Raw genomic sequence first — 113,526 nt, 5'->3', positions numbered from 1 at the left:
CGGCCCGGCAGGCGGCGATGGCTTCCGCCAGCCTGGTGAAGCCGACGGGTTCGTAGCCGAGCGCCGCGAGGATCTCCTCATAGCGCAACAGGCGGCGGCGATCGGTGTCGATCACGAGCACGGTTTCGCCGGCGCCAAGGAGCGCCGGATCGGAGCCGTGTGAAGGCAGCTGTGGCTCTCGGGCTCGCCCGAGGGCAGCCAGACGTCGAAGCGCGTGCCGGCGTCCGGCCGGCTCCGCACCGCGACGGCGCCACCATGTTGCTCGACGATCTCGCGCACCGTCGCAAGCCCGAGGCCGTTGCCGTCCGGGCGGGTGGTGAAGAACGGCTCGAATATCCGCTCCAGCGTCGCCTCGTCCATGCCGGGACCTGGATCGGTGACCGAAATGACGATGAAGCGGCCAGGGCCGACGTCGCAGCGCCCGACCGGCAGCGGCCTTGCGAGATCGCACGTCTTGATGCGGAGCTCGATGCGGCCGGGCTCCTTCATCGCTTGCGCCGCGTTGTTGCAGAGATTCAGGATCACTTGCTGCAACTGGGCCGGCTCCCCGGTCACGACGGACGCTTCGGCCGTTTCGCTCACCTCGAGCCTGACATACGAGGGCAGTGACGCGGCGAGCAGCGACCTGGTTTCGTCGATCAGGGTCTTGACGCACACGCGCTCCCGCCTGCCCTCGCCGCGGCGGCCGAAGCTGAGAATCTGCTCGACCAGCTCGCGCGCCCGCTCGCCGGCCCGACGGATCTCGGCGAGGCTCGCGGCGGACCGGCTTCCCGACGGAATCCGCGCGTCGGCCATTTCGGCGTAGCCGAGAATTGCACCGACGATGTTGTTGAAGTTGTGGGCGATGCCGCTGGCAAAGGTCCCGATGGTCTCCATGCGGCGCGCCTGCTGCAGGCTCGCCTGGAGACGCTCCTTCTCGCCCTCGAGCCGGGCCCGCCTGATCGCGTTGCGAATCGCATCGAAAGCCATGCGAAACAGCGAGACCTCGGACCAGTATCTGAGTGCGCCTCCGTGCAGGGCGTCGAAGCCGAGAATGCCATCGCGACCTTTGTGGGCCGCCATGATGCAGAGCCAGCCGCTCACGCCGGCTTCGGCGAGCAGGTTCATCGCCTCGTGGGGATGCGAAGCGCTCACCTTGGGGATGTAGACGATGCCGTCGTCGCCGCCGTCGGATCGCGACGCGAGCCTCAGCACCCGTTGCGGCCAGCCCTGTTCGAACCCGACGCCGTCGCGGGACCACCGATAGCTGTGCGTCGTCATGCCGACCTCGCAGACATAATAGGCACGGTCCGCGCCGATGCATCCGGCCAGCTGGTGGAGCGCCATCTCGACGTCGGCGGCGATCCGCTCGCTGTTCGAATTGATGAACAGCATCGAGATGTCGGCGATCACGTGCTCGAACGCGGCGCGGCGGCGCAGCACCATGGCCCGTTTGCGGAGCAGCATGCCGAAATAGATGATGCCGGAGAGCAGCAGCAGCGAGGTGATGTACTGGAGCAGCCGCGTCTTGCGCGCCGAGGCGCGCGCGGCGAGCTGACGCTTCATGATGACTGCCAGCATGGCGTCCTGCTCGCGATTACTGGAATCGGCAACGAGCGTCCTCAGGATGGTGTCGATATCAGGCAGCAGGTCATGCAGCATCTGTCCGTGGGTCAGCAGCGCTCGAACCGAATCCTTCTCCGCCGGCGGCGCCTGCAGTTGCGCCAGCTCTTCCAGGCGGTCCTCGACCTGGCGCGCAGCGGCGTCCGAAGTGTCGAGCGTCAGGCGCAGCATGGCGGCCGCCAGCGCGGAGGCGGCCGTCACCAGCGGCCGCGAGTCCGACTCGGCCAGCTTGTCGCTGAACAGGCCGAAATAGGCAAAGGAGTTCTGCAGCAGCGCATTCCGGCTCTTGAACCGCTCGATCAGGCTCTCCTGCCGGCCGGCCCGTGCCGACAGGACATCGATGGCCCTCGTCTGCTCGGCATCGAGGCCCGCCGTGTCGCGCAGCCGCGTCAAGGCATCGTCATAGGCATTCACCATTTGCACCAGCGCATCGTAATTGCGCGACAAGCCGGCGCGCGCGGTGAGGACCTCCCGGGTCATCCCGCGCTCGAACCGGGTGAAATCCCCGAGCGCCTGAAGCTGGCTGTCGTAACGCGCCGAATTGACGTTCAGCCCGTTGAGCAGGAGCCAGGTGAGAAGCGCGAGCACGAACGCGACGCTGACGACGGCGGGAGCTGATTTCATGGCGAGCCACCGACGGGCGCACCGCGATAGGTCCCGGTCAGGCTGTTGAGGAAGGCGACGAGCGCCCTGGCCTGCCGGTCTGTCAGCGTGGCGTTCAACTGTGCCAGCGCCATCTTGCGAACCGCGTCCTCGAGCGTCGGCGCGCTGCCGTCATGAAAATAGGGGGCGGTCGTCGCGACGTTGCGCAGGCTCGGCACGCGCAGGATTTTCGGCTCGGGTGACGCCAGCGGATGGAATATGCCGTGCCGCTCGAACAGATTGCCGCCGACGTTGACGCCTTGGTGGCAGGCCGAGCAACCCAGCGACTTGAACAGGCGGTATCCGTCCAGTTCGTCGGCCGACAGGGCTGCATCGTCGCCCTCCAGCCAGCGATCGAACCTGCTGCCCGGTGTGAGCAGCGTGCGCTGATAGCTTGCGAGCGCGTCGATGACGCCGGCGCTGTCGGGGCGCCGGCCATAGGCCGCGACGAAACGATCGCGCATGTCGGGATCGGCATCGAGCTTTGCGGAGATCTCCGCCGCGCTGCTGCCCATCGTGTGCGGGCTTTCCAGCGATGCCTTGATGTCGGCCTCGACGGTACGGAATTTTCCTTCCCAGCTGAAACGAAAGCTGAGCGTCGAATTGAAGACGGTGAGCGTGTTGAGCGCGAGCTCCACCCCGTCGAGGCTGACATCGTGCCGTCTCTGGCTCGCGCCGTTGGTCGCGGTATCGTGGCAATATTGGCAGGCGCGGGAATTGTCATGCGAGAGCCGGCGATCGCCGAACAGTTTCTCGCCAAGCGCCGCCTTCAGTGGATCGACGGCGGGAGCCGGCGGAATCGGCGTGATCGGCTCACCGCGGTCGAGCACTGGTGCCGGCGGCGACTGCGACGGCGCGGGCGTGACTTCGACGCAGCACAGCAACACCGCGCAGATCGCGATCACCCCACCCCGATAGCCGGCGCCTGGTCCGGCTCCTCGAAATCCAGTCAATAGTCGCACTGCCAGTGATATGGGGATGGAAGCGGAAGCGACGGCGTCCGCTCAACGGCTTTTGATGGAAGCGCTATGATTTCGTGAACGTGGCCATCCCCAGACGAGAGGACGCTGGCCGAACATGCCGGCCTTGAAGCTGCCCGAGATCATCGAACGGCAGGCAGCGTGGCACACGCCCAGCCCGGCGAAGGCGAGGTAGACGACGTCAGCAATCATGACAGTACCTCACGGTCCACTCGATTTCCGAACGGCTGCGGATTCCGAGATCGCGCAATGTCCGGTCGTCGAGTTCCTTCAAGGCCGCAACGGCCCTCCTGATCGCGCGCTCCCGGCGCACATGCGCCAGCAGAACCGTCAGCGTTTCACCGGCCGAGCGCAGCCAGCTCCAGCGCCGCTCCGGTTGCGTGTCGGGCGGCAGGACGCGATCGAATTTGACGACATTGCCGGTGCTGCAGGTTCCGCGGCCATCGCCGTCCTGCACCGGACTCGCCGGCTCGCCGGCCTCCGGGTACGGCTCCCAATCGCGCCGGGCGGCGAGGATTGCGTGAACCGGCATGGCCGCGGACGGATGCAACGCGGCGCCATAGAGAGCAAACCCTTCCATGAAGGAAAAGGCCACCGACCGGAATAGGCTGACCTCTCGATTCGACGCCGCAGCTTGCAGTACAGGGTCCGAACCGGTCTCCGCGTGATCCAACCTCGCGGTGCGGGCGAGACGGGTCACGCCGCGGCCATCGGGCCAAGCGACCTGCCCCCGCCCGTCGGGCTCTGCGTCATCCGGCCGAACGGAACGGATCACACTGCGAGAATGCGTCTTCATCGTAAATCTCCCACACGCTGTTCGTGGGAGGCAATGTGCAAGCCGGGCGTTACAGCGAAATCACCGTCATCGGCAAAGGGGTTACAGTTGCAATCCCGCGGCCGCGTTTCTGCTTGCGCACGACCTTTTCGGAAAAACGCTGCACACCTTGTGCTAGCGCGGCCCTCCGGGTCCGGAGCATGCTCTAGAACGGTTCTACGGGAACCGCGAAGACATAGCCGACGCCGCGCTCGGTCTGGATGACGCGCGGCGCGCTCGGATCGGACTCCAGCTTGCGCCGCAGCCGCAGCACCTGGACGTCGATGCTGCGATCGAAAATGTCCTCATGGATGCGGGTCGCCTGAAGCAGATGCTCGCGGGTCAGCGGGCGTTGCGGCGCCTCGAGGAAGGCCAGCAACAAGGCATACTCCCCCTTGCTGAGCGGAACCGGCGTTTCGCTGGGATCGATGAGCTTGCGGCCGCGGCGTTCCAGCTTCCATCCGCCGAAGCGATAGCCTCCGCGCTCGGGATCGCGGGCGCGCGCGGCCCGGCCCATCTCCTGTCGCCGCAACACCGCCCGAACACGCGCCAGCAGTTCCCGCAGCGAGAACGGCTTGATGATGTAGTCGTCGGCGCCGAGTTCGAGCCCGACGATGCGGTCGATCTCATCCGGGCGATGACCAGTCGTGATGATGACGGGCACGTCGGAATGCGAACGGATTTCCCGCAGCAGGTCCAGACCGTCCTCTTGACCGAGGCGAAGGTCGAGAATGATCAGGCTGGGCTGACTGGCTTCGAGATAGTGGTTCAGCTCAGACCTGCTGGACGCCGCCCGGGTCGGGACATTGTGCTCCTCCAGATATCTGATCACCATCTGTCGCAAGGTGGGATCGTCGTCGACGACGACGATGTGGCCAACATCTGCAAGCATACTTCTCTCTCAAAATCTGCCGTCACCAACCGGGTCACGTTCAAGATCGGCAATCATTCAAATTGGTATCAGCGACAGCCAAAAAGGTCGGCATGCGCCGCCGCTGTCCATGATGTTTCGATGACGCCATAAGCCGGTATTTCTGCGGCCAAGTCCGCTGGATGTCGCAGACGTGAAGCATTGTGATCCTAGCTAATGCTACTTTTGAGCGATTCCAGTGTCCCGGCCGGCGTGATTGTTCGCCGGTGACGAAGGGACTGTTCGACGATGACGACGGGCCGCGTCGCTGACGGCGACTCGACCGCGTGCGTGTTCGCGGGGCGCAGCGTCGCCTGCAGCCGCGCGCCACGCCCGCGCGCGTTCAGCGCGCACGAAAGTCGCGAACGTGCAGCCGGGCGAGACCGGCCGCACGGATCATTCGCCGGGATGCGTCAGGAACGAGGCAGACCCACGAGGTACTGGTAGATCGCAGCGAGCTCGTCGTCGTCCATCCGCCCGATTGGCCGCCACGGCATTTGCTCGGCGAGCCGATGTCCGTTCGGATCGACGCCCGTGCGCATGGTGGCGATGAACTGCGCCTGGCTCCAGTCCTTGACGACACCGAGATCGGGTCCGAGCGGCGGCAATTGTCCGGGCACGCCGCCTGCGAGATCCTTGCCATGACATTCGCGGCAATCCTGATAGGACAGCAGGTACCTGCCGTAACGGGCTGTCGGCCCCTTCGGCGGCGCGATGATCACACCGGTGAACACCGGCTTGGCATCCGGCAACAATCCCGCGCCCAGCATCGCAAGGCCCAGCAGGGTGAAGCGATCCGGAGGATCGGGCGTCTGCCCGCCGGTCGCGGGCAAGCTGCGGATATAGGCGATCACGGCATGGGTGTCCTCGTCACTGAGCCGGCCGGCATTGGTGAAGGACATGATCGCGAGCCATCGGCCGCGCGCGTCGACGCCATTGCGAATGGCGCGAAAGATCTCGCCATCGGACCAATGCTTCAACGCTCCTGCAGGGGTCAGGTTCGCGGGCACGAAGGAGCCGATGGGAAGCGGGAGATCCCTGCCGACGTCGCCGCCACCGGACAGCACGCCGCTGTTCGAGTGACATCCGGCGCAGAAGCTGTCGGCGACCGCCCTGCCACGGGCAATCCGTTCCGTCGTGGCCTCGACCTCGAGATCGGGGACCGGCGCGGAGCGCCAATGCTGCTTGACGATGCCCGCTGCCGTCAGCGCACTCACGCCGGACAGCGCGACGGCCGGCATTGCCGCCAGAACGACGCCGCAGCATTTCACGAGAGGATGCCTGGCCCGCAGGGCGCGCGCGCCGGACCAGACCAGAAGCGCGATGAGAGCAACGATCGCAGCCAGGACGACAAAATTCTGCATGGTCGTTCCTCAAAAAATTCTGCGCTGGTCGAAGCCTGCGCAAATATGCCTGTCGTCAATCATCGCCTTCGGCTGAAATAGCCGCTCAATATCTGCGGCCCGCCGACCGGCGCTCCGGCGGCTTACGAGCGCGCCATTACCGTCCCGTTTCATCGCGGGGCGCTCGCGTTACAATTGTAATTCCTGGCCGCGGACTTCATCGCCGCTCGTACGACCGGCCCCGGCAGCGCCACGATGCGTTGCCGGCGTAACCATTTGGCGATCACCGGAAGCCTTGGTGTAACGACGATCCCCTCAATTGCCTCTGCTCAATCGAGCGGCCGCCCTGTTGGCGACCGAGCATCGATCATCAAGAGGTCATCTCCCATGAAGATTCTTATCGCTTCGACGCCTGCGACGGGTCATCTCAATCCGATGCTGGCGATCACGCAGATCCTGGTCGCCGAGGGCCACGAGGTTGCCTTCATGACGGGCACCGCCTTTCGTGCCCGCGTCGAGGCCAGCGGCGTCAAGTTCTTTCCGCTGCCGGAGGGGGCGGACTTCGATCCGAACGACATCTTCTCGCTGGTCCCGGAACTGAAATCCATCCCACCGGGCCTCGAGTGGTTCCGCGTGGCGTTGGAGCGCATCTTCGTCGATGCCATTCCGGCGCAGCACCAGGGACTCCTGCAAGCGTTGCAGCAGTTTCCGGCCGACATCATCGTCGGCGACGACATGCTGTTCGGCGTGCTGCCGATGCTGCTCGGACCGCGCTCGCAGCGACCGCCCATCGCACTCTGCGGGACCTCATTCCTGCATTGGGCGCGCGAGGACGGCGCGCCCAATTTCCTCGGCTTGCCACCGGCAAAGACCATCGAGCAGCGCGATCAATATGCCGCCAAGGCGCGGGAGTTCGATGCGGCGGTCGATCAACCGGTGGCACTGCGCCTGAACCGGGCGCTGAAAAGCCTCGGCGTCGGGCCGATATCGATGCCGCTATTCCATTCCGTGGTCGCCCTCGCGGATGCCTATCTGCAATTGTCGGTGCCGAGCTTCGAATTTCCCCGCGAGATCCCGTCGTCGGTGCATTTCGTCGGCACGCCTCCGATCATTGCCAACCAGGTTCCGCCGCCGTCATGGGCCGAGGAGCTCGACGGTACACGCAAGATCGTTCTGGTGACGCAGGGAACGGTGGCCAACCACAATTTCAACCTGCTGGTCGCCCCGACGCTGGCAGCGCTGGCCGACGAGCCCGACATCATAGTGGTCGCGACCGCAGGCGGCCGCCCGGTGGACGCCATTCCCGGCAAGGTCCCCTCGAACGCACGCATCGCCAGCTATCTGCCGTTCGAATGGCTGCTGCCGAACGTCGACGTGCTCGTCACCAATGGCGGCTATGGCAGCGTCAACCAGGCCATGAGCTTCGGCATCCCGCTGGTCACCGCGGGATTGACCGAGGACAAGGCCGACGTCAACGCGCGGGTCGCATGGTCCGGCGTCGGCATCGACCTCGAGACCAACGAACCGACGCCGGAAGCCATACGCAATGCGGTGCGGGCGGTGCTCGACCAGCCGCGCTATCAGCTGCGCGCGACGCAGATCGCGGACGAATTCGCCGAGATCGATACGCGGGCGGAGATTGTCCGGATCATCGGCGAACTCGTGACCGACGAGACCGAGGTCTCACGACTGCGCGCGACCGCTGCGAGCCAGGGGCGGCGTGCCGGCCGGCGCGCCTGATCGCTGCCGCCTGACGGAATGATGGAGCGCGGCGCGACCGCGCTCCATTGCCTCGTGAAACCTCGCCACGCGCCTTCGGATCTTCGTCCATGCGGATCGAACCAGACTCCTTTGCATTCACAGTGCTGCTCGGCGCTCTCGCGGCCGTGCCGTATTCCGGCATCGACATCAATCTGCCGGCACTGGCAGCCACCGGCGCCACGCTGGGCGCAAGCGCCTCGGAGGTCGGGTTGACGATGAGCTCCTTCATGCTGAGCCTTGCCACCGCGCCGCTGATCTACGGACCGGTCTCGGACCGCACCGGCCGCAAGCCGGTTCTGGCGTTTGGCCTTGCGCTGTTCATCGCCGCCAGCATCAGTTGCGCGCTTGCCACCTCGTTGCCGCTTCTGCTGGTGTGCCGTTTCTTCCAGGGGATCGGCGCCGCCGCGACGGCTACGACGTTCGCCATCATCCGCGATCTCTTCGACGGCGACGCCGCACGCGGCAAGATCGCCAACGTCATGGTCGCGGTCAACGTCGCGACCGTGATCGCGCCGACGGCCGGCGCGGCCCTGCTGGCGGCGGCCGGCTGGCGATCGATCTATGCGACCCAGGCCGCAATCGGCCTGATGCTGCTGGTGGTGGTGATGTTTCGCTTCGCCGAGACCGCGCGCGAGACCGCGCCCTTGGCTCCTTCCGCGCGCCTCGTTCGGTCCTCCGTGACCGACAGCTATCGTCGGGTGCTGACGCATCCGGTTTCGTTGCCTTTCATCCTGGTCGGCGCCGCCGGCGGCGCGACGGTGTTTGCCTACGTCACCGGCGCCTCGCTGTTCTTCGTCGGCGCTGTCGGGCTCTCGCCCGCGCAATACGGACTGATCTTCAGTGCCTGCTCGGCCTCCGTGATGGCCGGCGCCTTCCTCGACGGCCAGCTTGGGCGGCGCGGGATATCCTCTAGCCACATGCTCGCGACCGGGCTGACGCTGTCATCGGCGGCCAGCCTCGCCCTGCTCGCGATGACGTTGGCCGGCTGGATGCCGACGGCGCTCGTCGTTGCGCTGCTGATGGCGGTGGCGCTCGGCTTCGGACTGAGCGTGCCGAACGTGATGAGCGCGACGATGCAGCACCTCCCCGACATCGCCGGCGCCGTCAGCGCGGCTGCCGGGAGCATTCAACTGATCGCAGGTGCCGTATCGAGCGGACTGGTCGCGGCGCGTTTCGACGGACGGACCGCGCTGTCGATGACGGCGGTCATGGCCGCGTCGTCGCTCCTCGCGCTGGGCCTCTACTTTCTGGTCGCTCGTCCCGCCGACCGTCGTCTCCAATCACGGACGATCGGTGCCGGCGTGGCGATCCGGAGCCCGACGCGCTCCTGAGGCGTTCGATTGGCGGCACATCCCCGGATGCCGGCAAGTCATGTTCTGCTCTCTGCAACCCTTTGAACGTGCTGCGGCAATGCACCCCCAACGGGGGACATCCGCCGCAACGCCCGGCCCGTGCGCTTGACGCATCGCGTCCGCACGGGTCTAATGAACTTTAAGAACAATTGTTCGCATTCCGAACACCTGACCAAAGCGGGCTCACAACACCGCATCCGCGTCACCAGAGGAAACGTCACCGATGCAAGCCATCCTCAACGGCGAGAGCACGCTCATCGTCACGATGATCGTCGCCTACATCGCCTTCACATCCTGGCTCACGCTCAAGCTACGCAGCCGGACCAGCGACCAGTTCATGACCGCCGCCCGCGCCATGCCGGCCGTGGTCGTCGGTGTGCTGATGATGTCCGAGTTCGTCGGCGCCAAGTCGACCGTCGGCACCGCGCAGGAAGCGTTCCAGTCGGGCATGGCGGCCGGGTGGGCCGTGCTCGGCGCCTCGATCGGCTTCCTGCTGTTCGGCCTGTTGATGGTGAAGAAGCTCTACAATTCCGGCGAATACACCATCTCGGCCGCGATCGCGCAGAAATACGGCAAGTCGACCATGCTGACGGTGTCCGTGATCATGATCTACGCGCTGCTGCTGGTGAATGTCGGCAATTACGTCAGCGGCGCGGCCGCGATCGCCACCGCGCTGCATGTCAGCCTGCCGGTTGCGATGTGCATCATCGCGGTGGTCTCGACCTTCTATTACGTGTTCGGCGGACTGAAGGGCGTCGCCTGGGTGACGATCCTGCACAGCGCCTTCAAGGTCGTCGGTATCCTCATCATCTTCACGGTCGCGATGTCGCTGACCGGCGGCATCGCGCCGATCCAGGCCAAGCTGCCGGCCTATTACTTCACCTGGGACGGCAAGATCGGCTTTGCGACCATCTTCGCCTGGACCTTCGGCACCGTCGGCGCGATCTTCTCGACGCAGTTCATCGTGCAGGCGATCTCCTCGACCCCGAGCGCGGACGACGCCCGCAAGGCGACGTTCTATGCGGCGGCGTTCTGCCTGCCGCTGGGCTTCCTGCTCGCGCTGATCGGGGTCGCCGCAAAATATCTCTATCCCGACATGAACAGCCTCTACGCGCTGCCGGTGTTTTTGGAGAAGATGCCGCCGCTCGCTTCCGCCTTCGTGACGACCTCGCTGGTCGCCTCGATCTTCGTCAGCGTCTGCACCGTGGCACTGGCGATCGCCTCGCTGGTGGTGCGCGACTTCTACGTTCCCTACTGGAAGCCGACGCCGGAGCGCGAATTGAAGATGACGCGCGTGTTCTCGGTGGTGATCGGCATCGTGCCGCTGGTCTTCGTCTTCTTCATTCCGGAGATCTTAAAACTATCGTTCTTCACGCGCGCACTGCGGCTGTCGATCACGATCGTGGCGATGATGGGTTTCTACCTGCCGCTGTTTGCCAGCAACCGCGGTGCCACCGCCGGCCTGATCGGCGCCGCGGTCTCGACCACGGTCTGGTACATGCTCGGCAACCCCTTCGGCATCGACAACATGTATGTCGCGGCCGCAACGCCGCTGGTGGTGATGGCAATCGAGCGCCTGGTGCCGGGCCGCGCTCCCAGTCCCGCGGCGCCGCAGGCGGCGCAAGCCAATGCATTCGTGGAAAGGACTTCGACATGATCGTCGCTACCGGGATCGTGAGCACCGAGATCGAGATCGCCGCCGACGGCATCGTCCGCCAGGCCGCCGGCGATCCCGACCGGTTCGACGCCTTCATTCCCTCGCCTTGCGTGCAGAACCACGCCGCCAATCTGATGCCGCTTGCGAACGGCGATCTGGCCTGCGTCTGGTTCGGCGGCACGCAGGAGGGCATGTCGGACATCTCGGTCTATTTTTCGCGCCTGCCCCGCGGCGCGACGCAATGGTCGCCGGCCGAAAAGCTCTCCGACGACAAGGGGCGTTCGGAGCAGAACCCTTTGCTGTTTCCCGCTCCCGACGGCACGCTGTGGCTGATGTGGACGGCGCAGCTGGCGGGCAACCAGGACACCGCCCTGATCCGCCGCCGTCTCTCCCGCGACAATGGCCGGAGCTGGGGCCCGATCGAGACGCTGTTTGCCGAGCATCGCGGCCGCGGCACCTTCATCCGCCAGCCGATCGTGGTGCTCGACAACGGCGACTGGCTGCTGCCCGTGTTCTACTGTCACAGCACGCCGGGCCGGAAATGGAACGGCGACGAGGACACCAGCGCGGTGAAGATCTCCTCCGATGCCGGCGCGACCTGGCGCGATGTCGACGTGCCCGGCAGCCGCGGCTGCGTGCATATGAGCATCGCGCGGCTCGACTACGGCTCGCTGCTGGCGATGTTCCGCAGCCGCTGGGCGGACAACATCTACCAGAGCAGGTCTTCCGATCACGGCCGCACTTGGTCGGCGCCAACGCCGACCGTGCTTCCCAACAACAATTCCTCGATCCAGCTCACGCGGCTCGGCAACGGGCATCTCGCGCTGGTCTTCAACGATTCCAGCGCCAGGGACGCGACCGGGCGTCGCCTTTCGCTGTATGACGAGATCGAGGACGAACTTCCGCCCGTACTCGCCAGCGACGGCAGCAAGGCAGACGGACGCACCGCGTTCTGGGGCGCGCCGCGGGCGCCGATGACGCTGGCCGTCTCGGCCGACGGCGGACGAAGCTGGACCAGGCGCAATGTCGAGACCGGCGACGGCTATTGCATGACCAACAATTCGCGCGACCAGACCAATCGCGAGCTTTCCTACCCGTCCGTCAAACAGACCGCCGACGGCGCGCTCCATATGGCATTCACCTTCCACCGCCGCGCCATCAAATATGTCCGCGTGACCGAACCATGGGTAACGCACGCCGGACGGGGCTGAGGTCATGGACAAGAGGCCTCACGCGCTGGTCACGGGCGCAAGTTCGGGGATTGGTGCGGAGATCGTCGAGCGCCTGCTACGCGACGGCTGGTGCGTCACCGGGATCAGCCGCCGGCCGGTGACGTTCGACCATCCGGCCTACGATCATTTGTCGCTCGACCTGAACGAGGTCGACGGCGTTGCAGACGCCGTTGCCGGCTTCGCGCCGACCGCGCTCGTTCATGCCGCGGGGCTGCTCAAGGTCGGTTCGCTCGGATCGCTCGACCATGACGACGGCGCGGCGATGTGGCGGCTGCATGTCGACGTCGCCGGGCGCCTCGCCGACGCGCTGGCGCCGCGCCTGCCGAACGGAGGACGTATCGTCTTCATCGGCAGCCGCACCGCATCGGGCGCGGCGGGCCGCGGGCAATATGCCGCGACCAAGGCGGCGCTGGTCGCGCTGGCGCGGTCCTTTGCGATCGAGCTCGCACCTCGCGGCATCACGGTCAACGTCGTCGCCCCCGCCGCAACCGAGACGCCGATGCTGAAGGATCCCGCGCGTGCCAATGTCGCGCCGAGACTGCCGCCGATCGGCCGCTTCGTCCGCCCGGACGAAGTCGCTAGCTCCGTGGCCTTCCTGCTCTCGACGGAAGCGGCCGCCATCACCGGACAGCAACTCGTCATCTGCGGCGGCAGCTCGCTCTAAAGCGCTCACATCATGAGCCCAGCAGGACCGGATGGAGCGGGAGCTTGAGCAATCGCGGCTTATAAAACCATAAAACTAGTATTGTGGTTGAATTGCTTCCGAGTTTGCGGTATTTGGAGCAAATGAACCGCAAGATCGCCGCGCGCTGCTTGGCCGAATTGGGCAATCTGACCCGACTGGACATTTATCGGCTGTTGGTTCGAGCCGGACCGACAGGCCTTAACATCAGCGATATCCAGGTCCGCCTCGATATACCGGCCTCCACACTTGCCTTTCATCTGCGCGGACTGGTCGGCGCAGGCCTTGTCGCCCAGGAAAAGAACGGACGCACAGTGATCTGCCGCGCTCGATACGATCGTATGGACGGAGTCATCGAGTTCCTGCGCGAACATTGCTGCGAGGGATTTGAGAATGATTTGACGGCGGCGACAACGCGCCGAGCGAGTTGATCCCATGGTGAGCCCCCGAACATCGGCTCTCCATTATGGCTGGATCGTATTGGGCGCAGGCACGTTCGGCTCGTTCATGACGGTGCCGGGCCAAACGGCAGGTGTTTCGGTTTTCTTCGATCCCATCACCGCTGATCTTGGTATCTCCCGCACATCTGCCTCGATTGCATATGCAGTTGGAACGCTTGCGGGAATTCTGCCAGCCCCCGTGATTGGTCGCTGGATCGACCGGCGCGGACCTCGCCTGACGGCAACCATCATCGCCGGCGGTCTCGCCTTGGCCTGCGCTCTCATGGCGACAGTTCAATCCGCGATAATGCTGCTCATTGGCTTCGCGCTATTGCGCGGTGCTGCGATCGGAGGCCTTAGCCTCGTCAGTCAGCAAGTCGTGAATCTGTGGTTTGTGCGCCGACGCGGGATCGCCGCCGCGGCCGCCAGTCTCGGCCTGGCGGCTGGCTCCATGATCTTTCCGAAACTTATCGATGACCTCATTTCGCTTTACGGCTGGCGAGGCGCCTATCTCGCACTAGCCGGACTTGTCGCCCTTACCATCCTGCCGGTCGCTGCCGCGCTGTTTCGCGATCGGCCGGAAAAATTCGGCCTCAGCACGGATGCCGGGTTGCTGCCGGTTGCAGAAGATCTACGGGAGGAGCCTTCGTTTACGCGCGGGCAGGCGCTCCGTACTGGCGTGTTCTGGCTGCTGTGCGTGGCAGGCTTTTTGACCAATGCCATCGGCACCGCTCTCTTGCTCAATCACTTCTCGATCATGCGGACGGCCGGGATCGCCCACAGCAACGGGTTGCTGCTATTGTCGCTGCTTGCCGCCGTTCAAGCGGTTGCCACACTCTGCACCGGCTTTCTGGTCGATCGCTATGAACCCCGGCACTTGGTGCCGCTTTCCATGTTCATGCTCGCGCTGGCGTCAGCTCTCGCGGCATTCGGCAGCGGAATCGCCGCAAGTGTGCTGTACGCACTGAATGTGGGTGGGGCGTACGGTTCGCAGCAAGCGATCAACGCCGCCGGCTACGCGCAGTATTTCGGCCGGGACCATCTAGGCGCAATTCGGGGCGCTTCCTTTGTCTTCGGCATCGCTGGCGCAGCGTTCGGCCCGCTGCCCTTCGCAGCAAGCATCGACTGGACGGGAAGCTATGGGGCCGTCCTGGTCGGTTATTGCGTGCTTTGCGTTGTATGCGCCGCCGGAGCATTTGCCGTCAAGCGACCGTCCTTGTCGGCCGAGCCGATGACGAATTGTAAGATGGGAGTATCGCCATGACAGGCGGAGAAACGACCATCGTGGCGGGCATCGAAATTCCCTCGACCGATCCCTTCTTTCTGGCGGTGGTCTTCGGGGTGCATATCCCCCTGGGTCTCGCATGCGTTACGATCGGCGCACTCGCAATGTTAAGTCGGAAGCGTCGCGGGCGTCATTCGAAGCTCGGGACGACGTATTTCTGGTGTCTGCTGGCGCTATTCGTGTCCGCGACGTTGCTGTCGCTTATGCGCTGGGCCGAAAACTATCACTTGTTCGCTATTGGCGCGTCTTCGTTCGCCTGCGCCTGGATCGGGCGCTATGCGCTCCGACGCCGCTGGCATTATTGGGTCAGGCTCCATATCGCGGGGATGGGCCTGTCGTATGTTCTGATGCTTGTTGCCTTCTACGTCGACAATGGAAAGCAGCTTCCACTTTGGAAGGATCTGCCTCATTTCATGTACTGGCTGATACCTCTGGTCATTGGTGTTCCGCTCATCGTTCGCGCGCTTCTGTGGCCGCCGTTACCGCCGGCCCGCCCTGATTTCCGCGTGATGCAGTAATCTACGACGTTACTCCAATCGATGTCCTAACCGCGGCGGTTTCTGATCGCCATTTGCTTTGTGGCTGCCACGGCCGATTTGGGTCCGGAGGTAGCCAACTTGTACCCCAAACGGGAGCCTAGAAGGGATCGAACCTCCGATGGCCAGATCAGAATCGGGTTAGCTGTTCGACCTCATAGACTATTTGGACGAGAGAGCTCGAACGCTCCCGGCCGACCGATACCCGCCCGCAACGATACGGCGGAAGAGCCACAGGACGACGGGACACGCCAGGAGCGCTGCGGCGCCGAAGTCGAGCGCGGCGCTCGCGGAGCCGAACGAGGTGGAGAGCTTTCCTCCGATCGCCGGTCCGGCCAGCATACCGGCGTAGAAGACCGTGTAGAATAGTCCCATGCCGATCGGCCGCATCTTCTGGTCGAGCACACGCGCCGGCAGGCTCATGATTGCCCCGGCGGGCAGGCCACAGAGGATTCCGAGAGCCACGATGATGGGAAGCACCGTGCCGCTTCGCGACAGAAGAAGCGTCAGGAGGGCGAAGGCGACGCAGCCTGTCACGAGGATCGCCTCGCCGCGCCTGGTCCGATCGGCAAGGAAGCCGCCGAACGGAACCGAAAGGGCGGCGAGCCAGAGCACGATACTGATGGTCGACCCGGCTGCGGCACTGGACCAGCCCTGCTCGACCAGCATCGACGGGCCGAAACTGAAGATCATCGCAAAGCCGATATTGTAGAGGCCCCAGATCAAGCCGGCGGCAATCACGGCGCAGATCGTGTCGGCGGTCAGGCTCCCGCGCTCGCCGTCACCCGCGACGGCCGTATCAGGCGCGCGATAAACCAAGGCGATGAGGCCAAACCCGATCAGGATCAGTCCTGCGACGGCAAGATTGACGGCATGAAGCCCGAGCGCGGCTCCGATGGCCGGCAAAAGCATGAGAGAGAGTGCGATGCCGGCCGGCCAGGAGTTGATGAAGATGGCCATCGCGGTGGCGATTTCCCGGCCGGCAAACCAGTCCGCGACCATCTTGGTCATCAGAACGTTCAGGAGAACACCGCCGATGCCGGCAGTCAATCGGCCCGCGATCTGCACGCTCCATGACGTCGATGTGGTCATCAGCAGTTCGCCGGCCAGCATCATCAGGAGTCCGGCGAGGACCGTCACCTTGTCGCCATAGCGGCGGCCGATCGCGCCGCCAGGCAGAGCGAGCGCGGCCCCCGGCGCAAAATAGAGTCCGATCAGAACGCCGATATCGGCAAGACTCGCGCTCAAACTCTGGCTGAGCTGTGGCGCGACGGCGGCGACGCTCTGAAACTGAAAGGCGATGGCGGCACGAGCGACGAACAGAGCAGCAAGGATGGTCCAGCGGCTTCGCATTTGGATTCTTTCCGATGCCGTGAACTACACCGTCGGCTTGATATTCTGGTTCAGGCGGAAGAAATTGGTCGGATCGTATTTGGTCTTGAGCGCGGCCAAGCGCGGATAGTTCTCGCCATAGGCGTCGCGAATTCGATCCTCGCCCTCATCGCCGAGATTGTTCGCGTAGACGCCGCCGGTCGAATAGGGCCTGACGGCGCTCCACAGCTCGCGCGCCCAACGCATGTTCGCGTCGTCGTCGGCCGGATCGTCCCAGATCGCGATCGGAAAGCAGTCGAACGCTGCATCGCGGTTTGCGTAAGGCGAGTCGGATGCCGGAACCCGCGCGATTGCGCCGCCGACGTGCTGGAAGACCAATAGCGAGGAGATGTTGGGCGCTTTCGCATAGGCGTCGAGCAGCGCGTCGACCGCGCCCGCATTGATCTCGCGCAGGAACTGCGCCTTCCAATAATAGCGACGTCCCCGCGGAAACAGGGCATCGCCGCCCGACTGAATCTCGAGATAAGGAACGCTTGCGAAGCGCGTCTCGACGGGGGAACCGAACTTGATGATCGGAGAAAGAGCGCGTTCACCGTCGTCACGCGAGCCGACATAGCAGCCGGTGATGCTGAAGTACCGGTCCCCCGACGGCAGCGTTACGAGGGCGGCATCGACGTTCATCTCGTCGGCGGCGCTTCGGGCGAATTCATCGTAGAACCGCATGGCCTCGCGCGCCTGATCGAAAGGATGAAGCGCCGACGCGACGAGCAGTGAAGTGCCAATGGAATGGAGTCGATATTCGAACGCAGTCACGATGCCGAAATTGCCGCCGCCGCCTCGCAAGCCCCAGAACAGGTCCGCGTGTTCGGTCGCGCTGGCCCTCAAGATCTTTCCCTCGGCTGTCACCACTTCGGCGGCAATCAGATTGTCGCAGGTCAGCCCGTATTTTCGCCCGAGCTTGCCAAAACCGCCGCCAAGCGTGAGCCCGGCGATGCCGGTGTCGCTGTTGACGCCCATGGTGGTCGCCAGACCGTGCGCCTGCGTGGCACGATCGAACTCGCCGAGATCGAGGCCTGCCTCTGCGCGCGCGGTGCGACGGACCGGATCGACGTCGATGCGTTTCATCCGCGACAGGTCGATGACCATACCCCCGTCGCAGACCGAGAGGCCGGCGACATTGTGGCCTCCGCTGCGAACGGCCACGGGGAACGCGCGGGATCTCGCGAACGTCACGGCCTCGACCACATCCTGCGCATCCGCGCAGTAGGCAATCACCGCCGGCTTCTTGTCGATGGCGCCATTCCAGACCTTGCGCGCCTCGTCGTAGCCGGCGCTGCCCTCGAGGACCACCCTGCCCTTGAGCCGCAGCTGTGGGGCGGACCAGGGTTGAGAGTGCGATTTGCCGATCAAGTCGCCGTCCGGTTGCCGCTGTTCCATCCGATTTGCTCCTCGCCGCTGATGCACTGCCATTATCTCACGGAGCGCCAGATCGTTTCCCGAATCGAAGCGGAAAAAGTTGCAAATTTCGCCGAAAATGGTGTCTCTAGGCGATGGCGACGATCTACGAGTTTGGTCCATTTCGTCTCGAGACAGACGCCGGCACGCTGTTTCGCGAAACCGAGCCGGTTGCGCTCGGCGGGCGGGCGGTCGCACTGCTTCAGCTGCTGCTGGAGCAGGCCGGGAAGCCGGTTGCCAAGGACGCGCTGATGGAGGCGGCCTGGCCGGGGCTGGCCATCGAGGAAAGCAATCTGACCGTACAGATTGCGGCGCTGCGGCGGACGTTTGCAGACGTCGAAGGCGGCAGCAGCTGGATCGAGACCCTGCCGCGCCGCGGTTACCGCTACGTCGGCCCGCCAGCCGCAGCCCTGTTCGATGGCAGCCGGCAAACGTTGCTCCCCCCGGCGACCTCCGACAAACCATCGATCGCCGTGCTGCCGTTTTCGAATTTGAGCGGCGAGCCGGCTCAGGACTATTTTTCCGACGGCGTCACGGAAGACGTCATCACGGAACTGTCGCGCTTCCGATCGCTCTTCGTCGTGGCCCGCCATTCCAGCTTCGTCTACCGGGCAAGGTCGTCCGACATCAGAGAGGTCGGCCGCCAACTCGGCGTACGATATGTGGTGGAAGGGAGCGCACGCCGGATCGGGAAACGGGTGCGGGTGACCGTCCAGCTTCTGGATGCCGTGAGCGGCTTCACCCTCTGGACGGAGCGCTACGACCGCGAGATCGAAGACATATTCGCCATCCAGGACGAAATCGTCGGCAGGATCGTCTCAGCGCTGCCCGGCCGCGTCGAGGACGCAGGCCGCGAGATCGCAAGAGGCAAGCAGACCTCGAACATCACGGCCTACGATCTCGTCTTGTTGGGAAACGAGCGATGGCGTCAGTTGACCGTGACAAGCACGGATGAGGCGCGCGGTTGCTTCGAAAAGGCCGTGGAGCTCGATCCAGCCTATGCTCGCGCTCACGCCAATATCGCCTGGACCATCGTCTGCGCCGCGTTCCTGGAATCACCCGCCGCGCCTTCGCTGGATGATGCGCGGCGCGAGATCGAGATCGCGCTCGATCTCGATGAAAATGATGCCTGGTCGCACGGCGTCTTCGCCCAGCTGCTTTTCCTGCAGAACCGTGACCAGGAGGCCGAAACCCACTTCAAGCGGGCTCTGGCGCTCAACCCGAACGATGCCGACGTCGCCGCGGCGTTTGCCAACATCCTGGTCTATTGGGGACATTGGCGGGAAGCGCTCACATGGATCAAGTCGGCCAAACAGCTCAACCCGTTTCCACCCAACATCTACCACTGGTATCACGCGCTGGCGCTCTATTCGGCGCGCGAATACGAACAGGCGATCAAGGTGCTCAGGGAGGCGCGATCGAGTGATCGCTGGTCCCACGCGCTCCTTGCGGCGTGCCACGCGCAGACCGATCGACTGAGTGAGGCGGACATCGAGATGCGTGCATTCATTCGAGAGCGAGGCCTGGAATTGAGTGAGCGCGGTGAAGCGCTGCCGGTCAACACGCTCGAACTCGCCCGGATGCGCGCCGCCAGGTACAGGGATCCCATCGACCGCGACCATTTCCTCGACGGGTTACGCAAGGCCGGCCTGAGTGGCGGGCGCGCCGATTTCGCATAGCGGCCGACGCGGCGAAAAACGGTCTGTTGGGCACTCAGCAGAACAGGACCATCAACATCATCACATCGGCAGGCACCTGTTTGCAGGGGCACGTCGATCGAAATCCGGTCCAGCCAAGCTCATCCAGTTCGAATTTCGAACGGATGCGGCATGGATATCGCGACTACCAACTCAATCACTGCAAGCGCTTAAGCCAGAAACCTGATCTGGCACGCAATCTGCGTTCCCCAGCTTCCATCTCTCGCGCCTCGCGGTGGGGAGGACAACAGGTTCTGACATGGGAGGGAATGCATGAGTGAGTACAAGACCAACGGCGCGCGCAAGCATGAAAGCCTGGACGCGGTCGTGATCGGCACCGGGGTGGCCGGCCTTTACCAGCTCTACAAGCTGCGCGACGAACTGGGACTCAAGGTCAAGGCCGTCGATACGGCCACTGGCGTCGGCGGCACATGGTACTGGAATCGCTATCCGGGGGCGCGCTTCGACTCCGAGGCCTATATCTACCAGTACCTGTTCTCGGAGGAGCTCTACAAGGGCTGGAGCTGGAGCGAGCGCTTCCCCGGCCAGCCGGAGATCGAGAAGTGGCTCAACTACGTCGCCGACAAGCTCGACCTGCGCAAGGACATCCGCTTCTCAACGACGGTTGCCAGCGCCGTCTTCAACGAGGCGACCCAGCGCTGGACCATCACGACCGACACGGGCGACACCATCGACACCCAGTTCCTGATCACCTGCACCGGCATGCTGTCGGCGCCGCTGACGTCGGTGTTTCCGGGACAGGAGACGTTCAAGGGCACCCTCGTCCATACCGGCCGCTATCCGAAGGAGAAGCTCGACCTCGCAGGCAAGCGCGTCGCCGTGGTCGGCAATGGCGCCACCGGCATCCAGGTCATCCAGACCATCGCTAGCGAGGTCGGCAGCCTGAAGGTGTTCGTGCGCACGCCGCAATACATCATCCCGATGAAGAACCCGAAATACGGGCCGAAGGAGGTCGAGGCCTACAAGGCGCGGTTCGAGGAATTCCGGAAGGTCCTGCCCCATTCGTTCACCGGCTTCGAATACGACTTCACCAACGGCAACTGGAAGGATCTCAGCCCGGAGCAGCGTCACGCCGTTCTAGAGAAGATCTGGGACGAAGGCTCGCTGCGGTTGTGGCTCGCCTCCTTCGTCGAGATGTTCTTCGAGGAGGAAGTCAGCGAGGAGATCTCCGAGTTCGTGCGCAAGAAGATGCGCACGCGCCTGAGGGACCCCAAGCTCTGCGAGGCGCTGATCCCGACCGACTACGGCTTCGGCACGCATCGCGTCCCGCTCGAGACCAATTACCTGGAGGCGTTCCACCAGGCGAATGTCGAGCTGGTCAGCGTCAAGAACAACCCGATCAAGCGGATCACGCCGCAGGGCATCGAGCTCACCGACGGAACGTCGTATGGGCTGGATTTGATCATCCTGGCCACCGGCTTCGACGCCGGCTCCGGTGCGCTGACCCGCATCGACATCCGCGGCCGCGAAGGCCGCTCGCTGAAGGAGGAGTGGAGCCGCGATATCAGGACCACAATGGGGCTTCAGATCCACGGCTACCCGAACCTCTTCACGACAGGCGCGCCGCTGGCGCCATCGACAGCGCTCTGCAACATGACGACATGCCTGCAGCAGCAGGTCGAGTGGATCAGCGATTGCATCGCGTATCTGAAGAAGAACCATCTGAAGGTGATCGAGCCGACCAAGGATGCGCAGGATGCCTGGGTCGCGCATCACGACGAGGTCGCAAACACGACCCTCGTGACCAAGACGCACTCCTGGTACATGGGCTCCAACGTCGACGGCAAGCCGCGCCGCCTGCTCTCCTATATCGGCGGCGTCGGCACCTATCGCCAGAAGTGCGATGAGGTCGCCTCCTCGGCCTATCCCGGCTTTGCCAAGCAATAACGACACACGGGGCCGCGCAACCATTTTTGGCTACGCGCGGCCCCTGCATTCCGCATCACACAACAAATTTGGAGGAACACATGACCAAGGACTTCAAGGCATCAGCTGACGCCATTCTCCATGAGACCGTCACGACGGGCCAGGGCGTACCCGGCGTGGTGGCGATGGTGACCGATCGCACCGGCAACATCTACGAGGGCGCCGTCGGCAAGCGGCGCACCGACCAGTCGGCGCCGATGACGACCGACAGCAGTTTTGCCATCTTCTCGACGACCAAGGCGATCACCGGCACGGCCGCGCTGCAACTGATCGAGGAAGGCAGGCTCGACCTCGATGCTCCCGCCAGGAAATACGCTCCGGATATCGGCAAGCTGCAGGTGATCGACGGCTTCGATGCCAAAGGCCAGCCCACGCTTCGCGCCCCGAAGCGTGACGTCACCACGCGCATGCTGCTGCTGCACACCGGTGGTTTCGGCTACGACTTCTTCAACGAAAACTATCTGCGCCTGGCGACCGACCACGGACAGCCGAGCGTGATCACTTCGTCCAAGGCCGCCATCATGACGCCGCTGCTGTTCGATCCCGGTTCGAAATGGGAGTATGGAACGAACATCGATTGGGTCGGGCAGGTTGTCGAGGGCATCACCGGCAAGCGGCTCGGCGAGGTCTTCACTGATCGCATCTTCAAGCCGCTCGGCATGGCCAACACGACGTTCGAGATCAACGATGCGGTGCGCAGCAAGCTTGCCGGCGTGCACACGCGCAATGCCGACGGCTCGCTGACCCCGATGGACTTCGAACTGCCTGCAAATCCCGAGGTGCACATGGGCGGCCACGGCCTCTACAGCAAGGTCGGTGACTACATGCGCTTCATCCGCATGTGGCTGAACGACGGAGCCGGCCCGCACGGCCGGGTGCTGAAGGCGGAGACCGTGACGATGGCCGAGAAGAACCAGCTCGGCGATCTCAAGGTGACCGCGCTGCCCGGCGTCATCAAATCGCTGTCGAACGATGCGGAATTCTTCCCCGGCCTTTCGAAATCCTGGGCGTTCACCTTCATGGTCAACGACGAGAAGGCGCCGACGGGACGCCCCGCAGGCGCACTCGGCTGGGCGGGGCTGGCGAACCTGTTCTACTGGATCGACCGTCAGAACGGTTTCGGCGGCTATTGGGCCACCCAGATCCTGCCCTTTGCCGATGTGGCCTCGTTCACCGGCTACATGCGCTTCGAAACCGCGTTCTACGACAGCCTGAGCCAACGCAAGGCGGCGTAAATTTCTTTTGCGGCTTGAGGCCTTTAACTCGCCTCCGATCTCACCCTTTTGCAGTGCGGTCGGAGGCGAGCCTGATAGCACCAAGGTCGGGGTACCCGGTTGCGTGTTTCCATGGATGGCTTCACAATCAGGAGATAAAGCTCGGGGTCCGCCAGACATTTGGACCGCTCAGCGCGTCAAGGGAGGGAACGTGTTGGGGCAGACGCCAGAGGAATCTTTCGCCACTCCAGGTATCGAACGCGACGTTCTGACAAGCTGGGAACGCTTCCTCTCCGGAAGCGGCAGCGCGCGTCAGCAGGTCGTGCGATCAGCCATTACCGATTCCTGGCAACGCTGCCAGCAATCGGCTGTCGATTATCGGCGCAGCCAGGCTCCGATGCCGATCAGGGATGACAGGCTGGAGCGCCTGCTCGACAAGCGCAGCCGTCTGGTCCAGGCCGGCGCTTCGACGATGGCGCTGGCGCGCGACTACATGCTGGAAACCGGCACCGTGATGGTGCTGACCGATGTCGACGGCGTCGTGCTGCGCCTCGAAGGTGACACCAAGCTCGCGCTGCGCGATGCCGTCGAAAAAACGCATTTGCTGCCCGGCAGCGACTGGAGCGAGACGACCTGCGGCACGAACGCGATCGGCACCGCGCTCGAAACGGGGCAGCCGATCCAGGTGCATGCCACGGAGCATTTCTGCTCCGGCATCCACCGCTGGACCTGCTCGGCCAGCGTCATCCGCGATCCCATCGACGGCGCCGTGATCGGCGCGATCGATATCTCCGGATTGTCTTCATCCTATGGGCGGCCGGCACTCGCATTGGCGATTTCGGCGGCGGCGCGCATCGAGGCGCAGTTGCTGCAGATGGAGCTGGACGCCCGCTATCGCCTGCTCGATCAATGCTTCTGGATGCTGCCGCCTTCGGATCGGCATCACGCCGTGCTGTTCGACAGCGCCGGACGTCCGTTCAAGGCCAGTGGAGAGATGTCGCAGATCATGCGGGATCTCGGCGCGCCGGGAGGCCAGTCCGGCTTTCCCCTGCTCGGCAGCCGCGATGATCTGCTATGTGGCACCTCGCGTCCGGCATGGATCAAGGAGGAATGGCTGAAGGCGGTGGTGCACCAGGGCGAGCACCTCGGCACCGTGATGGTGGCGCCGAAGCCGGCGGGCAAACTCTTGTCAGCCGCGCGCGGCGACGCGCAGGCCTTCGCCAACACGGTCTACAGCAGCCCGAAGATGCACAGTGTGGTCGAGAAGTGCCGCCGCGTCGGCAAATCCGCCGCGCCGGTCCTGCTGCTCGGCGAGACCGGCGTCGGCAAGGAGGTGTTCGCGCACGGAATCCATGCGGCGTCACCGCGCCACAACGGCCCGTTCATCGCCGTCAATTGCGGCTGCGCCTCGCGCGAGCTGCTTGCCAGCGAACTGTTCGGCTATGTCGACGGCGCGTTCACCGGCGCGAGGCGCGGAGGCATGGCCGGAAAGATCGAAGCCGCCGCGCGCGGCACGCTGTTCCTGGACGAGATCGGCGAATTGCCGCTCGACCTCCAGCCCATGTTGCTGCGCGCGCTCGAGAACGGCGAGATCTCCAGGATCGGCGAGACCGCGGTGCGCAAGGTCGACTTCCGCCTCGTCGTCGCCACCAACCGCAATCTGCAGGCGGAGGTGGAGGCCCAGCGCTTCCGCAGGGACCTGTTTTATCGGCTCGCCGTCGTCCCCGTCGACATCCCGCCGCTCCGCGAGCGCTGCGAGGACATTCCGCTGCTGGTCGCTCATTTCGTCGCCCAGGCAAGCGCGCGCTATGGTCTTTCCGATCGCCGTTTTGCGCCGGAGACGATTGCGAAGCTGCAGCGTCATGATTGGCCCGGCAACGTCCGCGAGCTGCGCAACCTGGTCGAGAGTGTCATGCTGACCGGCAACGGCGACCCGATCGAACCTTCGGACCTGCCCGAGACCATCCGGGGACCAGAAACGCCAAGCGAGCGCGATCCGGGTCTGTCTCTCGCCGAGTCTTCGGAACGTGACTTGATCTCGCGTACGCTGCGGTCGTGCAACGGCAACGTGACAGCCACCGCCTCCGCGCTCGGTCTTGCCAAGAGCACCGTCTATGCGAAGCTGCATCGTTATGACATTCGCTTCGACCTGGGCTCGGTAAGGTCTTCTCGATGAGATTCGGCTCGCAAGAGGGTTCTTCGGCCGGCCATGTCGACGAAGCCATTACTGCGTGGCCTTCAGGAGCGCCCCGCCGAATTGCGTACTGCCATCTTGCGATCGGCCCAGCTCTTGATATCGCCGACCGTCAGCGCCTTGAGGAACGGATTGGCGTTGACCAGCTTTTCGCGCGTGGTCCGGCCCGTCACGTCAGCTGCGGCCATAAGGGAAGCAGCATCGGCACTTTCTGCGCCGGACAATAGCGCCACGGCGCCGGCCGGTCCCGCGAAATGGGCAAGGTAGAGAGAACCGGGCGTGATCGGCAGACCGCGCTTGTTCAGCACGGCGGCATATTCCTCGACCAACCGTGTGGCGATCTCGCGCGCAAGCTCGGCATCTCGCCGCAAGTCCAACACTTCCTTGTCGCTGCGGCCCTGGATCAGATCGCGTCGGTGCCTTCGAACAGCTTCGAGCCACGTGTCATCGAGAAACTGGGCGGCGCCGGTCGCGCTCGACCGCTTGTTCCTCGCATTCGAGTCGCCATTGGACTCGGCTATGATGATGCGCTCGACCAACGCCTTGGCGGCCGGCTTGTCGATCGATTTCCCGCTCAAATGAGCGTCGCGAAACAGGACGAAACTTGCGACGAAAGCCACGCCGATCGCCACTCCAAGAACGAGCGTGATGGATTCCACAGACAGCCAGTGCCGCGCGGCGACAACGGATCCACGCTCGTCGGGGCGAGGCGGCCGGATTTCGCCGACACAGCCTGTTTTCTCTGACGCATGCGCGAGGAGCCGCGGGTTGCCGTCGGCCATCTCGCCGATGCGGAGGAATCGTTGGGCTAGGTCTGGCATCCCGTTGACAGGTTCAATGCTTTGAATAGGCCATCGAAGACACCTGACCGGCAGGGCTTGACCTCCGCAGCCGATTTGGCGCGATTGGCATTCGCACTTGCCTTTGAAGTTCCCTGCCCGGGCCGAGGTCTGGGCAGCATGACCGCGGATTTTCGTCCGCTTGCGTTGCGCTTGTGTGGCTCGATGATCTTCAAAGGCTCTTGCGCAACAGTCGCTGTTTGATCCGGCGGCGGCATCGGTTCGCTCGAGGAAACCGGCTGCGGAGGCGCTTCAAATTGCATGTGCGGGGTTTCGAGCCGGTCTGGCGTCGTCAGCGTATCGTGTGAGGCGCGTAACCCGACGGTCGCCTGAACGGGCGGCTCGTTCACAGGCTTTGTCATGCGCGACGGCGTCTCAAGCTCCATCACCGCGAGTGTACCGAAACCAACGAGGATGAGAGCCACTCTCATCTGATTTCACGCTTTCCGAACGAGAAGCCTCGTTCAAAGCCTGCCGGAAATAAGCTCCCGAAAATCGGAGAACAATTGCAAATATCCAATGAGGCGGCTTAGCGGCAGAAGTGGACCAGCCGGCGCGGTTACGGGACAAGATCAGAGACAGGGTTAACGCGGGTCATGCGAACTGGCCTGCTTGAGCAAAGACCGTTGCGGGCATCATCAGCCCCGAACCGGCGTGTCCGGAACACCCCAGCACCGGACATGCGGCGAAGACGCCAGAATCGGCCAAAATGCCCCTTGGGCGACCTCGTCTTCAGCTCCAATTTGCGCTTCGCGCCAATAGCTGCCCTTCCCGCGAGGTCGCGTCTTGCCTCTTTTGCGGAGTGCTCCCTGTCGCCCAACTGGTACTACCTAAGGGCCCCCCCTTTGAGCTTGCAGTATGCTAATTTGAGCCGGCACTCAGCCCGGACGTTGCACTGTGACCGATGGTCGTCACCCGGCAGGGACCGAGGAAAGCCGCTTCCGCGGTGCCCTCGACGATGTGATTATCATCCCACTTGTTGTTATCACGCTCGCCACAAACAACATCCTGCGTTTCGTTCTTTCGATCTTGATGCGGATACTTGACTACGCCTTCCCTTTAGCAATGCAGATTGTTTGGCTTCCGCTCTTCGCGGCCAAGGTTCTCGGCGATGTCATCGTTGCTATCATAGACGGCGCGGTGCGCTTCCTTTCCCTATCCGAGGCGAAACGTCGACAGTGGAGTAGATCGATTCGCCGGAACTGGTTGTGGTTCCGGCGGAAGATTAGCTATCGGGCGTTCGAACAAGCTGTACATAATGCCTTTGAAGGCGGCATGGCATGGGTGTTCAGAAAATGCCGGCATCTCACGCCGAACACTGCATTGCTCGTGATCCTGTGCGCGGTACTTTGGCTGCCGATCTCTTTCGGGGCTGCAACGGCGATGCACGCGATATTGCTTGCCAAGGTCACGTCCTGGCCAGCTTGGATGCAACTCTTGCATCCACTTGCAACGGTCATCGCGAAGAGCAAGCTTTTGGTGCTACCGGTCTATCCGGCAGCCTGGCCACAGGCCAAAAAACATCCACTCGTTCAGCTCGTCTTCAAAGGCTACGAAGTCATCAAGCGCGTGCATGTGATCAGAAAAGTCGGCTTTCGCTATCGGCAGGCAGAGATCGCCGGAATCGCGGCGGTTGAGAGGCTGGAGCGCACCGCCGGCCTCACATCGGCGGTGAGGTGGCTGCGCGAGGCGCATGTCGCCGAACATTTCGGCGTCGAGAAGCCCACTCAGGAATTGCGTTCGTTCTTCGCGCGATGGTCGATCAAGTTCTCAGCTGAATACTACGAAGCGAAGGAACGGCAAGCCTCAGGTGTCCCATCATCAAACAGTAGCAAGCTGCGAAAGCTGAGTTGATCATCAATCGCCAACGGCCTCGCCGTGCCGCCGTCGCTGCCCGATCTCTCTTCAACGGGCAGCGGACTGCGCCATTTCCAAATGAAGCAACAAAGAAGGCGATTTGACGAGCATATCAATTGGCTGGGGCGGGAGGGATCGAACCTCCGAATGGCGGAATCAAAATCTGTTCGATTATTCAATGATTTCAATCCGCGTTTGGAAAAAGCGGCGAAACCACGCTCCAGCAATTTCAACAAATTGGCGGCCGTTTCCAAATGAAAAACAGACCTCCACGCAGGATAAGTCCCGGCAAAATCTTTGGAGGGCGAACCGCGCCGACGCGCTCACGAGCTTCAGCGTCGAGGGCGTCTGCTTAACTGGCGTCGTACCCGCGGATGACCGCCGTCTCACCGTGCTGCACCGCCGAGAGTGTGGACCATCCTCGATCTGTTTCGCAGCTGCCAGCCTGGCAGGCAGACTGCGACCCCGTGGCCGTTCGCCGAGCGGAACAGTTCGGCATCGGAGGCGTTTTTTCGCACTGAAGAAACGCAATTGGTGGGACGCATGTGCTAATGCGAAACGACCGAACTGCGCTTACGCTTGAGTGTCCCGCGTGCAGCCGGGCGACGCCGCATCGGTTTCTTTACGTCAAGAACGGCTGCGACATCTTTCAATGTCGTGACTGCGGACTGGGACGCACCGAGGCATCGAACTTCGATCCCCTCGCCTATTATGACGATGGCTACTTTTCCGGCCGTCAGGCCGACGGGTACGCCGACTATCGCGGCGCCGAGCCCGTGCTCCGGCGTGAGTTTGCCCGCACAGTCGAGTTCATCCAGCACCGCAAGCCACAGGGCTGCCTGCTCGAAATCGGTTGCGCCTACGGCTTCTTTCTCGATGAAGCCCGCCGCGCCGGATTCGAGGTGAGCGGCATCGAGCCGGCGGAGGCGGCTGCTGCCCATGCTGGCGATCTCGGCTTGAACGTCGTCTGCGGCCTGCTGAGCGAAGCGACCCTCAAGTCGCTTGGCACCCAGGATGTCATCGTCCTCCTCGACGTCATCGAGCATCTGCCCGACCCGCAGGAAGCCCTCGCGCTGTTCGTCAATCATCTCCGGCCGGACGGAATCATCGTGCTGACGACCGGAGACTTCGGTTCCTTGGCGGCGCGGTCGACCGGCGCGCACTGGCGCCTGATGACGCCGCCGCAGCACCTGTGGTTCTTCAACCGCGACAGCATCGCGTCTCTGGCCCATTCGGTCGGCCTTCGCGTCGAAAGTTCCGATCATCCTTGGAAATTCGTACCGCTCTCGCTGATCGCCTTCCAGGCCGGTCGCATGCTCGGCCGCAAGATCGCTGCCAGCCCGAGCGGCAACCGGTTCGCCATTCCGGTGAACCTGTTCGACGCGATGCGCGTGGTCTTGAGCAAGGCGCCCCCATGTTCGGATAAGAGCCTCCCATGACAGAGCGCCTCAACCTCGGCCAGATCGTATTGCTCGTCACCTACGCGGCCGGCATGGCGGCGGGCCAGCTCCTGTTCAAGGCCGCCGCGCTGCGCCTCGGCGAGGGCCGTCCCTTGTCCACGCGTGCGCTGCTACTGTTGCAGGAACCGCCGTTTATCGGCGCCATCGTACTCTATGCGGCGCTGTCCGTCCTGTGGGTCTGGCTTTTGACGTTCACGCCGCTGTCGCGCGCGTATCCGTTCGTGGCGGTCGCGTTTGCGCTGACGCCCGTCCTCGGCGCGCTAGTGTTCGCCGAGCCGCTGTCGGCGCGTCTCCTGGCAGGAATCGCAGTGATCGCCTGCGGTCTTGTGCTTGTTATGGGCTAATGAGAATGACCGGCCGGATTCGCAATCCCTGGGTCGTTGTCTCGGCGTACAATGAAGCGCCGGTGGTCGGCAGCGTCGTGTCCGGCATTCGCCGCGCGGGGTACGCGGTCGTCGTGGTCGATGACGGCTCCGCCGACCGCACCGGCGAGGTCGCGTTGCTCGCAGGAGCGGTCGTCCTTCGGCATCCGATCAACCTCGGCCAGGGCGCCGCGCTGCAGACCGGCATCGACTACGTCCTCGAGCAGCATGCGGATGCGCTCGTCACGTTCGACGCCGACGGCCAGCATTCCCCCGCGGCCATCGCGGTGCTGCTCGCGGCGATCGAGCAGCCCGGCATTGATTTCGCGCTCGGCAGCCGCTTTCTCACCGGCGCGACCGCCAATCTGCCGGTGTCGCGCCGCATCCTGCTCAGTGCCGCGATCTGGTTCACGCGCGCGAGCACCGGACTGCCGGTCACCGATACCCACAATGGCCTTCGGGCGATGACCGCGCGCGGCGCCCGCGCGATCTCATTGCGACAGAACCGAATGGCGCACGCATCCGAAATCCTGCACCAGATCGCGCAGAGCCGCCTGCGATTTGTCGAGGTACCGGTGAACATCGAGTACAGCGCCTATTCGCTGGGCAAGGGTCAACGCCTCACCGATGCGATGACCATCCTGATCGATCTGTTTGCGCGGAGGCTCTACCGATGATCGCGCAGCTGTTGCTGACGGCCTTTCTGGCATTGGTTCTAGTCTACGCCTGGTCGGTGCATCGGACGGTGCCGATCATCGGCCTGCTCGCGAGCGGCGCTGCGCTCGCCGGCCTCTACTTCGTCTGGGTACCGGAGCATGCCAACGCACTTGCGGCCTTCGCGGGAATCGGCCGCGGCTCCGACCTCATCGTCTACACCTGGGTCGTGATCAGCCTGCTCATCATGCTCAACTTGCATCTCAAGCTGCGACTCCAGCTCGACATGATCACGCGGCTGGCGCGCGCCGTGGCGATCGATCGCGCCAAGGAGAGCCAGCGTGAGGCAGTCCCTCCGCGAAAACGTCGCCCGGTCATGTTGAGCCGAAAGGCCGAGGCGCCCCCGATCGAATTGCAAGCGAAGAAGTAGATGCTATTGCCAGGTCGCGACGGACTTGGCGTCACGCGCCGGGCCCGCGACGATTGGCATAGATCTGGGCGAACGGGCGGCCAAATCGCGTGACCTCATCAACCAGTACGGCCGCCGTGCCGTTGGCACAAGGCCAGCGCTCGGTGGCGATCAGGTAGTCGGCCTTGTGCAGCTTGGTTTCGGCAATCCAGTTGCGACGGAACATCACGCCGGCCAGTTGCTCGCGCCAGCCCAGGCAGACCAGCACGCGCGGTGGATCGCGCGTGAACCGGCCTTCGGCGTCAATTCGAGCCTCGAGGCGGCGCAGAGCCTCGGGAGCCGCCATGCTCCAATAGTCGAGATCGAATCGGCCGTAAGCGCCGGCGACGCCGCCGGCCAGACTGTTCATCGCGATATATTCGAGCGGATGCAGCATGACGAGCGTCACCACGATGATGGCCGCGTGCGCGCCTCCGAGAGCCGCGGGCACAGTCGGGAGGCGCCCCAAGAAGGGCAAGAGGCTCGTGAGCCCACGCGCGGCCACGATGGCGAGCATTGGGATCACGAACAATACGTGGCGGACACCGTCATAGAGCGTCGAGCCCTGCAGGATGAGTACTCCGACAGGCCCGAACGCCGCCACGCTGACGACCAGCACCGCGCGCGATCGTGCGAGCTCGGCTGCGACTGGTCGCAGTCCCGCGACGCCGTACCGACGCAGGGCGCCGAGGGCGGCGCGGCTCCACGACGCTGCCGCACCGATCCAGACCGCCATGCCGATCAACAGCAAGGCCAAAAAGCCCTCGGGCAGACGCGCCAGGAGCTGTCCGGGGATGTACCAGGCGGGCAGCCTATCGGTGAATGTGAGCCGGCCCCAGTTCTGGAATTCGAACGAGGTGTCGAGCGTAGCAAAGTGCCGATAGGCCTGGAAGAATTGTATGAGCGGATTTCCAATCTGCAACCACGGCCAGAGCGCAATCGCGGTCAGCCAGGCGACGAGGATGGCGAGCAGCGTCTGCAAGGCGATCTGGCGCAATTGGCCATAGCCCACGCGGCCATGGCGCAGCAGCGCCTCGAGCGCGCACAGGCTCATGCCACCGACGAGGTAAGCGTGCGTAATCACCCCGCCAGTGCGCGTCGCGATGGCGAGGCCAGTGGCAAGGCCCGCCGCAAGGGTCAGAGGCCAGCTCGGCACCTCCTGCCGCACCATCAGGACGATCGAGAGCGTCGACCAGCTCATGGCAAACAAGAACGGCACGTCGATCGGGGCGAAGAACAGATTGCCGTACAGGTAGCCCGTCAGCAGGCACAGGACGAGCGCCGTCAACCCAGCCCAGGGCCCAACCGTGAGCCGTGCCATCGGCACGACGGCCGCGAGCCCGGCGAGGCCGATCAGGAAGGTCATGGCGTGCCGGACCGTGATCGGGCTCGCGAGCTCAAGCGGCTGCACGGCCGCGACGAGCATCTGAAACCACGGTCCATACATCCACAGATATTCTTCGACCGTCTCGAACTGAGACCGGTCCGCAAAGCCGCTCGCGTACCAGGCAAGCGCCTTTGGGCCGTAATCGTCGGTGTTGAATTCGTCGGTCGACAGCCCGTAATCGGCGGCGGTCGCAAGCCCGATGACCAAGGCCACGCCCAGCACGAGGAGCACGAGTAACGTCTCGGCATGGCGGACAGCAAATGCGAAGCCGAGTTTCGGCTTCGCAAACCCAGAGCCGTCGTCATCCACCCGTTCAAGCGCCATACATTGTCCTGCGATCGAGCGGCCGCACGAGGAGTTCAAGCGGCGCATCGAGACGCAGCGTTCTCACATCGGCCGACACCGACGCCTGCATCACATCCGGCGCTCCCCGCTCAACGGCTTGATCGGGAAACGAACCCCCAGCGCACCTCAAGTGTTATCCTCAACTTGTTTTGATAACACGCCTGAAGGGAACTTTGTTCCAAAGTTTCAAATCAGGTCTCGTAAGGCGATTGGCAATGGCGATCCTTATCACTGGAGGTGCCGGATACATTGGGAGCCACATGGTGTACGAACTTGCTGATCGCGGCGAACGGCTCGTCGTGATCGACGATTTTTCGTCGGGATTCGAATGGGCAATACCACCCGGAGTTCCGGTTTTTGTTGAGGACATCGGGGATCAGCGGCGAGTTGCGCCGCTGATCGCGAAGTATGGGATTTCGGAGATCATTCATCTTGCGGCTTCTGTCGTTGTTCCGGAGTCGGTTGCCGAACCGCTTCGATATTATCGCAACAACACCGCAAATTCTCGAAACCTGTTCGAGATCGCAATCAGGAGCGGAGTTCGGCGTTTCATCCTCTCGTCGACGGCTGCGGTGTACGGGAATCCGCCGGCAAATCCTGTCACGGAAGAGACGCCCGTTGCACCTTTATCACCTTACGGCTCATCCAAATTGATGGCCGAGACAATGCTGCGTGATGCTGCACGCGCTCATGACCTACGCTATGTCATCTTGAGGTATTTCAATGTAGCAGGCGCCGATCCTGCTCTGCGCACTGGACAGGCAACGCGAGGGGCAACGCATCTTGTCAAGGTTGCGGCAGAAACCGCCGTGGGTCTGCGAGAGAAGATCCAGATTTTCGGCACCGATTATCCCACGCCTGATGGGACCTGCATTCGCGACTATATCCACGTGAGCGACCTCGTAAACGCTCATTGTCACGCGCTTTCATACCTGCGCGGTGGCGGGGAGTCCCTGACGCTCAATTGCGGCTACGGCCGCGGCTTTTCGGTCTTGGAGGTGATCGAGGCCATGCGGCACGAATCCGGAAACGACTTTCCCGTCGAACTTGCCGCCCGCCGGGCTGGCGATCCGGCGGAGATCGTGGCGTCGGCGGAACGGATGCGCAATCTGCTGGGCTGGCGGCCCCAATGGGATGATCTTTCCCTGATCGTCCGCCATGCGCTCGCCTGGGAACGCAAACTATTGGCACAAGGTAAGGCAAGGCTTCCGTCCAGGGCGTCTCAGCTGTCCCACTCCGTCCCATTGTCGGCAAGGTGAGACGGGACAGACTGGATCGTGCGCCGCGTCAAGTCGCGCGCCCAACCCAACTCTGCGCGGAGCCACTTCTCGCGTTATCTTCGATTGGCCGCGGGCGAGCTGGATTGGTCGGGCAGCCGGTCCAAGGTCACGCAGTCTGGCAAAGCAAGCTCAAGAGCAGCGACGCTGCAATCGATATGTTGTTGCCACTCGCGGCGGTGGCGCTCGGTCTCGTCGCGCTGGGCATCGCATTCAATTTGAGCTGAGCGCGGCGGACAGGTTTCGGCGGCAACTCGCTTTCACCGCTCGATTGTTCTAATCTGGAGCGCAGCCTGCTCATCATTGCAATTGCATTCGCGATCGTCTGTTTTCTGTTCTGCCGAACTTGAACGGGCCGGCCATGCTGTTGCCGAAGAGCGTGACCAATCGTGTCCAGGAGCGAACTTCGACCTCACCAATAAATCCGGACACCCGGCTCAGACCTCAATCAAGGCATAGGGGCGACCGCTGGGCTTCTCGATTGATCGGGCCACGTTGTAAACCGGCGCGCCTCCGGGCGTGCGGCCTTCATATCGGCCCTGATGGGCATGGCCGTGCACCACCGCGCTCACCTTGAATCGATCGATCGTTTCGCCGAGACGTGACGAGCCAAGAAACGGAAGAATCTCCAGTGGCTCGCCCTCGACCGTATCGAGAATCGGCGCATAGTGAAGAACGACGACAGCCTGCTTGCTCGCTACTGCGCGCATGGCATTTTCGAGACGCGTCGCTTCGTTGACGGCTTCGGCGACCAAGCTCTTGACGACGGCCTCGCCGAACGAAGCAAGCATGCGACGGCCGAATCCCCCAATGAAGCCCTTCACCCCGACGAAGGCAACACCGTTGATTTCGTACGACTGCCCGTTGAGCAGGTGCATCCCGGCGCCCTTCAAAATACGCTTTACGTCTTCAGTCTGCCCGGATTCGTAGTCGTGGTTTCCGAGCACGCCGACAACGGGAACGGAGCAGGCGCGCAAATCCTCCGCCAGAAGTTCCGCTTCGGACGGCCTCCCGAGGTCGGTGAGGTCGCCGCAAAGGACCAGCACCTGGGCCTTGGTCGAGAGCTCGGCAAAGAGCTCCCGGAAGGACAACGTGCGGTCCTCCTTCACATGGAGATCACCGATGGCCGCGAAAGTGAGCTTCTCAGGCTTTTCGGACATCGCGCTACTCACTATCTTCGTCTGCGTCGACAAAACCCCATTCCTCAACGGCCGATGCATAATCGACCTGCGAAAACAGGCGTCCCCGACATATCTTCACGCGCGGAGGAGGAAGCTCGAACTGTGCCTTCAGGCGGGCGACCAGTTCATCCATCAGCCAGCGCGGCACGCAATCGCGCTCGCTCGGATAGGCCCAGCGGAAGTTAAGTAGATGCGCCAGAAGCACCTCCCAATGCAGTTCCATGTAGGCAAGCAGACGCCGCCAGTCGATCTGATCGTGCTGTTTGAGAATGAGATGCGCGATATCCGGGCCGTCGTAGCGGTGCCGCAGCTGGACGAAGGCCTTGGACCAGATCAACTCAGTCGGGGCCATGATGTGCATCGGCGTGCCGAACACCTCGATGCGCGGCGCGGATTCGAACCATTGGTCGGTCACGGGAGCCATGCCATGCCAGAACGCGAAGATCACATCGAAGAAGTGCTCGTCCTCGAAGACTTTGCCGAGCCAGCGTTCGTCCTCGATTGCGACGGTGTATCCGAGGTTTCGGAAGTGGTTGAGAACACGGGGATAGTCAGTCGGCTTGCAGACGATATCGAGATCTTTGGTCGCGCGCGCCACGCCGGTATAGGCGCTGAGCGCATAGGTGCCGGCCAAGAGAAACGGAAGGTCGAGCTTCGCGAGCTCACGCAAGGCCTGGGCGTAAAAAACCTCAGCTCGCGCCGATGCCACGGTCGGCTCGGCGGCTGCATAGATCGTCTCTATAGATCTAGTGATCGGTCTGATCTCCTTCGCCATAAACGAGTTAATCGAAGCCCGTCGGCTTCGGCCCTTAGGGTGCCTCTTCGACAATTGAATAGATCATGCAAAGTTCCGCCCGCCCCCAGATCCCCCGGCACAAAGGCGCAGTCGGCGTAACAGAGCCTCGCTCTCCCTGTTGTAGAAGGTGAATATTTTCAGACTCGCGCTGCCTCGCGAGGCGCCTCGCTTGCGTCGCCGCAGTAGCCGGTCACGACGACCGTCTAGACGTTAACGAATTCCTTGATGCCGTAGGTTGAAAGCTCACGTCCATGGCCAGCACCGGCCCGGCACCTTCGTCTGGATCGAGAACGGCGACTTGCGAAGGCGCAGAGCTCACGGTGCACGTTATGATTTCAACGATGCGATGTTGCCCGTCGCGTCCAGCTGGATGGCCGAAGTCGCCAGGGCGGCACTGGCTGCGAATTAGCAATTGACGGCTGGCTGGGGCGGGAGGGATCGAACCTCCGCCAATCCAGGCAATAACCCATTGAAAAGACGTTATATTCACGCACCCTTGCTGAGGAAGTGATACACGCCAGTGCGACAACACGCAAGCTGACGATAGCCAATTTTCACTAGAGCGTGCCGAACACCGATTTGCCATTCCGCCCACGGTTGCCCCCCGATCGGCGGCCGAAGGGCGACCCGGCCGACGTCGCCCAAATTCCGCCGCGAGACCGTAAAAGGACCGGCCGTAGGAGCGTAAGCATAGCGCCGACCAATTAGGGCGGGTTGCGGGAGACCGACTGTGCCGAGCGGTTCAGTATGATTTCGCGCGAGGGACCGTCACTGGACGGCGGAGACGGCAAAGGCGGCCGGCGGCGACAGCGAGTAAAGCCCGGTGCGCGAAGCGGACGCGCCGGAGGCTTTATGTATCAAACTGCGAAAACTCCAGGTCTTCGGTGAAACTCTCCAGGGACACGCTGGTCGCTTCACAAAATGCCACGACATCGAGCCACAGGGGCCATCCACTTTTCAGGGTATAGATGCGAAGCGCCGGCTGCAGTCCGAAATCGGAGTTAATTTCGTCCAGATCGCCGAGACGATAGGCGTCCAGTTGCTGCACGCGTTCCTTCAACGTATGGTCCGGCAACTGAAATGCGTCACGAATGTCGGAGATAAGTATCTTCGTTCCGTGCAGTCCTTCTTCTGTGGCCGCCGTTCCATCTATCCGCATGATCCGTTTGGCAACTTGCCCCAGAAACCGTCGCACCTCGATCGGCACTGCCTGTAAGCGATCTATGAATTCGTTCAGCTCTTCAATGCCCTCTTTTAGTTCCGAATCATCTTGATTCCATTTCAGCACTTCATTGATGCGGCGCAAATTCTCCACGCGCTTCGGCTGGATCGTGTGGTTGTCCAATCGGTCAATCGCTCCAGAATTGCCCTATCAGGCCTTGAGAAACGCCGCTCATGGTCCGCTTTTATCTGCTGTAATCTTTCAATCGGATACTGACCTACATCATTTGTTACTCGGTGATGCTCATAGCACATCAGCATAAGATTTGAATAAGCGCGCCGCTGCTCATTCGTCATCGCGGGATTGAAGCGCTCACCGCCCGACTCGGCTGCCTCGATATGGCAGACTTGTCCTATGAAAACCCCATCTTCATTCATCATCAGCGCGGTGCAATTGGGGAACGCGCAGAGATTCCCCGATTTCAGAAATAACTCTCTGAGTGTTTCGGGCTTTGGGGCAAGGCGCGTGGGCGTTTCTGTCATTGTCCTATCGGTTCTTGTGGTGCGGCCCGTACATGATCCCCATCATCTGGTCGACAACGTCGGGCCCGGACAGGCGCTTTATCAGGCGGGGCCTATAATTATAGAGAAGGAAAAACGGCAGGCTGGCTAGCCCAAATTCCGCGCCTACCTATTTTAAAAACCCAAACAGGTAAAAGCAGCTCGCATCTGCAGCGGTCCAGTCTTCGAACTGGTTCATTTTAAGACCGCTTAGTTACCTTGAAATGCAAGGAGATTACAATCGGGGCCAGTTTATGGGGGCGCCTGCTGCGGGTACCCGCAACCGGTATGGTCGCCGCATAAAGTGTCGAAGCGCACCCATCTCGAATACGACACCGACCATGAAGATTTTGAGCGCCGCCATGGCGTCACCCATCGCGAGCTGGTCAAAGAAGGCAACCGGGCAGCGTGCAGAGATTGGAGCCCGCTTATGGGCAAAGACGGCGAAAGACTTCTCCCACTGACTTTCAAGGTAACCGGTAAGCTTGGGCTGTGCCCAGCCTTCGGGACGGTGATTGGGTAGAGCCATAACGGCTATCCTGTCACGCAGTCGTCGTTCGTACCAGAGCTGTCAGAATTACACTACAAGCGCGGTCGAAGGGTGAAAAATCCGGTCATCCGCTTCAGTAGGGACAAATGGAATTTGGATTTTTGACACGCGATCTCGATATCGCAACTGCCGAATTTTCTATATCAACGATTGCTGATTGGCATTCTGCGCGGACCGAACTTGAATCCGCCGGCCACGTCGCGAACGGCTGGCTTTATATGCCGCGCAACGCAACAGCCCTGAACCCATCGGCCGTTACCAGTTACCCACGACACATGACTTGCAGTCGGTGGAATACCCCGATCCCGACCTGCAGCGCTTTGTCGTGATCGTGTTGGGTTTTCTGCTCGGTATGAGACTCTTGCCGGAGGGATGGGGACACCTGCACGGCACTGCAATAGAAGTCGGAAAATGCAACGGCTTTAACATGCTTGATCGGGAGGTCAGCCCGTGCTTGGAGCACGCTGCCGAGTTCTATTTAAGCCACGCCACCGGGCGAAATGTGAAGCGGCTGCAGTCCGCTATTTCGCTGATTCACTGGAGCAAGGGCCAGGAACAGCATTTCGACACCTTCAGCTATTCTTTACTCATCGATTGATGCTTGTTGGGCCGTGTGCGCTGATCTGCACGCTGCGGCAATTGCGCATCTGAAACCGAATGGCCGCACTACTCACGCGGAACGTCCCGTCATCATGCAGCAAGTGCTAGGGCTGAAGTTGCCGAAGATCTTTGATCCGACGTCGCCGGTGACGGCTGCCTCGATCCGCAACGACCTCATTCACGAGGGGATGGTGGGAGACATGCCCCTCGGCTTGTCATTTATCGGCCAGCACTGCGATCTTGAGATGCGGGAGTTTGCCGATAAAGCCATCCTCGCATTGCTGGGGATATCAGCTACTTACCTTCAGACACCAGGAGGCGATAGATCGCGGCACATGCTCGGCTTGATGTCTTAGAGATCAATGGCAATCGATCAGCTATCGCGGACAATTCCGCGCTGTCCATTCCGGACCTTTCACACCCGTGATGCAGGGACTCCACGGCCCTTTGTAACCATCGTCGCTCGGGGGACCGCTGTATCTGCCGCCCCCAGGGCCGATGTACATGCCTCCCCCGGGACCGGCATAAAGACCACCGCCCGGTCCCGCGTACATGCCGCCGCCTGGTCCGGCATAAAGACCGCCACCTGGTCCAGCATATAGCCCCCCACCGGGGCCGCCGTATTTTCCGCCGCCTGGTCCAGAATAGAGACCGCCGGCAGGCCCGGAATAACACGCACCGCCCGGTCCTGAGTAGCCAGTGCACTGTGCAAGGGAAGGGGCCGGCAATGCAGCTAGAGCTCCGGCAACAACAGCTAAGGCAATACGCATGAGCCTCCAAAAAAGCCACTTCAACGCATTTGCGATCAAAGCCGACCGAAACTAGAGTGTTGCAGAGACTTTATAGACAAGGAACAAGAGGTGTCCAAACTGCCGCCTGAACGTTCCGATGCCAACCGGTTGGGCTCCGCTTACCTGACATCTCGTTTGGCATCCTTTCGATTAAAGAACTGTACATCGGCGACTCCACTGTCGAACAGCTGCGCAACAACATTGTTGAACAGCCGGCTGCGACCCTTTCGTTCGCCGGGATCGTCGCACCGCAAACCAAGAGCGCCGAAGGCACGCTCATTAAAGCGCATAGCGTCGCATGGGTCGAGGTGGTCCGTGTTCTTGGCCAAGACTGGACAGAAGCGTTCCGAGTTCCACCGGAAAAATGGGAAGAAATCGTTGCCGGCGCTTTTGATCGAGCTGGCTATGATCAAGTCACTCTGACGCCACGGTCAGGCGATTTCGGCCGCGATGTAATCGCCGTGAAAAACGGCGTGGGGACAATCAAAGTACTTGGCTCGGTCAAGGCGTACAAGCCTGGTCACCTTGTCAAACAAGATGACGTGAGGGCACTGCTGGGCGTGTTGAGCGGAGATCAAACCGCTTCCAAGGCAATTCTCACTACAACGTCGGATTTCGCCCCGAAGATTAAAACCGATCCGTTCATAAAGCCATTCCTACCAACACGGTTGGAGCTGATGAACGGAAACGAGCTTCTGAAATGGCTCATCGACCTCGCTGAAAAGAAATAATTTAGCGAGACTGCTCTTTAATGGCAGCACCGCTCTTCTACTCAAGCACGTCAGCGGCCACAGGCCCCTTCTCGAAGACCTTGCCCTCCTCTTCGAGCGCCTTGCGTCGCTTGTCCGCAGCGCTGATGAAGGCGGAAAGAGTATCGAGGTCCGCCTTGATTGTATCCCACTTCGGCAGATCGGCCGGCACCCCCATGGACTGATCGTGTCCGGAGAATTTTGAACAGCGCGTCATGCCCGCGTAGACGGCTTCGTAGTCCGTTTTTTCGATCCGGGCCGCCCTTAACTTCATGGTTGAAACGCCCGGCCTGAATCGGCCAACGACGCCCGCAAAAAGAATTTCCTCGATCGAATGCTCCCAGGTTTCACGCATCTTCGTATAGATGTCGATCACGAACGACCGCTGGGTTTCATCCGTTTCTGAGTAGGTCGCCTTTTTCTTCTGCAAAAGCTCGGTGATCATCGCCAAGCGTTTCATAACACCCATCGAAATCCAGGGGCGTTGATTGTCATCAATGATGCCGAAGCGCCCATCGCCGTGCTTGGCGATCCACTCCTCTCTGACAGGCACCTTCATCGCCTGCGCGGCCTCCTCCACCGCGTGGTGGAAGAAAAGATTATGCGTAAAGATAATGACCTGTCGTCCTGCAGCGGCCTCTTTCACCAACCGCTTCGCCACCGCCTCGATGCGCGCATGGTCAAGCGACGAAACAGGATCGTCGACCACGATTCCGTGCTTGGCCCCGACCTCCTTCAGTTCCGCCAGGAAACCCGCCAAGGCAAGCGCTCTTCTTTCTCCCTCGCTCAGAATGTCGCTGTTTTTTCCGATCTTCTGCTGCGCTTCGAGACCGATTTGAACCTTACTCTTGCCAACTTCACCACGGTCGGCAAGCTTCAGCGGCAGATGCTGAAGGTCGAGAGCAACGCTTTCATCCTGTAGGCTCGATTGAAGGGAATCCGTGAGAACCTTCCTTCTCAACTTGGTAATGTGAGACGTGATGGCGCCGACTGCGCAAGCTGCAACGCAGGCCTTGGTCTTAACCAGAACCTCCAACGAGTTGCGTCGCGCCACAAACGTCTCGATATCGGTCGATAGCTTCTTCCGCGCCTCTAGGTCATCGTGTTTCTGCTGACGCTCGGCGCGTTTGGCAGCTTCGCCGGAAGCCGGCTTCAGACCCTCGATTTCCTTAGCGAGCACCGCGGTTTCCGCGACCAACTCATCGACGATTGAACGGTCAAGATCGGCGAGGCCATCCAACCCCGAATAGTCGATGGCCTTGATGGCCTTTGCAAGCAGGTCATGACGCTCTCGGGCAGCGGCATAAAACTGCTCCAATCGATCCGCCTGCCCTTGGCGGTGAGCGGAGCCTCCGACGAAATTGACCAGCCGGTTCTTGATTTCCGCGCCGTCCGTGAACTTGACGTCGAGCACCGCGCGGGCAATGTCCGCGAAGCTCTTTTTTGCCAGCTCAGCGTCGGCGTTGGCCTTGCCCTCAACGTACTCGTCAAAGGCCGCCAGCCGCAGACGTGCCTCCTCGTTAAGTGGTTGATGGCAGAGCACACAGGTATCAGCCGTGACCAATTGAGGTTTTGCAAGGCTCGGATACGCTTCAGCGGCAAAATCGCGGGCGTACTTCAACAGCTGACGCCACGTTTCATTGCCCAGCTGAGGCACCGCAGAAGCTTCCGAAAACGCGGCTGCAGCCGCCTTTGCTGCGTCACGCGTTGCCGCTGCCTTCGCTTGTGCTTCCTTCAACTTCGTCACGCCGGCATTGCCGATGGCATCGAATATCGCGTTGGCCTCCGCGACGAGTACCTCGACCGTGGCTTTGGTCGCCTGTTTCACTTTGGACAGCTGCGTGGGGTCCTGGCTCAACTCAAGCTTAATCGCCTGCAGCTCGACGTCATCCTTGTCAGTCCAAGTCGCCAGTGACCGCATCGCGGCTTCCGTTGGCAAATGCTCGTCTGCCTTCAAATTGACGAGCATGGCCGACACTTTGGTCTTCTTCTCATAGCCGAGCGGCAGAGGCGTCTTGTGCGTCTTGATCAGCTGCGCTTCCTCGCCTTTGAACCGGGCGTCGAGGATGCGCAGGGCGTCAGCCAGGTTGGTCAGCAACGCAAGCTCAAAGGGCAGAAACTCGATATTCCGCTCGGAATCGACGTACAAGCCGGCGACGTCGCTGTCGAACACCGAAATGCGCCCAAGCTCTGGCGGCGGATCGGTCTGGTCATTCCAAACAACACTCTTTGCCTTGTCGCCATCGACACGAAAGGTCAGCGTAATCTCGCGCGGATCGGACGACGCCGGCTCGAATACGTTACCCCGCAAGGTAACGTCATGGAGGCAGTGACAGATTTTCTTGGCAATGCGGCAATACCCGCTCTTGCCCGATCCATTCGGGCCGTAGATCAGGGTCACGCCGTTGATAGCGAATTTGAGCGGGGGCTGCTTCGCTGCGAGACGATCGATGTTGCGCAAGGGGCCGATCGATCCGAGCACCGTGACCGGTGCGAATTTGTTGCCGGCCTTGAGGTGGGTTTTGGTCAGAGCAGGCCAGTTCGATACTTTTCCGCCGGCAAGGCCGGCTTCGGCCCTGATGGCCGCCTCCAATTGGCCAAGCTCGCTCTCATCGAGTTTCGTTTTTGTGGCGAGAAGCCTCACGGCCTCCTGCTGCCACGTCGGGCGTGCGGCGCACCATTCGAACAAGCTCTTGTCGTCAGCCATACGTGAACCAAACAATTAATTGTATAAACCGGTCTTCAAAATCATTGATTGCATCACTGAAAATCGCACAGCATGGCTTGTCAAGGCGCCTTTCGTCCTTCTGCAACCAAAGTCGTTGAAACAGCGTTATAGGTATATTACTATAGAGCCGTGAATGACCTTCTGCGCGCGATCAAGCCCACGGTTTTCGTGGGTTCGAGCAAGAGAGACCTGCGGGCATTTCCCGCGGCCGTCCGAAGCGAGATCGGCCAGTCCCTTTTCGAAGCGCAACTCGATGAGCATCCGCGCAACGCGAAGCCCTTAAAAGGCTTCAGCGGTGTTTTAGAGATTCGCGACAATTTCGACGGTGATACCTACAGGACCGTCTACGCAACGCGTCTGGACGGGCGTCCTATACGTCCTGCACGCGCTCCAGAAAAAATCCACCAGCGGAATAGCCACACCGCAACGCCACATAGACCTGATCAGGCAGCGCTTGGGCGATGCCGAGGCTATCCATAAGGCAACAAGGGAGACCGATAATGAGCGCTAAGAAAAAGCTGCCCGCCCATACCATGGGCTCTGGCAACATTTTTGCTGATCTTGGACTGCCAAATGCCGAGGAGCATCAACTGAAGGCCGCCCTGGTTGTCCAATTGAAGCGGCTCGTGGCGGACCGGGAAATGACCCAGATCGAAGCCGCCAAGCTGGTGGATATGAAACAGCCCGACTTGTCCAAGCTGCTCCGAGGGCATTTCAAGCTGGTTTCAGTGGAAAAGCTGCTGCGCATGCTCACGGCGTTCGACCAGGACGTTGAAATAACGGTAAAGCCACATCGGAAGCGTGGCGAAGCCGGCCGGATCACGTTTATTCCGGCCTAGATCGGCCAACAGGGAGGGTTCATGACATTTACCGCGACGGCGGCCAAAGCCGCCCATGAACCCACCCTGCACTGCCCGAACTGCAACCACGAGATTCGGCTGACCGAATCGCTCGCTGCACCCCTTCTCGCCGAGACCCGCCAGCGCTTTAACGAACAGCTAGCTACCAAGGACGCTGAGGTCGCGCGGAAAACGGAAGCCCTCCAACTGGAGCACGAAAAGCTTCAGAAGGATCGCGAGGAGGTCGAGGACCAGGTCGCCAAGCGACTTGCGGCCGAGCGCAGCCAACTCGTCGCCGCGGAAGCGAAGAAAGCACGTGAGGTCGCCGCGGCTGAAATCCAAGCCCGGACCACCGAAGCGGCCGAGCTACGAGACTTGCTCGAAGCGAACAACGCCAAACTGGCGGAAGCACAGCAGGCGCAGGCCGAACTGATCCGCAAACAGCGCGCACTCGATGACGAAAAGCGAGAGCTTGACCTGACGATTGAGAAACGGGTGCAAGCGCTGGTTGACCCGATCCAGGTCAAGGCCAAGCAGGAGGCCGACGAAGCGGCACGGCTGCGTGTCGCCGAGAAGGATCAGACCATTGAATCGATGACCCGCACGATCGAAGAACTGAAGCGCAAGGCTGAGCAGGGCTCGCAACAGTCACAGGGCGAGGTTCTTGAGCTTGAACTTGAAGAGTTATTGCGCGGCCGGTTTCCGGCCGATTCAATTGAACCGGTCGGCAAAGGTGAGCTTGGTGCGGACGTCATCCAACAGGTGAACGGATCAATCGGCCAGCCCGCCGGCATAATCCTTTGGGAAACCAAGCGCACCAAGGCCTGGAGCGACGGGTGGCTTGCCAAGCTGCGAGACGATCAGCGTCGCTCCGGCGCCGACGTCGCTTTGATTGTCTCGCACGCCTTGCCCAAGCATATTGAGCAGTTCGACCTGGTCGATGGCGTCTGGGTGGCCCACCCACGTTGCGCGTTGCCCGTGGCGGTCGCCCTGCGGCAGGCACTGATCGACGTCAGCAGCTCGCGCCTCGTACAGCAGGGTCAGCAGACCAAGATGGAGCAGGTTTATCACTACCTCACGGGAACGAAGTTCCGCCAGCGCGTCGAGGCCGTGGTCGAGAAATTCAATGACATGCGCGACGATCTCGACAAGGAACGGAAGTTCATGGGTCGGCAGTGGGCGAAGCGCGAAACCCAAATCCTTGCGGTCATCGACTCCACGGTTGGAATGGTTGGTGACCTTCAGGCGATTGCGGGCAAAGCGATGCCAGAGATCCCGAGTTTAGAGCTGCCTCTGCTAGATAATGAGCCCGAGCCGGAACGTAAGCTGGGATGAAAGTAGTAGTCGTCTAATTCCTGATGCCGGTACAGGCAGGGTAGCGGCTGCATCCCCAAAACCCACGACCAGCCCGAGGTCCGCGCCGCGCCGTTCGGCGCCTCATGGGCGAACCACACCGCGGACAATTCGGGATGCCTTGAGGAGGCGTTGCAGTTGCGGATGTCCAAGGGGCGGCTACCGGTGAAATGGCACCCGGGCCGCGTGAGCATAGCGACGGCGAAGCCGGCACGTGGGACGAGTGCAGCGACGAGACCGGTCTCTTGCGGCACCCGGGAACGGGGCAGTGCTAGCGGTCGCCGTAGGCGAGCCCCTTTTCCGAGTGCCCCCGGCGAGGAGCACCTTAGGTCTTGCGCGAGGGATCGTTACCCGAATGGGCCGAGACAGAATGGCTCGGTGAGCCTGCTCATAGAGCCCGGTCCGTGAGAGCGGACGCGCCGTCAGCCAGCGCCTTGGATTTGACTTTCTGGATGATCTTCAAACTATCCAAACAGGTGCGCGCTTCGCGAGAATAGGGCTCCGCTGCGAGGTATGCTTCGGTCGTCGCCCCTAGCGCATCATCCCATCGCTGTAGGGCCAACAAAGCCTCAGCGCGAATTAGCTTCGCATCCGCATTCCTAGGATCACGTTTGAGTGCTGCATCGGCGTCGAAAAGCGCAGGCTCGAACTCCGCGCGATTGATGGAGGCGCGGGCCCTGACAGCAAGAGCTTCAGGACACTCAGGCGATTGGGTCAGGATTTTATTGGCAAAGCTCGCAGCGTCCGCGAAACAGTTGAGTATGTTGAGTGCATCCCCCTTAAGCTTTATCGTGCGTGGATGTCGGGGATCTATTTGAAGAGCCTGATCGCAAACTTTAAGTATGCTGTCCCATCGATGCATATCCGCGAGGATTTCCAAGCGAACGATCTGCGCGGTCAAATCGTGCGGCGCTTCCATGAGACATCTATCAGCTTCTTGGAGAGCACCATTGTGATCTTTGCGCCTGAAAAGTATATTTGCGAGAGCCGAGCGCGCCTTATAATGATCAGGGTTGTGCTTCAGTGCCGTTCTGAAATCCTCCGCACTGTCTGAAAAACCGCCCCAGTTCGCGCGGCCCCGGAGGTACCACCCGTCGGCGTCGGCCGGATGGGCCGCGAGGTAGCGACCGATCACTTCAAGCGCCTTCAGATTGTCTCCCTTGCGGAGAAGCCCCTCGCAGATGACCGGCAAGGCGCGGGCGTCACCTGGATCATTTTTCAACAGCAGATTTGCCTGTGCGACGGCCTCGTCTATACGACCAAGTTCGACAAGTGCCGTCGCTTTTTCCAGCTTTTGCTCCGACGTAGCTGCCTCGACTCCTGCGGCCGCGAGCGACGCTTTTCGAATTCGCTCAATGTTAGTTTGGACCTCGACCGTCGATCCGCGCGAAATCAGCCGGGCAAAATCATTTTCAAAATCAATAAACCCACCGATGGTGGGTGGTTCCATGTTACGCATGTTGGCGGTGAATGCATCATCAGGATCCTCCGCATACCCCTCTAAATCATCATCCATCACGTCTTGCTCACCGAGGAGGCTTAATCGCATAGCCGCGCGAACTCGGGCGAGGGCCTGAGGTACTTCATCAAGGGCAGCCGGAGCCTCGCGCTTGTCAGGAAGGGGAATAGATTGTTTCAGAAGTTCGACGACGGCGTTGCAAGCACTGAGCACGGCTCGATCGAGAAATAGCTCGTTTGTAAAGACCGCCTCGATCGCAATCCGTATGTCGCGTCCCGCACGCTCGTTGCGAAACCATGGAGTCCTGCGAGCGATCTCAGAGCAGACAACTTGGGGCGCGATTTCTTGGAGTCGAACTAAGTCCTTGCGGTCGAGCAATGGAACATCCAAGGCTGTCAAGAACTCATCCAAGTCGGTCGGGGTAAGCATAGTTGTGTCGGCGGGACTGAATGCAGCCCGGACCGCCTTGTTAACGCTGCGATATGCAGTTCTGAGCTTTACATAGACATCCCTGTTAAGCTCATGCCTTTTTTCGGCAAACAAGCCAAAGTCCTTCAACAGCTGCTGCTTCTGAAGGTCCAGCATCGCTTTTGCCTGTTCTAGCTCTCGATCAAACTTTGCCTTGATCGTGCCTTCAAGGATGAGCCGGAGCACTGCCACAAGCGCAATAATGAGTATAGCGGCCGTCGGGATCAGCTTTGCCAGGGTTAGCGGTCCGGTGAACAGCTCAGAAAGAAACCTCAACCATTCCTTATATGACATCCATCGTCCCTTTGGTTCACGGCGAACTCCTTAGCTATTCAAATCAGTCGGTACGACAATGATCGGCCAAGACACGCATTCGCAAAATCCACAGCGCCCACACTATCACAAGTCGCCCGGTAGTTGCGGCACACTCTGGCTACGTCGGAAGCTAATCTTTGCATCGGCTCGTAACCCCTGGCTCGGTAGCATGCGCGTAGAGCCTGTCCACGAAGCGGACTCCCGGCCAGAAAGAGTTAAACCGCGCGGTAAAATACCAACTTGCTTCGCAGGGCGGATTTAGATGCCCGGCGAGGCGACCAGAGGCTTGCGTTTCTGAACGCAGACAGCCGCTTCGTAAGGAAGGTCCCACCTTTCCGTACACCGCGCGAAAAGAACAACAGCCCGGCCTCCACTGGCATCGAGAGCCTGATTGGCAAGTTGCTCCAGTGATTGCTTGAGTTGGGGTCGGAGCTGCTCAGGAAAGACATAAAACCCGACACGTGCTTTGTGCTCTTGTGACGGCTGGATCTGCATAGAGCTGACATGTTCCGGGTCGCGATAGTTCTTCCGGACCATGGTGCGCAATATGTCGAGTGAGCGCTCTATGCGGCGCTGCTCCGAAGGATTTGCCGCGCCGAGCAAGTGAATGCCGACGGTTGTCCAACCCATGGGCCGCTTCTCATTCAGCCGATCGATGATCTGCGTGAAGAGAGGACTCAGCATTGCCTTAGGCTTTAGTGCGGTAATCCCGGCATTCAGGGCGTTGTAGTAGCGGTCGATAGGGCCGGACAGGCCTGCAACATTGAAAAGCAGGTCTTTGTCCGGAAGAACGAAGTTGAAGCCGTTATCAAGATAGATACCGAGATAGTCCAGCTCGTCGCCGAGCAGATGATGGGCCTTCTGGAAATAGTTACGCTCGTTCAAGTAGTGCAACAGCAGGAGCGGCTTATCGAGAATGTCGACGATGCAGAGAAGATCGGCAATCAGCAGCGTCGGTGCGAGCTCGTGATCCTCCGGCACCCAGCCGACCTTTTTGAATTCGGCTTCAGCCGAGCTGAGCACCGAAAGATCGTCGAGCGTAACGGACAGCCGTATAACCCGGTCGACTGACGCCGGATCAATCCCTAATCCCGCTGTAATGGCGACTGACTCTTGATCTCCCGCTTGCGCCCTAGCAATCACGTTGGCAAGTCGCTCCGACTGTATCGAAGGATCGAGAACCATCTCCTGGATATGACGTTTGACGCGGGCGGGTGCTCCACGCAGGCCTTCTGGTGTTAGCCGGTTTGCCTTCGCCTCTGCGGCAATCACGGTCCGATCGATAACGACCAGGACGTCCGTCTCGAAGCCCTGATCGCCAAGTTTCCAGGTGGCGCCGGGCGTTATCTTCGCGCCCGGAAGCGCAGATCGCAAGGTCGTTTCGAGTTTCTCCTGGAGATACGAGGAGCGTGTTTTTTCCACGGCCTCCTTGAGCCCCGCAGCGCGTGCGAGCCGCTCCATGATGCGATGGATATGGCTGAACACGGCCATGGGAATCGGCAGGAAGAAGCGATCTTCGAGATCAATTGCCGGTGTTTCCCAGACAGGATTTCCGAGAAACAGATACTCGGTCTTGGCTTCCGAAAGAGAACCCGGTTTAAGCGAAATGGCCCGCAAGATTTTTTCGACCACTTGCGGCGAGCGGCCAGACAATTGTGCGAGGCCGTCGGGTGTAAATGTGCCGAATTCGGCGATCCGCAGGTCGTAGTGAGACATCACGAACGCCTTGGCGCTGTCCAGGTCAATCCCCGGCATGGCCGCAAGCATCTTCTCCGGATCTCCAACGAGACCCGGCACATTTTGAAAGTAGAGCCGGAAGATCTGCCGGGGATTTCGTCCTCGAAGAACCCGGCGAAACCGTCCCCAATGTTCCGTTTGCCGCCGTTCGTACTCACGCAGGGCGCAATGCATCACCTCGTTCAGGTCCGTACAACTGAACCCATGATGCGCGACAAAAGAGGCATCGAGCGCCCCGTAGAGCTCTTTCGAAATCTGGATGACGGAGAGAAAGTGCGCCCAGTTGCGCACCGCCATCGTGTGAAGGCGAATGCGCTCCTGTAATTCGAGAACAGCCAGCTCTTGCGGGTCGGATATTTTCTGGCCGTCGAGCGTTCGCTCCAAAAAGAAAGTATCTGACAGCTTCGGCATGCTGTCGAAGACGGTCTGCATGACGTGCGGGCGCACGGGAGCCGGTCCCCACTGGTCCAGGGGAATGGACAGAACAATTGCCTGAAGAAGCTCGGCGTGGTGTTGCAGGACGTCGGCGACGGGCTTGCCCCTGGAGCTGTCCTCAGACCCAAATGTCAGAAGCCCGTACCCGGCGTAGCAGGCGAGGATTCCAACAGGGTCATGGTGGCAAAGCTGGTCTTTGACGAGCTCGAGTGTCTTGGGAAACTCGGCCACCGCAGCCAAGGCCGCTTCCGTCATGGCGGCTTTGAGCTTCGGATAATGTTCCTCGGGTACAGAAAATGTGTCGAACCTGATTTTGGTACGTTCTTCCTTGCGTTTGCCTGCCTTGTGCCGCCGATTTCGTTTGCTCATGCGCTACCTTAGCAACAAGCGGACTCGCGGAATATCGCCATGCTTGCGATTTCCGCCAATCGACTGCGGCCTATTCCAGAAAAATTCGCGATTGCCGGTAGCGGCTTCGGCGTACTGATCGATGGCAATGATGATGGCCTGCACATGATGGTAGCACCATCCCTCATGGACGCCGATGCGCCTGACTTCCGCCAGTGCTTTGAGAAATGGAGGCTGGTCGGTGCTGTCGGTGAAATACTTCAGTTCACGCATCACCATCTCCGACCACCCAGCACCTTGCCCTTGACCGGCCCCGGCTGAAGCTTCTTCAGGGCGTCGCGTTGAGCGCAGAGATTTTCGATTTTGGCCTGCATGCGCGCGAGCAGCGCCTCGGCTGACGCCGTGGCAACACCGGCCCGCTGAAGCAGAAGGATCTCCCTGCGCTGCCGACCGACCTGCGAGCGCATGCGCTCGATTTCACCCCGGATGAAGTCAATGTCCGGCATGTCCCGCCTCTCAAACCTGGAATAAAGTCATGAGAACAAAAACGGAACATACAATCAAGTTAAACGTTGGGAGAAGCAGCGGAGGCAGAAATGGCCAACAACAACACCGAGAAAGACCCCGAGGACTGGGTTTCCGGGGATGATCCGATGACCGGGGCACAAGCCTCATACCTGAAGACCCTCAGCGAACAGGCCCATAAGCCCGACCCGACGGGGAAGAAACTCACCAAGGCCGAGGCATCCGAGCTGATCGACCGGCTCCGCGAAGAAGCCGGTCTGGAAAAGTAGCCGCATCGTCCACAGACGCTGGGAACAGGTGGACAAGCCGAAGCTCCTCCATTTGCGAATCCCTGCCTTGTGGTAGCCCGCCGGAACGGGAGGCGGGCTATCCGGATTCGTCCCGCGTGGCAGGAGCGATCCGATGCTCATTATCAAAGAGCGGGGACCGACGATCCGCACCGTTGAGGGATGGGCGCGGACCGTGCTGCTCGAAGCGGGTGCTATTCGCGAGTGCGAAGAACATGGCTGGATGAAGGACCGTGCCGATCCGCACGCTCGCGAGCGCGCGCGGATCATGGCTCGCGAAGAGCCGGCATTCGGGCTCACGTCCGAGGAGGCGGTGAAAGCGATCGACGCAGTGCTGTCCTCGGTTGGCGATACGTGTCCGGAATGCCCGCCCGATCCGTGAGATACTGGGCGGACGGAGGATCGCGCCGAGCCCTCATTTTGGACTTCTAACCCGGCTAATGGCGATCGGAAGAGGGCGCCGGGAGGCAAAGAGATTTCGCCTCCCATCCAGAATTGTTGTCTTGCCGGAATCCCAAGCAGACGGGGCCGCGATCTGCACCACCGGGTCGCAAGCGGCTGGGCTACAGGCGTGAAGACGAGAGCGCTGAACCAAGTACATCGCAAATTCCGCCCAGCCTAGATCAGGAAATTCCCGGCAGAGGCTTGCCTTGAAGCCTTTCGAGGTGCGAACTTGCACAACCGGGGGGAGCATCATGGTCGGCGTCGATTACAGCGCGTGGATGGTTCAGGACGGCGAGCTACGGCGGCGATACGTTTACCAGGACTCGAAGACCAAGAAGTACATCGCCACGATCTATCTCGATTGCAAGATTGAGCGAGGGACCGCCGAACCGCTCACCTTTCTCTCTTTCATGTTCACACCTTTCCGGGTCGTTGACGGCCTCGACCTCGGCCTGTCGCTTGCGCCTCTCGACGGCGGCCGCCCCGCGCCGGTGGGAGTAAACGTCACCTCGGTCGATAATGGCCAGGGTGCGCTGATGTCACCGCGCACGCCGCAGGGGTTGAGACTGCTGCTTTCGCACCTCCTCAGTGGCAAGCAGCTCAAGTTCGGCATCTTCCAGGGCCCTGAACAGCTCGTAGATATGCCATTTTACAACGACCCGGAATTTACCGAACTGCATCGCGCGCAAGTAGCAGCATTGACGACGAGGGGGAAAAACGTGTTTCTGGCGAAGATCACTGGGGTCATTCCCAAAGGCATGAATCTGCCCGCGCCCCCCATCGAGACGCGTGAGTTCGACAATATCACCGCGGCCAAGCAATGGTTGCTCGGTGAAGCGCTGACCAATCTTCCAACACCGGTCAACAATGTCGAGGTCTTCGAGAACGGCCAGTCGGTCTGGCGTGAATGGCACTGGAGCCATGACGCTCTGAAATCAAAGAACGAGCTTTGGTGGGATGCGAAAGACCCGGGCCGAAAGGAACGAGAGGCCGCCGACAAAGAGCGCAAACAGAAGATCGAGGCCGGGCTTATCCCGGACAGCCAGCTTTCCCTGAAAGAGCAATTCGAGAAGGCGAACCCGCGCTGGCTTGGGCCTTACTTCGCCTGGCTCCCGACAAGCACGCTCGATGCTGGGACCATCTGGATGACGCAATATTGGGTGCGCGCTACGCTAGGCCTCAAATACAAGAACAAAGGCTGGTTTCCGGACAATGATTAGGGAAAACAACAGAGTTGCGCTGGCATGACTTGATCGCTAGGCCGATTTCCGCTGCCGCGACGAGGGCTTCTTTGTCGCTGCTTCCTTCTTCGGCTTCTTGCCCTCAATCGACATCAGCATTTCCTTCTGCCCGATGGATGCCTTGCGCGCCTTCTTCGTCGTTTTCCCGGACGCCCTCTCCTCGCCGACACTACGGCGCAAGGCCTCCATCAGATCGACGACGTTTTCGCCGCGCGGCCGCTCCTTCGGCGCGATCGGCTTCCCGGCACGCTTGCTGTTGATGAGATCGATGAGCGCGGTCTCGTAGTGGTCCTCGAACTTCTCGGGCTCGAAGCGGCCTGCCTTCTGGTTGACGATGTGCTTGGCGAGATCGAGCATGTCTTTAGTCACTTTGACGTCCTGGATCTCGTCAAAATACTCAGCTTCGGAGCGCACCTCGTAAGGATAGCGCAGCAAATTGCCAACAAGGCCTTTGTCGAGCGGCTCAAGCGCGATGACGTGCTCACGGTTGGTGAGCACCACGCGCCCGATCGCGACTTTATCCATCTCGCGGATGGTCTCGCGAATGACGGCAAAGGCGTCATGGCCGACCTTGCCATCCGGGCGCAGGTAATAGGGACGGATCAGATAGCGCGGATCGATTTCGCTACGATCAACGAATTCATCGATCTCGATGGTGCGGGTGGATTCAAGCGCGATATTCTCGAGCTCTTCCTTCGAGACCTCGATGAAATTGTCCTTGTCCAGCGCGTAGCCTTTGACGATGTCTTCGTTGGCCACCTCGTCGCCGGTGTCGGCATCGACCTTGAGGTATTTGATGCGGTGGCCGGTCTGGCGGTTGAGCTGGTTGAAGGAGATTTTCTCGGATTCCGAGGTAGCCGGATAAAGGGCTACCGGGCACGTAACGAGCGAGAGACGCAGGAAGCCTTTCCAGTTGGCGCGGGGAGCCATGAACGCAGAACTCCGATTGGGAACAGCTTGGATTCAAGACGAACGGGACAGCAAGGTTCCGACAACGGGCCGCCAGATTAAGCCATTTGACCGGGTCAACGGTACGGACTTGGAAAGTCGGCTGGTTCACATTCCGGACCCTACAATCTGTGATATAAATCGGCATTTGGCGCACTTTGGGGGCTAGTGTGCGATGCCGAAGAATATTGTGATTTTTTCCGACGGCACGGGTCAGGCTGGCGGCATCAATTTCGATGAAGCCCGGACCAACGTCTACAAACTCTACCGGGCCTGCCGCGTGGGGCCCGATACGAAGATCGAGCCATCCGAACAGGTGGCATTCTACGATCCCGGTCTCGGCTCGGCTTCCGATGGGGGGCATTTCAAGATCGGCTGGATGCGCTGGCTCTACAATCTGGCCAGCATGGCGACGGGCCTCGGGATCACCCGCAACATCGTCGATTGCTATGCCGCCATCATCAGCCTCTACGAGGAAGGCGACCGCATCTTCCTGATCGGCTTCAGCCGTGGCGCCTATACGGTCCGCTCGGTCGCTGGCGTGATGACCTATTGCGGCATTCCGCGGCATCTGCCTGACGGCTCGCCTCTGCGGCGCGATCCAAAGGGCATCCACAAACTGGCTGAACACGCGGTCAAAGACGTTTATCAGTTCTGCCCGTCCTACAGCCGCAAGGAGGTTCAGGGCTATCATCAGTTCTTGATCGAGACGCGCGATGCCATCGCAGCGCAATTCAGGAAAGAGCACGGCTGCTCTCTCGTCGAGAACGACATGGAGCGCGCCGATGTCGTCCCCTACTTCATCGGCGTTTTCGACACGGTCGCCGCACTCGGCCACAAATTTCTCGGTCCGGTTCTGGTGGCGCTTGGCGTGGCGCTCGTGATCGGGCTGCATTGGCTCGGCGGGGCCCTCGAACCCTTCCTTCCATGGGCGGGCTGGGCGGCAAGGGCTCTGAGCTATCTCGGTGTCGCGGCCGCGGTTATCGCCTTCCTCCTGAACTATCTCAAAATCGCGCCACCGTTGCCGGGCTATAGCTTCTGGTCGCGGCTGAGGACGCTGCATTTCGCGCCGGCCAAGCATAAGTTCTACGACACGACTCTGAACCCGCATGTCGGCTACGCCAAGCACGCGATTTCAATCGATGAGAACCGCGCCGACTTTGCGCGGGTCGGCTGGTCACCGACGGCCGCCAAGGCAGGCGTGCGTGATGAGCACGGTAATCTCTATTTCGAACAGGTCTGGTTTCCGGGTGTGCATGCCGATGTCGGCGGAGGCTATCTGGAGAATGAGGCACGTCTGTCCGACGTCGCCCTCAACTGGATGGTGGCCGGTGCTTCACTCATTCCGGATGGGCTGAAGCACGACGGCAGCGTTTTGCGCCTCTCGCCAAACCCTGCTGGCCAACAGCACAATGAGCAGGCGGGCAGTTTTCTCAGAGCAGGCGTGCGGAAGATCCCGGTTGACGAGAAGACGGGAGTTTCGGTGTCACCGATGCACAAATCGGTCTATCGGCGCTTTGAGGCGGGACCGGTTCTACTCTACGACCGCATGGCCGCTTATCGCCCGGACAACATGCGGGTGCATGTCGATTTCAGGCGCTATTTCGATCAGAGCACTGCGCAACCGCCTCAATGTGTTGCCGATGATATCGAACTGAAATGGAAGAATGGAGGCTGCGTGGGCCGCGTTTGACCTGCACCTTTCTTAGAAGCATGTTGCCCGCGCGAGGCGCACAACCTGCCTGATGACCATCCGTTGAAGATGCTCACCCGATTCCGCAAAGTTTCTTGAACTCGAGAGGGGTTTCGGCATTGCCGTCCAGGCCAATGACGCCCGTGCCTTTCAGGAAGAGGTCCAGAGGCTCTCCCTGCAACGAGTAGAGCTGGCCGTTGCGGACGGTCGCGATCTTTCGCTTTCCCTCGGCAGCAACGAAAATATCGCCGTTCTCGATCCAGGCGAGTTGCTTCCCGTTCTCGTCATAAATGTAGTCGCTCATTTGTCGGTTCCTTGCACGCTCGCGATAAGCTCGCCAAGGTTAGGCCACCCGATGATTAAAGTCTCGGTCAGCGCGAATAATCGCCAAGGCTGTAGTCGAGCTGACGAACGGGAAAGTACGTCAGCCGGGTTATCCAGCCATCCAATTGATTGACCCCCGCTCCGCTCTGACCGACACCAAAGGTTGAAGAGCCGCTCGAAGCAGTCGCCCGTGCGACGTTACCGATAGACGCGCCATTTTGATAGAAGGTGAAGCCAGGCGATGCAGACGGGCTATAGGAGATAGCTGTCTTTACAAGAGAACCAGCCGTCGGTTTCGTCCCACCGAGAGTTGATGTTCCGGTACCGTCGCCCGTCACAGCACTCGGCGCATTGCTACCCTGTCCTCCCGCTCTTTCTGCGAGCCGATAGTTTCCACCATCGCTCCCCAGCGACGACTTATAACTGCCCGCGTTCACGTTATCGATGCGGAGGCGCGGATAGTTGTTTCCGCCTGTACCGATATTGCCAATGATATCGAGTACATCCACTTTCCCTGTCGTCGCCGTCGTGTAGAGCGTAAGCATGTTGGTCGGGGTCACCGTTCCGATCCCCAGCCTCACGTTCGTATTGTCCCAAGTGAAGTTACTGCTGCCCGCCAGCGCATTCGAGCTATTGAACTGAACCTGGCCGCTCGAGCCACCAGCCGCCGCAGTCTGCGAGACGACGCTCCAGACGTTTGAGGAGCATTTCAGAATCTGGCCGTTGGCGTCGGGCCAACCATATTGGATGGTCGAGCCGCTACACGACTGGCCGGACGTACCGACAGAGAAGCCCGGCGGTGTCGCAAGCTGAGCCATGGCAGGCCCGGCGCCGAGTATGCTCAGAAGCTCAATTAACAGAACAATCGCGCGCTGCGCGTCGCACGGTCTCATTCAGCCTTATCGAGACTGACATTTCGCCAGCCTGTTCCATCACAGAGTTGCAGATGCTTGCCGGCGTACCGTAGTGAGCCTTCGTTCCTGCCCGAGCAGCCGACGCCCGACGATCCAACCTTGAGCTCGCCTTGATAGACGTCGAGATTCGCGTTTGGCGAAGCCGTGCCTATGCCGACGCAACAGTGGTTGGCGCCCGAGAACACCATGCCGCCGATCGGATTGGTTTGAGGCTGAGCGGTCTTCGGCTGATTAGCCGCCGCCGCGCCATGCGCGAGCAAGCCGACGACAAGAGAAAGGACACAAACGCAAAGCTTCACAAGAACTCCCTTCCGGAAAGCTCGGAAAGAACACCGGGAAGAGACCCTTCCACTGGCGAGCTCGAGACTTGATGAATCGTGTCTGGACTTCGCCGCCCGCTCCCGGCCCGTAGGCCGAAAGGCAGCGTTGTCCGGTAACGCTACGTACCGCTAGACATGAGGTCATCACACCCCGAAGGCAGGCTTTCTCTGCCCTCACCTCGACACTGCCACGGCGATTGGGCGGGTCAATGAAGTTCTGTTTGCGCCGATGGGACCTCGATAATTCGCAAGCCTGGCAAGAGCCAGACGAATCGATTTCGGTAACTAATGCCGGACCACCGGGGAGCTTTGGCTAACTACAAGGGAGCAGATCGGCCACTGCCATCACCGCGCAGTCGACTCCGGCACCGGATGATCGAGGGAGGTCACTGAAACGATTGCCTTGAACTCCTCAAGGATCTCGGGGTGATTTTGATCAAGATAGCGCTCGACCTTCCGGTTGGCGATCAGCTTCGATATGTAACCCGAGGCAATCACCAGATGCAGGACATCCTCGCCATAGGAGGCCTCGACAGCCTTGAAGTCCTGCTGAAGCGTGCTCATTTCGCGTTCCATGCGCGCCAGTTGTTCTGGCGTCATACCATCGATCCGTTTCACTCGTTCGGGCTTCGCCAAATCAGCCTGTTTCGTCGCGGCGAGAAGCGCCCGCGCATAGCCGACCGTGAAGTTTGAGGCCGACAACATCAATTCCGCGACTTCGATCTGGCGCATCAAGCCCATTTTGCGCATCACATCGAAAGTCACCGTGCTGACCATCTTGTCCTTCAGCATCTCGATGACTTCGGGACTGATGCCGTCCAGCATGGCCCGCCGCCGCTTGATGTGACCGATATTGACATCGAGCGCTTTCGCCAGCTTTTCCTCCGAAACACCCCTCGCAAGTGCCCGCACGATCATGAAGTATTCCTGGATCGTCGCGAGGTGATTGATGCGCTTGTTATAGGTGAACGTCTCATCGTCATGCGCCAGAATGCAGCGGGCCGACGTTTCGCCGCGATCCATGAGAGCCGCGCGGCGCCAGTGGCCGTCGAGCAGGAGATACTTCCCGCTTTCGTCGGGGTGCCTCGACAAAACGAGCGGCTCGATCAATCCGACTTCGGCAATCGACTGGGCCACGCGCTTGTACCGGACAAGCCTTTTCGTCTCGTCGGAAATTTGCTTGAGCGGCAGGATCGAATCAAACGGGAGCACAATGATGTTTTGCTCAAAGGCTATCCGGACGTCGGCCATGCTCATGACTGGCCTCCTGCACCTTGGAGCCGCTCGGCGATCGGACGAGGCAGCGTATGCAACTCCTCCCCCTGCAACAGCTTAACGAACGGGGCCTCTCCCATCAGCATTCGCAGGGCGTTGACCGCAAAGAGCAGCCGGCTCTGCGCAAGGCCGGCCTTTTTAACGAGCAGTTTCTGCCGATCGGCCTCTTTCTTGTAGGCGCGCACAAGGGCTCCAGAGGTTACGCGCTTTGCCTGTTGCCGCGGCCCCGTTGGGGTCTTTGCCTTGCCGAGCAGGTTACGTTGTTCAATGATTTTGCGGATTGCGAGGACCTGATTGCCGGGAATCGCATTGGTCTCATAGGCTTCGGCAAGGGCCTTCTGGACGTCGCCGTCCTTGGCCTTTGCAATCTCCATGGCGATGCTATGGGGAATGAGCCCTCGATCTACCGCGGCCAATAGCCGTTGCTCACCATTCTCCAGGAGGGAGCAGATTGCGTAGACATACTCGGTGCTGAAGTCGATCTTGGCCGCAATCTGCCCAATCGAATAACCGCGCTTCTTGAGATTGCCGATCTCGGAGACCAGCTCCAGAGGAGAATGATGCCGCCGCGCGAGGTTTTCGACCAGACTCATCACGAAGCAGTCCTCTTCGGAGGCTTCGATGACAATGGCCGGAATTTCCGTTTGACCAAGGGCTATGAAGGCTTCCAGCCGGCCCTGACCGCAGACAAGATCAAATCCGTGACCATTGCGGCGGCTAACCGTGATCGGCTTCTTGAGGCCAAGATGGGCGATGCTCGTTACGAGCTCGCCGAAGATGCGCTTGTTGCGTGATCGAGGATTGAGGACCCTGATGTCCGTTACAGGAATTTTGATGATTTCCGGAGCCGTTTCGTCGCTCATGCGGCAACTCCTAGTTCGTTGCGCGCGCTAAGTCCAAAGAGCGCGTCGAGATCGTCGAAGCGATAGGCGTCCAGGTAGATACCATTCTCCTCCGCAAGCCTGAGCCGATCGGCTGACATATCGATGCTAGGCAGGAGGTAGTAGTCGAGAATCACTTTGTTCTCTCCGTCCATGCGGATCGCGATGGTGATGTCCGGTCGCAAGCCGGTATCGAGCCTGAGCTTCCATCGCAGAAAGCCGGCCGGAGTGTGCAGGCAGCGGGCAATCACGATCGAGGCCGTAAATTCACCGTTGATCGTCAGAATGTCCGTTAGCTCATCGAACTCGACCGTCCCGCCGGCGCCGCGTATTCCCGCCATCGCTTTCTCAAGAACGTCCGGAAACATGGTCCGGAGCGCTCGATTTGTCTCAATATACTGGTAGTCGCGGCCGGGATCGTATCCAACGAGCTGGTAAGCCCGGATGAGGCTGCCAAACCGGGTTCTATAGACGGAGCTTGAAGGCATTTCGTCCATCTCGTCGATAACCAGTCCGGAAAGGTGCCCCTTCTGCTTCAGAAGGGTTGTGAGTCGTTCCAGCATTTCGGCATCCGTCAACCGCTTGCTGCGCTCCTCGATGATACGCCTAGCAGCAAGGAAGAAGTCGCTGTCGATCACTGCATCAAACACATGATCGGCGCGTACCCACATATCCGGCGGATTGATCACACGCGCCTGCTTCAGCTTGAAAGAAACGCGGTTATAGACGTTGTTGCCCACATATTTTTCGTTGGTGAGGATCTGGTGGATTGTCCCACGGGTCCAGGGCCGACCAAACTCGTTCGGAATGCCTTCGAGATTGAGCATGGCGGCGATCTCGGCCTCGGATTTGAGCTGGAGGACGAAGCATCTGTAGATGCGCCGCACCAGCTCGACTTCCTGCGGCGGTCCCGGCTTTAGGATGACCCGGTCGGTTTGCAGGCTCTTGTATTCTCCGCGGCCAAGATCGGCCTTGGGCGTGCGGTGTTCGTCGATCAATTGCCGTCTAAGACCATATCCAGGGGTGCCGCCCTGCCGGAATCCAAGACCGATCAGCCGGCACTGCCCGGCGAAGACCTTGGCTGAGAGTTCCCGGCTGTATTCGCCGGCCATCGCCCGCTTCATGCTTTTTATTATTGTAGAGGACAGGCTGCCGTCGTTTTCGAACTGCTCGGCGCAATACTGGACCCGGATGCCCGCTTCCTTGCAGGTGTATTCGTAGTAGGCGCTCTCGTCGGCATCGGGGAAGCGGCCCCAGCGGCTCACGTCATAGACCAGCACGACGCTAAAGTCGGTACGGCGGTTTCTGACATCTTCGATCAGTTGCTTGAGGGCATCCCGTCCTTCGATCCGCAGGCCGCTGCGGCCTTCGTCGGCATAGGTGCGAACGATCGTGAAGCCGTGCCGGGCGGCGTAGGCTGCGATCGCATCCTTCTGGTTCTCCGTCGAATACTTTTGATGGTCCGTGGACATGCGCACATATTGCGCAGCCCGTGCCGGGCCTTTGGTTGGCTCCTCGGCATTTGCTTGTTTGGGACGTCGCACGGAAAGCTACTCGGTCATCGATCAACCTGAATTCGGGTCGAGCCTCGCGGATAGCTCAGCGTAGCCAAGGGAGAGCTGGAATGTCGCTTCCGAAAAAGGACCGAAAGATTCAGTCCGTTTCAGGAAACTCTCCTCCCAACGGGCCAACAGACCTGGGAAGCGCGGAGTTTGCACGCGAGATCGCAGACGCTCTTCACAAGGAGTTTGGCGACACCCACGCCGCCGTTAAAACAGTTGTTGCGCTGACCAAGGCCAACGAACGCGCGGTGAAGAACTGGTTCTCGGCCAAGAATGGGCCAACGGGTCGACACCTGGTTGATCTCGTACGCACGTCGGACGAGGTCCTCGAAGCCGTATTGCGCATGTCGGGCAGGAACGACTTGATTTTGGCGAAGAAGCTCGGCGATTCCAAACAGACGCTGATCAAGATGCTCAGCCTTATCGGCGAGCTCCAGAGCTAGTTCGATCAAGTCGCACTTCTCTGCCTCTCAGGAAAGCGATACTGCTCACGGGATTACGCGATATTACGCAACATTCCCAAACAGACCGATTTCGATAGCTGGCAAGGTCCGTTAGCCTGCCTCCGATTCTGCAGGAGGGGTCCATGAGCAGCATCACGCGCATCGCCAATTTCGTCCGCTTGGTCGTCATGAGTGGACGAGCCGTATTCCTCGCCTTCGTTGGCGGCTTGATGATCGGCTTCGCAGTCTGGCTGGTCCTGCCGTCCGGCAGTTCGTGGTTTCCGGATGTGATTGCAGCCTATTTCGGCTGGAAGGGCCTTGAGGTAATCGGTATCGGACTCGAACCCTTTGCGCGCAAGCCAGACTTCCAACAGATTACAGGCCCGGGACGAAACCTCCCGAGCCGTTATGGAAGCCGTGGCATGCAAGCCAGTGAGCAGGGGCGGTCCACCCGCTACGCTCGTTGATAGGGCCGCCCAAAAGCGAGATCGCGCATGGTAATGGCCTCGCAAAACTAATCGGCGTCAACCGGACGAGCATTTGTAACGATGGGGAATGTCTTGCAATCGTAAGTGCGAGGGCCGGTTAACGCGCTTCTTTCACAGGGCTAGAGCCATGGCTTCACGGTTATCCACCATACCAAACGGTAGCGCCACGCTTCAGGCCGTATTCTTCAAGTGCATCGGCCCGCTCCGTCGGCGACCCTCACCCTGTCCGCCAAAGATACTATCGAGAATTGAAGGCAGCAGGGCGTCAAGCTCTGCGCCAGCTTCCATTTGCAAGCTTCTCAACGCGGTGACGTGAGCCTGCAACGTCTCAAACCTAGCAACAACTCCCCGCTGTTCCTCGAGAGGAATCAACGGGATTGGCAATGCAGCTAACATGGTTTGGTTGATTGTAAATTGACCCGCCGTGGTGATCGCGAGGCGCTCCACATGAGATCGAGCCGTTCTGCCGCTCGCCATTGCAGCAACATAACGCGGATCAAAGACGGCAGGATCGAGGCAAACCTTTATTAGATGATCGTTGAAGCACAAGGCTTCCGGCGTCTCTGGAACGGTTATGAAGCGACCAACAATCGTGCGACTTCCGTTTACGCGCACGACAAGCAAATCTGTTGGAGTGACAGAGTATGTCGTAATTTCATCCTTCGTTAGCATACCGCGCCGCGGCGCTTGGAGGCTAACGTGTCCACTCGAAACATCCGCCAACCGAAGGACGATTGGACCTTGTTCTTCGCCGGAAGGGCGACGGGACAGTCCGTTCTTAAAGTACCTAACGCCGTGGCCTAAATTGCCTTCGCTTCGGGAAAGGCGACTTTCGATGGCACCAATCACGCCAGAAAGAACCAGTTGGGATTCAGCGATCGCCTCTTCTCGAAGTTTGCACACCTCGTCAATTTTTGCCTTGAGTTTGCCTATGGTGTCAACGATACGCCGTTGCACTGCCAGCGGTGGCACCGGCACCTGGATCGCTGCGAGCTTGTCGATACCGAGAGTGCGGTTGCGTCCCGCACCTCCGGGTGAGGCGTGCAAAAGCTGCTCGCGCCCTTCACCGCGGCTGAACCACCAGAACAGGAAAGATGGATCGGCAATTTCCCGATTTGTCACGCAGGTTAGAAAGCGATGAGAGCCGATCGTTCCTTCTTCCGTCGCACTGGCAACGGCCACGGCACCTTCCCAGGCGAACACAATATTAAACAGTAGATCTCCGGGCTCTATAGCGAACACCCGCTTTTCGCCAATCTCAAGGCCAGTGGTCGGGGGCTTATGGAAGATTCCCTTGCCAAAGGAGCGGATGCCGATTTCCTGGTAATTCGTTCCAGCATTAACAGTGACAGGTCTTCGTACTAATGGCGCAACTTCTGCCATCGGTCGTCGTGGCCAGTGATCAATCATGAAGCAACGCCAATCACTGACTTAATTTCACTTACAAGCTCGGCGATCCGTAGCTCCTTTTTGAGGATTGATTCGACAAGCTGTTCAGGGGGAAGTTGGTCAAGGCTCGCCTTAGCGCGAGGGTTCTTACGATCTAGGTTGCAATTCTCATTTAGCAACTCGCTCGCGGGAACCTTCCATGCTTGCTGATTTTCACTACGGTGATGCCACCAGTCGAGAGATGGATTAAATTCTTCAAACTGTATCGGCTGGGTTTTCGTGTAGTTCTTCCGGCCTTCGGGTAAGGGATGTTCATAGTACCACACTTCGTTTGTTGGACCCGAACGATCGAAGAACAGAATATTTGTACGAATGAGCGTATACGGCGAAAACACCCCGTTTGGCAGGCGCACGATCGTATGTAGATTGAACTCCTTTAAGAGCTCCTCCTTGATACGAGCGCACACGCCGTCGCCAAAAAGCGTGCCATCTGGCACGACCACCGCCGCCCTAGCCGACCGCCCCGCGCTCGTAGGCTGACGACGCAGCTTGCGCATAATGAGCTGGAGAAAGAGCAGAGCTGTCTCGGCAGTCTGCCTTCATCAGGGAAATTCCCCTGGATGCCTTTCTCCTCCTCTCCTCCGAAAGGTGGGTTTGTGAGAAGGACGTCGACACGGTCTTTCTCGCCTATTTCAGAGAGTTTGAACCGCAAGGCATTGCCAGGATCGATCTGCGGCGCGTCGAGACCGTGCAACAGCAGGTTCATTTGGCCAAGAAGGTATGGAAGTGACTTTGGTTCGCAGCCAACGATGCTTTCAGTCTGAAGCCGCTTCCGGTCGGCGACGGTCTTAACCTGTTTTGACAGATGATTAAAAGCTTCGACGAGAAATCCGCCTGTGCCGCTTGCAGGGTCGAGCACGGTTTCACCAAGGCGGGGATCACTCACCTCAACCATGAAACGCACTACGGGACGCGGCGTGTAAAACTCGCCGGAATCTCCCGCGGCGTCGCGCATCTCTCGAAGCATAGACTCGTAGAGCGCCCCGAGAGTGTGCAGCTCCTCCGAGGAGGTAAAATGAATGTCCGCGACTTTGTTGATTACATCGCGGAGCAAATAACCGCTCTTCATTCGGTTATCGACACTGCAGCCTGGCGCGCAGGGTTTTGCCCCTCGCCACCGGCCAGGACCTGGCCCAGAATGACCTCGTCGACATCCTCGGGCGCGATCTTGGCGCGCTCGAGGGCGCCCTTGATCGCCACGGCCCCAAGCTCATGGGCGGTCAGCGATCCGAACGCGCCATTGAAAGAGCCAACCGGCGTCCGCGCGGCGGACACAATCACTACATCAGTCATGACCAATTCCTCCCTTACGTTCGACCTCTCGCAATCCGATTGTTAGATGCCCCTGCCCTCTGCCACGGCGGTCTCGAAATCTGTCGGATCAATTTCGCGCTCGAGACCGACACGCAGCTTGTCGCGATCGAGTTCGCCCTCCCACCAGGCCACGACCACGCAGGCAACGCCGTTGCCGCAGAGATTGGTCAGCGCGCGGCATTCGCTCATGAACTTGTCGATGCCCAGCACGATCGCCATGCCGGGAAGCAGCTCCGGCCTGACGGCGGCGAGCGTGCCCGCCAGCGTGATGAAGCCGGCACCCGTAATGCCCGATGCTCCCTTCGAGGTGAGCATGGCAACGACGAGAATCGTCAACTGCTCGCCGAAGCTGAGCTGCACGTTCATCGCCTGGGCGATGAACAGCGTCGCCAGGGTCATGTAAATGTTGGTGCCGTCCAGATTGAAGGAGTAGCCGGTCGGCACGACCAGGCCGACGACCGGCTTGGAGCAGCCGAGGCGCTCGAGCTTCTCCATCATCTGCGGAAGCGCGCTCTCCGAGGACGACGTGCCAAGCACGATCAGCAATTCATCCTTCAGATATTTGAGGAACTTGAAGATCGAGAATCCGGCGACGCGGGCGATCAGGCCAAGCACCACAAAGACGAACAAGAGCGCGGTAAGATAGAAGGTCGCGATGAGCCCGGCGAGATTGCCCAGCGCCTGCGGACCATACCGCCCGATCGTATAGGCCATCGCACCGAACGCACCGATCGGGGCGGCCTTAACAATGATCGAGATCACTCCGAACATCGCGTGAGCCACATCATCGATGAACGCCCGCACGGTATGGGCGCGCTCACCGAGCCCCATCAGCGCAAAGCCGAACAGGATTGCAAACAGCAGGACCTGCAGGATTTCTCCTTGCGCAAACGCTCCCACGACGGTGTCCGGGATGACGTGCAGGACGAAATCGACCGACTTCATCTCGCTCGCCTGCTTGGCGTAGCTCGCGACAGCAGCGGCGTTGGATTGCCCCTGAAAGCCTGCTCCAGGCTGCACCACGTTGCCGACGATCAAGCCGAGTGCCAGTGCAAGCGTCGACACGATCTCGAAATAGACCAGCGCCTTGATCGCCACCCGGCCGACCTTCTTGACTTCGGAGATGTGGGCGATGCCGGAGACGACGGTACAGAAGATGATGGGCGCAATCACCATCTTGATGAGCTTGACGAAGCCGTCGCCCATCGCCTTGATCCACTCGTTCTTGCCGAGATCCGGCCAGAGCCAGCCGACGATGACGCCGAGCACGATCGCCACCAGAACCTGAACATAGAGGATCCGGTAAAACGGTTTCTTTTGCGCGATGGGCAGCTTCCCAGATGTCGCAGTGCTCGCTCCAGACATTCTATCTTCTCCCTGATCTCGCTATGCGCGCGTGCCGGCAGGCAACGTCATTTCTTCTTCTGCGGCGGCAGATCGGTGCAGTGGCCCTCAAAGACCTCCGCCGCCATGCCGATCGACTCGCCGAGCGTCGGATGCGGATGAATGGTCTTGCCGATATCCGCGGGCTCGCACCCCATCTCGATCGCTAGGCAGATCTCGCTGATGAGATCGCCCGCATGCGTACCGACGATCCCGCCGCCGATCACGCGATGCGTCGCGGTATCGAACAGCAGCTTGGTAAAGCCCTCGTCGCGGCCATTGGCGATGGCACGGCCCGAAGCCGCCCAGGGGAACACCGCCTTGCCGAACTTGATGCCCTCGGCCTTGCATTGGTCCTCGGTCTTGCCGGCCCAGGCGACTTCGGGATCGGTATAGGCGACCGACGGGATCTGCCGCGCGTCGAAATAGGATTTTTCACCATGGGCGACTTCCGCAGCCACATGGCCTTCATGCACCGCCTTGTGCGCCAGCATCGGCTGACCGATGATGTCGCCAATGGCAAAGATGTGCGGCACGTTGGTTCGCATCTGCCGATCGACGTCGATGAAGCCCCGGTCGGTCACCGCGACACCGGCCTTGTCGGCGCCGATCTTCTTGCCATTCGGGCTTCGGCCGACCGCCACGAGAACGAGGTCATAGAGCTGCGGCTCGGCCGGCGCCTGCTCGCACTCAAATCGCACCTCGATCCCCGCCTCGGTCGCCTTCGCGCCGACCGTCTTGGTCTTCAACATGACCTTGTCGAAGCGACGCGTGTTCATCTTGTCCCAGACCTTGACCAGGTCGCGGTCGGCGCCCTGCATCAGGCCGTCGAGCATCTCGACCACGTCGATGCGCGCGCCGAGCGTCGAATAGACCGTCGCCATCTCCAGCCCGATGATGCCGCCGCCGATCACCAGCATGCGCTTCGGGATCGATGTCAGTAGCAGGGCGCCCGTCGAGTCGACGATGCGCGGGTCTTCGGGCAGGAACGGCAGCTTCACGGACTGGCTGCCGGCAGCGATGATGGCCTTGGCGAACTTGATCGTCTTCTTGCCGCCTGCCGAGGTGACCTCGAGGTGGTGCGGGTCGAGGAAGGCGCCGACGCCGGTCACAACCTCGACCTTGCGGGCCTTGGCCATTCCGGCGAGGCCGCCGGTCAGCTTCTTGATCACGCCGTCCTTGAACGCGCGCAGCTTGCCGAGATCGATCTGCGGCGCGCCAAAGGAGATTCCGTGGTCCGGGAGGTGTTTGACCTCATCGACGACGGACGCCGTGTGCAGCAACGCCTTGCTCGGAATGCACCCGACATTGAGGCAGACGCCGCCGAGTGTGTCGTAACGCTCGACCAGCACGGTCTTCATGCCGAGATCGGCGGCTCGGAAGGCGGCGGAGTAGCCGCCGGGACCGGCGCCGAGCACGAGCATGTCGCATTCGATGTCTGCCTTGCCGGAATGGGATGCCGCGACAGGTGCGGCTGCCGGTGGAGCGGCGGCGGGCTTTGACGCAGCCGCGGGCGGCGGCGCAGCCGTGGCGCCCGCGGCCTCCAGCATGAAGATGACAGACCCCTCGCTGACCTTGTCGCCGACCTTGACCCTGACCTCCCTGACGACGCCGGCATGCGAGGATGGAATCTCCATCGACGCCTTGTCGGACTCGACCATGATCAGGCTGGTGTCGACCGCGACGGTCTCACCGGGCTTGACCAGGACTTCGATCACCGCGACGTCCTTGAAGTCGCCGATATCAGGCACCTTCACTTCGACCTGCTGAGCCATGCTGCCCTACTCCCGATCTCAGAACAGCACGCGCCGCAGATCGGCAAGCACGCTGGCGAAATAGACGTTGAAACGTGCGGCCGCCGCGCCGTCGATGACGCGGTGGTCCCAGGACAGCGACAGCGGCAAGGTCAGCCGCGAGGTCCAGGTCGCGCCGTCAGGCGAATGCTGCTTCCAGTATCCCTTGCACACGCCCATGATCGCGACTTCCGGCGCATTGATGATCGGCGTGAAGTAGATGCCGCCGATCCCGCCGAGCGAAGAGATCGAGAAAGTGCCGCCCTGCATCTGGTCCGGCTTGATCTTGCCTTCGCGCGCCAGCTTGGCGAGTGCGTTCATCTCATTGGCGATGTCCGGCACCGATTTCTTGTCGGCATCGCGGATCACCGGCACCATCAGGCCATTCGGCGTGTCGGCGGCAAAGCCGATGTGCCAGTAGTTCTTGTAGACCAGCGTGTCGCCGTCGAGGCTGGCGTTGAACTCCGGAAACCTCTTCAGCGCCGCGACGGCCGCCTTCACCATGAAGGGCAACAGCGAGAGCTTGACGCCGCTCTTCTCCAGCTCCTTGTTCATCTTCACCCGGAACTGCTCGAGCTCTGTGATGTCGGCCTCGTCATGGGTCGTGACGTGCGGGATGACCACCCAGTTGCGGTGCAGATTGGCTGCCGAAATCTTCTTGATGCGGCCGAGCTCCTTGCGCTCGACCGGGCCGAACTTCGCGAAATCGATCTTGGGCCACGGCAGGAGATCGATGCCGCCGCCGCCACCCCCGCTCGCCGCCGCAGCCTGCGGCTTGGCGGCGGGGGCACCACCCTTGGCAAAAGCCTCGACGTCCTCGCGCACGATGCGGCCGTGATTGCCGGAGCCCTTGACCTTGCCGAGATCGACGCCCATTTCGCGCGCCAGCTTACGTACCGCCGGGCCGGCATAGGCGAGCTCGAAGCTTTTTTCGTCAAAGGCGCCGACCACCGCCGTTTCCAGCGGCGGTGGCCGACGAGGACGCAGGCGGCGACACGGGAGGGATGTCGGCCTGCAAAGGTGCTGCCCCAGTTGCGAGCGACAGAATGATCGCGCCCTCGCTGACCTTGTCGCCTGTCTTGACCTTGATCTCGCGAACGGTGCCCGAGAGCGGTGCTGGCACTTCCATCGTTGCCTTGTCCGACTCGAGCGCGATCAGAGGATCTTCGGCCTTGACGCTGTCGCCGGGCTTCACGAAGATTTCGATGACCGGCACGTCCTTGAAGTCACCGATATCCGGGATCCGCACCTCGGCAACACCGGCCGGCGCGCTGACGGGCGACGGCGGCGCGCTGACGACGGGACGCGTCTCGGCATGCTCGCCCGCGCCCACGAACTGCACGATCACCACGCCTTCGCTCACCTTGTCGCCAACCTTGACGACCACGGACTTCACCACGCCATCGCGCGGTGACGGCACTTCCATGGTCGCCTTGTCGGACTCCAGCGCAACCAGCGGATCCTCGGCCTTCACCTTGTCGCCCGGCTTGACGAACACTTCGATGACCGGGACATCCTTGAAGTCGCCGATATCGGGAACCTTGATGTCGATCAGACCACTCATCGCTCTGCCCTCGGCTCCCTGGCTCACACAGTCCACGGCGCAGCGCGCCCGGCGTCGATCTGATATTTTGCGATGGCCTCGGCCACGACCGCAGGCTTGATCGTCCCTTCATCGGCGAGCGCCTTGAGCGCTGCGACGGCGACGTAATGCCGATCGACCTCGAAGAATTTCCGCAACTTCACGCGGTAGTCGCTGCGGCCGAACCCGTCCGTGCCGAGCACGACATAGCGACGCCCGGCCGCCTGCACGTATTCGCGGATCTGGTCGGGGTAGTTGCGCATGTAGTCGGTGGAGGCCACGACCGGCCCTGGATGTCCCTTGAGCTGCGATTCCACCCAGCTCTCGCGACGGGGCTCGGTCGGATGCAGCAGGTTCCAGCGCTCCGCCGCCATGCCATCGCGGCGTAGCTCGTTGAAGCTGGTTGCGCTCCAGACGTCAGCGGTCACGCCGAAGTCTGCCTTGAGCAAATCGGCGGCAGCGATCACCTCGCGCAGGATCGTGCCCGACCCGACAAGCTGGACGCGGAGGCCCTTCTTCGCGGTCTCGCCTCCGTTCTTCAGGAGATACAGTCCCTTGAGAATCCCCTCCTCCACCCCTTCGCCTGCATCGGCCAGCGCGGGATGCGCATAATTCTCGTTCATCAGGGTGAGGTAGTAGTAGACGTCCTCCTGCGCCTCATACATCCGGCGCATGCCTTCGCGGACGATGGTCACGACTTCATAGGCGAAAGTCGGATCGTAGGAGATGCAGTTCGGGATCGTGGCCGCGAGCACGTGGCTGTGGCCATCCTCGTGCTGCAAGCCTTCGCCGTTCAGCGTGGTGCGGCCGGCCGTGCCGCCGAGCAGGAAGCCGCGTGCCCGCATGTCGCCGGCGAGCCAGGCGAGATCGCCGACGCGCTGCAGGCCGAACATCGAGTAGTAGATGTAGAACGGGATCATCGGCACATTGTTCGTCGAGTAGGACGTCGCCGCGACGATCCAGCTCGACATCGCACCCCCTTCGTTGATGCCTTCCTGGAATACCTGCCCGCTCTTGTCTTCGCGGTAGTACATCAGCTGATCGGCATCCTGCGGCCTGTAGAGCTGGCCGACCGACGAATAGATGCCGAGTTGCCGGAACATGCCCTCCATGCCGAAGGTGCGGGATTCGTCCGGCACGATCGGCACGATGTGCTTGCCGATCACCTTGTCGCGCACAAGCGTACCGAGCAATTGCACGAAGGCCATCGTCGTCGAGATTTCGCGGTCGCCGGTGTTTTCGAGCAGCCGCTGGAACGTCGAGAGCGGCGGAATCTGCAATGACGCGGATTTCCGTCGGCGTTGCGGGAGACTGCCTCCGAGCTTTTCGCGCTGCGCCCGGAGATACTTCATTTCCGGGCTATCTTCCGGCAGCCGGAGGAAAGGCACCTTTGCCAGGTCCGCGTCGGCGACCGGCACCTGGAAGCGATCACGAAAGCCGCGCAGCGCGTCCTGCGTCATCTTCTTCGCCTGATGGGCGATCATCTGGCCTTCGCCGGATTCGCCCATGCCGTAGCCCTTGACGGTTTTCGGCAGAATGACCGTTGGCTGGCCCTTGTGGTTCACGGCCGCGGTGTAGGCGGCGAAGACTTTCTCGGGATCATGGCCGCCGCGCGCGAGCTGCCAGATCTCGTCGTCGCTCATATCAGAGACGAGCTGCTTCGTTTCCTCGTACTTGCCGAAGAAGTGCTCGCGAATGTAGGCGCCGCTCTTGCTCTTGAAGTCCTGGTATTCGCCGTCGACGCATTCTTCCATGAGCCTGAGCAGCAGCCCGCTCTTGTCCTTTTCCAGCAGGCGGTCCCAGCCCGAGCCCCATAGCACCTTGATGACGTTCCAGCCCGCCCCGCGGAATACGCTTTCAAGCTCCTGAACGATCTTGCCGTTGCCACGGACCGGCCCATCGAGCCGCTGCAGGTTGCAATTGATGACGAAGATCAGATTGTCGAGATTCTCGCGGCCGGCGAGCGAGATGGCGCCGAGCGATTCCGGCTCGTCGGTTTCGCCATCACCCATGAAGGCCCAGACCTTGCGGTTGGACGTCTCGGCCAGCTTGCGGTTCTCGAGATATTTCAGGAACCGCGCCTGATAGATCGCCATCAGCGGCCCGAGGCCCATCGACACCGTCGGGAACTGCCAGAAATCCGGCATCAGCCACGGATGCGGATAGCTCGACAAACCCTTGCCGCTCGTCTCCTGCCGGAAGCTGAGAAGTTGCTCCTCGCTCAACCGCCCCTCGAGAAAGGCGCGCGCATAGATGCCGGGCGAACAGTGTCCCTGAACGAAAATCAGATCGCCGCCATGGGCATCGGTCGGCGCGTGCCAGAAATGGCCGAAGCCGATGTCGTAGAGCGTGGCAGCGGACTGGAAGCTCGCGATGTGGCCGCCGAGCTCCGAGCTTTCCTTGTTGGCGCGCAGAATAATCGCCAGCGCATTCCAGCGGATGATGGAGCGAAGCTTGTGCTCGATCGCTCGATCGCCTGGCAGCACCGGTTGCTGATCCGGCGGGATTGTATTGCAATAAGGCGTCGTCAGCGACTGCTCGATCTGGAGGCCGCTACGTCGCGCCGCATCGAGCATCGCATTGACGACGAACTCGGCGCGTTCATTGCCGCGGTGACCGCGGACCGCCGACAGGGCATCGAGCCATTCCCGGGTTTCCTGCGGGTCCTGATCGTGAGCGTCCGCGAGCGTCATTACTTTCTCCCTTGCATGCCAGGCCGAAGTCGAGCGCCAACGTTCATTGCGGCCCGCGTTCGTGCGGACGCGCGCAATGCCGAACGGGCGATATCCCGGTCGCTTAGGTCGTGAGTTGAATGTTGGCTGGCATCTGAACGTCCCCTCGCGCGGTTTATTTTAGAACTGTCGCTTCTTTTGACAGGTCATTAAGCAGCATTCGTGCCAGCCCACGGAAGAATGCGGTATTCCCAGCGATGTCGTTCAATCTGCTTGGTTTTGCCGGATAGCTCATTGTTCCCGCGAGGGCCTCCGGGCCGAATCCGTCTGAAGCTCCGGAAAACCGGCCAGAGCGACCACCCGAAATATCGGATCGCCCTGACGGAAGAGTTCCGAATGCCGGGCGCGATGCCGTCACCCCCGCCCGGCCCGCCGGGACTGAAGCATCCGCACGAGGGCGTGCCCGGTCACCCGAGTGAGAACAACGCGATGACAAATCAGGTTGACGCGCGTCATCGCGATAGCTGAATGTCAGCGACCAAGCGAGACTCCATTGCTGGCACGCGATTGCTTGCGCAAGTCGAGACGTATCCCGCAGTTTGACCGAAACAGCCGGCATGTTCGGCTCTGGCACATCATGGGGATGGATGCATGACGGTGATACTTGATCTCCTGAACGACGATCCGCGCACGACGCAGCGGACAGAAAGGCTGCGCCATCCCGAAAAGGCCAACCGCCCGGACACGCCGCTGCAAAGCAAGCCCGCATGGATCCGCGTGAAAGCCCCCGGCTCCGCCCATTGGACTGAGACGCGGCGTATCGTGCGCGAAAACAAGCTCGTGACCGTCTGCGAGGAAGCCAGCTGCCCCAACATCGGCGAGTGCTGGGCGAAGAAGCACGCGACTTTCATGATCATGGGTGACACCTGCACGCGCGCCTGCGCGTTCTGCAACGTGCGCACCGGCCTGCCCGGCCCACTCGATGCCGACGAGCCCGGCAAGGTCGCCGACGCCGTGGCCAAGCTTGGGCTCGAGCATGTGGTCGTGACCTCGGTCGATCGCGACGACCTCGCCGACGGCGGGGCCGCCCATTTCGCCGCAACCATTGCGGCGATCCGCGCAACGAGCCCGGCGACGTCGATCGAAATCCTGACGCCTGATTTCCAACGCAAGCACGGCGCACTCGAAACCGTCGTTGCGGCGAGGCCGGACGTGTTCAATCACAATCTGGAAACGGTGCCGTCAAAATATCTGACGGTGCGCCCAGGTGCGCGCTATTTCCATTCTGTCCGGCTCCTGCAACGCGTGAAGGAGCTCGACCCGCGCATCTTCACCAAATCGGGAATCATGGTCGGCCTCGGCGAGGACCGCAACGAGGTGCTGCAATTGATGGACGATCTGCGTTCCGCCGACGTCGATTTCCTGACCATCGGCCAGTATCTCCAGCCGACGCGCAAGCACCATGCCGTGATGCGCTTCGTGCCCCCTGACGAATTCGAGGCCTATGAGAAGACCGCCCATGCAAAGGGCTTTCTGATGGTCTCGGCCACGCCGCTGACGCGATCCTCACACCACGCCGGCGACGACTTCCGCAAGCTGCGCGAGCGCCGACGCGTTTAGCTACCTCTGCGGATGAATCGCGCTACGCCACCAACGGACACCCTGCGCAAACCGTCATGTACCGAGTTCATCGGCGCACGGCATCTTGTCGAGGTAAGATTCAGAGCAGAACGCAGTGCGCCGTCCAGGCCCGGTTCTCGACCGAAGAAGCGTTAACAACCATGGCTGCCGACCGCTCGTCGGAATGACGACCGAGAGAGATCCCTAAGCTATTGAAAAGCTTGGTGGGCGCACCAGGGCTCGAACCTGGGACCCGCTGATTAAGAGTTCAAAACCGGCGCCTCTCTACGATTTCTGAATCTGCGCTACACTACGGTGAGGTCGAAGAAGACCTTTTATTTATAGGGACTTGTCGCATAGCTTCGCAGTCCGGCGAACGCAGACCTTCAAACACCTCAGCTCGCCAAAACCGTTTGAAAACCGTTTTAACAGTTCACGTCCCCCCCATGACCGATATTCGCATTGCTCTCAGCGACAAGGCTATCGCTCAGCTACCGTCTCCTGAAGATGGCTGGTATCTGGCTCGCGACACCGAGCTGAAAGGCTTCTTCGTGGTCGTGGGGAAGCGGAAAAGGACCTTCACCGTTCAAGGTGATCTTAGGCAACGAGGAAAGCGGGCCTCATCCATTAGAGTGTCTATTGGAGATGCCAGCGAGTTAACGACCCGAGCGGCCCGCTCGCTTGCCAAGGAATATCTTGCTCAAATCAGCAAGGGAAAGCACCCGAAAGCGAGGCAAGACGGAAACGCCGAACAGGGCAATACCAACCGGGACGAAGCTGTAGCGAGCGTTACCCTGAAGCAGGCTTGGCAACGCTATCTGGAAGCCCACTTGATTCGAAAAGGCCGTAGCAAAAAAACGATAAGCGGCTATCGGGATCACGTCGAGCGTCTCTTTTCCGAATGGCTTGACACCCCTCTGCTCGACCTCGCGAACGATCCCGGTCGCGTCGCCGAAAAGCATGATGAGCTTTCCAAGGAGAACGGTCCCTACATGGCGAATGGCAGCATGCGGACGCTGCGGGCCATTTACAATCATGCTCGGAAGACCAATCGATCGCTGCCGCGCGACAACCCCGCAGATGCAGTCGATTGGAATCAGGAAGAGCGCAGGAACACCGGTATGGGGACCGGCGATTTGAAAGGATGGTTTCTCGAGCTAGCCAATCTAGACAACCCAATCCGGCGCGAATTCCATCTTTTCACATTGCTGTGTGGGTCTAGGCCCACCGCATTGCAGCAGGCTAAGCCCGAACACATCAATTTTCGGCGGCGAACGCTCCACATCCCGACGCCCAAGGGAGGCAGCAAGCGAGCGTTCGACATTCCGCTGTCTCGGGAGATGATCCTGAGCCTCATTCGAGTGCTTCGTTTCGGCAGGCAAATACATCCGTCTCAGGCGCAAGAATGGTTGTTCCCAGCTGAGAGCGCCTCTGGACACCTGGCGGAAACAAAGGAAGATCGAGATATCTTGTCGAAATGGGGCAATGACCTTCGTCAGACATTTCGGACAATTGCCGCCGCTGCTGGCGTTTCCGAATTCGACGCCAAGCTCCTTATGAACCATTCGATCCCTGGTGTGAATGCAGGCTATGTCACTCGACACAAGCTGGTTGAAGACCACCTGCGCAGCCAGCAGCAAGCTATTAGTACGGCTGCGTTTTCTGGTCTCGGTAAGTCGCTCGTAGGACAAGGGCCGTTGTCAGATTGGCTCGGTCACGCGGCAAGCCGACGAGTCGTCAGCCTTTTCCAATTGAAGCCAGCGCCCCTCAGCGAGGAGGAGGAAAGAATTCGGCAAGCAGCCTGATCCAGGCTGCGATCTGATCGAGGCGCCCACTGCGTCCGAACGTAAGCAGCAATAGAAAAGATCAACGAAAACATTGAATCTCGTGCGGGACTGACCACCATTATCGCTATTTGTACATGGGGTTTCGGTGGTCAAACGGTGGTCGAGTGCATCAACCGACTGTTGGAGCCCGCCTGAACAACGGGCGGATATGGACTGAGCATGAGGCCGGGGCGAAGACGGCCGACCTAGCTCGCAAGCACGGGGTCTCCGAAGCGACTAACCGCGGCCGGATGAAAGTTCGGTGGCAGGTCAGATATGATAGTGGATCCGCCGCGCTCACCCATTCAACAAAAACGACGGCTTATCGCACTATTGATTTGCTCTTGTACCACCGTCGATCGGTCGAGGGACATATCCGACCTGCTGAAGCGGGGCGGACACCCATGTGCCTGCAGCAAATGCGTTAGCAGTCACTCCTTGACATCTAGGACCGCAGTCCATCGGTCCAGATGCGGCCGGCGTCGAGTGCAAATCACTGCTCGAGGGCGTTTGCAACTCTCTGGGGCAGACCATTGCCGGGCTAGAAAAGGCTACGCTCCTGCCTTGAAACAGAAAGAGACTCCATCTGCCTATAGGCACAGGCAGAGGGGTTCATTTGGCTCGGGTGCGAAACCCTTAAAAGGCGCCGATCGGCTCAAAAATTGCCGGCGACGAGATCGTAAGAGCCCCTGGTACCGCGAACGTACACCTTGGCTGCGGCGGCGCATATCAAGTCCCGATTGGAATCGAACGCGTGGAGAAGGCTCGACTCGTCGTAGCAGGTATCGGGTTGAATTCGCTTCAGCGCTTCTTCTTCGATAAAAAACGATGCCTCAATGGCGCTATCGTGTCCCCAGAATCGCACGGCACGCCGCGTGCGGTCGTATGAACGGCTATGGTTTGGAAACTCGATCATGTGGCCGGGGCAGATCCGTTGTGGAAAGGGGACTTCCTTGCCTTGCCAGCTCGACGCTATTTGCCTTTTGGACGGCCGATCTGCGACCGCCCTTACGAGCGACGGTGCCAAACCTGGCGCTGGATGAGCGTTGAGGTCCCGCAAACTCTTAGATGGCTACGTGGAAAGCGAACTACAATCCCGTTCGCCCCGGTCACAGCAAATAGTTTCTGCCTGACCTCGCTATTCCGCGGACGGGCACCATATCTTGAATATCACCGCGTGCTTCCCGGCTGTTATCGGTGACTGAGAGCATCGTGCTCCCGCCGCGACCAAAAGGCGGTCAATATGTCAAACATCTCAAAATTCGGACTGCGCGAGTGGCTGGTGCCGCCGGTCGTTCTGCCGATCTTCTTCGCGTTTGTGATCGCTGGTGCGGTGCTCATTCAATGGTAGCCGCCCGCGGGCCGCAGCGGCGCAACTCTCTGAAATCATGAAATTGCATCTCAACGGATAAAGGGATGCGGCAGCGAGACAGGAACCAGGGCGTGCCGATCATCGGTGCGCACCCACAGCAGCCGTGAGTCTCAATGACGTTCGGTCCATCACGCATTCCAGCCTTCGTTCTCGTCGTAGAAGACGAGATGGTGCTCCGCAGGCGCGCAGTTGGCATGGTGGAAGACGCCGGCTACACGCCGTTGGAAGCGCTGGATACCGACGAAGCCCTCGCAATCCTGAGCTCCAGATCCGACATCGCGCTCGTTTGCGCCGACATCCAGCTGCCGGGCAGCATGGACGGCATAGGCCTTGCGCACACCGTGCGTAGACGGTGGCCGGCAATCGACGTCATCCTGATGTCCGAGAAATTGAACCCGCCGAGCATCGATCTTCCCCCTTGCAGCGAGTTCTATGGTAAGCCGCTCCAGGCTTGGCAGATCAAAGCTGGTATTCGTAGGATGATCGGCCACGCCCGAGGCGCGTGAGAGGACCCAGCATGGTCCGGCTCTCCGCGTCAAGCGGCCAGCGAGCAAGCTCTCACCTCTCGTCGATCGGCGGTACCATGGCGATCTTCCTCGTCCGGCATATCACGACATATCGGTACCGGCGCGCGGTCAGGCTCGGCCGACATCAATTGATGGCACGCCCGCGCGATAGTTTCGACCAGCGACTGATTGATTTCTCGCTCAATGTGACGCCCGAGCCTTCTGAGGTGAGGTGGCTGCACGATGTCTTCGGGAATTGCGTTGCGCAGGTCGAGTTTGGCTGTGACAGCGACAATTTGCGATTCGAGTGTGTCATCAAGGTCGACCACACGCCGGAGAATGCGCCCGACTTCAGAATTGAGGACCACGCGAAGGACCATCCGTTTGCGTATCAGGCGGAGGAGGCGCCCGACCTGGCACCCTATGTTCAGAGATGGTTCTCAGACCCGGAAGACCATCTCGGCAGGTGGCTGGACACGTTTCTCGTGCGCGGGCCCAGACGTCCTACCGGACAGGTCCTGATGACCCTCAATGAAGCAATCTCGGATGGCTTCGCCTACGACCGCCGCACGGCGCCAGGAACGCAAAGTCCTTCTACGACACTCGAACGCAGGAAGGGCACCTGCCGGGATTTTGCCGTCTTGATGATTGAAGCTGCACGAAGCCTGGGCTTCGCCGCACGCTTTATCACCGGCTATATCTACGTACCGGATCGCGATGGTCCTGTCTGGCTGGGCGGGGGAGCCACCCATGCCTGGTGCCAGATCTACGTCCCCGGCTCCGGCTGGGTCGAGTTCGATCCGACCAATGGAATCGTCGGAAACCGCGATCTGATCCGCGTGGCGGTGGCCAGAGTCCCAAGCCAGGCCATTCCCCTGTTCGGCACTTATTGGGGAGCTCGTGAGGACGAGCTTGGGATGGATGTGGACGTGAACGTCAAAACAGCGTCGGCTCTGTCGTAATGTCGCTCATTGAAGAGGCAGGAACACGCCCCCCGCCAGCGCGTTGGAACTTCCGAACGCCACGCTGTGTCGGCGGCAATTTGTCGACTTTGGAGGACGCCGAGTGAAGATCCGGGTCGGCTATGAGATGATCTACGACTTTCCGCAGCCCACACCCATGATCATGGTCCTGGGCGTTCATTTCTCTCGGGCATCGGACGTCGTCGTGCCCGATTATCTGACCACCACGCCCTCCGTTGCGATCGTCCCCTATCGTGACGGCTTCGGTAACTGGTGCAGCCGCATCGTTGCTCCAGCCGGTCGAATGCGCCTGGCGGCTGACGGGATGGTTCGCGACACCGGCTTGCCGGACGTCGTTGTGCCCTCGGCTACCCAACACGCGGTCGAGGACTTGCCGGCAGAGACGATCGTGTATCTGCTCGGCAGCCGCTATTGCGAAACCGATCATCTGTCCGATGTCGCGTGGAAACTTTTCGAGAAGGTCTCGCCCGGATGGGCCCGTGTTCAGGCGATCTGTGATTTCGTTCACAATCACATTGAATTCGGCTATGAGCATGCGCATGCAACCAAGACGGCCCGGGACGTCTTCAACGAGCGCAAGGGCGTGTGCCGGGACTTCGCGCATCTGGCCGTTACGTTCTGTCGCTGCATGAACATTCCCGCCAGATACTGCACCGGCTATCTCGGCGACATCGGCATGCCTCCCCCCTACGCCCCTGGAGACTTCGCGGGATGGTTCGAAGCCTATATCGGCGGGCGTTGGTACACATTCGATCCACGCAACAACGTCCCCCGGATTGGACGTGTTCTGATTGCTCAAGGACGTGACGCTGCCGACGTGCCGATTAGCCAGACATTTGGCCCTAACACCTTGGTCAGCTTCAAGGTGTGGACCGACGAGATCCATTCCTGAGCACAGGATGAAGTGAGTCTGAGCCCTGAATCGCTCCAGAGAAATGATCCCGGACTAGCGAATCGACTTGACCGTACGAAAGCGAGCTGAGCTTCTGTCGGAACGAATGTCGGTGGCGCAACTTGGTAAGGACGACCGGATGCAAACGCCCCCCAAAGCATCCGAGGAAATGACGGCCTCATTGCGCCCCCACGCTCTGGGGCCGTCGCTTGGGACGGTCCCTCTAGTCGCGCTCTCTCAGCACAGGCTTCTCGTGCAGCACCGCACTCAACAACGAGTTGTGGACCTCGATGTGGCCATTATAGCTAATGAGCCCCAATCTTCGAAATTTGTTCATGAAATAGCTGACCCGCGATCGCGTGGTCCCGATCATCTCAGCCAGTGTCTCCTGATTAATGCTCGCGCTGATCGGCTGCGGACTGCCTTCCTTGCCGAAATTCGCGAGCAGCAACAGCAGGCGAGCCAGCCTCCGTTCGCTGGAATTGAATAGCTGGTCGATCAGGTCCTCCTCGATCCGGCTGTTTCGGGTCAACAGATACGAAATGAACAGCTGGGAGAATTTCGGCTCTTCACGGATAGCCGACATCATCGCTTCTTTGGTTATCGACGTGATGACGCAATCTTCCATCGCCGTTGTCGTCGCGATCCGCAGAGGATGACCATTCATGCATCCCTCGCCGAAGAACTGACCGGGCTCGAGAATGGCGACGACTGCCTCCTTGCCCTGCTCCGAAACGACCGTCAGCTTGACCTTGCCGCTTTGAATGTAGAACACCGAGTCAGCAGCGTCGCCCTGCTGAAACACATGCTGGTTCTTGCGAAACGTCAGAATGGCTTTGCCGGCGCCCACCTTGCCGAGAAAATGTTGGGGATCGAACGTGTCCTTGGACGGCTTCGCCACGCGTGGACTCCTTTGAATCGACCAAACTTGTTCGCTTCGATCGGCTGCCAGGGAACGGCTTTCTTGACCAAGCGACGAACGGTTGCTCCTTGCCGGCCAGACCTTGCGGCAGCGGCCCTATTGGGCAGAATTTACTCCCTGATTGTTCGCAATTCTAGGGAAGAGCCACTTTCCAAAGGGCGCGGCTCATTGCGCGCCCATCAGCAGGCATTCTCGGGCGAAGCGACGGTCGCCCTGCGCGTGGCACGACTTTACGATGGAGCATGGAAGTATGCCGACCCGGCGGCACGACGCGCTGGTCAATATAGCTCACCATGGAGTTAGGCAGCGCCCGAACTCCTTGCGGGCCCTGCTTTGCACCCCCTCGCTATTCGACGCTTCCATACCCATATCCTGTGTGTCTGATCGGACCATCGGGCCAATTGAGTGCAACGCCCCGCGACAGGCTGCCGGCCTGAATAGGTCGCCGACAACAGGAGGATTCCATGCCACTTGCGCGCTTTCGAATCGATGAAGGACCGCACACGATGGACGGGCTCCGACTCATTGCACGGGATGGCAACAAGCAGGTCGAGGCATTCATGAGCCGGAAGGTGATGGACGTCTGGGCGGAATCCGTCGAGCATCTTGGAGGACGTCAAAGTCTTTTCCGAGATCAATACAATGCGCTTGGCAGACTGAACCTCCCCGCACTCCAACGGATTGTGCGCGCGAAATACGAGCGAGGTGCCGCGTTCAACCGCCAACATCCCTTCGTGGAGGTCCTGTTCTCTGACATTTCCGAAAGTGGCGAGACCTTGGATCTAAGTGAACTGGTTCGAGAAGCATTGCCCCCGGCATTTCATAGGCTGACCTAATATCCTGAAGGCAGGCAGCGACCGAAGCGTATGCTTCCGGCTCGCCGGCTTCAGCACATTTACTTGCGAGTGAGCAATATTGACCAGCAAGGCGCCAAGCCAGGTTTCAATATGACTTCCGTAGCTCTCGGTGAAGGAAAGTCAGCGCGCCGCCTGGCCATGGTCGATGTCATGTCGTCACTTCTGCGCAAGCGAACAGACAAACAAATCGGCTACAGCGTCTCGCAGCTCGTTCAACTGCGCCATCAGATGCTCCGGTTTGCTCGGTCGCTCCCCCCAGGACCTGACCGAAATCAGCGGCGGCAAATCGCGTCTTCCTTGCGAAGCCTTGCCAGACGCAAGCGGTGAACCGGCTGTCCCTGATGACGAAGTCAAGCATTGCAAGACAAGATAAAGTTGGGGGCCGCCGGCTCGTTGCCAGCCGTGCCAGGCGCGGTTCGACAAGCGGGCGATGCGCCTTACATCGGACGAGGAACGTACGGAGCGCAAGCGTCGACGGACAAGAGGCCCGAATCTCGCCCCGGGGGGCTCGACCGCTTCGACCGGCCGAGGAAAAGGAGTGGTTCAGATGATGGTGCCAGTGAAAACCGAGGAGTTACCTGCGGGCGTGTTCGTGCTGGAGATCGATGGCCAGCCGATCTTAGCGCTCATGGCTGCCACGCTTTTCCAGGCCAGAGAACTCGGCCAGGAGCAATGGCTCCTAGAGGACTTGAAGCGAATGACGCTCGGACACAGACCGCTTTGGGATGGGACGTCTCCGATTAGGGTGCGTCGCGCCGATCCAGCAGAAGAAGTGTATTACGTCGACGCGAAGACGGAGAGAGCTGCGGACGACTCGCCTTTGGTCTATCTGGTTCGGCGCGACGATGAAGCGGATGCAAGTGGAGCCGTCACTCGTGGCACATTTCCGCCCAGGAGATGATTTCGAGATGGCGTGGGGTCTCGTCGGTCAAGCGACATTGGGCGCGCCATGACAATGGCTGAGACGTCATCAGTGTGAACAGCAGTCAACTACAGCATCCCAGATGCACCGCCTCGAGATCGAAGATGTGACTTTCGGACGCGGAGTGGATCGACAGTTCGCAGGACGCGCGTCGCCAGTCGCGGGCTCTGATCTCGCCAGATCATTCCATTGAAGCGCGGCCAGCTTCCCGCTGGAACTGTCCCGGCGTTGGGGCCGTTCGAGATTGCATCAGATGGCTCGAGCGATATCCGGCAGCTGGTCATCTACACGGGTAGGAAATCATGATGTTCCTGATGGTTCTGATCTGGGCGACGCAGAACCGAGACGCTGCCCTGGAGCCAAAGCTCGACGAGTGCTCCTGGCCAGGGCCGCATTGCGCTTAGCAAAGATAGAAAACTGCACGATGATGCGTAAGGGAGGCTTTATGGCAAATGTAACCGAACGGAATAACGTTCACGTTCGTGGCGCGGGCGACCGGGCGATGGTCTTCGCCCACGGCTTCGGGTGCGATCAGAACATGTGGCGGTTCGTGGCTCCGGCGTTTGAAAGGGACTTCAGGACGGTTCTATTCGACCACGTCGGCGCCGGCCGATCCGATCTGTCGGCCTATGACTGGGCCAAGTATTCAACCTTATCCGGTTACGCCGACGACGTGGTCGAAATCGGCGCCGAGCTAGGTTTGAAGGATTGCGTCTTCGTCGGGCATTCCGTCAGCAGCATGATCGGCGTGCTGGCGGCGCGACAAGCGCCAGGCATGTTCGGCAAGCTCGTGCTCATCGGCCCTTCAGCCCGCTACATCGACGACGAAGGATATGTTGGCGGGTTCAGTGCCGAGCAGATCGGTGAATTGCTCGCGCTTCTCGAATCCAACCACATGGGTTGGTCAACACAGATTGCGCCGATGATCATGGGCAATCCCGACCGCCCGGAACTCGGTCAGGAGCTCACGAACAGCTTCTGCCGCACGGACCCCGATATTGCCAAAGCGTTCGCCCGTGTGACTTTCACCTCCGACAACCGCAAGGATCTCGCGGAAGTTTCCGTTCCAGTCCTCGTCCTCCAATGCAAGGAGGACATCATCGCCTCCCAGGAGGTCGGCGATTTCGTTGCCCGTAGTATCCCCGGCGGTCGAATGATCGTCCTGAACGCGACCGGGCATTGCCCGAACCTCAGTGCGCCCGACGAGGTCATCGCGGCGATTCGAGCCTTCGTCTCGTGAGCGTCTCCGGTCCAGACTTCGAGGACATGGTCAACAACGCCCCGTGCGGGTACGTCACCCTGCACCCGAACGGCCGCATTGAGCATGTCAACCCGACCTTGCTGGCGTGGAGCGGGCACCCGGCAGACCAGATGGTCGGCAAGCGTTTCACCGATTTCCTGACCATGCCAGGCCGCATCTACTACGAAACTCATATCGCGCCGCTGCTGCGGATGCAGGGCTTCTTCAACGAATTCGCTATCGACATGGTGACCGCTGCCGGTGAGCCGCTCCACATGATCGCCAACGCGAACGAGCGCCGCGATGCGGATGGAAAGCTGCTGCTGATCCGTCTTGCGTTGATCAAGGCGACCGACCGACGGCGCTACGAACAGGAGCTCCTCGCCGGCCGAGAATTGGCCATTGCTGCCGAAAGGGCGACGCAAGAAGTGCTGCTGCTCGAGCACGAAACCTCCGAACTGCGGGAACAGTTCATCGCCGTACTTGGTCACGATCTTCGCAATCCTCTCGCCTCCATCAGCGCCGGCGCGAGACTTCTCGGCCGTACCGTGCAGAATGAGAAGGAGCAGCAGATCGTCGCCATGATGCAGACGACGGTCATGCGCATGGCCTCGATGATCGACAACGTCCTCGACTTTGCACGCGGTCGTCTGGGCGGCGGCATTACCCTGGAATACGATGCGAAAGGACCGCTGGAGCCCGTCCTTGCCCAGGTGATCGACGAACTGAGGCTGGCTTCGCCCGGTCGCGTCATCGAATTCGAGTTTGCCGTCGACGGGCCGGTAAACTGCGATCGCATCCGCATCGGCCAGCTCCTTTCCAACCTGCTCGGCAACGCCGTGACGCATGGCACGGCCAACAAGCCCATCACCGTTCACGCCGAGACGCGAAATGGATTGTTCGAGCTCTGGGTCGCCAATGCCGGTGAGGCTATTCCGCAAACGGTGATGGACAAGCTGTTCGAACCGTTCTTCCGCGGCAAGGCCCGTGCGAGCAAGCAAGGGCTTGGACTTGGGCTGTACATCGCCTCGCAGATCGCAAAGGCGCATGGGGGCGCATTGACCGTCGCATCGACACCCGCGGAGACCCGCTTTAGTTTCTCAATGCCGCTGGCGTAACATGCATGCTGCAATGGCCGCCTTTCGACGGCGCGGTCCTCAATCTTCTCCCAAGAGCGACACCGGACTAGCCTTCGAGGACGTGGCCCAAAGCTCTTAGCGGACGCACGCGATCGCTGACGATCTTGAGGATGGCCAGCATCGGAACAGCCAGGATCGCGCCAGGCACGCCCCACATCCAGAACCAGAACACCAGCGACAGGATGACCAGCACCGGGTTCAGCGTGAAGCGTCGGGCAAGCAACATGGGCGTCAGGGTTTCGCCTTCGGCGAGGTGGATGCAGAAGTAGAGGGCCGGCGGCAGCAAGGCCCACCACAAGCTGTCGAAGCTCAACATTCCGGCCAGCAGGAAGATGACGGTGCCTAACAGTGGGCCCAGAATTGGAACGTAGTTGAGCAGGAAGGCCGCGGCTCCCCACAACAGCGGGTCTCCAAGCCCGCAGAAATACATCGCAACCGCCGTTGCAATTCCCACTGCAGCATTCATGGTGGTGATTGTAAGCAGATAGGCAGATATGTCCGCTTCGATCTGCTGGGAGATGTCCACCGCCTGCCTCTTGTCGCGAAAACTTGGGAGGACCTCGACGATACGTCGCAGAAAAACGTCGCCTGCGACCAGGAGAAAGTAGAGCACCAGAACCGTGGTAAAAAGGCCGTCGATGACAGCCCGCGTTCCAGCGAAGAGCGCGCCGGTCAGGCCGAGATCGCTGCGGACCGAAACGATGGCTCCTTTCTTCTCGGGAGCGTCGGCGACGTGCTCGGCCTGCTGGATGACTTTCTGCAGCGCTTCGATCGGGCGCTTTAGAACGACCAAGTGAGTTTCGAGGCGAGGCAGGCCCTCCGGCAATTTCTCCGCCCAGGTCGCGGCAGGTAGCGACAAGGCTGCCACAAACCCCACGAGCGCTCCCACCACCACCAGGATCGCCAAGAGCGCTCCGATGGCACGGGGGAGACCTATACGCTCGAGCAGATGCACGACGGGGTGCAGAATGAGCTGCAGCACGAAGGCGAGCACCACGGGCAATATGATCGAGCTTGCCACATGCATGGCTGCCAGCACGGCCAGTGTTAGCAGACTACCGAGAAAGAACGTCTGCGGGCTGGACGGCAGCGGCATTTCGATATCGTCGGCCGCCTGCGGTGGCGAGGCAGCCGGTTCCGGTACGCCGACATTCTGCCCCGGGGACCAGGGGGGCTCATGCGGCAACTTTGACAGCGAGACCACGACGCTTTTCTCCATCCCGATCAAGGGGCCTGCCCCAACCCGCTGAGTCAGCTTCGCACCGGTCGGAAGGGCGCGATGCGGCTGCAGGAGCCTCTAGCCGGATAAGCAGTCGGTCCGGCTGGACGGTTCGGCCGCGGCGGGCCTCTTCGCCAACTGAAGAATGAGAACACGTGGCCCCGCCGGAGCGTTCCTAGGCGCTCGCGAACCGGTGCGGTGCATTCCCGCCAATGTCGGTCGCAGCAGCGGCTTCATCGATGGCCGCCATCAACCGAGCCGTGGCAGACTGTTGGATCATGTGCCCTGCCCCAGCGACGCGGTGCAGCTTGCTGTGAGCGATTTCGCCGTGAAGTCTGACCGATTGCTTGTTGATATCGATGAGGCGATCCTCATCGCCGGCGATGATGATGGTTGGCATCTTGAGTTGATCGTAGCTCTTCGACGACTCGAATGCAGCGGGGATCATCAACGTTGCCTCCGCCGCGCTGGCACGCATCTGTGACGGTCGCAACGCCAGCTCCTTGGGGAAGCCGACGAACTTGTCAGGGACTGGCCGCGGACCGAACATCTTTCGCAACATGGAAGGCCACAAGAGGCGGCTGACGATCGGCGAGATCGTGTGACTGATCGCATCGCCCATCCCGGGTATCGAAGACATCGAAGATGCCGCCGAGTCAGCACGAACGGTTGGAAAATAGTAGCCTGATGCGAGCACCAAAGCTTCGACAAATGACGGATGTCTTGTCGCCAGCGCAAAAGCGACCGCCGCACCCCATGAATGTCCAAGCACGATCGCCCGCTGAACGCTCAGCCGATCAAGCGCCTTTCTGAACAGATCGGCCTGGGCTTCCGGGGTCCATATCACGTTCCGCGGCCGCGAGCTGTGTCCGAATCCGGGGCGGTCGAATACGATCACCCGAAACCGGTTGGCCGCCAGGTCGATCAAGCCGCTGGATTCAAAATCCTGGATCATGCTGCCGTTGCCGTGCAGGAGCACAAGCGGACGGCCGTTGCCGCGTTCCACGTAGTGCAGTCGGACGCCATCGATCTCCAAGAACTGCCCGCGAGGCGGGTTATCGCGTTCCGCTTTCTTGGCGACTCGCCCATTTACGATCGCCATGGCCCCGAGGAGGGAAGCTGCCCCTGCAAAGGCCGCAAGCGCAAGATGTCGCCGCAAGGGAGTGGTGTAGTCAGACTGGAGCGAGGGCGAGCGTGTTCGCGGGAGTTCCATGTGCAGTACCTCTGGTGGTCTGCACGATGCCTCAGGGAGATTGAGAAATGTTGCAGGCTATCGTCAACCGTCGGTGCCAAGTCTTCGTTCCAAACGTACCTTGGAGCGCATCGTTGTCGCTGTCGCCGGTTCAAGTCACTCCCGATTGATTGCCCCCAGCGCGCTGGGGGCAAGAAATGATCGCGTGGAACATGTCGACGTTGGTCTTGTTCAACCTTGTTACTCTTGCCAAGAAAGCGACTGGATCAATGGCAAACAACAACAACAGAAGCCCGGATGAAAAGCAGCCCGGCGAAAATCCGGAAGGTAAGTATCACTACAATCCGGGAAACATGGCGGGGAAAAAGCCCGGTGACGCGGAGCAGACTGACGAAAATCGAACGCTCCCGTCTCCGCGCAAAGAGAAGCCCGCCGAATAGGGCCGACAACGCCCGCGACTTTGCCTTTTCGAAGAGCCGCGGAAAGAACCTGAGGACCAACTGAGACACCCTTCCGAGAATCGACTCATCGCAAGACGCGCGTCCCACGATGAGCCATCCCGGGTGGATGGCGCGAGCTGAGGGGTCAGTTATCGCGCCACAGACCAACACGACAACCTCAGGACGGGAGAGTCGTTCCTGTCAGAGCCTGGCGGCGGCAAAGCTTGTGCCCTCTGTCTGCTGTCTGCACTCTGGGACGCAACTCGGCTGCCAGCCCCTGATGCCGGCATATATGTTCTTTTGCGGCATGCCGTCGGTCTCAGGGAGCCGCTTGCCACGCTTCTGCGATTCAATGGGACTTCCGATGAAAAAGCCAGTTCACTCAGTTGACGAGCCCGAGCCGAAAGCGCCACGTGCTGACAGACCGCCAACGGACGGATTTGTGGTCATTGTCGACGGGCACTTCAAGTCGAAGTTTGATACTGCGGAAGCTGCGGAGTCGTCGGGTCGCACACTTAAATCGACTTACCCGAAGCTCAAGATCGAAATTTACGACGCCGTGACAAAGGTGCGAACCTTCTTGGGCTGAGAAGTCAACGCTCCAGCGATCCTCATCAGGAGCGAAACGGCCTCTGTGAGGAAAGAGCTCGCGTGCCGGATTTTTGCCAGTTCACATTGGTCTTACATGCGGTCGCCCGGCGCACAATCCTACGTTTTCATTCAAGATCTGAATTTTTGACGGCCACGAGAGGCGGAACGGCCAAGTAGGAAGCGACCGATGCGAACAGGAGTTCGTGAGCGCGATCGACGATATCATCCAAGAAAGTCGTCTTCGCGAACATCACGCGGGCCTCCGCCAGCAATTGGCCGCGAGTCGGCATGTTGGGCAGATGCATCTCCACGCGAGGATACCCCTTCAAAACAACGTCCCTCGGGAACAAGTCGGTCTGATGGACTGATGATCTGATCGCCAGTGCGATGCCCTCGGGATTGAAACGACGAACAAGTTGCTCGGCTGTCCGCCTGATGACACGAGATCCCAAGCGTTGCTCGTTGCGGAGAACCTGCTCCGGCGGGCGTCTTCAAGTTCCAGACGATGCCGAGCCGGGATAAGGCCACCAGAATATAATAGGTTACGTCGATCTCCCACCAACGAAAGCCTTGCTTGGCGCTGCTTTGCTAGGCGTGATGATTGTTGTGCCACCCCTCGCCCATCGTAAACAGAGCCAGAAGCCAGTTGTTGCGGGAGTTATCGCCCGTAACATATCTCTTTTGGCCGTGAACATGTGCAAGGGAGTTGATGCAGAACGTTGCATGATACAGGAGCACTGTGCTCCAGAAGAATCCGACCACGAGTCCCGACCACCCGGCAATGAGGAAGCAAAGACCTGCCGTCACGATCGCAGGCAAAAGCTCCAGTTTATGAAGCCACATCAACTCGGGGTAGGACGCAAAGTCCGAAACCTTCGTCAAGTCGGTCGCATCATGCTGGCGATGGAAAATCCAGCTGACGTGGCTGTAAACGAAGCCCTTTTGGCTTGGCGAATGCACGTCTTTCTCCGTATCGGAGTAAAGATGGTGATGTCGATGTTTCGCAGCCCACCAAAGTACGCTTTTTTGGGAACTGCTTTGGGCGAGGAACGCAAGAGCGAACTGGAACGTTCGGCTCGTTGAGTAGGCTCGATGCGAGAAGTACCGGTGATACCCAGCAGTGATCGCGAACATGCGTAACCAATATAAGACGATGCACATCGCAACCGCTGGCCACGAGACGCCCGACCATGTCGCCAGGAGGCAACCGGCGTGGATCAGCAGAAACGGAAGGACCTGCGGGTATATGATGTCGTGTTCCTGATCCGCATGAATATGGGTAGACACTCTGACGACCTCAGCGGTTTGGCATGGGGCCCGTCAAGCAGACACATCATCCGCCGCGGACAGGGCCAACGTAAAATAGGTGCGGCCCGTCTCGGGCGAGGGATAGCCATTGACGAGAAGCTTCCAGGATTTGATTTCCCATATGTCGCCCGGCTTCGACTCTCGAAGGACTTCACCCGCCAGCTTTACGGCCTCTTCCTTTGCAGCATTTAGGTCGGCAAGCTCGGTGCCGTGGTGATCGAGACCAGCCTTGCCGTCCATAATGTGAAAATGATAGCGCGGCATGGGACGCTCCTTCATTTTGGCGGGGAGCGCGTGGCATCTCTCAGTCTCCGGATCGCCTGATGGTCACGGGAGATAGGCGACAATACTCGCCATCCCACTCCGTTCCTAGAAGAACCGCTGCTCACGGAGCCCGGCTTAAATCGTCAAAAAGGAACAGACTCAGGGACAGCAACGATGCTAATTTGTGGAACTGAATTCGAAGGCTCTTTCAAGTGTCTGCGGCCAATGTAAGGAATACTCACCCGCTGATCCGCAAGCTGGAAACTGTCTTCCCGCTTTCTGACGAAGAGCGGAAGGCGATACTGGCGCTCCCGATCGATCAGAGGGTGATCGAGGCCCATCAGGACATCGTACGCGAGGGGGATCGCCCGAGCCGATCTTTCGTCATTGCCGATGGCGTGGCTTGCGCCTTCAAAATGACAGGCGAGGGCAAGCGCCAGATCCTCGCATTCCACATCACGGGCGACATGCCGGACCTTCAGAGCCTGCACCTGCAGACGCTGGACATCAGCATCGGAACGATCACGGCTTGCAAGGTCGGCTTCATTCAGCACGAGGATCTGCAGCGCCTGTGCGAACGCCAAGCCCGCGTCGCGGCGGCCCTCTGGCGTGAAACACTTATCTATGCGGCGATGTTCCGCGAATGGATCACCAATATCGGACGTCGGCAGGCGCTAGGCCGGGCAGCGCATTTTATGTGCGAATATATCGTCCGTGCGCGAGCCATGGGCCTTGTGGAAGATTACTCATGCGAACTGCCGATCACGCAGGAAGAGCTTTCCGATGCCATGGGCCTTTCGATTGTTCACGTCAACCGCGCGCTCCAGGAGCTGCGCAAGCTGGGTTTGATCAACCTCGAAAGCCGGCACTTGACGGTGCTTGATTGGACCCGGCTCCAGGAAGTCGGAGACTTCGACGCGGGATACCTCCACCTACCGAAGACGGCCACGTAGCGTTACGCCCCTTCGTCAAACGGCGGCGCGGACGGATGAACTGAGGGCCGCCCATGAACCTCTTCGACCATCTGCCATCCCAGAGACAGCTCTAGGGCAGGTTGGAATTCTGCACTCATTGAAGAATACGGCAGCCGGAGAGTCATCGTTCGTCTCATCTGCGCCACCGATTAGCTGACAGCCGGACGCCCGAGGGAACAAAGGGGTGAGGAGGCGGCTTGAGTTGGGCGGCAGAACCAGGAGACTGGGAGCCGCGAAGAAAAGCCGTTCGGTGTAACGCCCGAGCGGCTTTTGTTTGATGGCGCATCTCTTGTGAAGTCGCTTGGCTGCCGCAATCGAGAAAGCCGATCCCAACCACGACCTGGGAACACTTCGCCCCCAGCCGGTTTAGTTCCGAGCAGCATTTTGCGATGCGGTTCTTTAACACTCACGCGAATCGGATTTGGCATGGCCTCCGTCACAGTAGGGCTGAACAGATACTTCACATTGATCGAGCGTTCAGTGCCCACGAAAGTCGGGACTTTCATTCGCTGGCTGCGGGAGCCATCCAAACTCTGGATCCGGATCATCGTTGCGGGGGGACTCATTCTCGGGGGCATCTTCAGCTTCTTGCCCCTCTTCGGCCTCTGGATGCTCCCCCTTGGACTTCTTCTCATCGCGCAGGACATGCCGATCCTGCAAAAACCTCTCCTCGCCGTGTTGCGTTGGATCGAGATGAAATGGAAGCGGCTCAGGCGACGTTTCAGAACGAGGCCGCGGCCAATTGTAGCGAAGCAACCGGAATGACGCGACCGCTCCGCCCGCGGCTCTCCGTATTTGGAACGTTGTGGTTAAGCCGGGCTTGGTCCGGCAGGAGGTCATCATGACCAAGACATCAGACCACGGCATCATGCGCGTCCGCGGAGAAGATCAGCCGGCAGACAAGGAGCGGGCGCAACTGGCTCAAAAGATTGAGCTCGGCCATACACCGCCCGTGATCAAGGAAGAGGCGAACGACCGGGACTGAACGCAATGATCGTGAGCCGGCGCGCGGGGCCTGCCAGCAGGATCCGCGCGCAACATCATGCTGCTTTCTGATGCTGCTCGAACGCAGCGACCTCCCGTTCCTTCATTCGGGAGCCGGTAATCCGGGTGTGGACAGCCAATCGCTGATTTGAGCCCCGGTCTCCGCCTGCCGAGCTTTGCGGATGGTTTGTTCCCGCTCAACACCTGGCGGAAGCGATTTTGCCTTTTGACGAAGGGCTCGCCCATGCTCGGCAAGGCGTTCTTCAAAGGAGGTGGTTTGGTTGATTCGGCGTCGCTGCATAGCGTGCTCCTTTTCCCAGGGAAGGCGGGAGCGCGACAGCGTTCTCATCACCGACAGATACCGAGGGCCGCGCGGCGATGCATCAAGCGTAGCAATTTAAGGTGCGACGCGCTGGTCAATATTGATCAGGTGGTAGAAGCTGGTGAGACCCGCGCTCGGCGCCCGCAGGATCAACGCCCCCACAGGAAATGCGAAGCGCGCGAGCACAGATGGGCATCGGAGCGACGCCGGCGCCAAAGGCGTTCAGCAACCCGTTGTGCGGACAAACGCTCCTCACGATCAGGCAGCAAGCTCTCGGAGCGTCGAGATGATCGCCTCTGACGGGTATGGCTTGCGGAAGAATCTTGCCCCATCGGGTAGCTCAGAGCCTTCGACCAGATGGGCGGAGACCACAAGGAGCTGGATCGGTGGCCATCTTTCGCGAACGGCTTCCACGAGCCCAATCCCGTCCATCGAGCCAGGCATCCTGACATCCGTAAAGACCACGCAGACATCCTGTCGGGTTTCAAGAATCTTGATGGCCTCATCGGCATTGCCGGCAAGGAGCGGATGCAGCCCCGCATCCTGGACGATGTCGTTCGCCATCAAGAGGAGCATCGGTTCGTCCTCGACGATCAAGATGCAACTGCCGCGAGGAGAGCTTTGCTCTGGCATATCAGCTCTTTCTAATGCAGGAGACGCCACCCGGTCGGATATCAAGCGATGGCAGCAGCCGACGTTCCGAATGGCCGATTGTTTCTGAGCAGTCTTTGCATCGACAATGCGGCTGACGGTTCCAAGGGTTCACCATGAGGCGCCGCCACTTCCGCCGAATGAGCGTGGAAGTCGCCCCGTCGGCAATGTGCGTCTGGCGACCCTGCCCGCCCATCGCCGCAGGGTGAGCGCGTCGAACGCCACCACCCCTTCCCCTCAGAGCATGACCGTCACCTGCGAGGCAGTCGGATCGAAAAGCACGTGCCTGTTTCTTCGTTGGATGCCACAGAGATCTCGCCGCCATGGGCTTCGACGATCAATTTTGCGATGTAGAGGCCAAGGCCGAGGTGGGTACTGTGCTCTGGCGGACTTCCGTCATCGTGGCCTCGCGTCCAGGATTGGAAGATTGATTTTTGCGCTTCAAGCGGGATTGAGGAGCCGAGATTGTGCACGTTGATGGTCACAGCATCGGGATCGTTACCTGCGACGGTCACTGTGATGGGCGTCGCTACGTCGCCATAATGGACCGCGTTGCCCATCAGGTTGGACAGCACCTGTCCCAGGCGGGCGCGGTCGCAGGAAACCAACGGATCGCCCTTCGTCGCGACTTGAAGTTTCCTATCTGCGTTGACGGCGCGAAACTCATCCGCGATTTCCTGGCACAGAGCCGCAACGTCGTTCTCGGTCTTTGTAACGGGGATTTGAGTGCCGAAGGACGAGCGTGTGAGATCGAGCAGATCGTTCAGAATTCGCGTCGCCCGCCCTGCGGCCAGCTTGATCTCCGAAACAACCTTGGCCTGCTTCGCGTCGGTTGTCCCCGATCGCTCCATCCACTGAGCGCCCATTGAAACGGCGCCGAGAGGATTGCGCAGGTCGTGGCCGAGGACGCCCAGAAACAGGTTGCGCGAGTCATTTATCGTCTTGGTATAGTGGGCCACCGACTCCGTCACGGCCTGATCGATCGCTTCATTGAACCGCGTCAAGTCCTCAATATCGGTGTCCGCAAGGCTTCGATGATGAGCAACCCACTGCTTGACGACGCTTGCGCGAAGCGCCCGGTATTCCGAGATCATCTGGTCGATGTTAAAGCCGTCGGCCAGACGCAGAGCGGCATGGAGCTCAGCCGCGCTTTGAGAAAAGGGGCTATCTTTCGGGCCGTCGCCTCGCGATTTATCAAATCGCTCCCGCGGGGTTTGTGCGGGTTCGAGGTCGTCCGCCACAAACCTAAGAAGATCGAAGATATGATCTTCCAGAGCCAACTTCGTCATCCGATCGCTGGCCGGTGACAGAGTTCGAGCGAACTCCGTCCATTCCTTCACGATCGGAGCCTGGTTCTGTCGAATGAAGTCAGCCAGGCGTTCGTACTTTGGCCGCTCAGTGGAATTGCTCAAAGCCGCCCCCAAGTACTCAAAGCCGCCCCCAAGTAGATGACGCGAGCCCTAGATCGAGCAGGCACAAGCCCGCTGCTCGCGAATGCCGTGCCCTTCCGAAGCGCCGAGCCTAGAGTATAGCCACTGGCTCCCGAGCTGTCACAACTGGCTCCGCCAGCGGGGAGAACCGCGCGACTTTGCGGCCGGAACCTGCGGTACAACGGTCGTTTTGCACTTGCCCTGCAGGACGCGGGGATATCGGAAAGCGATCGTTCCACTCACGTCGCGGGCAGGACCCGGCGCACCTCTGCGTCGATCTGTAGCGGATGCAAGCTAGCACCACCATATTGGCCTAGGGGAACCGGCTTCAATGCTTGGTGCTCGAGTTCCGATGGACTATCGAAACGCAGAACAGCTGTTCGGTGCTCGAGCGCACTTCCACTGCCAAATCCGCCCGCTTGCTTGGGAAGACGGATTCCTGGGCGATTCCAGTCAAGGTTTGCATTGCTTTGACTTCGGCGGCTTTCAGATTGGGAAGGGGTAGACCTTCCTGGTCCGCAAAGAAATCGCGACCACTTTGGATGTCAAAGAAATACCGATTCATCGAGCGCTCCGGAAAATGATCACATATTAGCCCCAGTCGGTGCTTCGTTTGCTCAAAGACTCGGACATTGATGCGGCCTGTCGGTCTGTCACACGATCAGCCTCAACTGTTCGATCTGTCCCGCCGGACGTTGCGAAATTCTTCGGGGCCTTTCATTAACCTGCCCTTCCGGCTTGCCCTGTCTTCAGATGTCGCATTCGCATCACCCAGCCCGTCAATTGCGTCAGAGGCCAGCTCCTTTGCGCGGATCCGAGGGCTCTCACGATTCGAATCCGGAGCTTCGCGCATAGGCCGATCACGCAGCCCTTCGAGCGCCGTCTTCACCAGCAGCTGTACCGCTTCTGATCGGTTGGGCCTCTGCTTCTGGCTGAGCGCCCATGCGTCAACTAGGTCGAGAAGCTCGCGCGTCAGCCGAACCGCCCGTCCTTGCTCAGCTGTCCCCGCTGACGTCTTCCGCGGAACTGCTTTTGACCTGGACATCTCTGACATCATTCGATTGGAGGGCGATAACGGCAATGCCGCGGCATGAGATGCGGACAGTCATCCCTGCGAGATGGGGAATCCGGCATTTTTTGCTCCCGTCTCGAGCTAATGAATCCGGCCGCTTAGGGTTCCAGTGAACCCCTGCCACGACCGCCCGCTCATCGCACAGCTCCTTGCGCTGTTCTCAAACACGACGAGGGAGCGACGGAGTGCAATTGCTTTCCGGACCATTGCGACGGCAGCCCGCCTGGCAGGTGGCCACTGCCTCACCCGGAATCTCCGCAGCGACGACGCTGCGCTTTCTATCAGGGAATAGCCAGTGAAATCGGGGTTCGCGAGCAACAAATCGAATGTCTGTCCGCTCCCTGCGAGGCCGAGAAAGTTGTAGCTATTGCAGCTCTAGAGGCGCACGCTGTCTTTCGGGCGAGAGGTACGATGGCCAATCGCGGCGGTCGTTGTCGAGTGGCCCGATCGCCGCGGTTCGGCAGGCACCGGTGGCACCAGAGCAATTCCGCTTTGCATCTCGCGTGACATCAGCCGTTTGGATGTGCATCGTCTGCAATGAAATCGGATGTCAGGAAGACGGTAGTCGCTGCCTTGGTTTGGTCTTGATCGAGCTGAGCATCGTTGCGGCCGCGATCAGCACCAGGATGCCGAAGAAACTGAGTGCGATCTGCATTGCAATCTCATCTGAGATGTTTACCAGCGCTATGTGACTGGCAAGCGCCAGCAGAACGCCGAGGCAATAAATTGCCAGGGAGTTCTCGCCGCAGCGGATCGCTCCGCGCATCAGCGGCGTCGACAGCCCTCGCCAGTTGCGAGGCACGAGCCATACGGCCAAGATCGCAAGGGCAATAAAGTGCAGCAATCGCAAAGGATCGAGGTCCGATTTGCCCGCCAGGTAAGGCAACTTCGCCAGGATCTGTGGGTCAAGTCCCTCCGCTGGTCTAGTGCTCCAACCCAATGCGATAGTCAGGCTGAAAGCCAGATAGATAACGGCAGCCCCAAGCGCCGTGCGTGAGCTCATCCGCGGCCAGAACCTCTTGCCCTCCGTGACACACCAGGCACCGAGCACAACCAGCAACTGCCAAGCAAGCGGATTGAAGAACCAATTGTTGTTTGGCCACGCCGGAACGGTCCAGCCGAGGAGATGCACCGACGCATAGAGCAACAGCGAGGCGCCGAGCGCCAGGTTCGGCGCTCGGAGCATCAGCCACAGCAGTGGCGCGAACAAAAGATGGAAAACCACGAAGAGCGGCAAGACGTCGGTGTTAACGGGCCGGTATTGCAGTATCGCTGCATGGGCGAGCGTCGCTCCCGGATGATCGAAGAAAATGCGCGTGTTGGTTTCGTCGGCAAGCCCGCCGCTGCCTGCGAGGTAAACCACGATGACGCAAGCAAGCGTGAGCAGCAAAAATGCGGCATAAATGTCCCAGCTTCGCCACAGCGTACGGCTGAGCACGCCGGGCCAACCGCCGCGTGCATGCGCCCTGCCGTAGGCCAGCGCGCAAGTCATACCCGAGAGGAACATGAACACTTCCGCACTATCACTAAAGCCGTAATTCCGGAGCGTCACCCAGCTTCCGATGTTGTCGGGAATGTGGTTCAAGAAGATGCACCAAAGCGCGATACCGCGGCACACATCGATGCGCAGGTCGCGGCCGGGCCCGTTCAGCTCCGGCAGCGCGCTCGTACCCGGTTTCGTAGGCGTCGCGAGCAACCTGGGTGCGAGGTGCAGAAGCCGACCGAGTAATTCCTTATCATTGGATTCAATCTCCGCCGACGTTCGGTGAAAGCCAGTGTTCGGCGAGGTCCTACCGCGATGCTTGTTAAGATCGATAGGCGCCTCACGCAAAGGCTCCCGGGCATTGGAAAGATCAAGCGAACTGATCGTCACCATCTCGACGGAAGGGGTCCCGGGGCGGCACCGCAGGCACCAGGATTTTGGTGGCGACGGGCTGAAAGGAAGGAGCTGACAAGCCTTCCATCGACTCTTCGTCGGTAACCACTTCATATGAGCCCGCCGGTAGGAGTCGTTCAGCGCTCGCGATCCGGAATGGGTGCTCAAACACCACCGTTTCGGTCCGTGATCGGGTCATCACCATGATCATTCTCGCAGATTGATCCCGGAGTGCCGCTATAACCACTCGCAGAGGAGGCGATGCCGCGGGAGCAAACACCATTCAGCTCTTCGGGCGAATGTGTGCCGATTGAAAATCAATTGGCCTCCACGCTCGGTGGAAAGCGCTGAAGCTAACTCTCTTTGAGCTTCATCCCGCTGGGTACAGCTTCGCGCTGGCGCTACTATCGAACACGACGTAACGATGCGCTCTTTATTCCCTAATAGCTATCAATTTCTATTATTCGAGTCATCCGCCCACCAGCCGTGACTGGCAGCCCCACTTACTATTCTCAATCGGCTCTCGCCTTCGACTTGTATGACTCTTCGGCGCATGCGCGACATGCCGCCCCTTGCATGATGTAGCGCTCGACCGTTCGGGGCAGGCACGAAACACGGAGTAAAGTGTCGATCCGAAATTTCAACCGGACAATCGCTCGGGAGACGTTGGCGCAGATTTCTTCTGCCAGTTTGAATGCCGCCTCGTTGGGTCCCGTGATGAGTTGCCCCAGGCGGAAAGTATTCATTGAGCGGTGGGAACTGATACGGCGTTAGTCTGTTGCTTGTCGAGCGGATTGCTTTGTCCGAGACCTGCCTCAAAAACGGCCACGCACTGAGGTCGCCGCGTCCATGAAATGGCAGCCCAGTGCCGTAGGTAGGCGCACACGTCATCCTGCAAATTGATGTTTGAATTGGATCACGATGCGCTCAGGCATGCTTGCGTAGCTTGCGACCAATTAAATGGCCGAATGAGGATGCCATGAAAATGAGCATTGCAGCTGTTCTAGGCGCTTTATCGGCTGGAGAGAAAAAGTTGGCGAAGTACGCTCAAGCCTCCACTACCACGTGGCTCCGTCGCTCCGTTCTCATCAAAGTGGCGCACATCCTTGAAAGAATCGGACTTGCCATGGTGGGAGGCGCCGGCGGCCTATACGTCGCCCTAGGACTGGTGCGTATGGAAAGCGAGTTATTCCGAAACGAAGAAGTCGCCTTGTTGATGATGCTTTACGGAGCGTTTGGCTTCTATCTCGGCGTCGATCTGCCGAGCCGTATTGTGCAGACGGTACAAGTCAGACGACCGAGAGAATGGAGCTTCGACACCGATGAGGCGGCGATGGCCAGCGCGGCCGGAACGTTCTTCGCGGCGACTGCGGTGTTTATGAGCGTTGGCATCATTGTCTTTGATCACACCAGGCGGGATAGATTCAGCGTTCTGGTGGGATGCTGTTGGGCGGTTGGCACCTTGTTTCAAATTGCCGCCGGCGCCATAAGCCGCAGTAAAGTCACTAGTGAGGCCCAAGATGTGGGGTAAAGATAGATCAATGTCGCTTTGGACGCCCGAGAAGCTGGAGGAAAAAGCCAAGGCAGACGCTGAGAACGACAACTACAATCCACCACATTCATGGTGGCCTGGCCGATACAGCGTTGGTACCGAAGCCCGCGACAAGTACGACAGAGCTTTTAATCTTCATCACAGCGCCAAGGACGAGCGCTAGGCTGTCCCAATTCGCTTCGTGCGAGATGGTCAAATTTGCTCAGATTCGGTACCGCCATAGGTGTTAACAAAAACCTGTCACCGCGAGGCCCTAGGCATTTATCGGTGATGAGAACGTCATCAGTCGGTCTCGCCTGCCTGCTCGTCCAATAAACCGGGAGACGGTGATGCAAAATGGGGCCGGACCTCTTTCAGAGGCTGAACTGACGATCGTGGAGCGTTATAAGCTCGACGCGCTTGAGGACATGGACGTTCCCGAGATCCTCGATTTTCTTGAAGAAATCGAGGACGAGATCAGACGACGGGGTGCCCCCGAGGGAGCGACCGATCGAGAGTAGCAAAAACAATGACTTACCGGACCGACCAATTTGCCCTTTGTACCAATGAATTGTGCGACATATCCAATCGTCGATTTACCCAAACGCTCTGACTGGGAGCGGCTTGATGTTCAACGTCGATCTCCGCACGGTGGCAGACCGCGTCCAACTCTTGGTGAACGCAATCAACGGCGGTGACCCACGTACCAGTGGCGAAATTTTTCGCACGGGACGCACAAGCCACGTGGCTCATCACTGAAGTCGATCCAGACGAGCCCGATCGCCTCTTCGGATTGTGCGACCTCGGTCAGGGGTGCCCGGAACTCGGCTACGTCTTATCTTATTCGATCTGTCGCCTGAGGCAGTTCGTGGGGATCTCAGGGAGTGCGTTTCCTGGTCCGGCGCCGCGTCTGTCCCGCGGCCTTCAAGCTGGCGGGTAACGTCGGCGGCACGTCATCCCGGCGTCCGTACTCGAACACAATCCCCGGCGGAGACTCGAACCTTCCTTGATGCCGTCGACGTTCACCCCAAGACGCTTGATCTTGTCGTACAAGGTCTGCTTGGGGAGGCCGAGCAGCGCAGCTGTTGTCTGGACGTCGCCCTGCTTGCGGCGCAATGCATCCTCGATGATCAATCGTTCGATGTTCTCGAGCTGGCGAGGCAACGAGACGTCCGCGCCGCCAAGGCCGGATTTGTTGATCGTCTTGCCGTCGAGCACACCCAACACGGCGGCATTGCGAAGCTCGCGCACATTTCCCGGCCATGCATAAGCCAGCAGAACAGACGTCGTCTGCTCGTCAAGGATGGGCGCGTCGCGCTCGAACCGCCTGGCAGCTTCGGAGAACCATGGCGGCGATCTGATCCTGGTTCAGGGCCACAGTTCGCCCGGCATCTATGCGCGCGCCTTTCTCGAGGGGCGGCTCAGCGAGAAAACACACCGGCGGAGTTATCCGGAATATCGGACGGCCGCCGCGATGCGTCGCCGACGCCATTGACACGTTCGTCGCCATGTCGGGAAGGTTTTTCAGAGGCTGCGAGAGCGCCGACGCGATCAGATGTAGGCGTGCACCGCCTGCTAAGTATTGGCAAAAACCCGCAGGCGCCGTCTTGCACCAGCTTCCGCCGATCTTCCGAACAAACCTGATTCCGAACCCGCGTCCCGGAGATGGCAGGGTCCTCAACTCGCCAGCCTCGGTCCGCTAACTCTTGGGGTACAGCGCAGAAATCGCGGGTTGCCAGGGAAGCAAATCGAGCCCGACATCCTTGGCGTGTTCCAATTTGATGGGCCCATCTGAAGAGCGGCGTCGCAAGGCAAGGCACTTGCCCCTGACTGCGGTTTGATGGCCCCTCACGCAGAAACTGCGGTCAAGACAAAGATCGGCACCAAAATGGCCGGCGCTGATTCCGCTCCCTCGTTGTGAGTCGCGCTCCCTAGCCGAAAGCAGCAACCGTGACCCGCGTGCTTGATCCGCGTTTGCGTCCATCCTTTGCCGCAGCGGGTAAGGCTTGCAGTTATCGTCCCGGCAGAGCCGTGACTTCTCGGGGCGGCTTGATCCGCAAGAACGGATATGCCGCCAGTTCTTTCGAATGCCGCGCGAACATATCGACCCGTCTGCTCGTAAACTCCGTAATGACGCCGAAAAATTCAGTTGGTGACCTGATCGTCGCAAGTCTCAGGCTGAATTCAAAAGCGAATTGCGCGTTGGCCCCGGCTATCTCAAGAAGCTTCGCTTGATACGCCTGCATGTTTGCTGTCGGTAGAGCAAAGCCTTTCGTTGGATCGCTATCCGTCATTCTCTGGCTGCGGTCACCTACTAAGGCATCCGCCTCAGGCTCAATGATGGGAACCTGGTGTTTAGGATCATCATGAAGCTCAGGAGGCGGTTCGACCGAGTCTGCCGCAGCAGAGTGAAGTGAATTGTCTTTCGGGCTTCTAACAATGGCCTGCTTGTTCCGTTGGGCCCGCGCGGCCATTTTCGGGTTGCGGGCGCGCTTTGCCGCTGTCGCCGCATTGCGTTTGCTCATCTGACGCTCCAAGAAAATGGGGGTGCGACCACAACGGTCATTTCCGAAAGGACAACAGGCTCTGTGACGTGGCGTTCCAAGCCCGTGCACTGTTGGTCGCATGAACTAAGATAAATCGCACGTTCTCTGAGCCGCCCCGAGAAGCCAGACTACCCACCGAGCGAATGCTCGAGGAAGAAGCGCAGCATTTCCCTCGTGGCATCCGGCCCTTGCGGGTCAGTGTAGGACCCGGCGGGGCTGCCGCCTGACCATGCGTGTCCGGCGCCATCGATGTTCCAGTGTTCGGAAGTCGCCCGACCGGCCCCGTCGATCAGGACGGTGCGAGTATAGGCATGGCCGTGGGGTACGCGTCCGCGCAGCACCCTCATCGTCGGCCTCGTTGCCCTGGCGGCCTGCTCGATAATCTGATCGCCATTCTTTGGATGCACCGTTGTGTCGCGATCGCCATGGAAAACGATGGTCGGCACAGAAGTTTTGCCGTCCGCAATTGCCTTGGAGCCGCCTCCCTGCCGCATGGCGACGAACGCGGAGGGAAGGTCGCTGGCGGCCCCACACGCCAGGCCTGAATGAATGCCGACGGCCGCGTATAGGTCGCTATACGTGGCGCCCATGATGGCAGCGGCGGCCCCACCGGCAGAGAGACCCGCGACGTATACGCGCTTCGGATCGATCGGATGGTCGCGCATGATCTGGCGGGTAATGCCGGCGATCATCGAAGGCTCGCCCTCACCGCGGCGCTGGTCACCGGTGCGAAACCAGTTCCAGCACTTCGACTGGTTGGCTCCGCTCGGCTGCTCAGGATAGGCCACGAAGCAATTCTGCTCTTCCGCCAGGAAGTTCATCCGGGTGCCGGCCGCGAAATCGTCGGGCGACTGGGTGCAGCCATGAAGCATGACGATCAGGGGAAGCCGTTGTCCCTGGCAGCGGCTCGGGATGAACAGCTTGTAGGTCCGGCTTCCCGCGGCGTTACTGAAGGTACCGGCGATAAACCGTGTGCCCTCGGGCACGATGTCCGATGGCGACAGAGGAGCGCGCGTAATCGGACTTCGCAGGCCAAGCCCGGAAAAATCCCGCATTCCGTCGAGCGGTAAGGAGCGTCTGCGTCCCTGACCAGAGCGGGCCGACGAGGCCTGCGGAGCTTCTCGCTCCTCGACGACGTCGGCCATGGCGTCGATGGTAAGCGGATCGAGCCGCGAGAGCGGAGCCTGAGAGGCGCTGCGCGACTCCGGTCTTGGAGCGCGATCGCCCTGGAGCATGCGCTGCAGCAGCGCGGTGGCTTCGACCAGTTGGCCGGCACGCGTGAGGCGGGTTGCTTCGCGGACTATGTCTTGATTCAGCATCGTTCACCTCGTTCTGTCGGCGAGAGCGGCCTTGACCGCGGGAGTGGCGTGTAGGGCCCCCAGCACCGAAACCGACGCGATCGTGGCGCGCGCCAACTCGGGAGTGACGTCCTGGGCGATGGTGGCTAAGCCCAAAACATTGATCTGCAGCATTTCGCCGGCGCGCCGCGCCGCTTCGAGATCCTCGCGTGTGTAGTTGCGCAGCCCGAGGTCCAAGTTCTTCCGGGCCGTGGATTGTCTGACGACCTCTACGTGTCGCTCGAGCTGGTTCCGGATTGCTGTCCGGATGAAATCGGTCCTGTTCGAATAGAACCCTTCCTGCACCATGAGATCGACATGACCGAGGTCGACATAGCCAAGGTTGATCGTGATCTTCTCGGTGTCGGGGGCCTTGGGTCGCAGCTCGTGTGCATTTCCGGCCATAGTGAAACATCCCTGCACCATCCGTCTGGATGGTGTGTGGATGTATCTAGATGCTCCCGGGTGCCTTTCAAGGGGTGGAGCCATCCAATAAACCAGGAGCTCGCGCAGGCGGACCGTCTCGTGGAGCGTCAGACAAATTCTGGCGAAACTCGCCTCCCCTGTCTTCGCAAGCCCGATGGCCCAGTTCGTTTAAAAAAACAGAAACAGGTTCGTCGTGCTCCCACGTCGCGGGCAAACCAAAATAGAAAGCACCCTTAACCTTCTGAGTGACATGCTCAATGTCGCTCACCTTCCGCTTCCCGTGTCGCCGGATGGCCGGCTGCCCACGTTCGCTGAAGTGACCGGCTTTGATGCTGCATCAGCGTGGGCCCCGCCTTACGCCAGGGCAACAAGCGTTTCTCGGCGAGCTCGCTGTCCGCTTCGCAGTGGTCAGTGGCCGGCTCAGCTACCAGCACAACTTCACAACAACGAGCCCCGCGAGATTGAAGTTCTCGAGAGCGCCGCTTTCACCGATTTCCTCGACAAGTCCGAACCGCTCTGGGCCGACCTGTACGGTTGGAGAACCAACTAGGCGTCATTCCGGAGCCAAGGGCGGCAAACTCAGGATCACGGCCTCGCCATCGATCACAAACCTCTTTTGCCGGTTCCTCAGCGCGGCCTCAGGCCATCCAGAGTGCGGATGGTGACCATCTCACCGCAAGAGCAGCGGGCGTTCCCGTCCGGCCGTTGAGTCGGCAACGGCAGAGCCAGCCTGTGCATGCAGTTCTTCCAGGCGGTCCAGTCGCGCTAGCTGCGCCAAGCCTCGTAATCGATCTCGGACCGCGTTGCCAGCCACCTCTGCCATGCCGCCTCGAAGCCGGCGCGGGACCTTGTCGAACGTCTCGTTAATGCCGCCGCGGTGCTTCCTGGGCTCGATCCCTGGAAGCCGCCACCGTGGCTCACGTAGGCAGAGCCGCCCTAGGAGGTGCGGCGCGAGTAGGGTGCGGATTTCACGGATCGTGAGCATCGATTTCGCGCGATCGTGAGCACTGAATTCAGACGATCGTGAGCAGCCCGCTACGGCCGATGGGAGATAGAGTCAGTGTTCTGGTTGGCCGTCAAGGGTGATGGTTTTGGCGCTGCGTTTTCGCATGCTTTCTCCGGTGAGCTGGAGGCGGTGGGCGTTGTGGACGAGGCGATCGAGAATGGCGTCGGCGACCGTGGGGTCCCCAATGGCTCCATGCCAGGTGTCCACGGGGAGCTGACTTGTGACGATGGTGGATGCGCGGCCATGGCGGTCCTCGAGGATTTCGAGCAGATCGCGGCGTTCCGCGGCGGTGAGCACCGATAGTCCCCAATCATCCAAAATCAGAAGCTGAGCGCGGCCGAGGCTTTTGAGGAGCCGAGCGTAACGTCCGTCTCCGCGCGCGAGCGCGAGCGCCTCGAACAGCCTTGGAACGCGATGATAGAGGACTGATCGGTTGTCGCGGCAGGCCTTGTGGCCGAGCGCGCAGGCTAACCAACTTTTGCCCAGGCCGGTTGCCCCGGTGACGAGCAAATTCTCGTGGCGATCGATCCAGCGACCTTCGACGAGTTTGGCGAAAACGGCGCGGTCGATGCCCCGCGGGGTGCGCAGATCGACGTCCTCGACGCAAGCAGTCTGGCGCAGTGCGGCGATCTTGAGGCGCGTGGTGAGCCGCCTGGTGTCGCGTTCGGCGGCTTCGCGGTCGACCAACAGGCCGATGCGATCTTCGAACGGCAGGGCTTCGAGATCGGGCGATCGGCGCTGCTCCTCGAAGGCCTTGGCCATTCCGGTCAGGCCAAGCTCGATCAGCCGTTCGTGGGTTGGGTGGTTAAGCATGCCGGGTCTCTCCTTGCTTCAGTGGAAGTAGTCGCGTCCGCGGATGTTGCCGTGGCGCAGGGGCTGGTGCTCGAAAGATTCGTCGAAGAACGTGCGATCGAGGCCGTTCTGGAGGATCGATCTAATCGAGGCGACGGAGCGCGCCTTGATGAGGATGCCCCTCCGGCAGGCTGCGTCGAGGCGTTCGGCGCCGTAGCTTTTGACGAGCGCCAGAATGCCAAGGCAGGTTCGAAAGCCTTGTTCTGGATGGGGCCGGGCGTCGATCACGGCCTGGAAAAACGCTGCTGTCGAAGGACCGATCCGCTCGCCGGCGGCGATCACCGCGGCGGGGGTCCATTTGCCGTAGCGGCGATGGGCGCTGGGCATGTGGTCGGCGATGGTGGTGTGTCCGCGTCGGTTGGGCGCGCGGGCATGGCTGGCGATCCGCTGGCCCTTGTGGAAGATCTCGACCGTCCGATCGTCGATACGGGCATCGACCAGCTCGCCAATCAGACGATACGGCGCGGAGTACCAATGGCCGTCGACCTCGACATGATAATCGGGAGCGAGGCGGCAGCGCTTCCAGCGTGCGAAGGCATAAGGCTGATCTGGCAGCGGGGTTAGCTTGGGTTTGTCGAGTTCGGCAAACAGTTCGGCGCGGCTTGAGCCGAAGCCACGCATTTGACGAGCATTGAGTTCGTCGACGAGTGTCTTGATGGCGGCGTTGAGCTCGGCCCGGGAAAAGAAGCGCTGATTGCGCAGCCGGGCCAGAATCCAGCGCTGGGCGATTTGCACCGCGACCTCGACCTTCGCCTTGTCTTTTGGGCGCCGCGGCCGTGCGGCGAGAATGGCCGTGCCGTAATGGCTCGCCATCTCGGCATAAGTGCGATTGAGGCCGGGATCGTAGCGGTCGGGGTTGCTGACGGCGGCTTTGAGGTTGTCGCAGACCACGAACGTCGGCGTTCCGCTCAAAAACGTGAACAAGTTGACGTGGGCCCGGATCCAGTCGGCCAAGCTCTCGCTGGGGCAGGCCTCGGCGTAGGTGTAGTTCGAAGCGCCCATCGCCGCGACGAACAGCTTCATCGGCTGCACTTCCCCGGTCAGGGGATCGACGATGTCGATGGTGTCGCCGGCGAAATCCACGAACACCTTCTCGCCGCCCAGATGAATCTGCCGCATCGAAGGTCGGACCCGCCCCTTCCAGGCCTCGTAGGTAGTGCAGAACCACGTGTACCCGAAACCGTCGGGATTAACGGCGCGATACTCCTCCCAGAGCAGGCGACGGGTTACGTTGCGCCGGCGGAGCTCTTTATCGATGTAGCTCCAGTCGGGCACCGGCCGCTGCGGGCTCTGAGACGCTGGTCGTGGGGCCGGGAAAAGCAAAAGCTCCAGGTCTTCATCGGTCATTCCCTCCGGAAGCGGCCAGCTCAACCCAGCAGAGCGGGCGCGGCTCAGGTAGCTGTGCACAACGCCGTTGCTGACGCCCACGCTCCGCGCGATGGCCCGCTCTGGCAGGCCTTGAAAATGTTTTAACCGAAGGACTTCCTTGATCCGGCGCATCGACAATCTCTGGGTAGGCATTGGACTTCCTCGTTAACCACGAGGTCATCCCTAAGCCGGTTGAGTTGTCGGCCGAAGCGCTGCAAGGCTCCGAAAGCCTTGCTCACGATCCCGCGAAATCGTTGCTCACGATCGTCTGAAATCTCTGCTCACGATCCCCTGAAATCCGCGCTCACGATCCCGCGAAACGCGCAAGTAGGGGGATAGCAACAAAGTATGGCTTTGGCTGTTCACATGCATGGAAGCGCATCTTCTGCAGGTCACTACTGACGATGGCGAGTGCCGGTTTTGGTTAGCAGCCGGTACGGAAGAAGAGGCCGTTCAGCTCGTCTTGGATGCCATCCCTGAGGGATGGACCGCCAAACTAATCGATCGCGGGGGCACCGCCCGGGAGCAAGCTTCAGCGCTCGGCCTGACTGTTGGGCTCGCGCCAGGAGAAGCCCGCGAGGTAAGCAGAGGAATCGGGCTTAGCTGATACGCAGGCACTTCTCCGCCGCCGCGATCTGCGATCGGGGAAACTGACCAGATGAATTTTGAAGGTTTAGCCCACAAGGAGCGTCAGATGAGCGAACGACGTGAGCTATATCGTGATACCAACGGCGACGCTTGGTTTCTGGGACGCGAGCCGGCCAATGGACATGCTTTCATCATTCATCAGCCAAATGCGCCTCCTGGCGGCCGACTGACACACATTGAACTCGGCGATTTCTTGCGAAGTGAGCCGAAAGGACCCGAGCACCAGGCCCTTCTGCGCCTGATAGGTACGCTAGTGAACGTGCCACCGTACGCTTAGGGCGTACCAGCAGCGTTAGAGCGGCCTAGCACTCACATATACGGGCTGTTCTCCGAGACCATAAGCAGAGACGGATCGGATATCGGCACACCTTGCAGGTCAATCGAGGCGTTTGAAAGGATCTGCGTGCAGATACGTGCCATCAAAGTAATTGACGCCAAAGCGTCGATCACCAATCCAACGCTCTCTCCGCATTCGAATCTTCCTGAGCAGAGTTCGTGGCGGCCAACGCAAGCATTGACTAGCTGTTCCTATAGGATGCAAACGCTCCCTCACGCTTGGTGGCTGAAAACCTCAGTAAGGAAGAGCAGCGAATGGCCGGCGCACACGAAAATTGAGGGTCGGGGCGAGACGGGCCTTTCCAAGCTTCGCGCCATTTCGGAACAAAGATCCAAGAAGCCGTCTGCCCACCAGAAAGAGAGGGCCGCCCGGAGGCGGCTAGTTTTTGTCTTCTCTTCTGCTTATTTTTTGAGGGCGTCAGCGGCGTCCCGCGCTGCATCCTTCACATCTCCCGCCGCATTGTGGGCAGATCCCTTGGCCTTGTCGATCTTGCCTTCGGCTTCCATGTCCTTGTCGCCAGTGAGCTTACCGGCACCTTCTTTGATGGCGCCTTTTGCCTTGTCGGCAGCGCCCTTCACATGTTCGCGGTCCATGATCGTGTCCTTTGCTGTTGGGAGAGCACACAACGAAAGCGTTGCGCAGTGGTTCCTCCTGCGGAGGCCCGCTTAAGGCCGCCGGCGTCGGACGCCTCGGCATATTGAAGGCAAGCCACCACTAAATTCTCGTCGCCTGGCGGGCCGTTCTAACCGACTCGTGCTCTTATGGGGCGCGCCGGCCGGTCGCCGAGTGCGCGCAAGCGGATGGTCAAAATTGCTCAGACCTGGTCTGCCACAAGTGTTAACAACGCCCATCACCGTCCGGCTCATGGCTTCTATCGGTGCTGAGAACGCCAATTGCGCTCCCGCCTAACCGAACAGCGAGCACCATGTTCAAGCAATCATCGATATTTCAATACCGCTTAGAGGACGAGGCAATTGACTTGCGCAAGCAGGCTGAGGGTATGCCTCATGGCGTTCGACGCGACGAGCTTCTACGGATGGCCAACCGGATCGATAACTCGGTTATCGTCAATAAGTGGCTGGATTCACCAGGTCTGCGCGCTCCGACATAAACCTACCAGCGCAGAGAGGCCGCCTCAGTTGGCGGCGTTTGGCCTTACGAGCCTAACATAGGTGGCGAACACCAGCCCGCGCGCGGAAGCGATTACCGCATGACGGCAGTCGGCCTGCGGCAGAAACTCGAATAGTTCACTAGCGGGAGCCGAAACAAGTGCTCGCTATCCAGCACCGAAAGGCGCACTGTCCGCCATCGCGCGGCCCTTAGCAATTACGGTGATGTGAACGCAAGTTCCGCTCCCGCTTGACCCGCAGCGGAGCATCAAACATGGCGGCTCGACGGCCCTCACACCAATCATCGACACTCGAATATCGCCTCGCACAGGAGGCGATCAATCTCCGCCTAGTCTACAGGTCAAGGAGTTGCCCGTTGGCGTTCGCCGCGCAGAGCTCTTGCGAAAGGCCAGGCACATCGATGTTGCAGGAGAGATCAACAGGTGGTTGACCTCGCCGGACTACAGGCGCCACCTTAAGCTTGGCTCTCGTTCGCGTGATGAACTTCTGCACTCCACGAAGAGACCAACCTATACCGGGATTTTACAGTCTCCCTCCCGGGCTGGTAAGCCGCCGCCTGCGCTTTATTTAAGCGGGCGGCGTTTTTGTTCTCAGGGGCCAAACGACCTCATCTCCTGCGGTTGCCCCACCACCGGCCAAGGCCCAGTCATAGGCGCCGGTGGTTGACAGACGGGTCCCAGCCTACGGTCGGTAGCCATGTGCGACGACGATCTGTTACTTCCATCTATGTGCCGATGCGACGTCCCTGGCGGGACATCACCCGGGACGCGCTGCGCCGCTCTCATGCGCTTTGGAAATCGAGCCCGAAATGAAATCGGGCCGCTGATGCAGGTCCGTTCTCATGCGCTTAGTCTTCTACCACCTTAGTCTTTCTTTCTTCGGCTTCTTGGCTTCGCGATTGCCGCGTTGCTATCCCTTCGCCATGCCGTCAATCTCCTGTTGCGGTTCGAGTTCGTCCAGTTCATCCGACTGCAGAACGCGCCCTCGATCAACGTCGGCAGAAAACGATAAGCTTTTCATACTTTCTTTAGCAAATCTCGACCGACTCCGCTTTGGTGAACTCTCTTCAGGGGGGCTTACCTTTGCGGCTGGGGAGCGTAAGCAATCTTCTTCAGTGCCTTGTTCGCATCACCGCGACCTTGATAAGTGCCGAGCAACTCGCCCTCGTCGTCAATTTCTTCAACCCGACACAGGGTCCAGCGCTTGTCTTTGCCCTGCGCGATGCGGAACGCACGACCGTTGCGGCGACAATAGAATGCTTCGGATCTCTCGATTCTGGTCCACGCACAATCCGCGCCCAACAGAAACCGCTGTTCCAGCCTTATTCGCTCTTCCTCTCTCCAGCGCCGATAGCTTTGCTCCTGCTCCGTTTCTAAGCCTGTCTTCCTCGCGCTCGATGCGCTCCTGCAACGCTCCAATGATCGCGCGCATCTCGGTGCCGTTTCCCTTGTCTGACTGACACAATGCGACACAGCCATTTCTGAGTTCGTCCTTGGGATAACTTGTATGTGGTTCTTCCCAAATAGCGCGCAGACTCTGCTCCACATCCGTTTTCGTCAACGGCAGGCCGGGTAACGTATTCAGAAACGCCTGGAGGTCCTCGACGGGTATCCAGATGGAGCCGCTGCCTGTGCGGCCTCTTCTCGCCGACTCTCCCCACTTCTTCCACACGGAGCTTGCTCCATCCAGCGCTTTCATAATCTCGCGCGATACCTTGTGAACGCTATGCGGCTCACGCAGGTGCTTCAAGGATGGGCTTTTTACGTAATCAAACAAGATAGAGGCGACGGCGTAGTGACGATCAGCGTTCATGCGGAGCTCTCGTCGTTTTAATGCAACAGCAAGGCAAGTTACGCGGTGCGGCTCAGGCAACTCTCAACAGGCTAACTCGATAACACCATTAGGTTCACGGTTCTGGGGATGCTCCGGATCGATGCCATTGAGAACCCGCCGCTTAACGGCGCGCCAGATGGTCTGGCATAGCTCCGCCGCAGCTTTCGATGCCTGAGTGCAGATTGGCTCTTCGGTGACCAGCCCACGCACCGACATGGATATGTGCCCACATTGAACACATACTCATTAAACGTAGCACCGATGAAGTGCCGGGCTAAGTGTGGATGGCGGACTACTTCGCCCTCCCACTGTGGTGGACTGCTCGGCGCTATGGTGCTTCGCATTCGCGCCACCCTTCCCGACAAGGGGAGGGCGAGAACCACGCTGGCAAGAATGAAGGCGATAGGGCTATGCGCTGCATGCCCCCTAAACGCATTTTGGGAGCTTTTTGTTGCTATGCACCGTAGGAACGGATCGCCAGCCGCTTCCGTTACCCATCATGGAAAATATACGCCCACAAGACGAAGACCCGCGCGAGACGCCGCTGGATGATCCGCGGCAGCAGACTGACGCCCCCCATCACAAGCAGACAAATGAACCGTGGAAGGGCAATCCTGAGAAGGATCAACTCCCTCCTGACCGGCCGGACATCGATCTGGAGAATGGCAGGAGAGCAACACCCATCAGTCGAGAGTAGCAGTATCATGTATCGTACCCGCGAATACCTTGAGTGCGCCGAGAACTGCGCGCAGCTCGCGGAGCAGGCTCGGACGGCCCCCGCCGCGCGCCGCTATCAACGCATGGAGGCGGCTTGGCGCGCGCTCGCCGAGGAGCAGCAGTGGCTGGACGGGGAGATTCCGCCGGTAGGCAGACCAAATTCATCCGCGCTACACTCGCACTCATGACGCGCACAATCCGCGCTCGCTGCCAATAAGGAATTGCTTCGTCGGCGGTAGCCCAACCTGACTTTCATCGTGCGCTGGCAGCGCACAACACAGTGACATGAGACATAATTGTACCCAACTTTGTGCGTAACCTCCCGTGTGCACAAAGACGCCTGCGCTTGCTCGGCGCTCAGCCAGGGTAGGAACCATAGTCGTTGGGACAGCTTGGTATCCAAAACGAAAGGATATCTTATGTCCACAAAGATACCCAACACAGAAGCCGATGCGGGCCGTCAAGTCCCGTCACGTCGTCACGACGCTGGTAGCGGCGCGAACGAAACTACCGATGGATTGGATGCAAGCACCGAAGCGTTGCGCCATGCTGCGGAAGACACGCCATCGGGTGCCTTGCCGGAGGATGTTGAGATTGTCCCGGTATTTGACCGCGCCGACTTAGCACCCAAAATTTAGTTGCAACCATGGTGAAGAAAAAGCACGGCATCATTATCGAAACACCCATGGAAGCGCGTCAAGCCGAACCCGGGCCCTCGATCCTCTTGCTGCTTCTCATCAGCGTAAGTGTCGCTGTGCTCGCTATGGCCGTTGTCTGGTTCGTTTTCTTCCGTACCTAGCGTCGCGTTGCTTTTAGCTAGGCCGATTTACAGCCCGTTAGGTGGAGAATTGTCAGACCGGACTGCATTGATCGCGAGCCGGGCCAATCCCATGTCCATCCTAACGGAGGACAGCTTGAAGCAATCGCAGCATTCCAAAATGCAGAGAACTGCCGAGCGCGCTGCCGAGATCCAACTTTCCACCGGTACAAGCGCATAGAAACCGCATGAAGGACTTTGGCCGATGAGCAAGAATGGCTGAATGGTGAGATTATTCAGAACGCCGAGTCCCGGGACTAGCTGCGTTCAAACTTAGCGAACTGAGTAACGGCGGGTCTGTTGCTAGCCTTGGGGAGCACTTCCGGACCTGGGCAAACAGCGGTACCTCGACCAGTGTTCCGATCAGTCGCGGCAACGCTTGCTGTTCGACTCCATTTCCGTCACGCAAGAGCTCGCCCAATTCAATGTGAGAAAGGCGGCCACCAGAAGGGGCATTGGGCTGATGAATAATAAAAGCATGACCGCTAGTCGGCTCGCGCCCCGATGAACCAAGCGTCGCCATTTGGACTGCGATATAGTTCTCGCCGGTTTGAATATTTCCTCCTAATCGCCCCAAGCTAGGGCGCGTACTAATAACTCCCTTGTATGAGGTCCGCTATGATCCTGATAGTGGCGCACTAGCACTAGCCGCTCTCGCCAGGTCCGAGCTGGGACAACATCGGGCTAGCAAATAGAGCCGCCAACTGGATCGGCTTTTAGTTCATCTTCGCCGAAGCTCGTCATGTAGCCCGGGATCGTCGGCACACTCTTGCGCGGCCTGTCGAGCTTCCTCCATGCCGCCCCCCGGCGAAGGCTTTGGACGGGCTGCTTTTCGGTCACGCTATTTCGTCATCCCAAACACGGCTGTTGGCATCTCCGACATTCAAAAGACCCAACAGCTTTTTCTTGCCCGCGTCGAATGCCGAAAACGAAGGGAACAAGGCTCACGGATGGGGCCGGGATCCTGCGGCTCGGGAGGGCTGCTTTGCAGGAGTCTGTCATCGGTCGGTCGGCAAGGGTCGTTCAAATACCGAACCATCTCAGGCAAGCGTTGCCGCTATACAAACTCCTATTCTTCCAGCTCCGTGAGGATGCGGTTGCGGTGCTGGATATGCTGCATCTGAATGGCGAAGAAGGTGTTTAGAAGCTTCTGAGCCTCGGTTGTGTTCGCTCCTCGGCGAGCCAAGTCCGCAATACGCTCCTCTTGCTTGGCAATATTCCGCTCGCCTTGGGCGACGTGCCGTTCGGCCTGTTCCAAATGGCGAAGCTGCATTGCGCGGTCCACGAGGCAACCTAGAACAGAGTTGGACAGTTCCCAAACGCAGGCCCGATGTCATCCCGGCAAGAAAATTGTCTAGCATAAAAGGACGCCAAATGAAGCTGTCTCACTCGGGAGTGAGCTTGTAAACGTCACCGGGTTGGAGGTTGAGTTCCTGAAACAGCCCTTGCTGCTTTTCCGTAACAAGCGCTGGTACAATTTCCGCCGTCCAGCCTTCGGGGACAGCCGCGAGGACGAGTGTCAACGCCTGACTTGGCTTGCCGCTTCGCTGGCGGCGCATCGTCTGAGGCCACCTCCACAATCGTGAACGAATTGCCGAACGACTCTGCCATCGATGGCTAATCCGACGACGTGCTGCAAGTTGCAACAACTAGCTGGGATGGGCCACGGTCGGTAAGCAGCCTTGACCGGGAATTAAGTTTCCCGGCAAGCCGAACTATGGGCCCCCGCCAAGGCTCTCAGGGGCCTCCTGGACGTGCGCTACGGCACCCGCGACGGATCGGACTGCGCCGAGTTCTCAGGGGAAGGGCGAGACGCCCGTGACCTGAAGGTGTCGCGGAACACGGTTCGGAAGGTGCTGAGGTCGGGAGAGACCTCCTTCGAGTACGAGCGGCAGGTGCAGCCGCGGCCAAAGCTGGGACGATGGGCAGCGAGGTCGCGCTTGCGACTAAAGCCCCATTCGATTCCACCGCCGTCCTTCACGACACCGGTGACGTGTTGGCCGAGCCTCTTTTCGAGTTCGCGGGACCAAGGCACGAGCTGGAAACCGAGCCCATTATCGATATGGCGAAGCGTCCCGAGGTGAGCGTCAGCCTGGCGATACGTTCCCGCCACATGCTCCCCGGAGGCGGCATTCACGCGAGGCAGGCCGGTGCCGACCGAGACCTTTGCTGCCACCTCGTCCAGTTCGCGTCGACGCAACGTGTCCAGGAGATCGTGCTGCAGGATGATGCGTTGGCCCTGCCGCCGGGCCAGGCCCTGCTGGATCAGATGCTCGGTACGGGCCTCCATGGCGTCGCGGGTCTCGCGGCCAAATCCACCCATGGCGAGCGGTATCGGGTCGCGTTCGACGAGCCTGTAGTCGAGCCAGGTTGCTCCTTTAGCCGTCACCTGCCCACCGAGATCGAGGTCGGAACGGGTCGCTAGCACCACGGTCGGTCGCGGATCGCCGGCTTGACCCAAGCGTCGGACCTCGACGATACCGCCGACCGGCGGTGCATGTTCGAAAGCCTCGAGCCCTCAAAAGCACACATGGTGCGCCCGTCCGTCTGTTCCGTCGATCAGAGCATAGGCCTCGCCGGTCAGTTCGTCATGCAGTCCACGGTCGACAAGTCGTCCGACAATCTGGAATGTCGGCTGGCCGCCCTCGATAATGAAGTCGGCAACGCCGCGAGCTTCTCCGCGCTCGGCAAAGGCGCGGTGCACTGTCTCGATGATGTCGCCGCGCATACCGAGGTCGCGCAAGCTGCGCTCGGCCTCGAGTCCGACCATCCATTCCTCTGGCGCGGCGGGTGCGGCGAGGCCCATCTTCTCCAGGTGTTGAAGACGACCGACCATCAGGCGCCGGATCTCGGGATCGGACTTACCGGGATTCTCCGGGCGAAGATCGATCGAGCCTGTCTCATCGGCCATCAGCCGGATCTCTCGGTCGAGCCGCGTCCATCGTTCCGCCGTGACTTCCCTCTCGAGCGAATTGCGGATCTCGTGCTCCGGCTTTGGACCGAGTTCGATGGCGACCAGTTCCTCGGCGCGTCAGCGCAGGCCTTGGCTGATGTAGTCGCGGG

Annotated in this window: 104 protein-coding genes, 1 tRNA gene and 4 pseudogenes (2 of these 109 only partly in view); 50 read left to right on the top strand and 59 right to left on the bottom strand. The window is 60.4% G+C overall.

The annotated features are described in order from the left end of the window. The 7 genes from ACVJ19_RS20355 to ACVJ19_RS20325 all read right to left on the bottom strand — a co-directional run. Window positions 1–115: the start of a hypothetical protein gene (locus tag ACVJ19_RS20355; RefSeq protein WP_453950763.1), read on the bottom strand. 275 nt of this gene lie to the left of the window's left edge; the window shows 115 of its 390 coding nt (coding positions 1–115); the start codon lies at window positions 113–115; its stop codon lies beyond the left edge, outside the window. Next, on the bottom strand, window positions 112–2,226 hold the full coding sequence (locus ACVJ19_RS20350) for a two-component system VirA-like sensor kinase (protein ID WP_453950761.1): 2,115 nt from the start codon (window positions 2,224–2,226) through the stop codon (window positions 112–114). Before ACVJ19_RS20350 ends, ACVJ19_RS20355 begins: the two co-directional genes overlap by 4 nt. Further along, complete coding sequence (locus ACVJ19_RS20345; RefSeq protein ID WP_453950760.1) at window positions 2,223–3,206, bottom strand: cytochrome-c peroxidase; 984 nt, start codon at window positions 3,204–3,206, stop codon at window positions 2,223–2,225. The genes ACVJ19_RS20350 and ACVJ19_RS20345 overlap by 4 nt, the downstream gene beginning before the upstream one ends. A 42-nt stretch (window positions 3,207–3,248) precedes the next feature. Next, window positions 3,249–3,416: a hypothetical protein gene (locus ACVJ19_RS20340; RefSeq protein ID WP_453950758.1), complete on the bottom strand. Its 168-nt coding sequence runs from the start codon at window positions 3,414–3,416 to the stop codon at window positions 3,249–3,251. Further along, the gene (locus ACVJ19_RS20335) at window positions 3,406–4,020 is read right to left on the bottom strand and encodes a DUF1127 domain-containing protein (protein ID WP_453950757.1); all 615 of its coding nucleotides are present in this window, start codon (window positions 4,018–4,020) and stop codon (window positions 3,406–3,408) included. Before ACVJ19_RS20335 ends, ACVJ19_RS20340 begins: the two co-directional genes overlap by 11 nt. Window positions 4,021–4,204: 184 nt before the next feature. Further along, entirely contained in the window at window positions 4,205–4,930 is a 726-nt protein-coding gene (locus tag ACVJ19_RS20330; RefSeq protein WP_211412613.1) for a response regulator, read from the bottom strand. 431 nt (window positions 4,931–5,361) lie between these two features. Beyond that, entirely contained in the window at window positions 5,362–6,312 is a 951-nt protein-coding gene (locus ACVJ19_RS20325) for a c-type cytochrome (protein ID WP_453950756.1), read from the bottom strand. 366 nt (window positions 6,313–6,678) lie between these two features. Here ACVJ19_RS20325 and ACVJ19_RS20320 point away from each other — a divergent pair, with 366 nt between their 5' ends. The 8 genes from ACVJ19_RS20320 (at window position 6,679) to ACVJ19_RS20285 (ending at window position 15,218) form a co-directional block, all read left to right on the top strand. Then, the gene (locus ACVJ19_RS20320) at window positions 6,679–8,031 is read left to right on the top strand and encodes a glycosyltransferase (RefSeq protein ID WP_453950755.1); all 1,353 of its coding nucleotides are present in this window, start codon (window positions 6,679–6,681) and stop codon (window positions 8,029–8,031) included. Window positions 8,032–8,120: 89 nt separating this feature from the next. Next, window positions 8,121–9,383, top strand: coding sequence for a Bcr/CflA family efflux MFS transporter (locus ACVJ19_RS20315; RefSeq protein ID WP_453950753.1), 1,263 nt, complete (start codon window positions 8,121–8,123; stop codon window positions 9,381–9,383). Window positions 9,384–9,627: 244 nt separating this feature from the next. Further along, window positions 9,628–11,061 (top strand): sodium:solute symporter family protein, encoded by a 1,434-nt coding sequence (locus ACVJ19_RS20310; RefSeq protein WP_453950751.1) that lies wholly within the window; start codon window positions 9,628–9,630, stop codon window positions 11,059–11,061. Then, the gene (locus ACVJ19_RS20305) at window positions 11,058–12,272 is read left to right on the top strand and encodes a sialidase family protein (RefSeq protein ID WP_453950750.1); all 1,215 of its coding nucleotides are present in this window, start codon (window positions 11,058–11,060) and stop codon (window positions 12,270–12,272) included. Before ACVJ19_RS20310 ends, ACVJ19_RS20305 begins: the two co-directional genes overlap by 4 nt. Before the next feature lie 4 nt (window positions 12,273–12,276). Continuing rightward, window positions 12,277–12,957 carry an SDR family NAD(P)-dependent oxidoreductase gene (locus ACVJ19_RS20300; protein WP_453950749.1) on the top strand — a complete coding sequence of 227 codons (681 nt, stop codon included), beginning with the start codon at window positions 12,277–12,279 and terminating at the stop codon, window positions 12,955–12,957. A 122-nt stretch (window positions 12,958–13,079) separates the two neighbouring features. Continuing rightward, window positions 13,080–13,406, top strand: coding sequence for an ArsR/SmtB family transcription factor (locus ACVJ19_RS20295; protein WP_453950748.1), 327 nt, complete (start codon window positions 13,080–13,082; stop codon window positions 13,404–13,406). 4 nt (window positions 13,407–13,410) lie between these two features. Continuing rightward, on the top strand, window positions 13,411–14,679 hold the full coding sequence (locus ACVJ19_RS20290) for an MFS transporter (RefSeq protein WP_453950746.1): 1,269 nt from the start codon (window positions 13,411–13,413) through the stop codon (window positions 14,677–14,679). Continuing rightward, window positions 14,676–15,218 (top strand): hypothetical protein, encoded by a 543-nt coding sequence (locus ACVJ19_RS20285; protein ID WP_453950744.1) that lies wholly within the window; start codon window positions 14,676–14,678, stop codon window positions 15,216–15,218. The genes ACVJ19_RS20290 and ACVJ19_RS20285 overlap by 4 nt, the downstream gene beginning before the upstream one ends. Window positions 15,219–15,398: 180 nt before the next feature. Here the strand turns inward: ACVJ19_RS20285 and ACVJ19_RS20280 are convergent, their stop codons facing one another. Beyond that, window positions 15,399–16,589 carry an MFS transporter gene (locus ACVJ19_RS20280; RefSeq protein ID WP_453950743.1) on the bottom strand — a complete coding sequence of 397 codons (1,191 nt, stop codon included), beginning with the start codon at window positions 16,587–16,589 and terminating at the stop codon, window positions 15,399–15,401. Window positions 16,590–16,613: 24 nt separating this feature from the next. After that, window positions 16,614–18,005 carry an FAD-binding oxidoreductase gene (locus ACVJ19_RS20275; RefSeq protein ID WP_453950742.1) on the bottom strand — a complete coding sequence of 464 codons (1,392 nt, stop codon included), beginning with the start codon at window positions 18,003–18,005 and terminating at the stop codon, window positions 16,614–16,616. Between the two features lie 113 nt (window positions 18,006–18,118). On the opposite strand from ACVJ19_RS20275, the gene ACVJ19_RS20270 reads away from it, so the two are divergent. From ACVJ19_RS20270 to ACVJ19_RS20255, 4 genes are all read left to right on the top strand, one after another. Continuing rightward, the gene (locus ACVJ19_RS20270) at window positions 18,119–19,702 is read left to right on the top strand and encodes a winged helix-turn-helix domain-containing tetratricopeptide repeat protein (RefSeq protein ID WP_453950740.1); all 1,584 of its coding nucleotides are present in this window, start codon (window positions 18,119–18,121) and stop codon (window positions 19,700–19,702) included. 291 nt (window positions 19,703–19,993) lie between these two features. Then, entirely contained in the window at window positions 19,994–21,628 is a 1,635-nt protein-coding gene (locus tag ACVJ19_RS20265; RefSeq protein WP_453950739.1) for a flavin-containing monooxygenase, read from the top strand. A gap of 80 nt (window positions 21,629–21,708) precedes the next feature. After that, window positions 21,709–22,902 carry a methyl acetate hydrolase AcmB gene (locus ACVJ19_RS20260; RefSeq protein WP_453950738.1) on the top strand — a complete coding sequence of 398 codons (1,194 nt, stop codon included), beginning with the start codon at window positions 21,709–21,711 and terminating at the stop codon, window positions 22,900–22,902. Between the two features lie 190 nt (window positions 22,903–23,092). After that, window positions 23,093–25,057, top strand: a complete 1,965-nt coding sequence (locus tag ACVJ19_RS20255; RefSeq protein ID WP_453950736.1) for a sigma-54-dependent Fis family transcriptional regulator — start codon at window positions 23,093–23,095, stop codon at window positions 25,055–25,057. Between the two features lie 62 nt (window positions 25,058–25,119). On the opposite strand, the gene ACVJ19_RS20250 is transcribed toward ACVJ19_RS20255, so the two are convergent. Both ACVJ19_RS20250 and ACVJ19_RS20245 read right to left on the bottom strand, forming a co-directional pair. Further along, complete coding sequence (locus ACVJ19_RS20250) at window positions 25,120–25,857, bottom strand: lytic transglycosylase domain-containing protein (protein WP_453950735.1); 738 nt, start codon at window positions 25,855–25,857, stop codon at window positions 25,120–25,122. Window positions 25,858–25,883: 26 nt separating this feature from the next. Next, the gene (locus ACVJ19_RS20245; protein WP_453950733.1) at window positions 25,884–26,345 is read right to left on the bottom strand and encodes a hypothetical protein; all 462 of its coding nucleotides are present in this window, start codon (window positions 26,343–26,345) and stop codon (window positions 25,884–25,886) included. Window positions 26,346–26,811: 466 nt separating this feature from the next. Here ACVJ19_RS20245 and ACVJ19_RS20240 point away from each other — a divergent pair, with 466 nt between their 5' ends. Beyond that, complete coding sequence (locus ACVJ19_RS20240; RefSeq protein ID WP_453950731.1) at window positions 26,812–27,768, top strand: hypothetical protein; 957 nt, start codon at window positions 26,812–26,814, stop codon at window positions 27,766–27,768. A gap of 120 nt (window positions 27,769–27,888) precedes the next feature. On the opposite strand, the gene ACVJ19_RS20235 is transcribed toward ACVJ19_RS20240, so the two are convergent. Further along, window positions 27,889–27,994, bottom strand: a tRNA-OTHER gene (locus ACVJ19_RS20235). 328 nt (window positions 27,995–28,322) lie between these two features. Between ACVJ19_RS20235 and ACVJ19_RS20230 the strand changes: the two genes are divergently transcribed. From ACVJ19_RS20230 to ACVJ19_RS20215, 4 genes are read left to right on the top strand one after another with little or no spacing between them, the layout of a single operon-like run. Further along, a complete protein-coding gene (locus tag ACVJ19_RS20230) occupies window positions 28,323–29,210 on the top strand; it encodes a class I SAM-dependent methyltransferase (RefSeq protein WP_453950729.1) in 888 nt (295 codons plus the stop codon). Next, window positions 29,207–29,575, top strand: a complete 369-nt coding sequence (locus tag ACVJ19_RS20225; RefSeq protein WP_453950728.1) for a hypothetical protein — start codon at window positions 29,207–29,209, stop codon at window positions 29,573–29,575. Before ACVJ19_RS20230 ends, ACVJ19_RS20225 begins: the two co-directional genes overlap by 4 nt. Before the next feature lie 5 nt (window positions 29,576–29,580). Next, window positions 29,581–30,270, top strand: coding sequence for a glycosyltransferase family 2 protein (locus ACVJ19_RS20220; protein WP_453950726.1), 690 nt, complete (start codon window positions 29,581–29,583; stop codon window positions 30,268–30,270). After that, window positions 30,267–30,677, top strand: a complete 411-nt coding sequence (locus tag ACVJ19_RS20215; protein WP_453950725.1) for a DUF2304 family protein — start codon at window positions 30,267–30,269, stop codon at window positions 30,675–30,677. Before ACVJ19_RS20220 ends, ACVJ19_RS20215 begins: the two co-directional genes overlap by 4 nt. Window positions 30,678–30,708: 31 nt before the next feature. On the opposite strand, the gene ACVJ19_RS20210 is transcribed toward ACVJ19_RS20215, so the two are convergent. Then, complete coding sequence (locus tag ACVJ19_RS20210) at window positions 30,709–32,406, bottom strand: hypothetical protein (RefSeq protein ID WP_453950724.1); 1,698 nt, start codon at window positions 32,404–32,406, stop codon at window positions 30,709–30,711. A 236-nt stretch (window positions 32,407–32,642) separates the two neighbouring features. On the opposite strand from ACVJ19_RS20210, the gene galE reads away from it, so the two are divergent. Beyond that, entirely contained in the window at window positions 32,643–33,686 is a 1,044-nt protein-coding gene (galE, locus tag ACVJ19_RS20205; protein ID WP_453950723.1) for a UDP-glucose 4-epimerase GalE, read from the top strand. A gap of 455 nt (window positions 33,687–34,141) precedes the next feature. On the opposite strand, the gene ACVJ19_RS20200 is transcribed toward galE, so the two are convergent. The 3 genes from ACVJ19_RS20200 to ACVJ19_RS20190 form a co-directional block, all read right to left on the bottom strand. After that, window positions 34,142–34,864, bottom strand: coding sequence for a metallophosphoesterase family protein (locus tag ACVJ19_RS20200; protein ID WP_453950722.1), 723 nt, complete (start codon window positions 34,862–34,864; stop codon window positions 34,142–34,144). 4 nt (window positions 34,865–34,868) lie between these two features. Beyond that, window positions 34,869–35,660, bottom strand: a complete 792-nt coding sequence (locus tag ACVJ19_RS20195) for a nucleotidyltransferase family protein (RefSeq protein ID WP_453950721.1) — start codon at window positions 35,658–35,660, stop codon at window positions 34,869–34,871. An 871-nt stretch (window positions 35,661–36,531) separates the two neighbouring features. Further along, window positions 36,532–37,026 (bottom strand): hypothetical protein, encoded by a 495-nt coding sequence (locus tag ACVJ19_RS20190; protein WP_456739417.1) that lies wholly within the window; start codon window positions 37,024–37,026, stop codon window positions 36,532–36,534. A 1,207-nt stretch (window positions 37,027–38,233) separates the two neighbouring features. Between ACVJ19_RS20190 and ACVJ19_RS20185 the strand changes: the two genes are divergently transcribed. The 3 genes from ACVJ19_RS20185 (at window position 38,234) to ACVJ19_RS20175 (ending at window position 40,075) form a co-directional block, all read left to right on the top strand. Further along, window positions 38,234–38,551, top strand: coding sequence for a hypothetical protein (locus ACVJ19_RS20185; RefSeq protein ID WP_453950719.1), 318 nt, complete (start codon window positions 38,234–38,236; stop codon window positions 38,549–38,551). Between the two features lie 13 nt (window positions 38,552–38,564). Beyond that, window positions 38,565–38,909: a hypothetical protein gene (locus ACVJ19_RS20180; RefSeq protein WP_453950718.1), complete on the top strand. Its 345-nt coding sequence runs from the start codon at window positions 38,565–38,567 to the stop codon at window positions 38,907–38,909. Window positions 38,910–39,652: 743 nt separating this feature from the next. Next, window positions 39,653–40,075, top strand: a complete 423-nt coding sequence (locus ACVJ19_RS20175; protein WP_453950717.1) for a restriction endonuclease — start codon at window positions 39,653–39,655, stop codon at window positions 40,073–40,075. Between the two features lie 37 nt (window positions 40,076–40,112). Here ACVJ19_RS20175 and ACVJ19_RS20170 read toward each other — a convergent pair whose 3' ends face one another. Then, entirely contained in the window at window positions 40,113–42,800 is a 2,688-nt protein-coding gene (locus tag ACVJ19_RS20170) for an AAA family ATPase (RefSeq protein ID WP_453950716.1), read from the bottom strand. A gap of 150 nt (window positions 42,801–42,950) precedes the next feature. Between ACVJ19_RS20170 and ACVJ19_RS20165 the strand changes: the two genes are divergently transcribed. The 3 genes from ACVJ19_RS20165 to ACVJ19_RS20155 are packed head-to-tail and all read left to right on the top strand — an operon-like array spanning window position 42,951 to window position 44,995. Beyond that, entirely contained in the window at window positions 42,951–43,301 is a 351-nt protein-coding gene (locus tag ACVJ19_RS20165) for a type II toxin-antitoxin system RelE/ParE family toxin (RefSeq protein WP_453950715.1), read from the top strand. Between the two features lie 20 nt (window positions 43,302–43,321). Beyond that, window positions 43,322–43,660 (top strand): helix-turn-helix domain-containing protein, encoded by a 339-nt coding sequence (locus tag ACVJ19_RS20160; protein WP_453950714.1) that lies wholly within the window; start codon window positions 43,322–43,324, stop codon window positions 43,658–43,660. Between the two features lie 21 nt (window positions 43,661–43,681). Then, window positions 43,682–44,995, top strand: coding sequence for a DUF2130 domain-containing protein (locus ACVJ19_RS20155; RefSeq protein ID WP_453950713.1), 1,314 nt, complete (start codon window positions 43,682–43,684; stop codon window positions 44,993–44,995). 13 nt (window positions 44,996–45,008) lie between these two features. Here the strand turns inward: ACVJ19_RS20155 and ACVJ19_RS20150 are convergent, their stop codons facing one another. The 5 genes from ACVJ19_RS20150 to ACVJ19_RS20130 all read right to left on the bottom strand — a co-directional run bounded on the left by ACVJ19_RS20150 (window position 45,009) and on the right by ACVJ19_RS20130 (window position 50,281). Then, on the bottom strand, window positions 45,009–45,227 hold the full coding sequence (locus tag ACVJ19_RS20150; protein ID WP_453950712.1) for a topoisomerase DNA-binding C4 zinc finger domain-containing protein: 219 nt from the start codon (window positions 45,225–45,227) through the stop codon (window positions 45,009–45,011). Window positions 45,228–45,401: 174 nt separating this feature from the next. Then, on the bottom strand, window positions 45,402–47,234 hold the full coding sequence (locus ACVJ19_RS20145; protein ID WP_453950711.1) for a tetratricopeptide repeat protein: 1,833 nt from the start codon (window positions 47,232–47,234) through the stop codon (window positions 45,402–45,404). A 279-nt stretch (window positions 47,235–47,513) separates the two neighbouring features. After that, window positions 47,514–49,796, bottom strand: a complete 2,283-nt coding sequence (locus tag ACVJ19_RS20140; RefSeq protein ID WP_453950710.1) for a hypothetical protein — start codon at window positions 49,794–49,796, stop codon at window positions 47,514–47,516. 3 nt (window positions 49,797–49,799) lie between these two features. After that, window positions 49,800–50,048 carry a hypothetical protein gene (locus ACVJ19_RS20135; RefSeq protein WP_453950709.1) on the bottom strand — a complete coding sequence of 83 codons (249 nt, stop codon included), beginning with the start codon at window positions 50,046–50,048 and terminating at the stop codon, window positions 49,800–49,802. Continuing rightward, a complete protein-coding gene (locus tag ACVJ19_RS20130; RefSeq protein WP_253710745.1) occupies window positions 50,048–50,281 on the bottom strand; it encodes a hypothetical protein in 234 nt (77 codons plus the stop codon). Before ACVJ19_RS20130 ends, ACVJ19_RS20135 begins: the two co-directional genes overlap by 1 nt. A gap of 90 nt (window positions 50,282–50,371) precedes the next feature. On the opposite strand from ACVJ19_RS20130, the gene ACVJ19_RS20125 reads away from it, so the two are divergent. The 3 genes from ACVJ19_RS20125 to ACVJ19_RS20115 all read left to right on the top strand — a co-directional run bounded on the left by ACVJ19_RS20125 (window position 50,372) and on the right by ACVJ19_RS20115 (window position 52,251). Beyond that, window positions 50,372–50,569: a DUF3072 domain-containing protein gene (locus ACVJ19_RS20125; RefSeq protein ID WP_253710748.1), complete on the top strand. Its 198-nt coding sequence runs from the start codon at window positions 50,372–50,374 to the stop codon at window positions 50,567–50,569. 133 nt (window positions 50,570–50,702) lie between these two features. After that, window positions 50,703–50,969: a hypothetical protein gene (locus ACVJ19_RS20120; RefSeq protein WP_453950708.1), complete on the top strand. Its 267-nt coding sequence runs from the start codon at window positions 50,703–50,705 to the stop codon at window positions 50,967–50,969. A gap of 313 nt (window positions 50,970–51,282) precedes the next feature. Beyond that, window positions 51,283–52,251: a hypothetical protein gene (locus ACVJ19_RS20115; protein ID WP_453950707.1), complete on the top strand. Its 969-nt coding sequence runs from the start codon at window positions 51,283–51,285 to the stop codon at window positions 52,249–52,251. A gap of 36 nt (window positions 52,252–52,287) precedes the next feature. On the opposite strand, the gene ku is transcribed toward ACVJ19_RS20115, so the two are convergent. Continuing rightward, a complete protein-coding gene (ku, locus tag ACVJ19_RS20110) occupies window positions 52,288–53,202 on the bottom strand; it encodes a non-homologous end joining protein Ku (protein WP_453950706.1) in 915 nt (304 codons plus the stop codon). 193 nt (window positions 53,203–53,395) lie between these two features. On the opposite strand from ku, the gene ACVJ19_RS20105 reads away from it, so the two are divergent. Beyond that, complete coding sequence (locus ACVJ19_RS20105; RefSeq protein ID WP_453950705.1) at window positions 53,396–54,913, top strand: DUF2235 domain-containing protein; 1,518 nt, start codon at window positions 53,396–53,398, stop codon at window positions 54,911–54,913. 73 nt (window positions 54,914–54,986) lie between these two features. On the opposite strand, the gene ACVJ19_RS20100 is transcribed toward ACVJ19_RS20105, so the two are convergent. The 6 genes from ACVJ19_RS20100 to ACVJ19_RS20075 form a co-directional block, all read right to left on the bottom strand. Continuing rightward, window positions 54,987–55,217 carry a hypothetical protein gene (locus ACVJ19_RS20100; protein ID WP_453950704.1) on the bottom strand — a complete coding sequence of 77 codons (231 nt, stop codon included), beginning with the start codon at window positions 55,215–55,217 and terminating at the stop codon, window positions 54,987–54,989. A 67-nt stretch (window positions 55,218–55,284) separates the two neighbouring features. Then, window positions 55,285–56,130, bottom strand: coding sequence for a hypothetical protein (locus tag ACVJ19_RS20095; RefSeq protein ID WP_453950703.1), 846 nt, complete (start codon window positions 56,128–56,130; stop codon window positions 55,285–55,287). Further along, a complete protein-coding gene (locus ACVJ19_RS20090) occupies window positions 56,127–56,450 on the bottom strand; it encodes a hypothetical protein (protein ID WP_453950702.1) in 324 nt (107 codons plus the stop codon). Before ACVJ19_RS20090 ends, ACVJ19_RS20095 begins: the two co-directional genes overlap by 4 nt. A 366-nt stretch (window positions 56,451–56,816) precedes the next feature. Beyond that, complete coding sequence (locus tag ACVJ19_RS20085; RefSeq protein WP_453950701.1) at window positions 56,817–57,728, bottom strand: plasmid partitioning protein RepB C-terminal domain-containing protein; 912 nt, start codon at window positions 57,726–57,728, stop codon at window positions 56,817–56,819. Next, complete coding sequence (locus tag ACVJ19_RS20080; RefSeq protein ID WP_453950700.1) at window positions 57,725–58,609, bottom strand: plasmid partitioning protein RepB C-terminal domain-containing protein; 885 nt, start codon at window positions 58,607–58,609, stop codon at window positions 57,725–57,727. Before ACVJ19_RS20080 ends, ACVJ19_RS20085 begins: the two co-directional genes overlap by 4 nt. Continuing rightward, window positions 58,606–60,171, bottom strand: a complete 1,566-nt coding sequence (locus tag ACVJ19_RS20075; RefSeq protein WP_453950699.1) for a recombinase family protein — start codon at window positions 60,169–60,171, stop codon at window positions 58,606–58,608. The genes ACVJ19_RS20080 and ACVJ19_RS20075 overlap by 4 nt, the downstream gene beginning before the upstream one ends. An 80-nt stretch (window positions 60,172–60,251) precedes the next feature. Between ACVJ19_RS20075 and ACVJ19_RS20070 the strand changes: the two genes are divergently transcribed. Continuing rightward, window positions 60,252–60,632 (top strand): hypothetical protein, encoded by a 381-nt coding sequence (locus tag ACVJ19_RS20070; RefSeq protein WP_024338924.1) that lies wholly within the window; start codon window positions 60,252–60,254, stop codon window positions 60,630–60,632. Between the two features lie 143 nt (window positions 60,633–60,775). Then, window positions 60,776–61,099: a hypothetical protein gene (locus tag ACVJ19_RS20065; RefSeq protein WP_453950698.1), complete on the top strand. Its 324-nt coding sequence runs from the start codon at window positions 60,776–60,778 to the stop codon at window positions 61,097–61,099. Between the two features lie 192 nt (window positions 61,100–61,291). Here the strand turns inward: ACVJ19_RS20065 and ACVJ19_RS20060 are convergent, their stop codons facing one another. The 8 genes and pseudogenes from ACVJ19_RS20060 to aceE all read right to left on the bottom strand — a co-directional run bounded on the left by ACVJ19_RS20060 (window position 61,292) and on the right by aceE (window position 71,334). Continuing rightward, the gene (locus tag ACVJ19_RS20060) at window positions 61,292–62,503 is read right to left on the bottom strand and encodes a hypothetical protein (RefSeq protein WP_453950697.1); all 1,212 of its coding nucleotides are present in this window, start codon (window positions 62,501–62,503) and stop codon (window positions 61,292–61,294) included. A 23-nt stretch (window positions 62,504–62,526) separates the two neighbouring features. Further along, window positions 62,527–63,057, bottom strand: a complete 531-nt coding sequence (locus ACVJ19_RS20055) for an N-6 DNA methylase (RefSeq protein ID WP_453955167.1) — start codon at window positions 63,055–63,057, stop codon at window positions 62,527–62,529. Continuing rightward, on the bottom strand, window positions 62,946–63,638 hold the full coding sequence (locus ACVJ19_RS20050; RefSeq protein WP_453950696.1) for an HsdM family class I SAM-dependent methyltransferase: 693 nt from the start codon (window positions 63,636–63,638) through the stop codon (window positions 62,946–62,948). Before ACVJ19_RS20050 ends, ACVJ19_RS20055 begins: the two co-directional genes overlap by 112 nt. Before the next feature lie 8 nt (window positions 63,639–63,646). Continuing rightward, window positions 63,647–63,862 (bottom strand): annotated as a pseudogene (locus tag ACVJ19_RS20045) (thiolase family protein); the annotation flags it as partial. A 42-nt stretch (window positions 63,863–63,904) separates the two neighbouring features. Continuing rightward, window positions 63,905–65,248, bottom strand: a complete 1,344-nt coding sequence (locus ACVJ19_RS20040; protein ID WP_456739416.1) for a dicarboxylate/amino acid:cation symporter — start codon at window positions 65,246–65,248, stop codon at window positions 63,905–63,907. A 47-nt stretch (window positions 65,249–65,295) separates the two neighbouring features. Then, complete coding sequence (gene lpdA, locus ACVJ19_RS20035) at window positions 65,296–67,041, bottom strand: dihydrolipoyl dehydrogenase (protein WP_453950695.1); 1,746 nt, start codon at window positions 67,039–67,041, stop codon at window positions 65,296–65,298. 18 nt (window positions 67,042–67,059) lie between these two features. Then, window positions 67,060–68,623, bottom strand: a pseudogene (locus ACVJ19_RS20030) (dihydrolipoyllysine-residue acetyltransferase). Between the two features lie 23 nt (window positions 68,624–68,646). Next, window positions 68,647–71,334 (bottom strand): pyruvate dehydrogenase (acetyl-transferring), homodimeric type, encoded by a 2,688-nt coding sequence (gene aceE / locus ACVJ19_RS20025; protein ID WP_453950693.1) that lies wholly within the window; start codon window positions 71,332–71,334, stop codon window positions 68,647–68,649. Window positions 71,335–71,964: 630 nt separating this feature from the next. Here aceE and lipA point away from each other — a divergent pair. Both lipA and ACVJ19_RS20015 read left to right on the top strand, forming a co-directional pair. Next, the gene (lipA, locus tag ACVJ19_RS20020; RefSeq protein WP_453950692.1) at window positions 71,965–72,933 is read left to right on the top strand and encodes a lipoyl synthase; all 969 of its coding nucleotides are present in this window, start codon (window positions 71,965–71,967) and stop codon (window positions 72,931–72,933) included. A gap of 446 nt (window positions 72,934–73,379) precedes the next feature. Next, window positions 73,380–74,738 (top strand): tyrosine-type recombinase/integrase, encoded by a 1,359-nt coding sequence (locus tag ACVJ19_RS20015; RefSeq protein WP_018642513.1) that lies wholly within the window; start codon window positions 73,380–73,382, stop codon window positions 74,736–74,738. Window positions 74,739–75,414: 676 nt separating this feature from the next. Here ACVJ19_RS20015 and ACVJ19_RS20010 read toward each other — a convergent pair. Further along, complete coding sequence (locus tag ACVJ19_RS20010) at window positions 75,415–75,675, bottom strand: DUF1488 family protein (protein WP_028170268.1); 261 nt, start codon at window positions 75,673–75,675, stop codon at window positions 75,415–75,417. 569 nt (window positions 75,676–76,244) lie between these two features. On the opposite strand from ACVJ19_RS20010, the gene ACVJ19_RS20005 reads away from it, so the two are divergent. From ACVJ19_RS20005 to ACVJ19_RS19995, 3 genes are all read left to right on the top strand, one after another. Next, window positions 76,245–76,637 carry a response regulator gene (locus ACVJ19_RS20005; protein ID WP_074448630.1) on the top strand — a complete coding sequence of 131 codons (393 nt, stop codon included), beginning with the start codon at window positions 76,245–76,247 and terminating at the stop codon, window positions 76,635–76,637. 77 nt (window positions 76,638–76,714) lie between these two features. Continuing rightward, on the top strand, window positions 76,715–77,599 hold the full coding sequence (locus ACVJ19_RS20000; protein ID WP_211434227.1) for a transglutaminase family protein: 885 nt from the start codon (window positions 76,715–76,717) through the stop codon (window positions 77,597–77,599). 103 nt (window positions 77,600–77,702) lie between these two features. Continuing rightward, entirely contained in the window at window positions 77,703–78,512 is an 810-nt protein-coding gene (locus ACVJ19_RS19995; protein WP_212065511.1) for a transglutaminase-like domain-containing protein, read from the top strand. 223 nt (window positions 78,513–78,735) lie between these two features. Here ACVJ19_RS19995 and ACVJ19_RS19990 read toward each other — a convergent pair whose 3' ends face one another. Then, window positions 78,736–79,413: a Crp/Fnr family transcriptional regulator gene (locus ACVJ19_RS19990; protein WP_018642507.1), complete on the bottom strand. Its 678-nt coding sequence runs from the start codon at window positions 79,411–79,413 to the stop codon at window positions 78,736–78,738. 485 nt (window positions 79,414–79,898) lie between these two features. On the opposite strand from ACVJ19_RS19990, the gene ACVJ19_RS19985 reads away from it, so the two are divergent. The 4 genes from ACVJ19_RS19985 (at window position 79,899) to ACVJ19_RS19970 (ending at window position 83,571) form a co-directional block, all read left to right on the top strand. After that, on the top strand, window positions 79,899–80,270 hold the full coding sequence (locus tag ACVJ19_RS19985; RefSeq protein ID WP_014493191.1) for a hypothetical protein: 372 nt from the start codon (window positions 79,899–79,901) through the stop codon (window positions 80,268–80,270). A gap of 568 nt (window positions 80,271–80,838) precedes the next feature. Further along, on the top strand, window positions 80,839–81,192 hold the full coding sequence (locus ACVJ19_RS19980) for a hypothetical protein (protein WP_018642505.1): 354 nt from the start codon (window positions 80,839–80,841) through the stop codon (window positions 81,190–81,192). Window positions 81,193–81,658: 466 nt separating this feature from the next. Next, window positions 81,659–82,453, top strand: a complete 795-nt coding sequence (locus ACVJ19_RS19975; RefSeq protein ID WP_453950691.1) for an alpha/beta fold hydrolase — start codon at window positions 81,659–81,661, stop codon at window positions 82,451–82,453. A gap of 26 nt (window positions 82,454–82,479) precedes the next feature. After that, on the top strand, window positions 82,480–83,571 hold the full coding sequence (locus tag ACVJ19_RS19970; protein WP_041953572.1) for a PAS domain-containing sensor histidine kinase: 1,092 nt from the start codon (window positions 82,480–82,482) through the stop codon (window positions 83,569–83,571). 67 nt (window positions 83,572–83,638) lie between these two features. Here ACVJ19_RS19970 and ACVJ19_RS19965 read toward each other — a convergent pair whose 3' ends face one another. Beyond that, complete coding sequence (locus ACVJ19_RS19965; protein WP_453955166.1) at window positions 83,639–84,811, bottom strand: AI-2E family transporter; 1,173 nt, start codon at window positions 84,809–84,811, stop codon at window positions 83,639–83,641. A gap of 175 nt (window positions 84,812–84,986) precedes the next feature. Next, on the bottom strand, window positions 84,987–86,024 hold the full coding sequence (locus tag ACVJ19_RS19960) for an alpha/beta fold hydrolase (protein WP_453950690.1): 1,038 nt from the start codon (window positions 86,022–86,024) through the stop codon (window positions 84,987–84,989). Window positions 86,025–86,200: 176 nt separating this feature from the next. Here ACVJ19_RS19960 and ACVJ19_RS19955 point away from each other — a divergent pair, with 176 nt between their 5' ends. Beyond that, window positions 86,201–86,443 (top strand): hypothetical protein, encoded by a 243-nt coding sequence (locus tag ACVJ19_RS19955; protein ID WP_081493884.1) that lies wholly within the window; start codon window positions 86,201–86,203, stop codon window positions 86,441–86,443. Window positions 86,444–87,159: 716 nt separating this feature from the next. On the opposite strand, the pseudogene ACVJ19_RS19950 reads toward ACVJ19_RS19955, so the two are convergent. Together ACVJ19_RS19950 and ACVJ19_RS19945 are read right to left on the bottom strand one after the other, a co-directional pair. Next, window positions 87,160–88,321, bottom strand: a pseudogene (locus ACVJ19_RS19950) (acyl-CoA desaturase). A gap of 33 nt (window positions 88,322–88,354) precedes the next feature. After that, complete coding sequence (locus ACVJ19_RS19945) at window positions 88,355–88,606, bottom strand: DUF6894 family protein (protein ID WP_036003776.1); 252 nt, start codon at window positions 88,604–88,606, stop codon at window positions 88,355–88,357. Between the two features lie 212 nt (window positions 88,607–88,818). On the opposite strand from ACVJ19_RS19945, the gene ACVJ19_RS19940 reads away from it, so the two are divergent. From ACVJ19_RS19940 to ACVJ19_RS19930, 3 genes are all read left to right on the top strand, one after another. Further along, window positions 88,819–89,559, top strand: a complete 741-nt coding sequence (locus ACVJ19_RS19940; RefSeq protein WP_453950689.1) for a Crp/Fnr family transcriptional regulator — start codon at window positions 88,819–88,821, stop codon at window positions 89,557–89,559. Between the two features lie 447 nt (window positions 89,560–90,006). Next, window positions 90,007–90,345, top strand: a complete 339-nt coding sequence (locus tag ACVJ19_RS19935; RefSeq protein ID WP_211434233.1) for a hypothetical protein — start codon at window positions 90,007–90,009, stop codon at window positions 90,343–90,345. A 76-nt stretch (window positions 90,346–90,421) separates the two neighbouring features. Beyond that, window positions 90,422–90,565 (top strand): hypothetical protein, encoded by a 144-nt coding sequence (locus ACVJ19_RS19930; RefSeq protein WP_157785226.1) that lies wholly within the window; start codon window positions 90,422–90,424, stop codon window positions 90,563–90,565. Window positions 90,566–91,144: 579 nt separating this feature from the next. Here ACVJ19_RS19930 and ACVJ19_RS19925 read toward each other — a convergent pair. The 4 genes from ACVJ19_RS19925 to ACVJ19_RS19910 form a co-directional block, all read right to left on the bottom strand. Next, window positions 91,145–91,483, bottom strand: a complete 339-nt coding sequence (locus ACVJ19_RS19925) for a response regulator (RefSeq protein ID WP_100213765.1) — start codon at window positions 91,481–91,483, stop codon at window positions 91,145–91,147. A gap of 305 nt (window positions 91,484–91,788) precedes the next feature. Further along, window positions 91,789–92,949, bottom strand: coding sequence for an ATP-binding protein (locus ACVJ19_RS19920; protein WP_453950688.1), 1,161 nt, complete (start codon window positions 92,947–92,949; stop codon window positions 91,789–91,791). A gap of 346 nt (window positions 92,950–93,295) precedes the next feature. Continuing rightward, a complete protein-coding gene (locus tag ACVJ19_RS19915; RefSeq protein WP_453950687.1) occupies window positions 93,296–93,532 on the bottom strand; it encodes a DUF6894 family protein in 237 nt (78 codons plus the stop codon). Between the two features lie 1,057 nt (window positions 93,533–94,589). Continuing rightward, window positions 94,590–95,915: an OpgC domain-containing protein gene (locus ACVJ19_RS19910; protein ID WP_085972463.1), complete on the bottom strand. Its 1,326-nt coding sequence runs from the start codon at window positions 95,913–95,915 to the stop codon at window positions 94,590–94,592. Window positions 95,916–96,894: 979 nt separating this feature from the next. Here ACVJ19_RS19910 and ACVJ19_RS19905 point away from each other — a divergent pair. The 4 genes from ACVJ19_RS19905 (at window position 96,895) to ACVJ19_RS19890 (ending at window position 98,386) form a co-directional block, all read left to right on the top strand. Further along, window positions 96,895–97,446 carry a hypothetical protein gene (locus ACVJ19_RS19905; RefSeq protein ID WP_453950686.1) on the top strand — a complete coding sequence of 184 codons (552 nt, stop codon included), beginning with the start codon at window positions 96,895–96,897 and terminating at the stop codon, window positions 97,444–97,446. A gap of 10 nt (window positions 97,447–97,456) precedes the next feature. Beyond that, window positions 97,457–97,630 (top strand): hypothetical protein, encoded by a 174-nt coding sequence (locus tag ACVJ19_RS19900; RefSeq protein WP_157785227.1) that lies wholly within the window; start codon window positions 97,457–97,459, stop codon window positions 97,628–97,630. Between the two features lie 166 nt (window positions 97,631–97,796). Continuing rightward, a complete protein-coding gene (locus ACVJ19_RS19895; RefSeq protein WP_157785228.1) occupies window positions 97,797–97,967 on the top strand; it encodes a hypothetical protein in 171 nt (56 codons plus the stop codon). Between the two features lie 173 nt (window positions 97,968–98,140). Further along, on the top strand, window positions 98,141–98,386 hold the full coding sequence (locus ACVJ19_RS19890; RefSeq protein WP_141697813.1) for a DUF2958 domain-containing protein: 246 nt from the start codon (window positions 98,141–98,143) through the stop codon (window positions 98,384–98,386). Here the strand turns inward: ACVJ19_RS19890 and ACVJ19_RS19885 are convergent. The 6 genes from ACVJ19_RS19885 to istA all read right to left on the bottom strand — a co-directional run bounded on the left by ACVJ19_RS19885 (window position 98,371) and on the right by istA (window position 105,134). Continuing rightward, the gene (locus ACVJ19_RS19885) at window positions 98,371–98,697 is read right to left on the bottom strand and encodes a helix-turn-helix domain-containing protein (RefSeq protein WP_453950685.1); all 327 of its coding nucleotides are present in this window, start codon (window positions 98,695–98,697) and stop codon (window positions 98,371–98,373) included. The two genes, ACVJ19_RS19890 and ACVJ19_RS19885, sit on opposite strands and share 16 nt — an antisense overlap. Before the next feature lie 761 nt (window positions 98,698–99,458). Beyond that, on the bottom strand, window positions 99,459–99,971 hold the full coding sequence (locus tag ACVJ19_RS19880; protein ID WP_453950684.1) for a Phasin protein: 513 nt from the start codon (window positions 99,969–99,971) through the stop codon (window positions 99,459–99,461). A gap of 149 nt (window positions 99,972–100,120) precedes the next feature. After that, the gene (locus tag ACVJ19_RS19875) at window positions 100,121–101,311 is read right to left on the bottom strand and encodes an extracellular catalytic domain type 1 short-chain-length polyhydroxyalkanoate depolymerase (RefSeq protein ID WP_014493170.1); all 1,191 of its coding nucleotides are present in this window, start codon (window positions 101,309–101,311) and stop codon (window positions 100,121–100,123) included. A gap of 3 nt (window positions 101,312–101,314) precedes the next feature. Further along, a complete protein-coding gene (locus ACVJ19_RS19870; protein WP_014493169.1) occupies window positions 101,315–101,734 on the bottom strand; it encodes a CopG family transcriptional regulator in 420 nt (139 codons plus the stop codon). A gap of 1,078 nt (window positions 101,735–102,812) precedes the next feature. After that, a complete protein-coding gene (istB, locus tag ACVJ19_RS19865; RefSeq protein WP_011090937.1) occupies window positions 102,813–103,574 on the bottom strand; it encodes an IS21-like element ISFK1 family helper ATPase IstB in 762 nt (253 codons plus the stop codon). An 18-nt stretch (window positions 103,575–103,592) separates the two neighbouring features. Further along, complete coding sequence (gene istA / locus ACVJ19_RS19860) at window positions 103,593–105,134, bottom strand: IS21-like element ISFK1 family transposase (RefSeq protein WP_060907903.1); 1,542 nt, start codon at window positions 105,132–105,134, stop codon at window positions 103,593–103,595. A 505-nt stretch (window positions 105,135–105,639) separates the two neighbouring features. Here istA and ACVJ19_RS19855 point away from each other — a divergent pair. Continuing rightward, a complete protein-coding gene (locus ACVJ19_RS19855; RefSeq protein WP_225895072.1) occupies window positions 105,640–105,906 on the top strand; it encodes a hypothetical protein in 267 nt (88 codons plus the stop codon). Between the two features lie 461 nt (window positions 105,907–106,367). Here ACVJ19_RS19855 and ACVJ19_RS19850 read toward each other — a convergent pair whose 3' ends face one another. Together ACVJ19_RS19850 and ACVJ19_RS19845 are read right to left on the bottom strand one after the other, a co-directional pair. Continuing rightward, the gene (locus tag ACVJ19_RS19850; protein WP_028170261.1) at window positions 106,368–106,559 is read right to left on the bottom strand and encodes a CsbD family protein; all 192 of its coding nucleotides are present in this window, start codon (window positions 106,557–106,559) and stop codon (window positions 106,368–106,370) included. Window positions 106,560–108,275: 1,716 nt separating this feature from the next. Next, complete coding sequence (locus ACVJ19_RS19845; protein WP_244635855.1) at window positions 108,276–108,908, bottom strand: hypothetical protein; 633 nt, start codon at window positions 108,906–108,908, stop codon at window positions 108,276–108,278. A 725-nt stretch (window positions 108,909–109,633) separates the two neighbouring features. Between ACVJ19_RS19845 and ACVJ19_RS19840 the strand changes: the two genes are divergently transcribed. Together ACVJ19_RS19840 and ACVJ19_RS19835 are read left to right on the top strand one after the other, a co-directional pair. Next, a complete protein-coding gene (locus tag ACVJ19_RS19840) occupies window positions 109,634–109,834 on the top strand; it encodes a hypothetical protein (protein ID WP_018640763.1) in 201 nt (66 codons plus the stop codon). A 231-nt stretch (window positions 109,835–110,065) separates the two neighbouring features. After that, a complete protein-coding gene (locus tag ACVJ19_RS19835) occupies window positions 110,066–110,284 on the top strand; it encodes a hypothetical protein (RefSeq protein ID WP_145642295.1) in 219 nt (72 codons plus the stop codon). Window positions 110,285–111,532: 1,248 nt separating this feature from the next. On the opposite strand, the gene ACVJ19_RS19830 is transcribed toward ACVJ19_RS19835, so the two are convergent. The 4 genes and pseudogenes from ACVJ19_RS19830 to ACVJ19_RS19815 all read right to left on the bottom strand — a co-directional run. After that, complete coding sequence (locus ACVJ19_RS19830) at window positions 111,533–111,736, bottom strand: hypothetical protein (RefSeq protein WP_018640766.1); 204 nt, start codon at window positions 111,734–111,736, stop codon at window positions 111,533–111,535. A 717-nt stretch (window positions 111,737–112,453) separates the two neighbouring features. Beyond that, window positions 112,454–112,852 (bottom strand): annotated as a pseudogene (locus tag ACVJ19_RS19825) (DUF3363 domain-containing protein); the annotation flags it as partial. 129 nt (window positions 112,853–112,981) lie between these two features. Further along, window positions 112,982–113,374, bottom strand: coding sequence for a DUF3363 domain-containing protein (locus ACVJ19_RS19820; RefSeq protein ID WP_014493157.1), 393 nt, complete (start codon window positions 113,372–113,374; stop codon window positions 112,982–112,984). Between the two features lie 120 nt (window positions 113,375–113,494). Continuing rightward, window positions 113,495–113,526, bottom strand: the 3' end of a protein-coding gene (locus tag ACVJ19_RS19815; protein WP_430648216.1) for a hypothetical protein. The gene runs 163 nt beyond the window's last position; 32 of the gene's 195 nt are visible here — the last part of the coding sequence; the start codon falls outside the window, past its right edge; its stop codon occupies window positions 113,495–113,497.

The sequence above is a fragment of the Bradyrhizobium sp. USDA 376 genome (genome assembly GCF_054063675.1).
The sequence above is the reverse complement of the archived record's forward strand: the minus strand, read 5'-3'. Positions and strand labels throughout refer to the sequence as shown.

What these genes read in the sequence shown, in the direction of transcription:
- ACVJ19_RS19855 (WP_225895072.1), top strand. Translation starts at nt 105,640, where the DNA reads ATGAATTTTGAAGGTTTAGCCCACAAGGAGCGTCAGATGAGCGAACGA.
- ACVJ19_RS20230 (WP_453950729.1), top strand. Translation starts at nt 28,323, where the DNA reads ATGCGAAACGACCGAACTGCGCTTACGCTTGAGTGTCCCGCGTGCAGC.
- ACVJ19_RS20200 (WP_453950722.1), bottom strand. Translation starts at nt 34,864, where the DNA reads ATGTCCGAAAAGCCTGAGAAGCTCACTTTCGCGGCCATCGGTGATCTC.
- ACVJ19_RS20065 (WP_453950698.1), top strand. Translation starts at nt 60,776, where the DNA reads ATGAGCAGCATCACGCGCATCGCCAATTTCGTCCGCTTGGTCGTCATG.
- ACVJ19_RS20080 (WP_453950700.1), bottom strand. Translation starts at nt 58,609, where the DNA reads ATGAGCGACGAAACGGCTCCGGAAATCATCAAAATTCCTGTAACGGAC.
- ACVJ19_RS20300 (WP_453950749.1), top strand. Translation starts at nt 12,277, where the DNA reads ATGGACAAGAGGCCTCACGCGCTGGTCACGGGCGCAAGTTCGGGGATT.
- ACVJ19_RS19985 (WP_014493191.1), top strand. Translation starts at nt 79,899, where the DNA reads ATGCCACTTGCGCGCTTTCGAATCGATGAAGGACCGCACACGATGGAC.
- ACVJ19_RS20315 (WP_453950753.1), top strand. Translation starts at nt 8,121, where the DNA reads ATGCGGATCGAACCAGACTCCTTTGCATTCACAGTGCTGCTCGGCGCT.
- ACVJ19_RS20220 (WP_453950726.1), top strand. Translation starts at nt 29,581, where the DNA reads ATGACCGGCCGGATTCGCAATCCCTGGGTCGTTGTCTCGGCGTACAAT.
- ACVJ19_RS20325 (WP_453950756.1), bottom strand. Translation starts at nt 6,312, where the DNA reads ATGCAGAATTTTGTCGTCCTGGCTGCGATCGTTGCTCTCATCGCGCTT.
- ACVJ19_RS20005 (WP_074448630.1), top strand. Translation starts at nt 76,245, where the DNA reads ATGACGTTCGGTCCATCACGCATTCCAGCCTTCGTTCTCGTCGTAGAA.
- ACVJ19_RS19960 (WP_453950690.1), bottom strand. Translation starts at nt 86,024, where the DNA reads ATGGAACTCCCGCGAACACGCTCGCCCTCGCTCCAGTCTGACTACACC.
- ACVJ19_RS19830 (WP_018640766.1), bottom strand. Translation starts at nt 111,736, where the DNA reads ATGCAGCTTCGCCATTTGGAACAGGCCGAACGGCACGTCGCCCAAGGC.
- ACVJ19_RS20105 (WP_453950705.1), top strand. Translation starts at nt 53,396, where the DNA reads ATGCCGAAGAATATTGTGATTTTTTCCGACGGCACGGGTCAGGCTGGC.
- ACVJ19_RS19900 (WP_157785227.1), top strand. Translation starts at nt 97,457, where the DNA reads ATGTCGCTTTGGACGCCCGAGAAGCTGGAGGAAAAAGCCAAGGCAGAC.
- ACVJ19_RS20100 (WP_453950704.1), bottom strand. Translation starts at nt 55,217, where the DNA reads ATGAGCGACTACATTTATGACGAGAACGGGAAGCAACTCGCCTGGATC.
- ACVJ19_RS20145 (WP_453950711.1), bottom strand. Translation starts at nt 47,234, where the DNA reads ATGTCATATAAGGAATGGTTGAGGTTTCTTTCTGAGCTGTTCACCGGA.
- ACVJ19_RS20290 (WP_453950746.1), top strand. Translation starts at nt 13,411, where the DNA reads ATGGTGAGCCCCCGAACATCGGCTCTCCATTATGGCTGGATCGTATTG.
- ACVJ19_RS19915 (WP_453950687.1), bottom strand. Translation starts at nt 93,532, where the DNA reads ATGAATCGGTATTTCTTTGACATCCAAAGTGGTCGCGATTTCTTTGCG.
- ACVJ19_RS19875 (WP_014493170.1), bottom strand. Translation starts at nt 101,311, where the DNA reads ATGCTGAATCAAGACATAGTCCGCGAAGCAACCCGCCTCACGCGTGCC.
- ACVJ19_RS20120 (WP_453950708.1), top strand. Translation starts at nt 50,703, where the DNA reads ATGCTCATTATCAAAGAGCGGGGACCGACGATCCGCACCGTTGAGGGA.
- ACVJ19_RS20195 (WP_453950721.1), bottom strand. Translation starts at nt 35,660, where the DNA reads ATGGCGAAGGAGATCAGACCGATCACTAGATCTATAGAGACGATCTAT.
- ACVJ19_RS19945 (WP_036003776.1), bottom strand. Translation starts at nt 88,606, where the DNA reads ATGCCGCGCTATCATTTTCACATTATGGACGGCAAGGCTGGTCTCGAT.
- ACVJ19_RS20085 (WP_453950701.1), bottom strand. Translation starts at nt 57,728, where the DNA reads ATGAGCATGGCCGACGTCCGGATAGCCTTTGAGCAAAACATCATTGTG.
- ACVJ19_RS20160 (WP_453950714.1), top strand. Translation starts at nt 43,322, where the DNA reads ATGAGCGCTAAGAAAAAGCTGCCCGCCCATACCATGGGCTCTGGCAAC.
- ACVJ19_RS19845 (WP_244635855.1), bottom strand. Translation starts at nt 108,908, where the DNA reads ATGAACGCTGATCGTCACTACGCCGTCGCCTCTATCTTGTTTGATTAC.
- ACVJ19_RS20310 (WP_453950751.1), top strand. Translation starts at nt 9,628, where the DNA reads ATGCAAGCCATCCTCAACGGCGAGAGCACGCTCATCGTCACGATGATC.
- ACVJ19_RS19895 (WP_157785228.1), top strand. Translation starts at nt 97,797, where the DNA reads ATGCAAAATGGGGCCGGACCTCTTTCAGAGGCTGAACTGACGATCGTG.
- ACVJ19_RS19930 (WP_157785226.1), top strand. Translation starts at nt 90,422, where the DNA reads ATGACCAAGACATCAGACCACGGCATCATGCGCGTCCGCGGAGAAGAT.
- istB (WP_011090937.1), bottom strand. Translation starts at nt 103,574, where the DNA reads ATGCTTAACCACCCAACCCACGAACGGCTGATCGAGCTTGGCCTGACC.
- ACVJ19_RS20330 (WP_211412613.1), bottom strand. Translation starts at nt 4,930, where the DNA reads ATGCTTGCAGATGTTGGCCACATCGTCGTCGTCGACGACGATCCCACC.
- ACVJ19_RS20295 (WP_453950748.1), top strand. Translation starts at nt 13,080, where the DNA reads ATGAACCGCAAGATCGCCGCGCGCTGCTTGGCCGAATTGGGCAATCTG.
- ACVJ19_RS20050 (WP_453950696.1), bottom strand. Translation starts at nt 63,638, where the DNA reads ATGAAGAGCGGTTATTTGCTCCGCGATGTAATCAACAAAGTCGCGGAC.
- istA (WP_060907903.1), bottom strand. Translation starts at nt 105,134, where the DNA reads ATGCCTACCCAGAGATTGTCGATGCGCCGGATCAAGGAAGTCCTTCGG.
- ACVJ19_RS20280 (WP_453950743.1), bottom strand. Translation starts at nt 16,589, where the DNA reads ATGCGAAGCCGCTGGACCATCCTTGCTGCTCTGTTCGTCGCTCGTGCC.
- ACVJ19_RS20245 (WP_453950733.1), bottom strand. Translation starts at nt 26,345, where the DNA reads ATGAGAGTGGCTCTCATCCTCGTTGGTTTCGGTACACTCGCGGTGATG.
- ACVJ19_RS19975 (WP_453950691.1), top strand. Translation starts at nt 81,659, where the DNA reads ATGGCAAATGTAACCGAACGGAATAACGTTCACGTTCGTGGCGCGGGC.
- ACVJ19_RS20215 (WP_453950725.1), top strand. Translation starts at nt 30,267, where the DNA reads ATGATCGCGCAGCTGTTGCTGACGGCCTTTCTGGCATTGGTTCTAGTC.
- ACVJ19_RS20135 (WP_453950709.1), bottom strand. Translation starts at nt 50,048, where the DNA reads ATGCGTGAACTGAAGTATTTCACCGACAGCACCGACCAGCCTCCATTT.
- ACVJ19_RS20265 (WP_453950739.1), top strand. Translation starts at nt 19,994, where the DNA reads ATGAGTGAGTACAAGACCAACGGCGCGCGCAAGCATGAAAGCCTGGAC.
- ACVJ19_RS20170 (WP_453950716.1), bottom strand. Translation starts at nt 42,800, where the DNA reads ATGGCTGACGACAAGAGCTTGTTCGAATGGTGCGCCGCACGCCCGACG.
- ACVJ19_RS20140 (WP_453950710.1), bottom strand. Translation starts at nt 49,796, where the DNA reads ATGAGCAAACGAAATCGGCGGCACAAGGCAGGCAAACGCAAGGAAGAA.
- ACVJ19_RS19835 (WP_145642295.1), top strand. Translation starts at nt 110,066, where the DNA reads ATGTCCACAAAGATACCCAACACAGAAGCCGATGCGGGCCGTCAAGTC.
- ACVJ19_RS19955 (WP_081493884.1), top strand. Translation starts at nt 86,201, where the DNA reads ATGATCGCGTGGAACATGTCGACGTTGGTCTTGTTCAACCTTGTTACT.
- ACVJ19_RS20015 (WP_018642513.1), top strand. Translation starts at nt 73,380, where the DNA reads ATGACCGATATTCGCATTGCTCTCAGCGACAAGGCTATCGCTCAGCTA.
- ACVJ19_RS20070 (WP_024338924.1), top strand. Translation starts at nt 60,252, where the DNA reads ATGTCGCTTCCGAAAAAGGACCGAAAGATTCAGTCCGTTTCAGGAAAC.
- ACVJ19_RS19850 (WP_028170261.1), bottom strand. Translation starts at nt 106,559, where the DNA reads ATGGACCGCGAACATGTGAAGGGCGCTGCCGACAAGGCAAAAGGCGCC.
- ACVJ19_RS19965 (WP_453955166.1), bottom strand. Translation starts at nt 84,811, where the DNA reads ATGGAGAAAAGCGTCGTGGTCTCGCTGTCAAAGTTGCCGCATGAGCCC.
- ACVJ19_RS19820 (WP_014493157.1), bottom strand. Translation starts at nt 113,374, where the DNA reads ATGGCCGATGAGACAGGCTCGATCGATCTTCGCCCGGAGAATCCCGGT.
- ACVJ19_RS19840 (WP_018640763.1), top strand. Translation starts at nt 109,634, where the DNA reads ATGTATCGTACCCGCGAATACCTTGAGTGCGCCGAGAACTGCGCGCAG.
- ACVJ19_RS20225 (WP_453950728.1), top strand. Translation starts at nt 29,207, where the DNA reads ATGACAGAGCGCCTCAACCTCGGCCAGATCGTATTGCTCGTCACCTAC.
- aceE (WP_453950693.1), bottom strand. Translation starts at nt 71,334, where the DNA reads ATGACGCTCGCGGACGCTCACGATCAGGACCCGCAGGAAACCCGGGAA.
- ACVJ19_RS20010 (WP_028170268.1), bottom strand. Translation starts at nt 75,675, where the DNA reads ATGATCGAGTTTCCAAACCATAGCCGTTCATACGACCGCACGCGGCGT.
- galE (WP_453950723.1), top strand. Translation starts at nt 32,643, where the DNA reads ATGGCGATCCTTATCACTGGAGGTGCCGGATACATTGGGAGCCACATG.
- lipA (WP_453950692.1), top strand. Translation starts at nt 71,965, where the DNA reads ATGACGGTGATACTTGATCTCCTGAACGACGATCCGCGCACGACGCAG.
- ACVJ19_RS20040 (WP_456739416.1), bottom strand. Translation starts at nt 65,248, where the DNA reads ATGTCTGGAGCGAGCACTGCGACATCTGGGAAGCTGCCCATCGCGCAA.
- ACVJ19_RS20210 (WP_453950724.1), bottom strand. Translation starts at nt 32,406, where the DNA reads ATGGCGCTTGAACGGGTGGATGACGACGGCTCTGGGTTTGCGAAGCCG.
- ACVJ19_RS20250 (WP_453950735.1), bottom strand. Translation starts at nt 25,857, where the DNA reads ATGGCCGACGGCAACCCGCGGCTCCTCGCGCATGCGTCAGAGAAAACA.
- ACVJ19_RS20320 (WP_453950755.1), top strand. Translation starts at nt 6,679, where the DNA reads ATGAAGATTCTTATCGCTTCGACGCCTGCGACGGGTCATCTCAATCCG.
- lpdA (WP_453950695.1), bottom strand. Translation starts at nt 67,041, where the DNA reads ATGGCTCAGCAGGTCGAAGTGAAGGTGCCTGATATCGGCGACTTCAAG.
- ACVJ19_RS20000 (WP_211434227.1), top strand. Translation starts at nt 76,715, where the DNA reads ATGGCGATCTTCCTCGTCCGGCATATCACGACATATCGGTACCGGCGC.
- ACVJ19_RS19870 (WP_014493169.1), bottom strand. Translation starts at nt 101,734, where the DNA reads ATGGCCGGAAATGCACACGAGCTGCGACCCAAGGCCCCCGACACCGAG.
- ACVJ19_RS19935 (WP_211434233.1), top strand. Translation starts at nt 90,007, where the DNA reads ATGGCCTCCGTCACAGTAGGGCTGAACAGATACTTCACATTGATCGAG.
- ACVJ19_RS20095 (WP_453950703.1), bottom strand. Translation starts at nt 56,130, where the DNA reads ATGAGACCGTGCGACGCGCAGCGCGCGATTGTTCTGTTAATTGAGCTT.
- ACVJ19_RS20060 (WP_453950697.1), bottom strand. Translation starts at nt 62,503, where the DNA reads ATGGCAGAAGTTGCGCCATTAGTACGAAGACCTGTCACTGTTAATGCT.
- ACVJ19_RS20270 (WP_453950740.1), top strand. Translation starts at nt 18,119, where the DNA reads ATGGCGACGATCTACGAGTTTGGTCCATTTCGTCTCGAGACAGACGCC.
- ACVJ19_RS19970 (WP_041953572.1), top strand. Translation starts at nt 82,480, where the DNA reads ATGGTCAACAACGCCCCGTGCGGGTACGTCACCCTGCACCCGAACGGC.
- ACVJ19_RS20115 (WP_453950707.1), top strand. Translation starts at nt 51,283, where the DNA reads ATGGTCGGCGTCGATTACAGCGCGTGGATGGTTCAGGACGGCGAGCTA.
- ACVJ19_RS19905 (WP_453950686.1), top strand. Translation starts at nt 96,895, where the DNA reads ATGAAAATGAGCATTGCAGCTGTTCTAGGCGCTTTATCGGCTGGAGAG.
- ACVJ19_RS20350 (WP_453950761.1), bottom strand. Translation starts at nt 2,226, where the DNA reads ATGAAATCAGCTCCCGCCGTCGTCAGCGTCGCGTTCGTGCTCGCGCTT.
- ACVJ19_RS20335 (WP_453950757.1), bottom strand. Translation starts at nt 4,020, where the DNA reads ATGAAGACGCATTCTCGCAGTGTGATCCGTTCCGTTCGGCCGGATGAC.
- ACVJ19_RS20275 (WP_453950742.1), bottom strand. Translation starts at nt 18,005, where the DNA reads ATGGAACAGCGGCAACCGGACGGCGACTTGATCGGCAAATCGCACTCT.
- ACVJ19_RS20260 (WP_453950738.1), top strand. Translation starts at nt 21,709, where the DNA reads ATGACCAAGGACTTCAAGGCATCAGCTGACGCCATTCTCCATGAGACC.
- ACVJ19_RS20340 (WP_453950758.1), bottom strand. Translation starts at nt 3,416, where the DNA reads ATGATTGCTGACGTCGTCTACCTCGCCTTCGCCGGGCTGGGCGTGTGC.
- ACVJ19_RS20130 (WP_253710745.1), bottom strand. Translation starts at nt 50,281, where the DNA reads ATGCCGGACATTGACTTCATCCGGGGTGAAATCGAGCGCATGCGCTCG.
- ACVJ19_RS19880 (WP_453950684.1), bottom strand. Translation starts at nt 99,971, where the DNA reads ATGAGCAAACGCAATGCGGCGACAGCGGCAAAGCGCGCCCGCAACCCG.
- ACVJ19_RS20155 (WP_453950713.1), top strand. Translation starts at nt 43,682, where the DNA reads ATGACATTTACCGCGACGGCGGCCAAAGCCGCCCATGAACCCACCCTG.
- ACVJ19_RS20285 (WP_453950744.1), top strand. Translation starts at nt 14,676, where the DNA reads ATGACAGGCGGAGAAACGACCATCGTGGCGGGCATCGAAATTCCCTCG.
- ACVJ19_RS19910 (WP_085972463.1), bottom strand. Translation starts at nt 95,915, where the DNA reads ATGGTGACGATCAGTTCGCTTGATCTTTCCAATGCCCGGGAGCCTTTG.
- ACVJ19_RS20305 (WP_453950750.1), top strand. Translation starts at nt 11,058, where the DNA reads ATGATCGTCGCTACCGGGATCGTGAGCACCGAGATCGAGATCGCCGCC.
- ku (WP_453950706.1), bottom strand. Translation starts at nt 53,202, where the DNA reads ATGGCTCCCCGCGCCAACTGGAAAGGCTTCCTGCGTCTCTCGCTCGTT.
- ACVJ19_RS19980 (WP_018642505.1), top strand. Translation starts at nt 80,839, where the DNA reads ATGATGGTGCCAGTGAAAACCGAGGAGTTACCTGCGGGCGTGTTCGTG.
- ACVJ19_RS20125 (WP_253710748.1), top strand. Translation starts at nt 50,372, where the DNA reads ATGGCCAACAACAACACCGAGAAAGACCCCGAGGACTGGGTTTCCGGG.